This is a genomic window from Microbulbifer maximicatervae (SeqCode) (assembly GCF_056232625.1).
Window position 1 is genome coordinate 4,070,001 of record NZ_CP174324.1, and the last position, 115,343, is coordinate 4,185,343.

A 115,343-nucleotide genomic window follows, 5' to 3' on the forward strand; every position below is an offset into this window, starting at 1 on the left:
CCAGGATTTTACCTGGATGTTAAAAGTCGTTAGTAGTCGTTTGTGTTGTATGGTCAAGCGACTAAGCGTATACGGTGGATGCCTTGGCAGCTGGAGGCGATGAAGGACGTAGGAGCCTGCGAAAAGTCTAGGGGAGCTGGCACACAAGCTTTGATCCTAGAATGTCCGAATGGGGAAACCCACTCCTTTTAGGAGTATCCATAACTGAATACATAGGTTATGGAGGCGAACCCGGGGAACTGAAACATCTAAGTACCCGGAGGAAAAGAAATCAACCGAGATTCCCTTAGTAGCGGCGAGCGAACGGGGATTAGCCCTTAAGCTCTTTATGTTTTAGTGGAAGGTTCTGGAAAGTACCGCGATACAGGGTGATAGCCCCGTACACGAAAAGGCATTTAGAGTGAAATCGAGTAGGTCGGGACACGTGTTATCTTGACTGAATATGGGGGGACCATCCTCCAAGGCTAAATACTCCCAGCTGACCGATAGTGAACCAGTACCGTGAGGGAAAGGCGAAAAGAACCCCGGAGAGGGGAGTGAAATAGAACCTGAAACCGTATACGTACAAGCAGTAGGAGCCCTTCGGGGTGACTGCGTACCTTTTGTATAATGGGTCAGCGACTTATTGTCTGTAGCAAGGTTAACCGCTTAGGGGAGCCGTAGAGAAATCGAGTCTTAATAGGGCGTTTAGTTGCAGGCAATAGACCCGAAACCCGGCGATCTATCCATGGGCAGGTTGAAGGTTGAGTAACATCAACTGGAGGACCGAACCCACTAATGTTGAAAAATTAGGGGATGACCTGTGGATCGGAGTGAAAGGCTAATCAAGCCGGGAGATAGCTGGTTCTCCTCGAAAGCTATTTAGGTAGCGCCTCGCGTTTCACCCTCGGGGGTAGAGCACTGTTTGGGCTAGGGGGTCATCCCGACTTACCAACCCCATGCAAACTCCGAATACCGAGGAGTGCAATCGCGGGAGACACACGGCGGGTGCTAACGTCCGTCGTGGAAAGGGAAACAACCCAGACCGCCAGCTAAGGTCCCAAATATCAGTTAAGTGGGAAACGATGTGGGAAGGCCCAGACAGCTAGGAGGTTGGCTTAGAAGCAGCCATCCTTTAAAGAAAGCGTAATAGCTCACTAGTCGAGTCGGCCTGCGCGGAAGATATACCGGGGCTCAAACTGATAACCGAAGCTGCGGATGCTCTTAGGAGCATGGTAGAGGAGCGTTGTGTAAGCCGTTGAAGGTGGATCGGGAGGTCTGCTGGAGGTATCACAAGTGCGAATGCTGACATGAGTAACGATAAGGGAGGTGAAAAACCTCCCCGCCGGAAGACCAAGGGTTCCTGTCCAACGCTAATCGGGACAGGGTTAGTCGACCCCTAAGGCGAGGGCGAAAGCCGTAGTCGATGGGAAACAGGTTAATATTCCTGTACTCGCTATTACTGCGACGGAGTGACGGAGAAGGCTAGGCCAGCATGGCGATTGGTTGTCCATGTTTAAGGTTGTAGGCTGGGGACTTAGGCAAATCCGGGTCCCTAAGGCTGAGAACTGATGACGAAGCCCACTTAGTGGGTGAAGTGGTTGATGCCCTGCTTCCAGGAAAAACTTCTAAGCTTCAGGTAATAGTGAATCGTACTCTAAACCGACACAGGTGGTCAGGTAGAGAATACCAAGGCGCTTGAGAGAACTCTGGTGAAGGAACTAGGCAAAATGGTACCGTAACTTCGGGAGAAGGTACGCCGGTTTTGGTGATGGGACTTGCTCCCTAAGCTGAGGCCGGTCGAAGTGACCAGGTGGCTGCGACTGTTTATTAAAAACATAGCACTCTGCAAACTCGTAAGAGGACGTATAGGGTGTGACGCCTGCCCGGTGCCGGAAGGTTAATTGATGGGGTTAGCTTCGGCGAAGCTCTTGATCGAAGCCCCGGTAAACGGCGGCCGTAACTATAACGGTCCTAAGGTAGCGAAATTCCTTGTCGGGTAAGTTCCGACCTGCACGAATGGCGTAACGATGGCCACGCTGTCTCCACCAGAGACTCAGTGAAATTGAAATCGCTGTTAAGATGCAGTGTACCCGCGGCTAGACGGAAAGACCCCGTGAACCTTTACTACAGCTTTGCACTGAACTTTGAGCCTATTTGTGTAGGATAGGTGGGAGGCTTTGAAGCAATGACGCTAGTTGTTGTGGAGCCGTCCTTGAAATACCACCCTGGTATGTTTGAGGTTCTAACTCTGGTCCGTTATCCGGATCGAGGACAGTGTATGGTGGGTAGTTTGACTGGGGCGGTCTCCTCCCAAAGAGTAACGGAGGAGTACGAAGGTGCACTCAGCATGGTCGGAAATCATGCAATGAGCATAATGGTATAAGTGCGCTTGACTGCGAGACAGACATGTCGAGCAGGTACGAAAGTAGGTCATAGTGATCCGGTGGTTCTGTATGGAAGGGCCATCGCTCAACGGATAAAAGGTACTCCGGGGATAACAGGCTGATACCGCCCAAGAGTTCACATCGACGGCGGTGTTTGGCACCTCGATGTCGGCTCATCACATCCTGGGGCTGAAGCCGGTCCCAAGGGTATGGCTGTTCGCCATTTAAAGTGGTACGCGAGCTGGGTTTAGAACGTCGTGAGACAGTTCGGTCCCTATCTGCCGTGGGCGTTGGAGATTTGAGAAGAGTTGCTCCTAGTACGAGAGGACCGGAGTGAACGAACCTCTGGTGTTCCGGTTGTCACGCCAGTGGCATTGCCGGGTAGCTATGTTCGGACGGGATAACCGCTGAAAGCATCTAAGCGGGAAGCCTCCTTCAAGATAAGATCTCCCTGAGGCCTTGAGCCTCCTGAAGGGCCGTGGAAGACTACCACGTTGATAGGCTGGGTGTGGAAGCGTTGTGAGGCGTTGAGCTAACCAGTACTAATTGCCCGTGCGGCTTGACCATACAACAGAGATGGTTACTAACGACTAGCTAAGCTAGCGGATTGTGGGTTAGAGACATACGATCGCTTGCGGTGTATTACTACAGATTGTTTTACCGACTTATTTGGGGTTATCGCCGGTCAATAATGACCGAGGCAAACAGCGATAACAAGGCAGGCCAAGCACTTTGCTTATAAGACCAACGCCAACCCAAGCCAGTTTGCCTGACGACAATAGAGTTGTGGAACCACCTGATCCCTTGCCGAACTCAGAAGTGAAACGCAACATCGCCGATGGTAGTGTGGGGCTTCCCCATGTGAGAGTAGGTCATCGTCAGGCTTCTAATCCGAAAAGGGCCACCCAATAGGGTGGCCCTTTTTTTTATGGCTGAAAATATTTTAAAGAAGCAAAAAACAAAAGCTAAAAAAATAAGAGAGAGAAAGCAGAAAATACTTAGTAAAAATTAAATAGAAAAAATAAAAGTAATTCTGAAAAACTTTAATGCCTAACTTTCTATTTAAAAGTCAGTCAGTAAATAAAAAAGAAAAAGCTAAAATTACCTGAGCACCTTAAAAAGCCTATAAAAATAGGCCTTTACCTACCTCCGTAGCAAACGCCTTTGCACTCACACAAAAAGTCATCCAACAAAAATAACCCTCGTAAAAACCAGAAAAGTACCCATACCACTTCCGCCAAAAATTAAATTTAGCCGGTAAAAATATCGGTGATTTTTTAGTCTCTGCAGTAATCCCCCGTAACCACGGGGCCTGTAGCCCGTTTATTAAAGTTATGCACAACTCTATCCAGACTTTCTGTTAGTAACGTTCTGGTCTTACTTTTAGTGGATAACCTGACACTTTTTTCGTTGGTTTTTTAATCGAATTATTTCATTGCACGAAATTAAAGGCTTCCAGACCTCTATCCAAAAGTTATGCACAGCACTATCCAAGAATTCTGTTAGTAACATCCCTGTAATGAAGAAAACATCTAAAGAGTTCTATTTTTACGATCTATTATCCAGTGTTGCAGTGGATAACCAGGACTGACTTTTCAGTTCTAAAAAGCTCGCTGGGGTGTGCTGTTAAGGAAGCATTCTATTAGCGACAAATTCCTCCGAGAGGCTTCCTAATGAGAGTTCTACTTTTAATTTCCATGTCATTAGTACTTTTAGCTACTGGATCGCTAGGAGCGCAGACGTTGGTAGTAGGAAATAAATATGAAGGCACGGTGAGTTTTATTGACCTGGCTTCCGGCCAAGAGGTTAAGAAGCCGGAAACTGGAGGTTCGCCCCATGAATTAATAGTGTCGCCGGATAAATCTAAAGTAGTGGTAGTTTCTTACCTTGAAGATGGGTACGTGGGAGAAGAGCTGAATGTATTCGATATCGCGAGCGGTAAGCGCCTGAATAGAATTGATATCAGTCCACACAAAGGCCCTCACGGCATCGCTTGGCTGGGCGACAGCAATAATGTGATTGTTACGACAGAAGAAACCAGCGACGTGATAAAGGTGGATGTGACTGAAGGAAAAGTACTGGGCGTTGCCCGTACTGATCAGGTAGGTAGCCATATGCTTGCACTATCACCTGATCTGAAGACCGCCTACGTTACTAGCCGGGGGTCGGATACGTTCAGTGTAATTGATACAGAAACTATGGAGTTGAAATCTACAACACCGGCAGGGGATGGGCCGGAGGCGGTGTGGGTAAGCCCCGATAATAGCGAGCTATGGATAGGAAATAATCAGTCAGAAAATATCTTTATTTTCGATACTGAAACATTAAAGCAAAAAGAAACGATAGATGTTGGTTTTCTGCCTATCCGAATCAGGTTTCACCCTGATGGCGAAGTGGTAGCTGTAGCAGACTTAAATGGTAATCGTATACTCGTGTATGACGCCAAGACCCGTAAACAGTTACATGAGATTGATGTCGGCAGCGCAGGGGCCAGACAGCCAGCATCGCTATTTTTCTCTCCGGACGGAAAGTTTTTGTTTGCCGGTTCTCAGAGAGACGGAAAAGTTGTTGAAATAGATACCGCAACTTGGAAAGTTAAGCGTATATTTAATGCGGGACAAGGGTCAGATGGTATTGAGTGGAGTCCAGTAAGTATTCAGCAATAAATATTCCTGTACTCCACAGTTAAAATAATGAATCAGGTAGGAACTGTGTAGATTTTTAAGTCCTGAAATATTCCATCAATCGAATAATAATTTGGAATAGTTTCACTATGCACTCCACCTACGCGTTCTGCTACGGCTATGCTGGCACTGTTTTCAGATAAGCAGTGAATTTTCAACTCTTGAATATCGTGCAGATCTTTCAAGTAGCTAGATATTTTATTTATGATTCGAGTCACGATTCCATTGCCATGAAAGCTTTTACATAACCAATATCCTATTTCTGCATTTTGTTTTTTAAGATCAATTTCCTTGATACCAAAGATCCCGACTACTTTGCCTGAATAGTGGATCTTGTACCAGGATGCTCCGAAGCTATTACTGAATATTCTATCGGTAATATATTTTTCAGTGGTCGGGAGGTCGATAACAAGCTTTGCCCAATAGAGATATTTCTCTAGCAGTGGTCTGTTATTTTCAATTAAGGCAAAGATGACTTCTGTGTCACTATCCGAAAGTGGATCGAGTTTGATATCACTGTTTACTACTATAGGCTTCTTAGTCATCCTTTGACTCTCCATTTTTTAGCGATATTTTTAGTCATTAGCAACCTAACCAACTGGTAGAGTTTTCCTGATTAGGTGAAACAACAGAAAGAGCCTGTGGAAGGTCTCTAGGTTTCCAGCATAAAAGTTACCGGGCCGTCATTGACTAGTGAAACCTGCATATCCGCTGCAAATATTCCAGTGGCCACTGGCGTAAATTGGGCTTTGGAACTTTTAACGAAATAGTTGTAGAGCTCCTCCGCGTATTCTGGTGATGCGCCGCGACTAAAGCTCGGGCGTAAACCTCTATCAGTTTCGGCAACTAGTGTGAACTGACTGACAATCAGGAGCCCACCTCCCGCCTTCTGGAGGTTGAGATTCATACGCCCTTTATCATCGGGAAAAATACGGTAATTCAGGACTTTGTGCAGCAGCTTATCTGCACTATAGGTAGTGTCCTGGGCTTCGATGCCTAACAGCAGGAGGATACCTTTATCTATGGTCCCAACGGCCTCTCCCGCTACATTAACCTGGGCATGGCTTACCCTTTGGATCAATCCTTTCATCTCACTTCTCTCTGCTGCTCTGGAACCGATCGGCTAAATCGCCTAGATTAGCGGACTGTTCCCTGTAGAGAAACCGAGAATAACGGTATGAAGAGACAGCTATTGGCACTGGTTGCCGGTGCACTTGCTGCGGTGAGTGTTCACGCAGCTGATAGCTATCCGGATAGTAAGCCGGGTGCTCAAATTGATGAATATTTTGGTCAAAAGGTGGCTGACCCCTATCGCTGGATGGAAAAAATGTCCAGTGATGAGGTGAAGAGTTGGGTCGCTAAACAGAATGACCATTCATTACCGCGTTTGAAGGACCTGCCCGGGTGGCAGAAAATCAATGACCGGCTTGCAGAGTTGTGGCGCTACGAGCGCTACGGTGTTCCGTACAAGAAGGGCGATAGCTATTACTACAGCTACAACACCGGTGATTGGGATCAAAATGTTTTTTATAAGGCTTCTAGCTTGTCTGCTGAGCGCGATACGGTCTTGGATCCACGTAGCCTTAGTGAAGATGGCACTATTGCTGCCAAGCGCCTCAAAGTCAGCCCTAAGGGCCGCTATCTGGCTTACGGTATCTCGGATGGTGGTACTGACTGGACCGACTATCGTATTCGCGACCTAAAGACAGGCAAGGATCTGAAGGAACAACTGACCGGTATCAAGTTTAGCGATGCCAGTTGGGCGCCGGATGAGTCTGGTTTTTACTATAGCCGGTACCCGTTTAACAGAGATGGCACGGCGGATGATAGCAAACAGGTAGCCGTCTATTTTCACCGACTGGGAGATGCCCAGGAGAGTGATCAACTGATTTATGAAATTACTGACCATCCCACTCGCAACCCCGGAGCGATAGTGAGTAACGATGGTAATTATCTAATCTTTGATATTTTCGATGGATATGACTCGAACGGCTTTTACTATCGCGATTTACGCGATGAAAGCGGTAAGGTAATTAAGCTTCTGGATGACTGGGATGGCCTGTACCAGTATCTCGGTAATAAAGGGAGTACCTTATACTTTAAGGCTAATGCGGGGGCGCCGTTGGGCCGTGTAATCGCTATTGATCTGAATAAGCCACAACGCAAACACTGGCGCGATCTGGTACCGGAGACGACTAGTGCCCTGCAGAGTGCCAGTTATATCGGCGATCGCTTAGTGCTTCACTACCTGGAGGATGCGAAATCGCGAGTGCTGGTGACCGATACTAATGGTAAGAAACAGTACGAGCTGAAGCTGCCGGGAGTGGGTTCAGTGAAGGGGTTTTATGGTGAGCCGAATGAAGTCGAGACCTTCTACGCTTTCTCTAATTTTATTACCCCGCCGAGTATCTACCACCTGAATGTGCAGACTGGTGAAACTAAGCTGTTCAAGCAGCCAAAATATGCAGCAGATTTTTCCGATCTGACTGTGAGTCAGCATTTCTATAAGAGTAAGGATGGTACTCGGGTGCCCCTATTCCTGGTGCATAAAAAGGGAATGAAGCGAGATGGCTCCAACCCGACGCTGCTTTATGGATATGGTGGTTTTAACTCCGCTCAGTTACCGCGCTTCTACAACCGCTTTGTCGGTTGGTTGGATATGGGTGGCACCCTGGCACTGGCCAACTTGCGCGGTGGTAGCGAGTACGGCAATGCTTGGCACCAGGCGGGTACCAAGACGCAAAAGCAAAATGTCTTCGATGATTTTATCGCTGCAGCTGAGTGGCTGATCGAGGAGAAAGTGACTTCTCCTGAAAAGCTTGCTATCAGTGGTCGCTCCAATGGTGGACTATTGGCGGGGGCAACGCTGGTACAACGACCGGATTTGTTTGCGGCGGCATTACCGGTAGTGGGTGTCCTGGATATGCTGCGATATCATACCGCTTCCGCTAATGCCCGGCAGTGGTCGAGCGATTATGGGCTTAGTGAAAATCGCGATGAGTTTAAAGCGCTGCATGCCTATTCTCCGGTCCACAACACCCGTGAGGGCACCTGCTATCCGGCCACGCTGATCACAACAGCCGATCGCGATGATCGAGTGGTTCCCTGGCACAGCTACAAATTTGCGGCAGCCCTACAAAGGGATCAGGGCTGTGACAAACCGGTCTGGCTTGCCGTGGAGACTAGGGCAGGGCACGGTGCAGGCAAGCCGGTATGGATGCAGGTGGAAGACTTCGCCAATCAGTGGAGCTTCCTTGCCTACCAGGTGGGCATGAAAATCGAGTAGCCTTTCCAGCTAACCCAGCAAGAGTAATAGCGGGATCAATCAATAAAACTCCCGGTAGGACGATTGCAAATAGGGTTTAGTTTTGGGGCGGTGTCACTAATGAAGTTAGTGTGCCGCCCACTCTGTCGGAGTGGTGGTATCACCAACCGGTCTGCCCTTCCGGAAGGAGGTGGCTTCGATAGAGCTAGTCACTGGGTATGAATAACGATAACAACTCATCCGGTGGATTTATGAAACATGCATTTGTAACCGGGGGAACCGGTTTTCTCGGCGCTAATTTGGTAGAGCAATTGGTTGGTGATGGATGGAAAGTTACCACTATGCATCGGCGCACCTCCAATACTGATATGTTGCGCTCTTTGGGCGTCAACCTGGTTGAAGCCTCTCTGAATGACCCTCAGTCCCTTCAAGCTGCAATCCCAAATAATGTCGATGCGCTTTTCCATATGGCGGCTAATACCAGTATGTGGCGCGGTGGTAATGCCCAGCAATGGAAGGATAATGTTGAGGGGGCGGCGAATATTGCCAAAGTTGCCAGGGAGAAAAATGTAGGGCGTATGGTGGTGACCAGCTCAATTTCTGCTTATGGCTACCATAAGGAAAGAATTACTGAAGAAAGTGATAAGCTGGCAGATGACCCTCATCATCACTATCTGTACACGAAAAAAAGAGAGGAAATTGCCGTTCGCAAGGAAATTGAGCAGGGCCTGGATGCGGTATTTCTAAACCCTTGTGCAATTGTTGGAAAATACGATACCACCAGCTGGGCGCAGACCTTTTTTCTGATTGATAAAAATCAATTACCAGGTGTTCCACCGGGCTGGGGTTCTTTTTGCCATGCCGGTGCAGTAGCGCGAGCGCATATCGACGCGGTTGAAAAGGGGCGGTGTGGCGAAAATTATATCCTGGCCGGAACGGATGCCAGTTTTTTAGAATTCTTTGGAAAGATCGCTGAGCTATTGCATAAACCTGTACCAAAACGCACCACACCGGCATTTCTAATTCAATCTATCGCCTGGTTTTCTGACCTCTGGTCTCGGGTGAGTGGGCAAGAGCCGGTTATTACCCCTGAAAAAGCCACGTTGGTAACGCGGAGAGTCGTTGCTAGTAGTGCTAAAGCTGAACGTGAACTCGGTTATCAATCGGGGGTGGCTTTGGATATTATGTTATGCGAATGTCGCGATTGGTTAGTGCAGAACAATTTGTTGGAGTCGAAGTGAATCGTAATAATATTATTTTTGGGTTAGTTGCCTTGCTTTTGGTTTTACAGCTTATTCAGTATTACTTTTTCTCCGGCGCAAGCTAGTCATAAAAAGGAAGTAATGATGACGGAAAAGCGCTGTGGCTGGTGCCTGTCTACACCACTTTATCAAAATTACCACGATGAGGAGTGGGGTAGGCCGGTTACCGATGACCAGACCTTGTTTGAGTTTTTGTTGCTGGAGGGGGCCCAGGCGGGCTTATCCTGGATTACAGTGCTCAATAAGCGGGAGAATTACCGTAAATTGTTTAATAATTTTGATGCTGAAAAAATTGCTCGGTACACCCCTAAAAAGGTAGAGAAATTACTTCTCAACCCGGGAATTATTCGCAACCGGCTCAAGGTTGAATCGGCCATCAAGAATGCACGGGCAACCCTCGAGTTGCGCGATCGCGGTATATCCTTAAAGGATTTTCTTTGGCAGTTCACCGGTGGAAGAGTGATTGTTAATCGCCCCCGCTCCATGAAGCAGGTGCCGGCCACAACAGCAGAATCTGATGCGATGAGTAAGGCGTTAAAGAAAGCGGGTTTTAGTTTTGTGGGATCAACCATTATGTATGCGCATATGCAGGCAACTGGAATGGTCAATGATCACCTGGAAACGTGTCCGGCTCATCAGCGTTGTGTCGATGAGGCACAGAATTTAGGTTTGGCTTGAATTTAAAATAGGGATTTATTTTCGAGGGTCGATGAATATTAATAGCTTGCTCAACGAGTACTGGCCCCAAGTAACAGCATTATCCCTAAAGCTGGCGGCCGCACTACTGGTAGTTTTGGTGACGCTGTTTGTGGCCCATCTTGCTCGCAGAGCGGTTGATCGTCTACCGGACCGGTTTGATATTACCTTGCGCCCGGTACTGCGCAGTATTTCGAGCTGGGCGGTTTATATTGTTGGCGCACTGCTGGTATTGGATGTCTTTGGTATTAACACTACCAGCTTAATTGCTCTACTCGGCGCTACTGGTGTGGCAGTAGCCTTAGCGTTGAAAGATACCCTGCAAAATATTGCTTCGGGGTTCCTATTGCTGGGATTGCGGCCGTTTCGCGTTGGGGATGTGATTCAGTTCGGTGCCATATTGGGCACTGTTCGCGAGGTAGGGCTGTTTACTACGGAGCTGGATACCATGGATGGGCTGCGTATTACCGCACCCAACAGTGCTATCTGGGGGCAAGTGCTCACCAACTTCAGTCGCAATAAGACTCGCCGTATCGAGATTGTGGCGAGTATCGCCTATGGCGATGACATTGATCGCGGTCTAACAGTATTACGTCGCCTAGTAGAACAGGAACCCCGTATTCTCGCTGAGCCAGAGCCAAGTTTCGCTGTTAAGGCGCTTGCTGACAGCGCGGTCAATTTACAGTTGCGGGCCTGGGCTGCCAATGATCAGTACTGGGATGTTTACTGGTCCCTGATGCAAAAGCTTAAACCTGCACTTGAGGCAGAAGGCTTGACGGTACCCTTTCCCCAGCGAGAGCTACATATCGTGGACCGGGTCACAAGCCGGCGTTAGTCCATTACCGCGGGGTCACTTGTGGCAATATCCTGCTCCAGGTATTGGGTCCACCTAGTCCAAAATCTCCGATTTGCCTCAACTCAACGCAAACATATGGCGTTCTGGGGGGCATGAATCGACACCTCACCGAATTCGTGTCAAAGTTAGCGGCGTTTTTTTGTACAACTTTTGATCGAGATAGGAAGATGCCGATAAAGCTGAACAACCCACTGATCCCCAGCCTGCTGGCTGTCGCTATCCTTGCGGGCTGTCAGGGTGACAAGAGTACCCAGACTGGAGCCAACGTAGATAAGCCCCAAAATGTAGCTGCCGAGGCCTCAGTAACTGTAGATGCGGTTGCCGAAACCAAGCGCCTGACTGAGTGGCTGGATGAGCGTTATGAGGAACAGCTGCAGTTCAGCCCGATTCAGCTGTCCTACCTGGGTCGCAAAGATCACTACGACCAAATCGACGATATGAGTGAGGCCGCAGAGGCTCGCCGCTTGGTTTGGCAAGAGAAAAGTGTTGAAGAGCTCAAGAAGAATTTCGACTACAGCAAGCTGACTCAGGAAGGGAAAACCTCCTACGATATCTGGATTTATCAGTTTGAACAGGCCAAGGCCGCTGCGCCGTTTATCCGTCACGGCTACATCTTTGAGCAGATGGGAGGTGCACAATCGCAGTTGCCCAACTTCCTGCTGAACTTCCACAAGGTCGACAACGTTGAAGATATGCAGGCGTATATCACCCGTATCGGTGGTATCTCCCGCGCGATCAACCAGTTGCTTGACCGCGCCAAGCTGTCGTCCAAAGAAGGTATCCGCCCCCCGCGCTTTGCCTATGAGGGTGCGATTGACCAGTCCAGTAAATTGATTGAAGGCGCGCCGTTTACCGATGGTGAAGACGCACCTCTGTGGGCCGGTGCCAAAGGGAAAATCGCTGAGCTGCTCGAAGCCGGTACTATTGATCAGAAGCAGGCAGACAAGCTGACTGCGGAAGCGCGCAAGGCATTAGAGACTGAGTTCTTCCCCGCATATCAAGGGCTGGTTACCTGGCTCAAAGCGGATATGCAGAAGGCCTCAGCAGAGCCTCAAGGTGCTAGTAGCTTGCCCAATGGTATGGCTTACTACAATCAGCGCCTCGCCAACACCACAACTACGGACTTGACTGCCGACCAGATTCACAATATTGGCCTGGAAGAAGTGGCGCGTATCCGTGGTGAGATGGAAACTATCAAGAAGCAGGTTGGTTTCGAAGGTAGCCTGCAGGACTTCTTCAAGTTTATTCGCGAAGATGGTCAATTCTACTATCCGAATACCGATGAAGGTCGCCAGGGCTACCTGGATGACTCAACCGCGTTCCTGGACAACATTACCAAGAAGTTGCCGGAATACTTTGGCCTTCTGCCGAAAGCTGAGTTGGTCGTAAAGCGGGTTGAGTCCTTCCGTGAGCAGGATGGCGGTGCCCAGCATTACTACCCCGGCACACCCGACGGTTCCCGCCCGGGTATTTACTATGCGCACCTGTCCGATATGAGTGCCTATTCCACGACTGATATGGAAACTGTGGCCTACCACGAAGGTAACCCCGGTCACCATATGCAGATCTCGATTGCTCAGGAATTGGAAGGTATCCCGCAGTTCCGCACTCAAGCTCACTTTACTGTCTATGTAGAGGGCTGGGCGCTGTACTCTGAGAAGCTTGCTAAAGAAATGGGGGCCTTCGAAGATCCCTATAACCTGTTTGGCCACCTGACGGCTGAAATGTGGCGAGCCATTCGCCTTGTTGTTGATACCGGCCTGCATGCCAAAGGCTGGAGTGAAGAGCAAGCGGTGGAGTATTTCCTGCAAAACTCCGCAATCCCCGAGACTGCAGTACGTTCCGAAGTACGTCGATACTTGGCGTGGCCGGGCCAGGCGACTGCTTACAAGATCGGTATGCTGAAGATTCAGGAGCTGCGCAAGCAGGCTGAAGATCAGTTGGGTGATAAATTCGATATTCGCGGATTCCACGATACCGTGCTGGGTGGCGGTGCTTTGCCAGTGCCCGTATTGGAGAGCCGCGTAGCCTCTTGGGTAGAGTCAGTTAAACAGTCTTAAGTAGTTCCGTTAATTTTTTTAAATAAGCCGGGCATAGCCCGGCTTATTTCTTTACTTTTTTCTCTGCGAAGAGCAGCAGTTTAAAAAATCTGATCGTACTATTTTGAGATCGTAATACGTAACAAAATCTATATATATCTACTCTAAATCATGTAGGTGTCTAATTATCTTTTCCAGGCTTTTCTCGTTGTCCTTAATGAGTTTGTTAGAGTAGTTCTTAAGGTGATGTAATAAATCGTGGTCAAATATTCCTACAAAAGGTTTATTGATATCAACGTTTAGAAAATCGTATTCAATCCGTCCTGCTTCTGAAATGATTTTAGCAACTTCCAGCATATAAAGTTGATTTTTGTCCATTGATCTTTGAATATTAGCCATGGCATCACGGGCCCAGTGAATACGTCCCCATTTCCTTAAAGAGTGGTACTTCATGCTCGAACTCAATAGTCTTGGATAACCTGAGCATAAGACCAGAACATAATATTTCTTATCGGGAAAGTCTTGAATAATATCCCTTAATATCAAACTAGCTGGATTGTTTAGAGCGATTGCTGCATCAGCAAACACACTACCGAAAGTATTTTCTTGTGGCGCTGCGATATCTAAATGGGATGACTGAAAGTTAGCATTCATTTCTTCAAATGCCACAGGGGGGAATGCGGTTTCTGCACTCGCTGCTGCTGTCATTAACTGATACAGACTGTTTGTCGGTAAGTTGTATACATTTTCCCCTCTATTTTTAAATAGGCACACCTCTCCGCTTTCAATATTGAGAGCGGGGATGATCACGTAGTTATCTAGATCAGTAAAATTTAATTCCTTCGTGTAGTACTTTTCCATGATTTCATGCAAACGTTTTCCAAAGTAAGAAGGGGAGAAAAGCCCAGCACCTGTTAGTACTATGTGGTACCACGGAGACTTGAACAGGTAGCCAGTCACACTCTTGTATATATTTATTAAGTAGTCTAAATGGGATATTTTTTCACCAAAATGATTAGGAATAGCATTACCCGGTATATTAATTCCGGTTACAATAACTGCTCCAGTAGAAACACCTGTGAAAATATCAAATACCTCATTAATAGGTTTTTTAGAATGTTTCTCAATATGCTTTAGTACGTATAGGGGAATGAGGCCGCGGACACCACCTCCAGTAACAATTAGAATTTTTATCGTGTCTTTGTTTTTTAGATAATCTAAATTTTTAGTTGATTGTCTTGAAGCAGGATTCCTACTGAAAGTTACTGATTGAGGAAACTGGGTGTTGTATATATAAGATAGTAGGGCGTAAGCACCAGATGCTGCGGCCAGGGTTAAAACCATTTTTTTCGTTAGTTTGGCGGCCAGTTTCAGCATGCGTACTGCCCTGTTTACTAATGTGGCATGTATTTGGCTGGTAATTAATACCTATACGCTATTGTAATGTGGGATGTAAAAATCACTTGCTTTAATTTTTTCAGATGAAGGGAAGAGAAAGCTCCTCTAAGAAATTAAAAAACTATAGAGTTGCATTTGCAAGGTTGAGAGAATTATAGTTATTTTCAAAATTATTCAAACTTAGCAGAAATATAAATGAAAAATATAGCTTTGTACCTATGTCTATTAGTTGTGCAAATACTCACAATGCCGTTTTGCGCTAAAGCTCTCTCTGAGGATACGCCCACCAATATTACTATCCGCGCCAAGGCCATGGATGCCAAGTTTATTGGCTCCTCCATCGGTGGTGCCATGGTTATTATTCGCGATGCAGATTCTGGGGAAATTCTTGCCAAGGGGCTTACCCAAGGGAGCACCGGTGACACCACCAGAATTATGAAAACGCCCCGAGAGCGGTTCCAATCTATCGCCGATGGCGCTGCACACTTTACCGCTACACTGAATATCAGTGAGCCGGTGTTTCTGACGGTGGAAGTTCTTGCGCCGTATATCAAAAAGCAGGCCCGAGTGGTGGCGCAGACACAGACTTGGCTGGTTCCGGGAAAGCCTATTTCTGGTGATGGGCTGATTGTGGAAATTCCGGGAATGTTGGTAGATTTACTCAGCCCACAGACCCATCTCTATACAGGCTTGGACCAGAGTCCCTTTGAGATTCGCGCTAATGTGGTAATGATGTGCGGATGTTCACTTACCGATGGTGGGCTTTGGGACGGCAGTAAGATAGAAGTTGTGGCATTGGTTAAAAGAGATGGCAAATCATTTGCTCGAGTGCCGCTAGAGATACAGGAGACTATGAATACCTTTAGTGCGCCCTTTGCGACGGATTTGCCAGGTGTTTATGAAATTGTGCTATATGCCTATGATCCCAAGACTGGAAATACCGGTGTAGATCGGGGGAGCTTCATTGTGCGCTAGGCAAGTGCGGCAAACTGTCTGAGATATGGATTCCTATGGATATTCGGCAGGCTATAGAGAGTGACCTCGAAGGCATGTGGAGCCTCTTTAGTGTTGTGCGAAACAGAGGGGATCTGCCTTTCTCACATAAGATCAGTCGAGAAGTGTTTTCTGCTCAGTGGCTTAATGACGACTTACAGACTTATGTTGCCGAAGAGTTACCTCACCTGCTGGGGGTGTATAAATTAGGGGTTAATTTCCCTGGTATTCATAGCCATGTCGCGACAGCCAACTTTCTCGTGCACACGGATGTGCGCGATCGCGGTGTAGATCGTGCACTGGTCCAGCATGCAATCGCCAGGGCCCAGGACGCCGGCTATTTGGAAATGCAGTTCAACTACGTTCCCAGCGACAATGAGCCCGCAATAACCCTTTATACCGAGCTGGGCTTCACTATTATCAAAACGCTAGATAGAGCATTTACCGATCCTTTGGGAAGGTTGCAAGATGCTTATGTTATGCAGCGGTTTTTACAGTAGTTCTCCTGGTTATGGACCGGCAAAACCCAAAACACCAACAGGAAAGCCGGGAAGCGCTAATTGAGGAGCATCGACCGGAGCGTATTGAGGCGCGCTTGCGAAGTCGTCCACAGTCACAGTGGCTCTCTGATTTTGTTTTGGGAGCGATAGATGGCTGCGTAACTACCTTTGCCATTGTTGCAGGCGCTTTTGGTGCAGGCTTCTCCGAAGCGGTTGTGCTTGTGATGGGCTTTGCCAATCTTATCGCTGATGGTTTCAGCATGGCGGTAAGCAATTATGAAGCTGCCAGTGTGGAGCGTGAACAACGAGCCGCGGCTATGCGTACAGAGCGTCAGCATATTGCTTTAATTCCCGAGGGAGAGCGGGAAGAGATCAGGCAAATTTTCTATCGAAAGGGATTTCGAGGTGAAGTTCTCGACAATATTGTTGCCACTATCACCGCGAATCAAAAGCTGTGGATAGAGACAATGCTGGCGGAAGAGTACGGTATAAGCCGCTTAGAGCATAAGCCTCTGGGGCGGCACTGATAACCTTCGCTGCTTTTTTGTGTATAGGTGCTATTCCCCTGTTGCCCTACCTTTTCCACAGCCTTAATCCCGCCGAACAATTTTATGCGAGTGCCGTTCTTTCGGTCTGTGCTTTTTTTGCTATTGGCTTGTGCAAAGGCCTGGTGTTTTCCCACCACCTGATTGTGGCGGGCTTAAAAACTCTGTTTTTTGGCAGTAGTGCAGCGGCTCTGGCACTCTCCGTTGGCTATCTACTGCGCCACTTGGTGACTTAATATTTATGCGGCTACCACTTTGTTGCGCCCGCCATTCTTGGCTCGATACATACGTTTATCTGCTTCGGCCAATAGCTGATTGAGTGGCTTGCCATTGGTACTGCCTTCGACGACTCCGAGACTGATTGAGATTTTTACCGGGCGTGTATAGCGGCGACTGAGGGTGGATACTCTACGACGAAGTTTTTCTGCAAGGACACTGCCGCCTTTCAAGTCAGTATTCGGCAATAGCAATAAAAATTCTTCGCCGCCCCAGCGCGCCACAATATCCTCAGATCGGGTGTTACTTTTCAATATCTTGGCAACATCTTGTAATACGCGGTCGCCAAAGGAGTGCCCGTAGGTATCGTTGATCGTCTTGAAGTTATCTAAGTCTCCGATAAGGATGACATATTGATCTTTCAGCTCATCATTCCGGCGCTCTAATTCATGAATGGCGCGAAATGCTTCTCTGCGATTGGCTAATCCGGTCAATGTGTCCGTGGCAGCATAAGTCTCCAATTCACTTGTTAATCTTTGAAGGAGCTGCTGAGTTTGGTGGCGGCTACTGTCAAGTAATGCAGTTAAAGCAGTAAGCGCGCCAAATACTGCAATAAAACGCGCGCGATAGGCCGTATCATATTTGGCCGTGAGACCGGGGAAATCTGGGTAAAACAGGATTGTTGCCGTAGCAAGACCTATTCCGAGCAGTGCAGTGGTACCGGTTTTATAGCCGTAAAGGTTGATAAATCCGGGGACCAGCATAACTGCCCACATCAATCCGGTATTGTTTACACCACCAGTCATTAGTAAGTAGAAATACAGCGCCAATAAAAGAATTCCCACTAATAAGGGTGTTTTCTCGGTAGGACCGATGATATTGACAGTGATATACGCAAATAAAATAACCACCGCGACGATAAAAAGCGTCGATGCCTGCAGGATATTGGTTGCAGTAAGAGCGATGATCGCCATGGCCCCGGTGATAGCCATAGCGAATATCAGCATATAAGAGGAGGCCAATATCCGTCTGCGCAGATCTATGCGCTGCACTTCATCAATAGAGGTGGATATCGCGGGGTTTTGATTGTTATACCCTGAGCTCATAGTCATTCCCGTTGCTATACCGACTGCAACCTTCCGCTTGCTCGGGACCGCCCTGCATCATACAACTATGCTGGTAGCCACTGCCGGAGTGAAGCAATGCTGAGTATAGGGGGAATCTGTCACCGACCAAAGTAGCAAGCTACAGTATCAGTAACTCAAACTTTAGAACTGAGAAATCGTGACACAAATTCAACTGACTTCTGGCGATATTTTGACGATGCGTGGAGATGCGTTGGTGTGTCCGGCACACAAGCACCTTATTCGGGGGCGGGGGCTTTCAGCGCAGATTTATGCCCATTGCGGGACTCAATTAACTCCCCAGTGTACCAAGCAAAGAGCCTGCCCAGTCGGTGAAGCTCGCTTGACTCGAGCCTATGATTTACCGGTCGAGTACTTATTGCATACTGTTACGCCCCAGTGGAGCAGTGGCGATCAATGGGGGAGCCAGGCCATAGTGCTGTTGAGGCACTGCTATGAAAGCGTTTTGGAGTTGGCGATAGAGCGCGGTTGCAAAACGATACTGTTTCCGGCACTGGGAGCTGGCACTAACCGCTTCCCTCACGAGATTGCAGCACATCAGGGATTGGCCGTTTTACGCGCTTATGCCTCAAGGTTCGAGAGACTCACAGTTTGTTTGCACTCACAAACTGCATTGGCGCAGTGGCAGAAAGTTGAGCAGCGCTTTTATGGCCATCATTGATGTGTCACGGGTAATTGGATGGGATACAATCTACTTGTACTAATTATTTAGTAAAGCACTATTGATTCCATACAGTTACTGGTTACTTCAATAACCTAATATGACGTATATAAAGTAGTTCTGCTGTGCAGGCATATCGAGCCATGGAATGTCAGTCTAACAAGCAACAACTTACTAAGTTATCTTTTGATCTCATTAATTGAGAGTTATTCGGGTGCTATACAGCCTTTTCTAACTTTTCGCTGATTATTAAGTGCTATGCCTACATTTAATTATTTGGTTCTATCGTGCTAAATGTTGCTTTCGTTGGTCTTAACGAGACATCTATTCGATAAAGTTAGTTATTAATGATTTAATAAATACGTCCGGCTTCTATGCGTATTTTTTAAATCTAATAAATTTTTAGTAGCTATGAATTATTGTAAAGTCTGCATACAGGAACAAGAAATCTATGAAGATGTAGGACATAGATGTGCTTTGTGTCTAGAGTGGGAGTCTCCTAAAGTAAAAAAGAGATCCTCTTTTTTACAGTTCCCAATGCCGCTGCTGAATCGAAAGCGCGTTATTATTCGCTGCAAGTGGGACTGGTTTGTCATCGTGCTTTCTCTTTTATTGGTGGCTATTATAGTTGTTTCTTACTTTAAGCTTTTAGTATATCGGCGAGTAGAGTCTTTAGCTGAGGGCGCCATCTTGGCAGACCTTACTAATGAGGGGTATATTTTATTAATGCTGCCAGTAATGTTTATTTCTATAATATTATTTGCGACCTTCTCGAAGCTGATTTCATACTTAATCCCTACGGCAAGAGCAGAACTTGATAAGGAGCTCAGTCTAAGATATTTTGAGGCTATGGGTTAAAGCAGTCAATTCGTAACAATTTTAGAATTCTCTCGTTTTTTTCGGCTTGTTTTATACCTTTGATGGTCTTGGGGCTAAATAGTTATTTTGTTGTCAGCTCCAATGGAGTGAAATTTAATTCATTATTTTCCCTTTTTCCTAAAGAGTATAATTGGAGCCAAATTCAGACGGTTGAAACAGCTACTGGTACTGGCGCGGCACGCAGCCGTTGGGTTCCAAAATACATTTTAAGAATGGATGATAATAATAAATTTAATTTAATTGATTATAAGTTGCAGAGATTTATTGCCTCTTACCCCAGGCTCAGAATTTATCTGCGAGATCAAAAGCACATTAAGTACGAGCAAAATTTGACAGATAATGGTATTCGCTGGCTGAGATATAATTTGTCAAAGGATGACTTTGGTGAGGTGATGCATATTTTACAAGATACGCCGTAATAATTATTTTAAACGCGGACTAAATAATAAATAGAAAGGACCCGATAAGGGCCCTTTTATTAGAAGATACATTGAGCCGCCTTCCTTGAGAAGGCAGCCAAAGTGTATCCAGGTTACTGGCAGGAACTCGCTTCCCAGTACTGGGGAGCGTTAGCCGGGGACCACCAGTTGGGTCCAAAGGTAGACACGTAAACCTGGCCTTCAAAGGTTACTAGGTCGCCAACTTGATAGCCTTCGTCACCAGCATATGGCTGCTGGAATTCGGGGCAGGAAGCGGTCTCACCTGAACCTTGATTGCTGTCGGTGTTGTCATCGGAACCGTTATCGGCGTTGTCGTCAGAACCGCTATCGGAGCCATTGTCGTTGTTATCGTCAGAGCCGTTGCCGGAACCATTGTCGGAGCCTTCGCCCTCAGTTTGACAGGTGGTTTCGGTCCACAGCGATGGCGCGGAACCTGGAGACCACCAGTTTGGCTCGTGGGTGGACTCGTAGGCGACTCCTTCAAAGACAACAACGTCACCGACTGAATAACCTGGGTCGCCGGCATAGGGCTGCTCAAACGCGACGCAGGCGCTGCTTCCGCCATTATTATTGCCACCGCCACTTCCGGTGTCGCCAGTATCTCCGGTGTCCCCGGTGTCTCCAGTGTCTCCAGTGTCTCCAGTGTCTCCGGTGTCTCCGGTGTCTCCGGTGTCTCCGGTGTCTCCGGTGTCTCCAGTGTCTCCGGTGTCTCCAGTGTCTCCAGTGTCGCCAGTGTCGCCAGTGTCGCCAGTGTCTCCGGTATCGCCAGTGTCTCCGGTATCGCTATCACTGGAGCCACCCTGTCCGAAAACTTCGAGTGCGGCATCGAGTAGTGGATACTGGTATTCATTGTTCTCCAATAGCATTCCACCGCGTAGCTGCCAGATCATCACGCCACCAAGGCCCTGGTCGAGCACATATTGGGCGCGTGCGGCGATAGAAGTCGTATCTTCGAAAGAGATAAAACCGCCATCCTCAAACCAACCATAGTGGGTGACGGCCTCGGGATCGTAAGCGGTCTGGAATGAAGAGTCGCTCTGCATTTTCTCAACGATCTGGTAGTAGCGCGTCTCGGTGTCAGAGCCCCAGTGAGCGACGTCTTGTCCGGAGGCGGCTTCACCGATTGCGGTGGCGCCAGCCACGCTGCGGCCGTAGTGGGACATACCCAGGGTGATCTTCTCAGCAGGAATATTGCCCTCAGTCATCCACATATTGCGGCAGCTGTCTGCGTCGAAGCCTTCGTTGACCTGGCCTTCATAGGGGTACAGCGGCGAGGTATGCTGGGCTACGGTATCCCAGTCGCCACCAAAGTCATAAGTCATCAGGTTGACATAGTCGAGGACTTCGCCCACAGCAGCAAAATCATAACCCTCTTCTGCAATCGAGGGGCCACAGGCCACGGCAGCGGTCAGTTCCAGATTTTTGCCGGTCTCCGCTTCAACCTCATCGAAGCGCGCGCGCAGCTCTTGCAGCAGGGTGGTGAAGTTTTCTTTGTCGATCGAGCGTCCGCCGTTCGGTGCATAGCCGGGGTATTCGAAATCGAGATCGAGACCATCGAAATCCCAGTCAGTAAGCAGTGTCACTGCATTTTCGATAAAGGCTGCACGTGCGGTGTCGCTCTCCATCATCTCAGAGACTTTGTGGGAGAGGGTCCAGCCGCCCATAGATAGGATCGCCTTGGCACCGTCGTCATGTACCGATTTTACAAAACCTGATTCGTGGTCATTCCAGCCCTGGCAGACCGCGGGCTGAATACTGGAATCGTATTGGCTGTAGGGGTGCCAGAATTGCGGCGAGCATTTTACGGGACCATCACCGGCGCCGCCGGAAAATGATTGGGCGCCCAGACCGTAGAAAACGTAGGGATCTGTAAAGTAGATGTTGCCATCTTCGTCATTCCAGGCAAAGGCGTACTGAACGTGAGTGAGCTTGGAGAAATCCACGTTGTCATGGGTGAAGGATGAGTCGGCCCAGTATTCCCAATCGGCCCAATAGGCAGATACACGTTTAGAGGTTTCTTGTGCGCTGACGTTTCCGCTGATGGCGATTGCTGCTGCGAGTGCCGCCGCTGCTTTTAATTTAAACCCAAATTTAGATCCGCGTTCACTGCGGCTGCCCACCAACATCCTTGTTCGATCCTGAGATTGCAGGAAAGAAAACATTAGATTGACCTCCCATAGGTCTTAATTATGTATAAAGAAATTTGTCGTTATATGTGGAAAAATTTGAATAAATGGAGAGGTAAAAGTTCCGCGGGGAAATGTGGAATAAATGTGCAAGCCACGGAGAGTAGTGGCTGAGTGGCTATATTTATTTCCGCTGTAATTTTGTGATGGGGACAATAAAAAGTGCGTACATAAATTTAATTGCACCTTTCAGGAATAAATATTTGAGCAGATCAACGATAAAAATGGTCGATTATTTAATTTGAAAAGAAGATAACTTTCCTTTTTAAATTAAGAGATTGGGAAAAAATACCGGTTACTGGCGAGCGTTATTTGCGGCCTATTACAAGCAGTCTCCCCCGGAGTTTAGTGCAGCACGGCCGCTGTCGAGTTAATCAATCACCTCTTCACTATGTAATGTTTCCACGGAGTAGTTTTGATTATCCCTTTTCAGGGACTGAAAGTGTCATGAAATGGTAAAACAAAAAAGGGCCCAGAGGGCCCTTTTTAAAGTTGAAGAAAATACTAATTATTTCTTCGCACGCTTGCGCATATTTTCCTGCAAAATTTTCTTGCGCAGGCGGATAAAGTTGGGAGTCACCTCTACCAATTCATCGTCTTCGATAAATTCCAGAGCCTGCTCAAGGGTGTGACGAATGGGTGGTGACAGAGTTAGTGCATCGTCGGTACCTGACGCGCGCACGTTGGTGAGCTGTTTGGCCTTGGTGGGGTTTACTACCAGGTCGTTGCCACGGGAGTGAATACCGACGATTTGGCCTTCGTAGACCTCTTCGCCGTGGCCCAGGAACAAGCGACCACGATCCTGCAGTGCGAACAGACCATAGGCGAGGGTTTTGCCCTTGACCATGGAAACCAGTACACCGTTGATGCGCTTGGCCACCTCACCCTGCTTCACCGGACCGTAGTGGTCGAAGATACTGGTCATAATTCCAGAACCACTGGTGATGGTAAGGAATTGGGAGCGGAAGCCGATCATGCCGCGCGAGGGCACGATAAAGGTTAGGCGCACGCGACCTTTGCCGTCGGGCTCCATATTGGTGAGATCGGCCTTGCGCAGACCCAGCTCTTCCATAATGGGCCCCTGATGGGGTTCCTCAACATCGATAACCACTTCTTCATAAGGCTCGTGGATCTCTCCGTCGACCTCTCTCTGCACCACTTCGGGGCGGGAAACGCCCAACTCGAAACCTTCTCGGCGCATGGATTCGATCAGGACAGACAAGTGCAATTCGCCACGGCCGGAAACCTTGAACTTATCAGGAGAGTCGCCTTGCTCTACACGCAGGGCCACGTTGTGAATCAGCTCCTGGTCAAGACGCTCTTTGATGTTGCGCGAGGTAACGAACTTACCATCCTGGCCGGCAAAGGGGGAGTCGTTGACCTGGAAGGTCATGCTCACGGTGGGCTCGTCCACGCTCAGGGCGGGCAGGGCTTCTGGAGTATCCAGATCGCACAGGGTATCGGAGATATTTAGCTCACCTACACCGGTGATACACACGATATCGCCAGCACTGGCTTGCTCCACTTCCACACGCTCCAGGCCGAGGTAACCCATAACCTGCAGGACCTTGGCTTTGCGCGAGTTGCCCTCGCGATCGAGAACCACCACTTGCTGGTTCGGCTTCAGGGTACCGCGAGTGATACGGCCAACGCCGATTACGCCTACGTAGCTGGAGTAGTCCAGAGCGGAAACCTGCATCTGGAAGGCGCCGGTGGGGTCAACTTTCGGGGGCTCAACCTTGTCCACAATCATCTGGAACAGCGGCGTCATATCGTCGGCCAGGTCGGTGTCGTCGAGACCGGCGATGCCGTTCAGGGCGGAGGCGTAGACAACCGGGAAGTCCAACTGCTCGTCGGTGGCGCCAAGGCTGTCGAACAGGTCGAATACCTGGTCCATCACCCAGTCGGGGCGAGCGCCGGGGCGGTCGATCTTGTTAATCACCACGATCGGGTTGAGGCCCTGCTCAAACGCCTTCTGGGTTACGAAGCGGGTCTGCGGCATGGGACCATCTACTGCGTCTACGAGCAGCAGAACTGAATCCACCATGGACAGTACGCGCTCTACCTCGCCGCCGAAGTCGGCGTGCCCTGGGGTGTCGACAATATTGATGCGGTAGTCATTCCAGCGGATAGCGGTGTTTTTCGCCAGAATGGTGATGCCACGCTCACGCTCTTGATCGTTGGAGTCCATGACGCGCTCGGCGCCTTCGTCGCGGCGGTCGAGAGTGCCGGACTGGGACAACAGCTTGTCCACAAGGGTGGTTTTGCCATGGTCTACGTGGGCGATAATCGCAATATTGCGCAGATTCTCTATCACTGGGGGCCTCTGGGCGTTAAATCTTGGTAAGTCGGGGCGGGGGCCTGCGGGGTTTCTACAGCAGCATTCCGGCCAAAGGCGGCGATTATAGGGGGGCCGCATGACAATTGGGAGTGATTTTGAGTAAAAAATCACCGCCCCGGGGCGCTGATCGCTTTAAAACCCGCGCGGGCGGTGGTTGCCCGCGCCTTGAGCAGAAGTTACTTCTTAATGGTTTCTGGTCTGTGGGGAATCAGCGGGCGCAGCACACCCACATTGCGAAAACCTTCATCCAGCAGGTGTGAGGCGTGCAGGCGGCTCATAACGCCTTTAGAGCAATACAGGAGGTACTCGCGTTCCTGGTCTAGGTGGGCGAAGCTGTTGTTGAGGCGGTAGAAAGGAATAGTCTGCACCTCACAGCCAAGCTCCAGTGGATCCAGCTCCTCCTCATCCGGGTGGCGGATATCGATAACCACAGCGCTGCCCGGCTCTTCGCGGATCTCCACATCCGGTGCTTCGCCATCGACTTCTTCGATCACCTGATCAATATTTTGCATCACCCGATTGCTGATAGCGCGATCGAGGACGGTGAAATCGAAGCGGTTTTCCTCGGACTCCACTTTTTCAATCTTGGCGCGGGTGGTGGGTTTTACCGAGATAACGCCGCAGTACTCCGGCATATTGGCGGCGAACTCTTCAGTGCCGATGGCCCGGGAGGTGCGGATAATATCGGTCTTGTCGGTGGTGATCAGTGGGCGCAATACCAGGGTATTGGTAACACTGTCGATCACCGACAGATTTTTCAGGGTCTGGCTGGAAACCTGGGCGATGGCTTCACCGGTGACTACAGCGTCCACCTCCAGTTCCTTGGCGATCACATCGGCGGCGCGCAGCATCATGCGCTTCAAAATGACGCCCATATGGGAGTCGTCGACCCGCTCGAGAATCTCTGCCACTACTTCGTCAAACGGCACGGTGATAAAGCGCACCCGATGGGAAGCGCCGTATTTGTTCCACAGGTAGTAGGCGACTTCTTTCACGCCCAGTTCGTGCTGGCGTCCGCCCAGGTTGAAGAACAGGAAGTGGGTGCGTATACCGCGTTTCATGGTCATGTAACTGGCCACGGTAGAGTCGAAGCCACCGGATACCAGCGACAAAACCGGGTCTTGCGTTCCCAGGGGGAAGCCGCCCAGGCCGGGATGCTGCTCTTCGATTACGTTGAGCTTGTCGTGGCGGATCTCCAGCTTGACGGTGATGTCGGGGTTTTTCAGTTTGACTCCGGATGCCTCGGTATTCTTGTTGAGGCCGCCGCCCACATACTGTTCCACATCCAGGGACTGGAAGTCGTGTTTACCGGTGCGTTTAACCCGTACACAGAAAGTCTTGTCTTTCAGGGCTGCTCCCCAAACCGACAGGGTTTTCTCGTACATGTCGTGCAGGTCGCCCAGGGGGAACTGGCGCACGCGGGAGAAGTTGGCGATGCCGGGGGTGTGAGAGAGCACCTCTTCGATACGTCCACCCAGGTGGGACACAGCATCGGGCGCGATCACATCGATCTTTTCCCAATCCTTTCGCACCTGGATACGGTCGTCCAGCTGGCGCAGCAGGCGCTGCAGGTTGTCCTTGAGCTGGCGCGACATGCGCTTGCGCACAGGGTTGCTCTTGATGGTGATCTCTGGAAAAAACTTGACGACAAAGTGCATGGGAATCCGTGGGGTACCGCATGTTGATAGAAGGTGCGGCATTATAAACTAGCCGGAGCCAAGTTGGTTGTGCACTGTTTGCGGGCGAGGCGAGAGCAAATATGTTCTATTTTGGTGCGTATTTATGTGGCTGCTCGGCCACAATACATCTATCCTGGCTGCGTCAGCACTTTGCTGGGGCTCGCACCGGCGCCAACCGGGACTATGAGGCGATTGCCCTAATTTGGCACACTCCTTGCTTTATTTCACGCCAGGTAGAGAGTGAATGCCGGCAGCGACAGCAAGGCATAGCGACCAATTACTTTTCAAGACCTGGAGGACTGCAATGTCAGCGAAAACGCTCGGTTTGATTAATGAAAGTGAAGCGAAATGGATAGACCTGCGCTTTACCGATACCAAGGGTAAAGAACAACACGTTTCCATCCCTGCGTCGGAAGTTGACGGTGAGTTCTTTGAAGAAGGCAAAATGTTCGATGGTTCTTCCATCGCCGGTTGGAAGGGTATCAACGAATCCGACATGATCCTGATGCCGGACGACGAGACAGCTTTCCTCGACCCCTTCACCGATGAGAGCACCGTTATCATTCGCTGTAACATCGTCGACCCAATTACCGGTCAGGGTTACGAGCGCGATCCTCGCTCCATCGCTTTGCGCGCTGAGGAATACCTGAAGTCCACTGGTTTGGGTGACACCGCTCTGTTCGGCCCCGAGCCCGAGTTCTTCGTATTCGACGACATCACCTGGGGTGCTGAAATGGGCGGCGCCTTCTACAAGATCAACTCCGAAGAAGCAGCCTGGTCCTCTGGTCACAACTTTGCCGAAGGCAATATTGGTCACCGTCCCGGCGTTAAAGGCGGTTACTTCCCGGTTCCTCCGGTGGATTCCCTGCACGACGTTCGCGCCGCTATGTGTTCTGCGATGGAACAGATGGGCCTGCGCGTAGAAGTACATCACCACGAAGTGGGTACTGCTGGCCAGTGTGAGATCGGCGTTGCCGCCAACACCCTGACCAAGAAAGCGGACGAAGTACAGATCCTCAAGTACGCTGTACACAACGTTGCCCACGCCTACGGCAAGACCGCGACCTTTATGCCCAAGCCGCTGGTTGGCGATAACGGTTCCGGTATGCACGTTCACCAGTCCTTTAGCAAAGATGGCGTAAACCAGTTTGCCGGTGACGCCTACGCTGGTCTGTCCGAAGCTGCTCTGTACTATATCGGCGGTATCGTTAAGCACGCTCGCGCCCTGAACGCGCTGTGCAACGCTTCCACCAACTCTTACAAGCGTCTGGTACCTGGCTTCGAAGCGCCGGTAATCCTGGCTTACTCTGCGCGCAACCGCTCTGCGTCTATCCGTATTCCTTTCGTGCCCTCCCCGAAAGGTAAGCGCATCGAGACTCGCTTCCCGGACCCGACCGCCAACCCGTACCTGTCTTTCGCCGCGCTGCTGATGGCGGGTCTCGACGGTATCAAGAACAAGATCCACCCTGGCGATGCTGCGGACAAGGATCTGTACGACCTGCCGCCGGAAGAGCTGGCTGAGTACCCGACTGTCGCTTCCAGCCTGGAAGGCGCCCTGGATGCTCTGGACCAGGATCGCGAGTTCCTGACAGCCGGTGGTGTATTCACTAACGATGCTATCGATGCCTACATCGAGCTGAAGCGTGAAGAAGTAGAGCGTCTGAACATGACCACTCACCCGGTCGAGTTCGATATGTACTACTCCGTGTAATGGCGACCGGCATCACGATGATGCCGTCGAGCCATTCTCGAAAAGCCCGCGCCACTCTGGTGCGGGCTTTTTTATTGCGGGTACACTGTCAGTGGAAGTGAATTGAGTGCCTCTATGCGGAGGCTCAGGAATATCACATTGGCCCGATCTGGGAAGAAAGGAGCGTCCGCCCTGCGGTCGAAAACACTATGGCAAGGTTTTGGCAATTAAAGGCCGTGTTACTCGCAATGCCTCTGGTGGCAGTTGCGGCTTCTCAAGAGAATGAAGAGGCTGGCGCGATCTACAAAGTGGTTGGGCCCGATGGCCAGGTCAGTTTTAGCGATACACCACCGGCAAATGGCAACTCAGAGAAAGTGGATTTAGCCCCAATCAATATCCAGCCTATTGCGCTGCCCCGCCAGCTGCCCACAAGAAAGCTGTGGCCCAAAAGTGATGATGAAGAGTTGGGGCCGGTATCGATTCGAATTGTAAGTCCAATTAATGAGGCGACTATTCCGCCAGGGCAGACACTGATAGCGCTTCAGGTGGATGTGGCCCCCAAATATCCAGAGGGCGCTAGCTTTTATGCGGTTATTGATGGGCAGCGCTGGCAGGGAAGTTCGGCTGGTAACTCCCTGGATATCTCCGCCCTGGTCCGTGGTACCCATACGCTCAAGGCGGTTCTGCTAGGGCCCAAAGGGCAAGTATTGGCCCAGTCGCAAACGATCACAGTTCATGTCAAGCGCCCGATAGCTAGGGGGTGAATGTTTGAGGGAGTACATAGCTCCCGCTACCCCTTACTTCGCTCTCAAATCCGCCTGCCTGTTTTTTGACCTGTGCACCTTTATGGTGCATTCTCTCTGTGTTTGGCGGCACCCCATTTCTGAGACCGAAAGCTCGCAATGCAGCTATTGCTAACTGCGCACTGATTGTGTCCGGTTGAAGCTGCTCCCGCCTACAAATGCCAGCTTATGCGCCATTTTGGTTTGCTTTTTGCACTGACTAGATACAGCGCTAGTTTGCTGGGGGTGACCAAAGGGAGTTTGGTCTGAGCCTCGGAATGAATCGGAAATTTTGTGAATGCTGAATGATCGCCAATTGCGCCAATTACTCGATAGCCTGACATCCGCAGTATTGGTGCTGGATGAAAACTTATCGCTTTGCTATCTGAACAATGCCGCTGAGGACTTGTTGGCCGCCTCCAGTACCCGGGTTAAAGGCTCGAAGTTGGAGGAGGTGGTGCGAGAATCTCCCGCTGCCTATGAGGCGATGCGGGAAGCGCTGCGAAAAAATGAAAAGTACACAGTCCGCCGGGCCAGTTGGCGGCTGAACAATCTTGAAACCCGGACTGTGGATTACTCAGTCAGCCCGGTCCCCGAGTTTTCTGTGTTGCTTGTGGAAGTGCAGCCGATGGATCGCCTGTTGCGAATTGCCAGGGAAGATGCGCTGCTCAGTGCCCAGGAAACGACACGAAACCTGGTTCGCGGTATGGCCCATGAGGTCAAGAATCCCCTCGGTGGTATCCGCGGGGCTGCACAACTATTGCAGCGCGAGTTGCCGGACCGGGAGTTAGACGAATATACACAGATTATCATTGAGGAAGTGGATCGCCTGCGCAATCTGGTTGACCGTTTATTGGGACCACGCCAGCCGGTAGTACTGCAACCGGTTAATGTGCACGAGGTTCTGGAGCGGGTTGCCCAGTTGCTGGATGCAGAGTGTATCGGTGAGCTTCAAATTCGCAGGGATTACGATCCGTCTATTCCCGATGTCCCCGCAGATAGCGAACAATTGATTCAGGCGCTGCTTAATATTGCCCGCAACGCCATGCAAGCTATCGATGAAAGTATTGGTCTCAGTCGCGGGGAGATGGTACTGCGCACGCGTATCCAGCGCCAATTCACCATTGGCCGCCGAAATTGCCCATTGGTCTGCCGAATAGAAATTGAAGATAACGGCCCGGGCATACCGGAGGAAATTCGCGAGCGGATATTCTTCCCGATGATCTCCGGCCGCGCCGAGGGTTCAGGTCTTGGACTTTCGATTTCCCAGAACATTATCAATCAGCACAAGGGGTTGATTAAGTGTGACAGCCAACCCGGCCGTAGCATTTTCCAAATTTATCTCCCCCTGACTACCGAATTAGCAAATACAGGAACCTAGAGAATGAGTAATCGCGTTTGGATTATTGACGACGACAGATCAATCCGCTGGGTGCTGGAAAGAGCGCTATCGCGTGAGGGAATTGATACCCAGTGCTACGAGAGTGGCGACCGCGCCCTGGATGATTTCTATAGCGATTCACCGGATGTAGTAATCAGTGATATCCGCATGCCGGGCTCCGATGGCTTTAAATTGTTGCAGCGCTTCCAGGCTGAACGACCGAGCTTGCCGATAATTATTATGACAGCGCACTCGGACCTGGATAGCGCGGTAGCTGCTTACCAAGGGGGAGCCTTTGAATACCTGCCCAAGCCATTTGATATTGATGAAGCCGTAGCGGTAACTCGGCGCGCATTGATGCACGCTAGCGAACAGAGTGCTGAAGAACGGGTTGAGCCGGAAAATGGTCAGGGTAACAAAGAAATTATTGGAGAAGCGCCGGCGATGCAGGAGGTCTTCCGTGCGATTGGCCGTTTGTCTCATTCCAACATCACCGTTTTAATCAACGGTGAATCCGGCACCGGTAAGGAGTTGGTGGCGCAGGCTCTGCACAATCACAGTCCGCGCAGGGATAAGCCATTTATTGCATTGAACATGGCGGCTATACCCAAGGATCTGATGGAGTCTGAATTATTTGGCCATGAAAAAGGGGCCTTTACCGGTGCCAGCTCCCAGCGTGCCGGACGTTTTGAACAGGCCAATGGTGGCACCCTCTTTTTAGATGAAATTGGTGATATGCCCGCAGATACGCAAACCCGGTTATTGCGCGTGTTGGCTGATGGAGAATTTTACCGTGTCGGTGGCCACACCCCGGTCAAAGTGGATGTGCGTATTATTGCGGCGACTCACCAGGATCTGGAAGAGTTGGTATGTCAGCATAAATTTCGCGAGGACCTGTTTCACCGCCTGAATGTTATTCGCATCCATATTCCAAGACTGGCAGATCGCCGTGAGGATATTCCGCGATTGGTGAGGCATTTCTTTAATGCTGCGGCAAAAGATCTGGGGGTGGAGTCAAAGATCCTAACCAAGGAAACTGAGGAGTACCTCTCTGGGCTGGATTGGCCCGGTAATGTGCGACAACTGGAAAATACCTGCCGCTGGATTACCGTAATGGCCTCCGGACGCGAGGTACATATTGAAGATTTGCCACAGGAGTTGCATCAGCAGGGAGCGACGACAGAAACACCTTCAGACTGGCAAAAAGCTCTGCGCCTATGGGCCGACCAGGCCCTATCCTCTGGGCAGCGCGAAATCTTAAATGAGGCTGTTCCCGCATTTGAAAAAGCGTTAATAGAAATTGCGCTAAAGCATACAGCTGGGCGTAAACGCGATGCAGCTGACCTGTTGGGATGGGGTAGAAATACCCTGACACGGAAGTTAAAAGAATTGGAAATTGGTGGAGAGTAAATAACAGTGAGGTCTTACCAAACACGATGGGAAGACCTACTTGAAATATACTCATATCTCATTATCAGGCCGCTCTTAATTTATTTTTTTCCTGATTGAGTCTTTTACTAGCAGTCATCTACTAATATTTATTTAGATAGGTATTTTTTGTTCCAGCGAATAAATTTGAAAATGCAGCTATGTATAGAATCCTGAGTGATATTCTTATTGCCTGCTAAAATTAGAGTTAATTGCTGGTATTTAAATGATTGAGACGATATGACTGCTGATGAACTGAAAGTAGTTGCCGAGGTTCCATTTTTATTTTGGGTTAAAGATCAAACAGGCGTATATCTATGGGGTAATCGCCAAATATGTCAATTGGCCGGTGGTGAAGTGACTGGTAAGACAGACCGAGAACTTCCTTGGTCAAATAATGCTGATGCATTAAAAGCTGCGGATGATCGGGTTTTTTCCTCAGGGAAACCCGAGCACCTGCAAGAGTATGTCGATAAATCCAGCCGAGGAGAGGTTACGTTGAATGTCTGCAAGTGGTTGGATGAATTTGAAGGGCGGGATTGCTGTTTTGGGATATCTTTTGTCATTGATTCCCAATAGCCCAATAGAGTACTGGGCTATTCCACCATATATTTAGTCACTCCGGACTATTTATTTTCAGGCTGACTCCTTTTTAACACCCAATTCACCAAGCGTTCGCGCTATATCCTCTGCGCTGCTTGCCGGTTTAATATCTTTGTCAATTTTTTTAATTCGTCCATCTTTACCGATATAAATGGTAACGCGACGGGCGATATTCATTACGGGAATAAGTACATCGTACGCTTTAGCCGTTTCACCGGTGGGGTCACTGAGTAACGGGAAGTCCGCTTCGCTCTCTTCAGCAAATCGGGTGTTATCGTCAAGATCATCTGTACTGGCCATAAAATAGGTGACTTCATAATCTTTGATCAAGTGACCGTTTTGGGCGAGCGATTTACACTCTATGGTGCAGCCACGGGTGAATGCCTTGGGAAACCAGGCGATCACAACAGCGCTTTTTCCCTGGAGGTCCGCCAATGTGTGGGTTTGGCCATCAGACCCCTTGAGAGTGAAATTTGGCGCCATTTCACCTACTTCCAGAGCGAGGCTGGGAAGGTTGATAAAAGCAGTAATAAAGAAGGTCAGCAGATATTTCACGAATATTTCCCTTGTAGTTTACCGATACGCCTATGCTACTGCCCTAAGGTCTAACTGGCCAATAGCTCAGCTATAACTGCTATGCTTTATGCGCCAAAGTAAGAATATTGGTGCGTCAATGCACCGTTATGGACTTGCCGTTTTGCAGGGGCTTAAATGCGCTTTGACAGCCTTTTCTATACTCTGCCACTTCCACTGATCTATACCATTTCAGTTGCCGTAGTGCTTTGCGCTTTAGCTGTGGGGATTTATCTGGGGCAGCGGCGGGTAGTGAATGCCAGTATCAAGGAGGATTCTTCCCTGGGCAGTGCGGTAGCTGCCACTTTGGGCCTGGTCGCATTTGTTTTGGCATTTACCTTTAATATGACAGCCGACCGATTTAATGAACGCAAGGCATTGCTGTTGCAGGAGGTCAATACCATCCAGGCCGCATATTTAAATGCGAGCTTTTTGCAATTGGATAAGCAGAATAAGGCGCGAGACCTAATAGCTGAATATGCAAATCTCAGGGATATTGACCCATCAATCGCCGTCACTCCGGAAGATGTAGTTCGCAGTGAGGAAATTCACCAGGCTCTTTGGCGTTTGATCGAGGCGCACATCGCACAGGATTACAACGCCGATTATTTACGCCAGTTTGCCGAGCAGGTTAACGGGATGGTAGATCTGCACCGTGCCAGGGTTGTGGTTGGGCTGCAATACCGTATACCGGGTCCACTCTGGCTCTCCCTGTACTTTATGACCATTTTGGCGATGCTGGCAATTGGATACCAGTTGGGTATAAGTCGCGGGGGATCTGCCCAGGTAGTTATAGCTTTGGCCCTGACTTTCTCAACAGTGATTTTACTGGTGGCGGATTTGGATCGGGCAAATGAGGGAGCACTGTTGGTTGATCAGTCGCCGATGAGCGATCTCAATTTGCAGCTGAAAGAGCTACAGGAGGCTGCCCACTGAGCTGTTGTGCGAGCATTAATTGGGTGGGGCGGAATTAAGGCTTTTCCGCCCCGGGGAACAGGCTAAAGATCTTCAGGTTTTTGTGGCATTAAGACATCTTCGGGATGCACAAACTCACGCATAAAAATTTCCCAGAAGGCGAGGAATAGTGCAGCGAGAAGGGGGCCTATCGCAAAGCCACTGATTCCAAACATAAACAGACCGCCGACAGTGGAGAAAAGCACTAAATAGTCGGGGAGTTTTGTGTCTCGACCCACCAATATTGGGCGCAACAGGTTATCTACCAGACTGATCACGGTGAAACCATAGGCGAGTAAAATCGTTGCCTTCATGGGTTCACCAATAGCATAGAGGTAAATAGAAGCGGGGAACCAGATCAATGCGGCACCGACGGCGGGCAACAATGACAACAGTGTCATTAATACACCCCAAAGCACCGGTGCCGGTAGGCCCAGCACCCAGAAAATAATTCCGCCCAAGCCGCCCTGGGTAATAGCGACTACCAGATTTCCTTTAATGGTTGCGCGAGTGACTTCAGCAAACTTTGCCAGCAAAAGGTGCTCGCGCTCATCACCCAGTGGTAGGGCATGGATAATCAGGTTTACCAGCCTTTCGCCATCGCGAATCAGGAAGAAGGTGAGGTAAAGCATTAAACCCAACATAACGAAAAAGTTAACAGTATTCTGTCCGACCTCAATCGCATTTTTTGCGACGAAGCTACCGGCATTCATCACTCCACCCATCAGGCGCTGCTTGGCCTCCTCGACATCCACGCCAATACTTTCGAGCGTGCTGTTAACCCTGGGGAAAGCACTGCGAATCTGCTCAAAGGATTTAGAAACATCAATTTGTCCTTCCTGGATCCGGTGATACAGAGTTACCGCTTCATTAATAAAAGAGGTGGCCACTACCAATACGGGTATCACCAATAGAACGATACACATAAACAGGGTTAGCAGAGCCATTAAATTAGGCGAATTGGGAAAGCGCTGCATCAGCAGACGGTACACGGGGTAGAAAATCAGTGCGGTGGCACAAGCCCAAAAAATAGGGGTAAAGAAGGGTTTTATCAGGAGTAAAAAAGCTACGCTGACCAATAATAAGGTCAATATAAATGAGCGCCTTTCCAGTTTTTCTTGCACTGCGACTTCCTCTGCTTCTCTTTCGGCAGCCCAGTGGTAGGGCGCCTAATTTTTGCTCTATCTAAGCAGATGCAGTGGGGTTTTACCAGCGTCTATATCCGCACGTATCCACGTGAAATCGAATGCCCCGATAGATTCCGAGGCCCATTTGCCACTCGCGGCCGTTGCGCTTGTGGATATCCCTCAGTACGGGCACCAATTGCTCTCGGGAGAACTTCTTTTTCGGAACTATATCCAGCCCGCAGAAATGTAGGTGTTTACTTCCCTTGGAACCTCCGGCCTTACGGTTGTAATCTACGGTACGCCACCCGGAGACCACAGTTACCGGGCCGACGCGGGGCACTATTTCACGCTCGATTACCCGCAGAGTATTTACGATGCCCCACCAGAGCTCCTTGGGAGGGATGGCGAATGCGGGTTCGTCCAAATCCTGCCAGTCACTGCCCTGGCGCAATAGCTCATAGGGTTGCACAACCTGTTCAACCCGGTTGGAGCGCAGGAATTTTTTGAGTTGAGTAAAGCGTGCATGGTTATTGCCTTTGCTCAGGAAGCGGCTGAATGCCCTCTCGGAAGCTGCCGGATAGCCCTGGATATCGTAAACCTCCGGGATCATTAGCAACGGTAGGATATCAATAGGGGATTTCACCCGGTCATCAGCCTCGCGCGCGCGTTCGTAAGTAAAAACAAATAGACCGGTGAGAATCGCCAGTGCGATTGCCCCAATGATGATGATCCGCCGGCGCAGTTGACGCTGGCCGATTTCTACGCACTCTTTGTTACTTTGCATAACCATCGGGCAGCTCCCTCAATTACCAGGTGCGATAGCCACAGGTATCGACATGAAACAGGACATCGTCAATCAGGCCCATCCCGACATTGCTGTCGGGACCGAGGCGTGCGTGCAGTGTGCTTAGCTCTTCAGCGAGTTCGTTTTTACCGATATTGGAGTTCGGAATTAAGTCCAGCCCGCAAAAGTCACGGTGGCGGGGCTGGTCTTCGGTCGCAAGTTTTCGGTTGTAGGCATCAGTGCGGTAAGCGGAAACCACAGTGACAGGGCCAATTAGCGGTACTACCTGGTCTCGCACCAGGGTGAGGGTTTTCACAATATTGGACCACTGGTCCCTGGGCGGTATGGCGAATGGGGGCTCCCCCAGTTCCAGCCAGTCCCCCCCCTGTCGCAGAAGATCACGAATAGGAAAAACCTCGGCGACACCCCGGTCCCGAAGCAATTGATTGAGTGCTTGTACGCTGGAGCGGTTACTGCCCTCTCGCAGGAATTTGTTAAAGGTCTCCTCGTTGGCGATGCGATAGCCACGCTGCTCGACATAGGGCTTCTCTTGCGAGGAGAGGAATAGGTAGAGCCAGAGGGTAAACAGGATGGCACTGAGTATTAAAGTGAGGGCACTGACGACCACCCGATTGACTCTTTGCCCGGGCGGCTTGTGTGGGAACAGAGTTTCGAAGCGAGTAAACGAGTTACCTGCGGACATAGTGCTCGCGATTGCTGCTGAGAGAGTTTTTCTTCCGACGCTAAAATCGTCGGCGCCTGTTTACTCACTATAGCCGCAAAAATCGACAGGCTGCGGGCTTGGGATCAGCCACAAAAAAAGCCGCTGGTCCCGGGGGAGCAGCGGCTTTTGGGTCACGGACAGCGGACTGTGCCCGACAACCTCTATTTAGGCTTTAGGGCCGGCATTTTTAACGTCTTCACTGACATTGAACTTCTCAATGTTCTCGGCGAACAGCTTGGCCAGCTTGCCTGCCTGATCGTCGTAAGCAGCTTTGTCAGCCCAGGCTTCACGAGGGTTCAGGTAAGACTTGTCCACGCCGGGCACTTCCATCGGGATATCCAGGTTCAGGGCATCCAGGTGCTCAGTGGCAACGCCTTCCAGGGCGCCGCTCTGGATAGCGGCAACGACAGCGCGGGTTACCGGAATCGGGAAGCGCTTGCCGTTGTCGCCGGAGCCGCCGGTCCAACCGGTGTTTACCAGGTAGACCTTGGAGCCGAACTCTTCGATGCGCTTCATCAGCAGGTCTGCGTATTCGCGCGGTGCACGGGGCATAAACGGCGCGCCAAAGCAGGTGGAGAAAGTCGGGTGGATACCGGCCTCTGCGCCCAGTTCGGTGGAGCCTACGCGGGCGGTGTAGCCAGACAGGAAGTGGTAAGCCGCAGCCTCTTTGGAGAGGATGGATACCGGTGGCAGTACGCCGGATACATCGCAAGTCAGGAAGATAACGTTCTTCGGCTCGCCAGCGCGGTTTTCCAGCTGACGCATTTCGACGTGTTCCAGCGGGTAGGAGCAGCGGCCGTTTTCAGTCAGGCTGGTGTCGCAGTAGTCAGCAGTGCCGTGATCGTTGGTTACCACGTTTTCAACGATGGCACCGAAACGGATGGCATCCCAGATTACCGGCTCATTTTTCTGGCTCAGGTCGATGGTTTTCGCGTAGCAGCCACCTTCCATATTGAAGACGGCACCCTTGGTCCAGCCGTGCTCATCGTCACCGATCAGGTAGCGCTCGGGATCTGCGGACAGGGTGGTCTTGCCGGTACCGGACAGGCCGAAGAACAGGCAGGTATCGCCATCTTCGCCGACGTTAGCCGCGCAGTGCATGGGCATTACGTCTTTTTCTGGCAGCAGGAAGTTCTGTACAGAGAACATGGCCTTCTTCATTTCGCCGGCGTAGCGCATGCCGGCCAGCAGAACTTTGCGCTGGCCGAAGTTGATAATTACGCAGCCTTCGGAGTTGGTACCATCGCGCTCGGGCTCACAGACAAAGTGAGGAGCGTGCAGGATTTGCCACTCTTCCTTGGACTTGGGGTTGTACTTTTCGGCGCGGATAAACATGTTGCGGCCGAATAGGTTGTGCCATGCAGTTTGGGTGGTCACTACCACTGGCAAGTAGTGGTCTTCATCCTGGCCCACATGCAGGTGCTGAACAAAAGTATCGTGACCGGCAACAAAAGCCTCTACACGATCCCACAGGGCGTCAAACTTATCCTGCGGGAAAGGACGGTTGACGTTGCCCCAGGCGATGCTGTCGGCAGTGGAGGGCTCTTCTACAACAAAGCGGTCAGCCGGGGAGCGACCGGTGCGTGCGCCGGTTTCAGTCACCAGAGCGCCTGTATCTGACAGCTTGCCCTCGCCGCGCGTCAGAGCCTGCTCTACCAATTGTGCCGGTGATAGGTTCTTGAAGACCATCGCGGAGTCGTCGATCTGTGCCATTCGTGGAATACCCGTGAAAGTTGGACAGTAAATAAAATGGGGCTGCCCAAGGTTTAGACAGCCGTAGAAAATTTTGGGGGCGCATTATTGCAAAATTCAAAATATGCGGATACCAACTATGGCTATTTTGTAGTCAATGACAGCGCTGTCATGGAAAATAATGTCGACCTAAATTCACACCATTTATGGCTACAATCTTAATTATTCTTTTTTTGAATTTAGTGGGGGAATTAGGGGTGTCAGGTGGTAGGGCTGCGCTGAGGATTCGGCGGTTGCGCAGCCCTGCGCGGATTAGTGAAGAGTGTGGGGGGGAGCGTTGAGGAGCGACTCAATTTGATCCCGGTCAAAGCGGTACTGGGTGTTACAGAATTGGCAGTCCGCGATAATCTCACCCTGCTGTTCTTCCAGCAGGCGGTAGACATCCTCTGCACCCAGGGAAACCAGCGCGCGGGCGCTGCGCTCTCTCGAGCAGCTGCACTTGAAACGAATAGTATCGGTACCCAAGGTTGCCGGCTCCAATTGGTGGAATAGGCGGTGAATCAGCTCTGGGTGGGGAACGGTAAATAACTCCTCGTCAGTTACGGTCTCCGCCAAGTGAATCGCTGTTTCCCAGGCGTCCTGATTTTCTTCTTCCGTGGCGGCATTATTGCCCGGCAGAATCTGCAACATAAGACCGGCGACGGTATTGTCACTGCTTTTCAGCCATACGCGGGTAGCCAGCTGCTCCGATTGCTTAAAGTAGTCTTCCAGGCAGCCGGCCAGGTTGTCCTGCTCCATGGGAACCACACCTTGATAGCGCTCACCGCGCTTTGGCTCAAGGGTAATGGCCAGGGCTCCACGGGGGCCGATCATATCGCGCAGGGTGGCGTTTTCGTCGATTTGTGCACCCTCAGCAACTCGGGCGATGCCGCGCAGGTCGCTGTGGTGAGTGCACTCCGCCATAATCATCGGCACATCGCCTTCGCCACGGGCCTGGAGGCTCAGGACACCTTCGAATTTCAGTGTGGTTGAAAGCAGGCTGGCTGCGGTGAGGAATTCCCCCAGCAGGCGGGCCACTGGCGTAGGCAGCGGGTTGTGTTCCAGTACATCGCGGTAGGAATCAGTAAGTGTCACCACCTGTCCGCGAATATCGTGTTTGGAGAAAATAAAGCGTTCCAGCTGATCGGACATAGGTCGGGGGCTCTCGGTATTAAAACCGCAGGATTTTAGAGGTGGATATGCCTAAATGGTAGCTGTCGCTGATCATTGCTGGTGCAGTAGAGGAAGAATGTAGAGCGCTACCCCTTTATCACAATGGGTCAGCGCTCAAGTAGGAAAGTAACTAGCCGCAATAGTATTTAATTTCCCGCTGGAGCTTTTCAGCTATTTGCTGTCTCTCCCGCTCGGTGCGACGCACTTCTTTGCCGTTATTGTCGAGAAACACAACCCGCCCTTGAATGGCCTCAAGGTCACTGCGGGCCTTGTCGCAGGCTTTCTTCATCTTTTGCTGCTTTTCCTGTTTCTCGCGCAATTGGCGCTCGCGGTATTCATCATCAACCTTTTGAGAAACTCTTGATCTCGTTGCGGTTGTTAAAATAGGCCGCCGACTGCCATTGGAGCCAATAGAATTGATCGGGGCCAGATCCCCCGAAACATCCTCGGCTTTGGCGTCAGTCGGGGGGCGATCGCCAAAGTGTACCCGGCCATTTTCATCGACCCAGCGGTACATCTCTGCGTTGCTTGCGGTTGCACTAGCGGCCAGTATAAGGCCGCCTATTACGGAACGTAGACACAGTAATTTCACGGCTACTCCATGCCCTTCTATATTTCTATTCTTCTTTATTGGCCAGCTGGCTGAACAACCCCTGCGAATGGCGCTGGGGGATATGGTAGGTCTGCAGTATCAGAGGCTGCTGCTCCTGGGCCTCTGCCGCATCCAAGACCATCCGGTAACCGGAGCGGTCGCGCAAATCCACAAAGTCCTGCTTGTTGCCTTCCATCAATTGAGCGAACTCGTCGAAGTCCTTGATGCTGTGGCCATTTACTGAGTCGATAATCCAGTTCTTCCAGTCGTGGTAACCGAGGTTCACATTGGCAGGCAGTACTTTCAGGGCGACGACCAGCTCGCGGCGTTCCTCGTCACTCCATTGATTGCGGGCATAGAGGTAGTCAATAGGCGCCTTGGAGTGCCAGTTTTTGCCCCAGCGTTTGATCAGGTTCATATTCAGGGGCACAAAGACAACACCGCCGTAGATATAGTAGCGGGGCTGGCGGTCAAATTGCTCTCCCAGCACCATAGCGCGTGAGGGAGGTGTTGCGGCCAGCGTGACCTCAGCGGTCTGCTCTTTACCATCGCGGGAGAGGCGCACGGGTAAACGTTCACCGACATGGTGGCGGTCCACGGCGTAGTGGTAGTTGGTGCGCTGGTTTTCCCTCCATTCCACAGTCCGGTCAGCCGCTACTTTAAAGCCATCGACTTCAAGCAGGACATCGCCGGGTTTAAACACTTCAGCTGCGGGGGAATTGTCGAACACTTTAACGACCATGGCACCATCCTGGTCTTCCTCGAGACCGGCCGCTTTTTTCATCGATGGGCTTTCCAGGCTCTGGGTTACCAGTCCCAGTTCGGGGAAACCTTGATGCACATTGTCCTTGGCATCTTCCAAGACATGTGCGATCACGCTGGGGGGGACAAAGTAACCCAGGTTTTCAGCGCTCTGATTGGTTTGCATGGCCACGCCGACGATGCGGCCATTGGAGATAACCGGACCGCCGCTGTTGCCCGGGTTGATTGCCGCATCTATCTGGCCCGCCATCAGGTAGCTTTCCGCATGGGCATAATACTGGTGCTCCACGCGGGAGAGTACTCCGCGGGTAATCGAAAGGGATTTGCCGCCTATGGGGTAGCCGTAGACGGTGACCTCTTCCTGTAGATCGGGCAACTTGCCCAGGGTCAGGGGGCGGGTATCGTTGAAAAAGCTTTCGTCATCGACGGTCAGCAGGGCGAGGTCGGCATCGTGGGAGACAAATTTCACTCGGGCGCGGAATTTCTTTGCATCGCCGTGGCGCTGTACCTGGATAAAGCTGCCGTTGGCCACTACGTGTGCGTTGGTCAGGATTTGCTGGTTGCGGATAACGGCACCGGAGCCGGACAGTTGCTTGGGGTTGAGCAGGGCCCAGGGGTTGAAATAATCCGGGGCGGCGGCGGTGGTGTAAATCTTGATGATTGAGCGCTTGAGCTGCTCGTGTTCACGGCTATCTGCTAGGGCGGTTTGAGTACCGAGCAAAATCAACAGGGAGACGGCGATCAGTCGTTTCATCATGGCTGTTTTCTATCCGGTTAAGTGGGGGCAGTTTAGCAGCTAAAGTGGGAAATGGCGGAAATTTCACCACCTTTGTCTGCCGAGTCTACTCTTGTTCCCTTAAGAAGCGGTGTATCTGGCGGCGTTGCTTTTTATTGGGGCGCTCCTGTTGCATCCCGGCATTAGCTGCCTGTCGCTCGGTTTTCTCTTTTTCCCGGCGGGCGATACTATCTGCGGTCTCGCGGTATAAGGTGCGCGCAATCTCGGCGCCGCGCCGCTGATCCGATAGAGCGGTTACTTCAACTTCCAGCAGATCCCAGCCCTGGCGGATGCTCAATTTGACACCGGTAGTGACTTCCTTGCTGGCTTTGACCCGTTGGCCATCGGCGTGGACTTTTCCACCTTCGATCGCCTGCTTGGCAATGCTGCGAGTCTTAAAGAAGCGCGCGGCCCAGAGCCACTTATCGATACGTACTTTTTCCATGGTTTCCTTGTGAAATCAAGCGGACCCGTTGTCGAGTCTGCTGCGGTTAAAAGCCATGATCTCATCAAAATGATGGATCGCCGGGAAGTTGGTGATTTCCCGTTTGGGCCCGCGGCTATCCGGTTGGCGAATACACAATAGGTGGGCGATACCGTAGTCCTGGGCCGCGCTCAGAACAGATTGGTTATCGTCGACAAACAGGGTGTTTTCCGGATCAAATTCCAGGTTATCTCGCAGAGAGTCCCAGAAATTGGCACTCTCCTTGGCATGTCCATAATCATGGGAGGAGATGATGCCGTCAAACCAGCGGTCGATACCGGTGATCTCCAGCTTGTGATCTAACCCTTGACGGTGCGCATTGGTCACGAGGTAGGTGGGCTTTTGCAGTTGTTGCAGGCCGCTCAGAAACGCCTCAGTGTGAGGGCGCAGGGCGATGCGGGTCTCGATCTCGCGCAATATGCTGAGGATATCCAGCTCCAGTTTTTCCGCCCAGAAGTCCAGGCAATACCACTCCAGCGTACCGCGGCGGGCATTGATCTCAGCTTCGAGCTTCTGCTGGGCTTCCTGTGGGTCAAAGCCGTGGACTTCAGCGTAGCGCTTGGGCAGGTGCGTGAGCCAAAAATGATTGTCGTAATGCAAATCCAGCAGGGTGCCGTCCATGTCCAGCAATACGGTATCGATACTTCGCCAATCGAGCATGGGAGCTATGTACCTCTTTGAAATGGGGCGGGAAGACAAGTTTAGTTGGCTTGCCACTGCCTTCCCGGATCGTTTGCATTATGCCTGGGCGCGGCGGATTCCGTACAGGATACACAGTTGCGCACTGTAGTAGGTGAGCATAATGGCGGCATCGGCTAGCGGTAGTGGGGTGATGAACTTGTTAATAGCAATCAGTGTATCTGAAGCCATAAAGATGACAGCCCCGGCAAATAGCAAGGTGGCGTCACCCTTGTGCATTGCAGCGGCGACCGCCATGGCGAGGATAGCCACCAGGTACGCTAATACCGCCGGGGCTAAATCCCCAGCAGCAGGGAGGATAATTTGAGCCAAAAGCAGTGCGGCAATCACTACAGGCAGTGTCCGAATAAGGTTGCGCCGATTGGGGGGCTCCGCAAAACGCAGGAAGCCCAGCGCGTAGATTAGCTGGGCAATAAGAAAAGCACCCAGTCCAAACACAAAGTGTTGGGGGAATTGCATTTCGAGGAGTACATCCCCGATGGCGGAGGAACTGAGGGCTAGAAAAGTGAAAAGCAGGGTTTTGCCCCGCAGCTCCAGTCTGGCAATCATCATTAGACACAGTATCGGCAGCGCTTTTAGCGCGGGCATCCACAAGTTATCCAGTTTCCAGGTATCCAGAAAGATGAATAAAGTGGCACTGGCCAGGAACATTGGTACCAGGTAATTGCGAAAGTTGTGCTGGGGTGCGGAATTTTCTACGGACATAGGTACTTACCTTATTTTTATTTTGTATACCTCCCCATCAATTTAACGGTTTTCCTCCGCATCATCGATAGCTTGTACTCTCTAATTCCAATTGAGTTTTCTCCAGTGCCGGCCGCGGGACATTTCTGGGGTAATATGGAGCATCGAAAATACATGCCCGGCAGTTGTTTGCCTTGAGCACTAGTCATGGAGAGCCTCACCGATGAAAGCGGCCAATATTCTGGAAACAATCGGCAATACCCCTCACGTAAGAATCAATCACCTCTTTCGCCCCGATATAGAAGTTTGGATGAAGGTAGAGCGCTTTAATCCGGGCAGCAGTATTAAGGACCGAATTGCCTTGGCGATGATTGAGGATGCGGAGCGTCGTGGAGCCCTACAGCCCGGTGGGGTAATAATCGAACCGACCTCTGGTAATACGGGAATTGGACTGGCGATGGTTGCTGCCGTGAAGGGTTATCGCCTGATCCTGACCATGCCGGAGTCTATGTCGGTAGAGCGTCGCCAGGTTATGAAAGCAATGGGCGCAGAATTGGTCCTTACACCTAAAGAGCGCGGTATGGGCGGCGCTATTGCTAAGGCGGAGGAGTTATTGGCCTCACATGCGAATAGCTGGATGCCCCAGCAATTTAATAACCGCGCCAATGCTCAGGTGCACCGGGATGTTACCTCCAAGGAAATCTTGGCAGACTTTCCTGACGGGCTGGATTATATGATTACCGGTGTGGGCACTGGCGGGCATATCACAGGTTGTGGCGAAGTCTTAAAAGAACACTTTCCCAAATTGCAGGTCTATGCGGTAGAGCCGGAGAAATCACCGGTGATTAGCGGTGGAGAAAAAGGCCTGCATCGTTTGCAGGGTATCGGCGCCGGCTTTGTACCCCAGGTACTCAATACGGAAGTACTCGACGGTACTGTATTGGTGAGTGAGGAAGACAGTTTTGAAATGGCGCGTCGTTGCGCATTAAAAGAGGGAATTTTTGTGGGTATCTCCTCCGGTGCCAGCCTTGCGGCCCTGAAAAAGCGCGAGGGGGAGATGGATGCGGGCAGCCGGGTACTGGTGTTCAGCTATGACACTGGTGAGCGCTATCTGTCCGTTCAGGACCTTTTCTCCGCCTAAGATTTTATAATGGTGAATTCAAAGAGTATGGAGTTGTAATGGATAAAGCACTTTTGGAGCAGGTGATAGAGATCTGCAAACGCGCGGGAGAGGCGATTCTCGAGGTTTATCACAGCAGCGCTGAGTTGGAAGTCGAGACAAAGAAAGATGATTCCCCAGTAACTGCCGCAGATCTGGCCGCTCACAAAGTACTGGAACCGGCGTTGGCACAGCTTATCGAGGGAGTACCGGTTTTATCAGAAGAGCAGGAAATGCCCTCGTTCGAAGAGCGCAGTCAGTGGCAGCGTTACTGGATTGTCGATCCGCTCGATGGCACCAAAGAATTTATCCGACGCAACGGTGAATTTACCGTAAATGTCGCGTTAATCGAAAATGGCGAGCCCGTTTTGGGGGTGGTTTACGTACCGGTACTGAATATCACTTATGCCGGCTGCAAGGGCGAAGGAGCCTTTAAGCGCGATGCCAATGGCGAAACTGAAATTCGGGTGCGTCCACTGAGGCCGCGCCTGGATAATAGTGAAGTTGTTGAGCTTGTGGCCAGCCGCAGCCATGGAACCGGCACTGTCGACCAGTTGGTACAACGTATCGAGTCTGAGCTAGGAGCTGTCGAGTGCAAAAATATGGGCTCCTCGCTGAAATTATGCCTGGTTGCTGAGGGGGCAGCAGATTTGTATCCGCGTCTGGCTCCTACTTGCGAGTGGGATACTGCGGCAGCTCAGGCTGTAGTTGAAGCAGCAGGTGGTATTGTTGTGGACGAAGAGTTTAATTTGTTGCGCTACAACACCAAAGACTCTCTGCTAAATCCCTTTTTCTATGTAATTGGCGATTCTTCTTTTGATTGGCAATCCCTACTGCTGGATAAGTCCGCTGCTTAGGGTGTGACACCAATAAACATATAGAGAGTATATTTGTGCCTCCACCACCACTGGTGGAGGCTTTAAAGGGGATCTGGATATTTCCAAATTCAGGAGGCTCACTGATGTCTGGACCCGATCTGCGCTTTAACCAGGATAAAGGTGAAATTCGCTGTTTGCGTCGGGAACTGGAGGAGGAGATAAACTGGTTGCAGCGGCATTTTGAAGCCCTCTCCAATACAGTCGATGCAAATGATATTGCGTTGCGGCGCACCTATAACAGCATGCTATTTTCCCGCCGGGCCCTATTAGGTAGGATGCCCCGTTAACTAAATTCCAAATATTTTCTTGTGTGAAAAACTGTAGTGCTGCAGGTTTTAATTTGAATACGGCAGTTCTTCCTGCTCAGTGCTGTCACTTATAGTGTTGAATCTGTGCCAGCGCGAAATATTATTTTCCGGCTAATTAGCTAATTTCCTTGCCAAATTCCCCCGTAAAATGTAAATCAGTCTACGCTTTGGAAAGCTAATACATAAGAGTATTTTTCAATGCGCTACCCGGTTGTGGTGCACAATATTGAATATGCCGGATTTGGTGCCATTGCACCGGATCTGCCGCATTGCCACTGCTATGCCGATACCCTTGAGGGGACCCTGCAAAAAATGGCTGAAACGATTTTTCATCGGTTGGAAGAGCTCCGCCAGGCTGGACAGCCAATGCCGCAAGCAGGTGATGTAGACAACCTGAAGAAAAACCCGGCTTTTGTAGGAGGCGTCTGGGCCATTATTGATGTAGAAACAACTTGAAATAATTCACTGAGCTTGAACTTGATGACTGGCTTTTTGATGTGAGTGGCGATGATAAAGCTATCCGTCTACCTGCTTTCCTTTTTTATAGCTGCGTCCAGTTATGGATTCGAGGCGAATAATCCTTTTGATGGCGTCGCCACGGGAGAGTACCGGATTATCGGTACCGTTGGTTTTGGGAGTGGCGAGCAGCAGTTAAATAAGCAGCGGGATTCTTTTGGCTATGTCAGCCTTGGAATTACGCCGGCGGTAGGAGTCTGGCAAGTTGAGCTGCGGGCGTCACATTTTGATGATAATCATGTCACAGTAGATCAGGTAGGTTTAAATTTTAAAATTGATTTTACCCTGAATTGTCACGTTCAATGTCTCTATTGGATGGTGGGATATAATTATGCCGATGTGGATTTGAATAATGTTGTAAGAAGAGGCTATTGGTATCGAGAATACCCACCATTTTATCCGGATGATCGATATATCTATATTATTGATGCCAGTGGCAGTGATACCTTTTGGAATGCCGGAGTGGGTTACCGAATTATGTGGACTCAGGATTTCGATACTTCATTAGAGTATAACTACAATAATATTGGCAAAATAGAACGTGTTAACCTCGGGCATCTGCGCACCCTGAGTTTGAATTTTTCTTACCGCTTTTAGTATGCCCTCCGCCTTTTAACCTATTTTTCTCAATAATTTATTCGTAGAAATTTCTTAATTAAATACTGATTTTTTAGAGAATGGAAAAGGGGCCCTGGGGCCCCAATAGCTTTTAAATTCGATAAATGGCTTTCAGCCAGAAGGTGCGTCCCGGTTCGTTAACCCGAGTCAACTGATCGAAACCAATAATATTGGCTCCAGAGCGACTGATATGTTCAGCGTAAGTCTCATCGAATAGGTTATCGATACCGGTAGTTACCAGTACACTTTTACTGGGTTTCCAGCCGGCATTGATGGAAACGACGTTGGCAGAGTCAGTTGCACCAATATCCTGACCAACAATATTGCCTTTGCCGATATCCACCCGGTCCTGGCTTGCGATAGCGCGCCATAAAACACCTGCTGACCACTGGGCCTGTTCATAGTAGAGTCCCAGGCGGCCCTCCAGAGGCGGCAGTTGTGCCAAGGTAGTGCCATCGGTTTCGTTGGCACCGCGAACAGATGTTACGGTGAATTCAGTGCGCCACTGCTCGTTGAGCTGATATGAGGAGTCAAACTCCAAACCCCAGGAGCGCGCCTGGATGTTTCTGACAATGGAGGTAGTGCGAGTATCGGAGGAGTCCATATCATCCATATTCATACTACCCATAGAATCCATGCTACTCATTACTGCCGCTTTTTCGTAATCCGTCTCAATCATCAGGTAGTCATCAATCTGATTGACGAATCCGGAGACACTGGCGGAGAGTTTTTCACCGCGATAGATATAGCCGATATCCAGCTGGGTGGTCTTTTCTGATTCGATATCCAGTGCGCTGTAGGAGTCTGCTGTCTCGTAGGAGAAAATTTCCCAATAATCGGGGAAGCGCTCGGTGTAGCCGAGCCCGGCAAAGAGTGTGGCAGAACTATTGGGGCCGCTCTCGAGACTATATTCATAGCGCAGGAAGCCGCTGCTCAATAGCTCTGAGCGAGTTTCTCCCGCAGTGGGGTTATCCACTGAGGACATCATGGATAGAGCAACTTCATCGCGAAGGTCTTTTACTTCCCAATCATCCACTCGTGCACCGGCGATCCAGCGCTGATTGGCTGCGACCTGCCAACTGACCTCAGAAAATAACCCCAGCTGGCTAAATTCGGCATCGGCCTCTCGCTTCATATCCCGGTAGTCCATGGTGGACTGGTTCATGGTCGAGCGGCCGGTGTGGCGATTTTCCCGGGCATCAATTCCACTGGTCAATTCCACATCGTCCATAGGCGTAAACACCAGAGCCATCTTGAAACCTGTGGTCTCACTATCGAGATTCATGACCATGGGGGTAGCGGTGCTGGATAGCTCGCGCAGGCTGTAGTTATCCATGATGTGGTCGATATAGTTGTAGTAGGCCTGGAGCTCAATTGAATCGAGCCAGCTGCTGATATTGCTGCGGACATATTTCGCTTTGTGGCTCTCACGGGCAAACTTGGAACCGTCGACTCCCCGATCTGCATAGGCAGCTTCACCATCGCTAAATGCAGTATCAAACTCGACCCGTGTATCGTCGCTGGGTGTCCAGGCCAAATTGACCTGGCTGCTCCAGCGCTCATAACTGGAATTTACCTCATTGCCATCCCCGTCTTCGTAGTCGTCCGCAGATGCCGAGGTCGAGGAGCTGCGGATAGAAAACTGCGGCGAACTATAGGAGATATCGAATAGACCATCGCGACGCTCGGCACTGGCGCCGAGCAGGCTCGCATGCATATTCCAGTCGCTTTCAGTGGGGCGCTCCTGCTGCTGATTAAATACAACTACGCCGGCGGAATTTCCCGGGCCATAGAGGACGCTCTGTGGCCCTTTAATAACTTCAATTTCGTCCATTGCCTCGGGAAAAATATAGGCTGTAGGTGGGTCCATTCGGCTGGGACAACCACCCGCCATTGTTTCTCCATCCACAACCATTCCCAGGCGAGAGCCCCCCATTCCGCGAAGCATCGGATCGCCACTGGTGCCGCCTTTACGCACTACGGAAAATCCCGGAATTGTTTTCAGGTAGTCGGCGCCGTCATTGGCAGGTAATGGCTGACGGGGTTTTTTCGGATCGGTTACCAGGTTGAGGGGGAGTTCAGTTTTTACCCCAGTAACCACCATTTGTTCCATTTCACTATCTTTTAATGGTTCTGACTCTTCGGATTCTTCCGCTGCGAGATGTGCTGAAAAGGTACAGCAGGCAGCGAGTGCCAGGCTGAGAGGTTTTTTCAGAAAAATTTTTGCGTTGATGCTCTGATGCATGGTTTTCAATCCTTTTCGCTGGCGTTTCGAACACGCAGCAGTGAGCGCGCACGCCTGAGTAATATTTGGCGCACGCGACATATCCCCACCTGAAAAAGTGGTCGTATTTTGGCAAGACCCAAAGCGCTGAAAATGTTAAGACAGCAATGAGACTTGCGGTCCACAGCGAACTGCGGAGTGATGGTGTTGGAATAAAAAAGGAATTAAACCGGGGGGGCGCGAATCAGTGGGCGGCTGTAAGCGTTAGAGATAACGCGGAAAAAAGCCGGATAAGAGGGCGGTTGAGTAAAACCGGTTAGGACTATTTCCAGTTCTGTAGTTGGTGCGCTGGCAATACTGGCAGCGGCGGAAAAATTACAATGGTTATCGGCAAATGAGTGAGCGGTAAGCGTATCGTGGTTGTGTCTTGAAGAGTGGTCGCCGTGATGATCGCTGTGAGAGTTCGCTTTGAGGGCATTGAGCAATAAAGCGCTGCGGCTATCGCCATGGCAGAGCCCATAGGGCGTTCCCGCTGCAAAATCTGCCGGCATAAAACCTGCAGGAACCAGGCCTCGCGCACTGAGAAATACCAGCAATAGCAATAGCGCCTGCCACTGGGACAGACGGGAACAGTATTGGATGGTGCGCTTACCGCTCATAAATAAGAAGGTCTGTACTTTGCCCGGGCCCATTTTAAATACCCGGAGATGAGTAACAAGAGGTTAACGGGTGATACAGCAAAGTGCCACTGCCCCAAGTTAACTTTTGCGAACTAATACGAGGTAAATTGAGCTTTATCAGGTTTTGTTGGAATTTAATTTCTTTTCTTCAGCGCATTCTAAAAATAAATCTAACTTTGCTGGAAGCTAAAGGTTCCAGGAGGCAGCGCGCTCAATAAGAGATTCCCGGGATTGGGGAGAGTTCCCAGACAGCCCTGGATTATTGCGAGTAGTGGGAAGGTTATAGATAAGGTTTAAATAGTGGGGGCTCGGAGAGTCCCCACTCGGTGAATTTGACGATTCAGATTCTGCCGCTGCGCTTTAGGCGCCAATAGGCCTCTACCAGAGACTGGTGCAAAAGCTCCGGCCTCGAGTCAACCACTATGACATTGTGTGCCTGCAAATGCTGAAGTAATTGCTCCCTGCGGCGCAGGAAGTCCCTCGCTGCTGCGCTGTTTACTGCACTATCAAAGTTCTGAATCGGCTGTTGCAGCAATTTGTCCACAGAAGTCTCCCGCAGACTGGCAATCATCACCAGGTGATTGCGCGACAGCAATTTGACTGCTGCTAGGAGTTCATCACTATCTTCATCGCGCAAGTTGGTAATCAGGATTACCAGGGCACGGCGTTTGTGGTGGGCCATCAGCTGTTGTGCGGCGCTAGTGTAATCTGCGCTACTGGTGCCAGAGTGGAGGTCGTAGACATTATTCAACAGTAGATTGATTGCACTTTCGCCTTTTACTGGCGGCAGCTGTCCACCACTGCTCTCCTGTGCCGCAGCAAATGCCTGCAAGCCGACCGCGTCCCCCTGTTTGATGGCGACATAAGCTGAAAGTAGCAAGCCGTTGAGTGCGTGGTCAAAGTGGCTCAACTCGCCGTCTTTAGCGCGCATCCTGCGGCCGCAATCCAGCATGTAAATAATTTCCTGGTCGCGCTCGTCCTGGTATTCACGGCTGATCAGTTTGCGCAGCCGTGAGCTCGCGCGCCAGTCCACCTGTCGCTGGCTGTCTCCCTGGCGGTATTCACGCAGCTGGCGGAAGTCCATTCCCTCACCGCGACGCTGCTGCTGGTGCAACCCCATCAGGCGCAGGCTCTGTTCGGTGGAGAGAGATTGCAGCGAGGAGATACCGAGAAAATTGGGGTAGACCTTGACGGTCTGCTCCTGTCCCAGCCATACCCTTGTCTGCCAGAGTCCCCAGGGAGAGTTGGCCAGCACCTCGATTCGTCCAAAAGAGGCACTGCCTCGGCGACGGGGTACCAGGTCGTACTCGATGGTGATTTCCTGGTCCGGGTTAAGTTGTGCGGAGCGCGGCAGCCCTGTCGATCCTAGTTGCTGTGGGATTGAGTCGGAAACCTGGAGTAATAGTGGGCGTGGGCCGGTATTGTGAAGTTTTAGCCGCGCAGTATTGCGTACGCCCAGGGCCAGGTTGCCTGGCAATCGCCGCAGCCCCTGCAGACCGGTTACACGGTAACCAGTGAGATAGTCCAGCAGGGTGGCGCTGATTAACAGGGCACTCGCTCCCCACCAAAGGTTGCCGATAAATGAGCTGGCTTGCGGAAACCAAATTCGCGCTGCTGTAATTGCCAGAGCTGCCAGGCACCAGTAGCCGAGCAGTTTGACCAGGCGCGGACTCGGGCCGGTGCGACCGCTTTGTGCTGGTGCTACCTGTTGCTCTGTTGCAGCTACAGTCTGTGTCACAGTCGCGGCGCCTCAACACTGTCGATAATCATTGCCAGCGCCGTATCAGCAGTTTCACCGTCAATTTCCATATCTGGAGATAGGCCGATACGGTGGCGCATTACCGGGATGGCCATGGCCTTGATATCATCCGGCAGTACAAATTCCCGTCCCTGTAACAGCGCATTGGCGCGAGCTGCCTGCAGCAGGCCGATACTGGCGCGCGGGCCGGCGGGGCTGCGCAGCTGCGGTGATTGGCGGGTGGCGCGCACCAGCCGCACGGCGTAATTCAATACCTGTTCGTCCAAGCCCACCTGGGGCACCAGGGCCTGAAGTTGCTGCAATCCCTCGACAGTAATTTCCCCGGCCAGCTTTTCCTGTAGGCTGCGCTCAATTCGGCCACTGCTGGCGGCGGCGGCCAATTTCAGTTCCGCTTCGAGGCTGGGGTAATCGATGAGGACTTTCAGCAGGAATCGGTCCAGTTCCGCCTCTGGCAGCGGGTAGGTACCTTCCTGCTCGATGGGGTTTTGAGTGGCGAGTACCATAAATGGGCTGGGTACTTTCAGTGCCTGGCCGTCGATAGTGACCTGTTTCTCCTGCATCACCTCCAGCAGGGCGGCCTGGGTTTTGGCGGGGGCGCGGTTGATTTCATCCGCCAGCAGCAGGTTGGTAAATACCGGCCCGCGACGCACTTCAAAGCGGCTCTCTCCCATGTTGTACATGGCGTGGCCAGTAACGTCGGCGGGCATCAAATCCGGGGTAAACTGGATGCGGCGGAAATTGCCGTCAAAGCAGTTGGCCAGGGTGCGCACCAGAAGGGTTTTGCCGAGTCCGGGTACACCTTCGAGCAGTACGTGGCCAGAAGCCAGCAGAGCTACGAGTACCTGGTCAACCACCTGCTCCTGGCCAATCAGCAACCGGTTGATATTGTTGCGCAGTATCTGAAGTTTGGCGGACGCAGCCTGCCAGTCAGGTGACGGGCCCGTGGTTTGTTGTTCTGGTTGAAGGGTGGTCTCGTTCATAGGACTGCCTCAATTCGCTGCAGATTACGCATGTGTTCAGTAAATGTTTCTTCGGTTGTAGGGGGCTTGCCCCACAAGGTTTCAACTATTAGCCGTTCATCCATACCGGTGGAGGCACAGAGCTTGTCGCACAGTTTGCGTTTTTTAGTGGCGTTGATATGGGTGGCGCCAAGGCGACGTAGGAGTTCTTCCCGATGGCCGCGCAGCAGGGTTTCCCCTTGGTCGTCCTGCCAGTAGTAATGGCCGCAGGCGGATATATGCTCTAGCAGAGAACGGCGGGACACTTCTGGCTCCGGCTGCAAGGGGCCGAAGCGGCGCCCGTGTAGTAAAAGCCAAGCGAGTAAGGCCAGTGCGCCGGCGAGAAAAAACTCTGCAGCGTATTGACGAGCAACCTTAGAAAGGGTTTCAAAGCGGGGGCGGGTGAGAAAGACAAACTCTCCTTCGCCGGCCAGCAATTGTAAAAAATAGGCGTGATCGAAGTGGCCAATACGCTGGGACTGCCACAGGGTGCTGTCAGTCATCAGGGTAATCACACCATTGCCGCGCTCGAACTGCATAAACGGTACGCCGACATCGCCGCGTCGTACTTTTGCCCAGAAGACAGGTCCATCGGTGATAGTCTCGTCATTAAACGAAGGGTGGTAGAGCAGGTGGCTGGCATCGAGGTATAGCTGTATTTCGCTGCCGCCCTCAACAGGCAGGGTTACCAGATCCTCTTCTGACACATCGGGGTTGCGAGGCTCCTCTTGTTCTTCCGGCTCATCTTCTGTATCGCCTTCGTCCAGTTTGCGATTGTGCTCCCGCATGGCATCAGCGGGGCTCTGCTCAGGCTCAAGTACGGCATCCTCCCCGAGCAGTTGCTCCAGGGTTTCTTGCAGTTCGAACTTGTTGTGCCCTTCTTGGATAGAGACGTCCATGGACTCAAGTAGCCAATCGCGGTTTTCACTGCGCCCGGAGTCGCTGTCGAAGTTGCCGGTATAGGCTACAACGATGGCGTGGCCACCGCGCTCGACCCACTCGAGAAGCTCTTGGGCCTTGGTGGGGTTATAGACCTGGCTGGAGCTGCTGATAAACAGGGTGGCATCGGAGGAGAGGCCTTGGAGTACAGATATATTATCTGCCTGACGCGGCGCCAGTTGGATATCGGTGAGGTACCTTTCTGCTGCCAGGTAGGGATTTCGTTTGGCTTCCATGCTCCAGCCGCTATCGATCTCCTTGGAGTAGCGCTCGTAGAAAGTGAGGAATAGCCATACAAGTGCAACGCCACTTATGACCAGGGCTGCCAACAGAATTCTCTTAGCGGTCATTGCCAAATTCCTCCTGCCATTGGCTACAAAGTGAGCTTACCTGAGCCTCTTTTGGCGGCCGGTGGGCATAGGCAAGCTGCTGCCAGTTTGCAGTAAGCTCTTGTACAAATTGACTCAGGGCGGGACTTACTGGGCGCTGTACTTCATTCGGCTCCTGTTGCCTTACTTGTACCAGCTGTGCGCATTCACTTTCGGTAAGGTGATCGCCAAAATAAAACTCGAAGTCTTCAATCAGGTGAGAGAGGGTGGCGCGGTACAATAGTCCCAAACTGGCTCGCTTGTCTCCCTCTGTCCACAGGCGCATGACCTCCGCGCAAACGTCATCGGGCAGACTCGATTGGCGTACATCCAGGCCGAATAGGGTTTCGGGGACGGGCTGCTTTTTCTTTGGCTTAACCTGCCATTTCAAGCTCTGAAGAATTTTATCGTGATGTCTCCAAAGCAGATAGCCCAGGCCGAATACCAAGCCAATCCAAAGCAGCAGCTCCAGGATTTTGGCAATTGTTGGGCCCCATTTAACTTCATCGTCAACTTCAGGCGTATCTTTAGAGTTCTCAAAAAGCCATTCGATAAAGTTAATTAACCACTCGGGGAACTTTTCTTTGACGGCTTCTGTTTCAGATTTGTCTTTTTTGCGCCAACCACTGATCTCTTTCATTTGATGAAAGTCATCGCCGGCGAGAATTTTGTCAATATGCTCTTGGGCCTGCTGCGGGGTTTCCAAAGATGCGGCGCTGGCGGGGGGCGCTGGAATTAATGAGCCAAAGGTGAGCCCGCAGATCAGGATTAGGGCAGCAGTGCTTGGTTTTCTTCTGCGGTGGGACTCCTGTTCACGCTGCTGGCGTTCCAGTAGGTCCCGAAACTGGATTTCTATATCCCAGCCTTCCAACTCGATACGACGGCCGATATAGAGGCAAAACCCACTGACTATATAGAAGGGGGCAACGGCTGCCATGATGAGTAAATACAGCGAGTAATAAAGCCATTTGACCCACAGAATATCCCCCTGGAATAAGGGAATCCAATCGATTCCTTCGACGTACTGTTCTGGTATAAACAGAAATACCAGCATCGATAAAGCAATAAGTAGGAAAGCTTCGATGTGGAAAAGCGTGAGCGTCAGCCAGGTAGCGGTCCCAGAGTGTTTGCGGTGCAGTACCCCAAGGCGCGAGGTACGGGCCTTGCCCGTGGATTGCTCCAGCACGGTAACTGGCATATCGAAAGAGCGTGTGGGGCTCAGCCGACGGAGGGTAAGCCACATAAACCAGTCGCGACGATTCTGGCTAAAGAAATGCTTCAATGCCTCACCAATGGATACCGGTGAGCCAAATAATGCGCGGCTGATCATAAACAGGGGCAGCCGATCAAATACGGGTTTCAGCCACCAAATAAATAAGATGGAGAGCGTTGGTGACTCTGGAAACAGCCAATAACACAAAGCAAATAGCGGTGCTGCAGGCAACAGGTAGACTATAAAAAGTTGCCACCAGTATTTTCGTGCCAGGGCGATACCGAGATCGACAGACTCCCAGGGAGAGCGCAAGCGGGCTCGCACGGCCAGATTCTTAATTTGCATGAGTTGCGCCCTCCCTGCGTCCCGCCAGGATGAAGTACGCAAAGACCAGTACCCAAAACAGGGCGCCTACCCCGAGCTTGATCGCAATCGGTGTGCTGGCACTGGAGGACCAGAAGGCTTCAAGGAAAGCGGCAATCACCAGCATCAGGAAAGTGCCGTACATAATCTTCATTGCTTCGACAGCGGCCAAGCGCAGTGCGACCGTGCGCCTGTGCTGGCCCGGATCCACTAGAGAGCGTCCCAATATCAGGCCCGCTGCTCCCGCCAGTACTATGGCGGTCAACTCAAAGGCGCCGTGGCCAATCACAAATGGGTAGAAGGTGGAGACAAAGCCCACCCGGGTGATATGCCCAAACGCTGCGCCAATATAGATGCCGTTAAACACCAGGAAGAAAATTGAGCCCAGGCCAAACAGTACACCGCCGGCAAAGGTGCGAAAGGCGATGCCAATATTGTTTTTGATATAAAAACCGAACATGAACAGGTCGGTATCAGAGCCGCGCTCGCGGCCCAGTACCCGGTTGCCCGGATCATACATGGATTCAAAACCCATAACCTGTTCCGGTGACATTACTGCGTACACCAGGGCATCGTTGTTGTAAGTGCCGATTCCCAGGATCAGGCCAGGTATTAAAAACAAAGCGGATGCCAGCAGTACTGCGCGGCTATTAGCGCGCACGGCTTGGGGAAAACCTGCCAACAAATAGTGCAACCATCCCTTGCGGCGCAAGGTTTCCTGGCGGTAGACACGGTGATGTGCCGCCATAACCAGTTGGTTGAGGTGGTCTATCAGGCGGTTGGTATATTGTCGCTCCTTAGCCATTGCCAGCTGCTGGCAAAGGTTGCGATAGGCGACGGGTAGGTCAAGGGCCGCAACTTCGGACTTGTTCCGATCCGCTTTCAGCCAGGCTTCTAATTGCTCCCAGCTGTCGCGGTAGCGATTCTCAAAGTCTCTCTGCTTCATAGGTACCTCTGCCTATCCCCTGCCACCGAGTAGCCAACTGCCCACAGAGCGCAGGTAGCTCAAGGCATCGCTGTCCCTTTTCCGAGTAATCGGTTCGAGCAGATTGGCGAGCTCTTGCTGACGCGCTTCGCTTAAATCCTGGTGGCGCTCCAAAAGGCTGACCAGTGCCTGTTGGTCTTGCTGGCGAAGGTTTTGCGGTGGTGGGAGCGGGGTGGTATCCGGCAGGGCAACTGGTGCCTTTTCCTCTTCGCGATAGACCACCAGGGTGGCTGCTGCCAGGTCGCCAAGGCGCTGGAAGTGACGCCCCAGTGTCATGCTTATTACGCCAGTGGCGTAGGCAAATGGCATAAAATCCGCGAAGCGTAACAGGTTGCGAACGATGGATGCTCCCCAGGACACCGGAGTAAGGTTGTCGTTGACCACCATTAGGCCAAAGGCTTTTTTGCCCGGTGTTTGCCCACCGCGTAAAACTTCAAAAAGCACCGGGTAAAACCACTCGAGAAAAAAGGCGCAGACGAGCCAGATACCCGCACCGGCAAAGCCGGCAAATAGCAAGGCAAAGCCGATCGCGGCCAATATCAATGATCGATAAAACACATCCACTGCATACGCAAGGATACGCGGCACAGGCCCCGCGGCCCGCGCGCGCAAATCAATCCCCTCGGGTGTTTCGACGTTATAGGTGGTATCCAGCAAGCCACCGCTCCTGTCTGGTAGAGAAATTTAATTGTGATTGGGAACGCCGAAAACTTTTCGGTAGGCAACACCAAAAGCGATACTACAGAGGGGGATTGCCCAAATCAGGCCGATAAGCAGAGGAATACTGCCAGCTAAAAAGATCAGTATCATAACAATTGCGAAACCAAGGAAGGCAAACCAGTTCTTAGTGATGGCTTTACGGGAGGTTTCCAGAGCTTCCCAGGGGCTCAGATTGCGATCGGCAATTAGGGGCATTGTCATCAGATAAGCAATCATTAGGTAAATACCCGGAATTATCAGCAGTATCAGACCAACCCCAATTAGTAGATACATAACGATGGTCGCAAAGCCGAGAGGCACTATCTTGTCGAAATGAGCAAACACCTCGGTACCAGAAGTCTGCTCGTCGCGGGCGATCTTGATACCAATCATTGTCATACCCACCGCCAAGGGTGCGCCGGCAAAGGTCACGATCAGCTGAGAGAGAGCCTCGGCAAATGGCCCTGGGTTGCTGTCGGGGCTGAAAGCCGCAGTGCCGCCAGTAATTAAGGTGGCGACGATAGTAATTGCAATAATGGCAACGAAATAGAGCAATGCTCCCACCCAAACGGTGCCTTTATTACCACTCGTGCGTTGCCAAGCTTCGCTAAGAGTCTCCCCAATAGAAAACGAATAATCCCCGGCAATGCCCTTTTCAATAGAGCCTGAGTCGTCACTCACTGGGCTATTGGCCAAATTTGCTTCAGGGGCCTTATAGATGTCACTCATCCTGTTAGCTGTCCTTATTGAGATTTAGATTATTAATGGGGTGCAGAGTCTTGGGAGGGAAATATCTCATAGGCAGGAGTGGCGAACAATGCCACGCCAATACATTGGCAAATTAGGTGATACATCTTTCTCAGCATAAAATCCCCGGGGAGTGACTAAGGAATAGAATTGATGAAAAAAATACTGTGGATGAGCGGCCTGGTTTTGGTGTTGATTACCGCTGGGTACGTCGCCTTGCCGTTTTATTCCATCGAGCAATTGCAGCGTGCGGCGAAAATGGCTAAATCCGATCAACCGCAGGTTAGAGCTGAGAGTATCGACACGTTAGAGCGCTATGTCGATTTTCCTGTTTTACGTGACAATTTAAAGATCCGCTTACAGCAGCAACTTAGGAATTCTCTAAGTAACTCTATTCCTCAGGAATTTGATGAATTACTCAGTGCTGGTGCAAATTTCTTTATGGATCCACTTTTACAACAGTTTATTACTCCTGAGGGCATTGCCGACCTTCTTCGTGGGGGAGAGGATCTGGAGGCATTTCAGCGGGAAATTTATCGACAGGGTGGTGAAACACCGGATATTTCCGGAAATGAGACTTCTGCAGCGGAAGAGAAAGAAGATTCCTGGCAGCGCATGGGCTGGCATTTTACCGACCTCAATCATCTGAGTGTTGAATATGGTGAGCATGGTCGGCCTGAATTGCGCATGTTGATGCAACGCAATGGTCTGCGCTGGCAGCTGGTGGACATTCAGCTAATTGGTGATAAAAGTGGAGAGAGTCAGGAATGGAGATAGAAAATTCAGTTAACGTATTTGGCGATCCATTGGTGCCTTGTAGCCTGGACCCGAAGACTGGCTTCTTTCGCGATGGCTGCTGTAACACCTGTAAAGAGGATCTCGGTTCTCACACCGTCTGCGTTGCCGTGACTGATAAGTTCCTGGAATTTTCCCGCAGTCGCGGCAATGATTTGAGCACACCGGTAGAGGAGTTTAATTTTCCCGGTTTAAAGGAAGGGGATCGTTGGTGTCTCTGTGCTGCGCGCTGGCTTGAAGCGGAGAAATTGGATATGGCACCCCGGGTATTTTTACAGAGTACACATGTGAAGGCGCTGGAAATTATTCCTATGCAAACATTGCGTCGCTATGCGCTGGATTTACTTTAGTTAATTGGGTGGATCAGCTTCTTGTCCACCTATTAACTCCCTTCAAATGGCGGCACGTCCCTGTGTCGCCACGCTACAGACAAGATAGCTACTCGGAACTTAAGAGGGCAGGAAGTCGATTGAGTAGTTTTTGGTAGTACTTTCAACGTTGGCAGAACCAAAATTGATCATGCGGATTCTCGCCAGCAACTTGCGTTCAAGTGCCGGGTTATTAAGCTCGCTCTCTATCAATTTGATCGACGCGATAGCACCATTCGGTGCGATCACCAACTGTACGGTGAGCCTTCCCTGCAGAGTTGGGTCCCTGCGCAACGCACGGTTATAGATTCCAATAATAGCCTCTTTATTGGCTTCCATAACACTGCGAATGGAATCGTCGGTACGTATGGATTTTTGCCCTCTGGCCTTGGCCACCGCTTCATTGGCTGAACCCGTTGCCTGGGTACTTTGCACTCGGGTGTTCTCACGACCGGCCAGTGAGACACCACCGGTATCGCGACTCACTCTGCCGGCGGCAACGCCGCCGCTGGAGGCTTTTGACTTATCCGCGATCATACTGCGTTCTATTTTAGTGGCAGTAGCATTCCCCGAGCTGAGCTGGCCCCGGCTAATATCCGATGTATTAAAACTCTCGCGCATATCCAACAGATCATCGGCGAGTGCATTCAGGCCGCTATTGGCCGCTTTCTCCCGGGCCTGCTGTACTTTGGCAACCGGGGGATTTTCAACCTTGCGCGGCTTCTCCACAGGCTTGGGCTTGTCGGGTGTTTCCGCTTTCTTTTTGGGTTTCTCTTCGGGCTTTTTCTTTTCCTCAGGCTTCTTTTGCTCTTTGGTTTTCGGCTTTGGCTTGGGTTTTGGCAATTCCTTTTTTTCCAAAATCACTTTGGCCAGCTGTGGTGGCACCCTTTCGGCTTGCTCTCGGGTGAGTTCGGGTACTGGCGCCAGTGCAACGGCAATGCCACTGATGGCCAGGGCTATCAGGCCACCGCGCAGCAATTTGATAAAGCGCTGATCCTCCTCCCTTGAGGCGGACCAAGGTAGCACCGTTTCCTGTAGTTGCCAGGGGGCGTAACTAATGGTTGCTGTACTCATATCAGGATTCCACCCCCGAGGGATCTTCCGGCGCTGTTTGTTCTACGGCGAAAGACATATCGCGGAAGTCTGCGGCTGCGCAGGTGTGCATGATCTGCTTCAGCAACTCATAGGGAACTTGTTCATCACCTAAAATAGTCACTGCTCGGCCCAGAGTTTTCTGGGCTTCGCTCAGCTCTCCCGCTCGTTCAGCACGGTATTTAAGCTCTGTTACCAGGGCCTCAATATTCTCTGCGCTGGGATCGATATCATCGATGTTGGCGATAAATCGGTCCCCAACAAACAACTGTTTATTGTTGACCCGGACTACAGTAGTCACCTCGGGTTTCTGTTGTGAGGTGGACTTGGGCAGTTTTATGGTTTTATCAGTCTGCAGAACCTGAACATCACTGGTTGAGTTCACCAGAAGGAAAAATACCAGGATGGTGAAGATATCCATCAGTGATACCAGGTTCAGTTTTGACTGCTGCTTTTTTTGCCTTTGCCTGCGCTCTTGCAGTTTTGCGGCTGCATTTATCTTCATAGTTTGGCCCCGCTATTTTGTCTGCTCCGGTGCATCGCCGAGAGATATCTGGGGGAACAGTTCTGCATCAACAACAGATGCGGCCACTACAGCCCGGTAGCTGCGTGCAGTATCCATGGCGGCGACCAGAGTTTTGTAAGGCGTTCCCTTTTCTGACAGGATCACCAGATCATCTTTGTCGATAGATTTTTCTCGCAACTGCCGTTTTATCTGCTGTAAAACGATAGAAATCGTGGCGAAATCCGGTGAGTTTTCTTCGTGTGGGATGCGTTTAACCCGCTGCCCAGCGGGATAATTGATATCGACATACTGCGTGCGCAAAACGAGTTCGAGCTGACGATTTTCCTCCACACTGCTGGAACTTCCATCGCTGATACCCGGCAGGTTCAGCTTGAGCACGGAGATATGGGAAAACACCATATTTAGCAGTAGCACAGGAACCAAAATGGTCATCAAACTCATAAACGAGGTGATATCGAGTTCCGCTTCCTCATATCCACGCCGGCGAATATTTATGTTCAGCATGGCGGTACCCCTTAGCTGTTAGCGGTGCGTTGTTCCGCTTTCTGTGGGCGTCCCATGGTCAGCAGATTAAGGAATTTAACCCCGGCCATTTGCAAACTATCGACAATCTCATTGGTTTTATTTTGCAGCATTGAGTTAAACAACAGCAGGGGAATGGCAGAAATCAAACCGAATGCTGTAGTGTTCATCGCTACGGAAATACTGGTGGAGAGCATGGTCGCTTTTTCAGATGGGTCGGCACTGGCTACTGCGGTAAATGCAGCAATCAGACCCATAATAGTACCGAGTAGGCCCAGCAGAGTGGCAATATTAGCGAGAGTGGCCAAGTAACTGGTGCGTTTTTCCAGGCGGGGAACCGCTTCGAGAATCCCTTCCTCAATAGCCAGGGCAATATTTTCCTCGCGCTTGGCAAATTGCAAAGTGTTGATGCCCGCTGCGGCGATACGCCCCATTGCTGCGTCGTTGTCTCGGGCCAGCTGCAAGACATTTTGATAGCTGCGTTTTTGCAACATGGGCAATACTTGTTGATACGCCTTTTTATTGGCATTCCGCGCGCGTGATAAAAATATCCAGCGCTCTACTACCATTGCCAGTCCGATAACCAGGACCACTGCAATTGGGTACATGAAGGGTCCGCCATTTTGGAAAAAACGCAGCATCGCTTGAGTGAATTCCATGATTTAATTCTCCACAGATAAAGTTATAAATTTGTAGTGCAAAGGGAGAGCGATTGAGTTCCCACCCTTGGTGTATAAAGAGGGCCGCGGGACGTTGAAGCCTGCTGCGGCTGTTCCATGTCTTCGCTGTATAAATTCAGCAGCGCCGCTTCCATGCGCCGCAAAAAGAATATTTTTAATTTTGGTGGGTCGGCCTAATCGGTTTTTTCCTGTTCAGCTTGTAACAGCTTTATTTCCCGCCGAAATTCCGAATATTCCTGATGTTCAAATACAGAGGAGAAAGTTTGCGGCAGAACGCTGTCGAGCCTTTGTAAACTGTTGGCTTGCTTCCAGGGGATGATATATAAAACCTTAGGTTGTTCCTGGCTGCCAATTACGGTGGACTCCAGCGTTGTTATTTCCTCTGCTGTTGCACCGTGTGCAAAGATAGACAGGCTCAGTATGAGGCTAGAAAATAATTTCATTGTTAAAGTCTCCGCTCCAGCTCGAGTATCCATGCACTGAGCAATTTATCCTGTTCAGTACCGGAATCTTGCGCTGCCATATAGTGCTGAAGGGCGCGCTCGGGTTGTTGCAGGTAAAGGTCGTAGAGGATTCCCAGGTTGCGGTGTGCATCGGCATAGTGTGGCCAACGCTCTATGGCCGCGTTGTAGTATTGCTCTGCATCTTCGAACCGCCCCCGGTCACGCATCAGGGCGGCAAGACGATTCCAGGCAAATACATTGTTATCGTTTACAGCAATAGCCTGGCGAAAGCTGCTCTCGGACTCCTCGTATTTCTCGCCGGAATGCTGCACGATTGCCAGGTTAAGCCAGGCTCCAGATAGCTCCGGCCACTTTTCAGTAATTTGGAGCAGTTGCGATTCAGCTGCAGGTAAATCATTTGCCTGAAAATTCTGGCGAGCCAGTTCCATCGCCGCACGGGCCTGTTGCGGTACCCTTTTAACATCTCGCAAGTAGGGGTTTTCTGTCAGTTGTTGCGCGGTGTCGCTATCCGTGGGCGATATCGTCTTTTGCAGACCGCTACATGCGGAGAGTAAAAAAACCAATAGCGCAGCAGTGAATAACCGTGCGATTGAAGTTAATTTCTGGGTGCTCGATTCAGTGCAGTGCATCACTCCACTCCAGGGTTTTTTCTTCTTTTTTGTAGCGTGCGGGTAACAGCTCTCCCAGTGAGTGGAAGCTGCGTTTAACCCAGTCGTCGTAAATACCCTCAACCGTGCGCTGGATATTGGCCTCGTGAAGTTCTATGGACTTCTCCTCAAAGGGATAGGCCTGTTCCTCCAGTAGAATTTCGTATTGTTCCAATTCCAGCTCGTTTAGGTTTTTAGGGCGCTGTGAGTCCATCAGGTCACGGCTGAGCTGTCGGTACACTTCTGCGAGGCGATAGTTTGCTTGAGGGGTGAATTCTGCGATGCCAAATTCCAGGACTTTGCGGTAATCTGCCACGGTGGTTTGCATGGCCCGCTTTTTATTAGCGAGACTGGTCTTTAACGGCAAGCGCAGTGCCAGTTCAGCAAATTTCGCATAACTTTGTTCCGCCAGTTCACTTTGAGAATAAGCGGCCAGGTAACGCCCGCGGGGTGACTGCAGCGAGTTCTGTGCAAGTTGTTGTAGCCAGTAATTCCGCTTGGTGGGCTTTTTGGTCTGAGCGTAGATTTCGACCAGCTGAAATTGCGCTTCCAGACGTTGCTCAGCGGGCTCTGGCCACAATTTGCTGTAGTTGCGATAGCTTTCAATAGCCCTGTTGTACTCACCGGCTTTTTGCAGGTTTTCTGCTGCCATAAACAGGGATTGACGGCGAACTTCCCGATCCGGATCTGTAGCGGCTAATTGCAGTAATTCTGAGGCGGCGGCCGCTGGCATTTCCAGAGCTTCAAAGATAACGATGGCTTTGGCAGCCAGTGTCGGCGTCAAGGTATGCGCGGGATAAAACTGGCGGAAATCAGCGAGTTCTGTGCTGGCGCGCTGCCACTGCCCTAATTGAATAAGAAAATTAATCGCATCGTATTGGGCGGTGGCCGCAACCTCTGTGCGCCCGCTATCGCGGATACGCAGCAGGTGATTGAGGGCTTCCTCACTGGGAGCGGCATCTTCACTCTCGCGCTGGGCCAAAATGATTTCTGCCTGGCGATAGATGGATAACTGCAATTGGCGCAATGCGTCTTTGCGCAGCTTATCGTCTGGCTGGTAGCCGAGCGCGCGGGTATAGGCAGCCTCTGCCTGGGGATATTGTTTCAGGGAAAAATGGCTGTGGGCCAGTATTATTGCAATACTTAGTTGCTGTTGCCTATTGGCTGGCGGTTGCCATTGATCGGCGTGCTCGGCAGCGGCGATGGCTTCGGCAAAGCGCGATTGTTGTAACAACTTATCGGCAGCGGCCAGCTGTACTGGCAGAGCTCTCGGGTCTTGGGGCCAGCTCTGTGCAAATTTCAGGCTCGCTTCGATATTGCGATCGAGCCACAGGATTTTCTGTTCCGACTCTTGATCCGGAATTTGTTCATACACTCTGGCTGCACTGAGGATGGCTCCGTAGCCGGCTTCGGCAGCATACTTGGGATCTTGGTATTCCCAGGCGACCTGGCTGTAAGCGCGCCAGGCGGCGGGGTGATCTGCAGCCTGCTCAAGACACTCCGCCATCAGGAAAACCATGGATGGTGTGCGTGGATCTTGTGGAAAAGTCTGCGCGTATTCCTGATATAACGCGGCGGCGCTGCGATAGGCACCCAGTGATTGTGCGCTGACAAGGCGACGTTCTTTCACCTTATTCGCGGGTAGTTTTGTGACTTGCTGAGCCAATTCCTGAGCGCGGGCGTGGTCAAACTGGGCCAATTCATACAGCCATGGTTGCAGGGTTTTGGCCAACTCCTGTTGTTGAGTTTCACCTGCTGCTTGCCAGTAATCACTGTTCACACCATAGCGACGCACAAAGTCCCGCTTCGTCGGCAGAACTTCTTTGTGTAGTCTCCCCGCTTGTAAGGTTTCAACGGCGAGAAGATGAAGCTGTGGGGCTTGCTGGGTTTGTGGGTAGTGATTGACGAATTGTAAAAAGGTATCGGCACTATTGCGGAACAACTCTTTTTCCCGATACCAGGTACCGAGTGCACTGTATAGCTGGTGCTGATAGGGACGTGGCTCTCCATTGAGGTTAAAAGACTCAATGGCTTCAGCACCTCCCAGGTAGCTGAAGTTTAATGCGAGCCCGCGCAGGCTGTCTTCACGCAGGCGCTGCCGCCCAACAGGGAGTTCCTCCCCCTGTTCCTCACTGTGCAAAATATCCAGCGACTGGAGAAAAATATCTGTGGATGCGCGGTAATTGCTCGATTTAAATTCTGACCAAGCCAGCATATAGCGAGCATTATCCGTAAATGGACTCTGCCCCTGCTTGAGCAATGCACGGAAATCTCGGGCGGCACTGGGGTAGTCTTTGCGATTGAATGCCGCCTCGCCACGGCGGAACAAGACTTCGCCGATAAACGGTGAGTCCGGTGCGCTACCGGCTATCTTTTCCAATGCCTGTAAGGCCGCGGGCATTTCCCCATCCAGTGCCCGCGCGCGGGCTAAGCGATAGAGAATGTAATCATCTTTTGGGCGCTGTGCAGAGAGACTTTGGTAATAATCGACCGCGCTGGAGTAGTCGACAATGGTATCCGGATTGTCGGACTGTTTTTGCTCCAGTCGTTCCATTTCCAAGTCAGCCAGGCGCAGATGGATTTGTTGCCGAACCTTGGGATCGGCGTGGCTCTCCAGTGCCGTGCGGTAACTTTGCACCAGGTTTTCCAACGCGATAGCGGTTTGCACGGGCGGACTTTGCGGTGCCTCTTCCTGGGAGCTGGGCGGGTTGGCACGGGGCAGGTCAGCCAGGGTTTGTACCGGTTGATTGCCACAAGCTGTCAGGGCACAGCAAATACCAATAGCCAGGGAGCGCAGGGTAAACACAGCTGCCGGATGCGGGGCGTTATTCATTGTCTGAGGCCCCGGTATTATCCGTGTCACTGTCAGCCTGAGAGGTTGCGGGGATCGCCTGCATTTCAGCGTCTTGCAGACGTGCGATAGCCAGGCGTGTGTGGGCCATATAATTGTGAATTTGCTGCTGCTCCCTACCCAGCTGGGCGATAACCTCTCGGCGCAGGTCGGCTTCAATCAATTCGCTGGCTCGACCAATCGCCGCTTGCTGAGCTGGAATTTCGTCACCGGCGGTGACCACCCGATAGGCTAGTTGGCGCAGTTGTGGCCCCCGCTGTGCTTCGGTATCTGTTTTCTTGCGTTGTTCCCGCCCCCTGCGTAACTGATCTTCGAGCAGCTGTAGGGATTTTCGCTGCTGCCACAACTTCTCGTGATACTGTTCGCTGGCTTGCCAAAGCAAAATCCCCCGGGCTTTCGCCAGGGTTTCCGCTTGTTGTTGGCTGGCTTTGCCGCTGTCCTGGATTTTTTTAAGACGTTCTTGAGCGCCGGTGAGAATTTCCAGTAATTCGAGGGTTTCACTTTGTTCATTTGGAGTGGCGGTGGTCGCCAATAAAGTGAGTGCGTCGCGCTCCTGTTCAATATGCTCGAGAGCTGCCCTCAAATGATCATATTGCTGTGTTGCCATCTGCAACTGCTGGTCAAACTGGGCGCTATTGTAGTTATCAATAATCGTTGTACGGCGCAGGTGACGCTCTTCGATAAGGTCGGCAAATTGGGGTAGTTTATCTTGCCAGGTCTGTAGGACCTGGGTGAGCTGCTGCAGATCGCGCAGCTCGGTGAGCCGCAATTGGAAGTGGTCACTTTGTAGGATTGGCCGCAGAAAGTGTTGGTTATCGCGCAATAGGGGAGAGGCCTGGGCCAGTTGTAACCAGCCATAGCGCCATGCCTCGCGCTGAACAGGATCATAGGCCAGCGGTTCCGTCGCCAGGTCTTGTTGTAACTGGTGTAACTCAGTAAGCGTTTCCAGGTAATAAGCTTCAGCGCTTTGATATGCTCTGAGGGCTACAGAGCGATTTTCCAGTTTTTCGTAACCATAAGGCAGGGCTACCATCGCTTCCCGTGCGGCGGGACTGTAGCGGTGCTTATCCAGTAAAAATTGCAGCGCGTCTATGCCCGCTTGGTAGTCTTCACCATTGATAGAGGACCAAGCCATCCCCAGGAGTGCGCGAGTTGCCCAGGGCGTGTTGAGGCGAACCCTGGAAAAGGCTTCTTTAGCTGCGCTGTGTTGCTCCGCAAGAGCCAGGGCGTACCCCATACCAATATGGGCTTTATCAATGAGTATGGGGATTTCAGATGAAGGAATATCAATTGTTTCTGCAAAATCAACAGCGACTTGATATTCGTGAATTGCTGCAGGCAATTGGCCGGACCTGGCAAAGGCAGCGCCTAAGTTGATATGTCCCAATAACTTTTCTGCAGGGTATAAATCACTGGTTTCCAGTAATTTTTGAGCCGTGGTGAGGTCTTTATTGCGCAGCGCTAAGTTGAGAGGTAGAGAGGACTCCTCGGCAACCCCTGACTTTTCCAAGTGTGCTGCTGCGCTGGCAAAATCACCGTTCAGGTAATTTAATTCGGCCAGCTTTAACCAGGCAGTGCGGCGATATTTTGGTGCAGCCGCGACATTACTCTGCTGCTCAAAAAGTTCAGCTGCTCGTCTATGTAAACCAAACCCGAGGCTGATCCCGCCCTCTATCAATGCGGCGTTATCCCGGTGAATTTGAATTGAATCCCGCTGCTGAGCAACCAGCAGTGTGCTCAGGGCATCAAAGTAATTCCCTTGAAAATACTCGTAAAGCGTAGCGCCATAAGCGAGGTCTTGAGCCCTTTGGTATTTTTGTGGGGTTCGCTGCTCATTGCTGGGACCGCTTGTTTCGGCCACAGTATCAGCTTCCTGAGCGCAAAGGTTACTTGCGGCAAGAGTGAGCGCCAGGGATAGGATGCGGGTAAAAGATGGGTAGTACATGGCTAATCAGGGCGTTGGCCACTGCACCAACTCAAACTCCGGCTGTTGTTTTCCGGAGTTGTCTAAGATAACCAGTTCAATAACGGCGGGCTCATCACTTTTATTCAATTCCAACTTGGCTGCCCGCTTGTATTCGCGCCCTTCGGGCCCAAGGCCAGTTATAAAAGCAGAAATAGTGTAATCACCGGATTTTAGGTTGCCTTTGTAAAGCGGTTGAATACCACCGCGAATCAACGCTTCCCGCTGATGTTCCGTATACAGATGACTTGCACTTAACTTGTTATCGATGTGTAGCTTTACTGCATCCAAAGTAAAATAGTGGCCTACATCCATAGACACATAAAAGGCGATTTGGCTCTGTGCGGGATAGAGCAAATCTTCTTCAAGAATCAATAAATCCCTGTTTAATTTAAGTACATCGCGCTTTAATTCTTCCAATTTCTCCGCAGAGAAATCGCTTTCCTGAGCCTGCACAAACGCAGAGCCTAAAAGGCCGATAAATAAAATAAAGCACTGAAAGGGGCGTCTCATGGCAGACCTTTTGATAGGAATTGGCATTATTCTTTGGTCGGCGCAAATTATGTCAGGGGATCAACGATCTGATGTGATCTTGTTGGCAAATTTTCTATGAAGATAAAACGGATTACTCAAAGATTCTCCAAACCGCGACTGAAAAACAACTTCCGGTTACTATCGATAACTACTGCTTCAAATTGGGGCAATCGATTAATAAGTGCCAAGCCTTTCTCTTTTCCCAGAACAAACACACTGGTAGAAAGGGGGTCGGTATCAAAGCCGCGGGGGCCAATAATGCTGACACTAATCAACTTATCAGTGTCTTTTGCAGAAGTTTCCGAGGGTTTTCCTGTGGATGGATTAAAAATATGGTGCACTCTATCCTGCTGCTCATCAATAAAATAACGCTCGTAATCACCTGAGGTAGAGATAGCAATATCACGCAGGGGGATAACCGCAGCATTTTTACTTTTTTCACGGGGGTGGCGAATACCCACTAACCAGGGTTGCCCCTGTTTATCTCCCAGCATGCGTGCATCGCCACCGGCACTGACACTGGCGCAGCAAATGTCTGCCTGCTTGAGGATCTCAATTGCCCGATCAACCGCATAGCCCTTGGCAATTCCCCCTAAATCTATTTTTGTGTTCTCGTGGCCAAAACGCAGTGTATTGGCTTTTTTATTCAGTTTTAAGTGGCGGTAATTCAGCGCTTCTAACAACGAGTCCGTCAGCTGGGCGTCTGCCTGTTTCTGCTGGCGAAAATCATAGTGCTTGCCCAGGGTGGCGTAGCTGATATCGAATGCGCCATCAGTGAGCTGACTAAACCAAAGGGATTTATCAATCAGGTTGGTGAGCTCTTTGGAAATATTGACGTTTCCCCGGCCAGCCGTGCGGTTAATGAGTGATAGTTCACTGTTTTCCTTATAGGGTGATAGCTGATCGTCAAGTCGATGAAACTCTGTCATGACCTCTTCAATAAGGTGCTCGGCTTCAATGCCGTCCTCGTGCCAAAGTTGCAGGCGAACCTGAGTTCCCATAATTGCACGTTCAGCGTAGTGCCATTCGGCCACAGAAGGAATCGCGCAAAGTGTGGCACTACACAGTAATAGCAATTTAAAAAAGCGGAACATCACTTATCCAACTTAAATAATGGGGGCGAAGGCAGTCATACTGTCTTGTAAGTTACTATCGCCGAGACCGTGATTCGGAAATAAGGTTGAGAAATTACCTTGCTCTCCGTGCAGGGCCATATAGTTGAGCACTACAGTTTCCACCAATAAATTGACGTTGTTAGCGGCGGGGGTGGATGTTGTTTCTACGTCACCGGAGCTGCGCATATAGCCGAGTTGCTGGTGGATCGCCTGTTCGTCCGCCGTGCCACCGAGTAATTGTGGCCGGCCCGCCGGGTTGTATACCAGGAAAAATGAGGCGGCTGTCTGTTGGTCATCGCCAGTCCAGACGCCTTTGCCACGGCCCTCTACCGAGTCGTCCAGCATTCCGTTGGAGAAAACGGAACCATCACTAAAAACGTAAATCATCAGGGGCTGGTTGCGGCGGGCGGCATACTCCAGGCAAGCGCCAATACAGCGCCCAGCGCGCAAATCGCGAATCTCTCCTGTGGCCCGGTCGCCGGTATGGTAGTCATAGCCACCCATGGTAATAGTGCCTGCACCGGCATATCCATTGACGACCAGCTTCATCACTGAGGCGGTCTTTTGGAACTCTCTGTCTCCACTCAATTCTGAACTGGTAAAAACACCGGATGGCCCGACGATATCTGGATCGGATTCGGGATTTAAATCGGCCGGGTTGCCAAAGCGATCAGCCAGGTCAGCACTTTTCATATAGCCGCAACGCACCAGGTCTTTAATGACTGCATCGGTGCTGACTTTAGTATTTACGTTGCTGAGTTTCGCTTCGGAGATGCGGTACATGGACTCCATCACTGCGACAGTGTCCTCCTGACTGAGCAGCCCCACCAGGTCTCCTACATCTACAAGGCCAGTAACGTCGGAAGAGCGATCCACTTTGGTGGGGCGAACTTCGGGGTTGATCATGGTGGAAGGAGCCATGGAGTTGCCACCGGAATCACTGGAGCTGGAGCCGATCAGGGCCAGCAGGGAACCGTTGGCTCCCGCCTGGTTAATACCGTACATGGGATTGTGTGGGTTGTTGCCGGTGTCATTTTCCGAGCGAGCGGGAATAACTGCACCGTTGGTCGCCGATGCTGTGCCAGCAGCGATTTTTTCCAGGATGCCTCGCAACATGCCGCTGTCACTATGGAAGGCGAGACCCAGGTCAGTATTGATAAATTCATCACCGAGGGAGGGAACCATATCTCCGGGGAGGCCTTGCTTGTTGTAGCCGGCTGTGCCGAGAAAATCCATTTGTCCGCCCTCTTTACCTACCAGCACATTGGAGCCTGCGATATTGGCGCCGCCGGCGAGATCGAAACAAATAAAAGGAATTTTACCGGCACCGAATGCACTGACGTCACAGGGGCCGCCATTGGTTTTTCGCAGTGCTTCTAGGTCCGAGGAAAGGGCTGCATGGGCACTACGGGGATTGGCAAACAAGCTGAAGACAGAGCCGCCCAGCACTGTTCCCATACCCGCTCGGAAGCCTTGAGCGAGAAAGTCGCGGCGTGTTACCGGGCGGTGGTGGTCCGGGTGCCGTAGGGGCTGGTCCAGATCAAAGTGTTTTTTCTTGCTCATAATATTCCCGGATATAGTTTTCGGTGTGCCGGCTCTTTATTGTGGAGGGGCTTTACCGGCGAAAGTTTTGCCGACAAAGCCGCTAGTCTTTTTTATGCGATCAGTGAATCAGGATCATGGCACTGCCCATGGCGGCAGCACATACGGCTTTCACAGTAGTTTCTGTGCGACCTGAATCGCAGCTGCTGCCACAGGCGGTCATGGTGTCGATAAGCGTGTCCAGTTCTGTCTCTACAGAGGCCAGGTCCGGGGCGCTGGCAAGCTGCGAGACGCTGCCGTCATGCCAGTTCATCTCGTGGCCAAGCAAACCTTCCATGAGCGGATCAATAATCTGCGCGCGTTTGCTGGCGCTGTCGAAGGCGGTGTCTGCGGAAGCGCTGAAGTCAAATCCACTGAAGTAGCTGCTGCGCTCACTAGAGTCCACCAGGGTGCTGCAATACTTCACTGCCAGCTGGGTAATACCCATTTGCTGTGCAGCGAGGAATCCTTCAATGTCACTTTCAACCGGAAGCTGGCGTTTCACAGTTTCCCAGGTTTCATAAATATCCGGGTGGGACATGGAGACTCCGGTCGCCTGGGACAGGCTTGCATGGATTTGTTCAAATCGGCGCAGACCTATGCGCGATTGCGCTTCCAGATCAGCGGCATCCGCAGGTTCAGCTGGAGTAGCTTCAACCCGGTTATAGGTTTCGCTGCCGATTTTTTCGAAGGTCAGGAAAAATTCATCATCGAGGGGGCCTTTATCCAGAGTGATAATGGTCCCGAGCCTGGAAAGCTGCTGGCCCTCACCTGCTACATAGCTATTGTCGACTGCAGTGGATAACTTGGACCAGGCCTGGCCCACCTCCGCTTCGCGGCCATTAATACCGATACGCATTCCCTCAATGGCGATTCCAGATGGATCGACACTGTCGTCGAGGCTAACAAAGGTGGGTTCACTAAACAGATAGGCATAATTATCAAATTGCTGCACAGTAAACATGACATAGCTTTCGGCAATGCCTGTGTGCTCTTCAACTTTGAATAACAGCAGATATTTTTCACCGACGCCGACTTCGTAGTTGGTAGCAATATCCTCTTCCGATAGGGCGCGGGAGTGAATTGCCAAAAGGCGAATGGAGCCTTCCCAACTGTTGCCGTTACTGACTTCGCTGCCTACTGCGAGAGCAAAGGTATCGTCCCAGGTAGAGAGTAAACCGGATTCACTTGGGTCCGGCTCCCCGGTATTTGCACCGTTAACGTAAAGCTTGCGTCCGTTAATTGGATCGTAAGTGGCCACCACATGCTGGAGACTGGCTTGTACAACCTGGTCGGCATCATCGGTTGCCAGGGCAGGCATACCGTCCGCATCGGTGTTGTCATTGCGGTTTTGCACGGTGTAACTGTATTGATCCTGGCCGAGAGTGAAGTTGCGAATATCATCGCCGCCGGAATAGGTGACGATACGCGCGGGCCCATCCTGTGAGACGTTGGCGGGTGCCGCCCAGATTTCAATTGAGTATTCACCGGTGGCTGTGAGGGTATCGTAAAGTTTGCTGCTGGTTGCAGTAGCCCCCTGTGCTTTACCCCCCTTCAATTGCAGCCCCCAGGAGTCGATCCACTCCACATCGCCAGATAGGGCGAGATCAATTGCAGGGTTAACTCCGGAGGTATCGTAGGCAGTGGTGCCGCTGCCGGTTTTAAATTCATAGAGAGCAATTGCATTGCTCTCTATACGGCCGCCACTACTCGCAACAATGCCATCTGTGAGGCGCAGTGCCTTACTGATAACCCAGTCGGGGTCTACCTCGGTGACACTGATAGTGTCGGCAAAGGCTTGGATCGCATCGGTCATTTCCGCTTCGTTATCTGAGCAGTCATCCCAGCAGTTGTGAAATTCACTGCCCAGGCGCACAGAGAAACGGGAGTCGGCCGGAGAATCCAGGTTAATTTTGCTGACCGCAGATGCGTAGGCGAGATCGACATCAGAGCTGGCAAAGTAGGGGGTTTGTGCCGTTGTCGCATCTTCACTGTGACAGTTGGCACAGTAGCTGCGCAACAGAGGGTAAACTGTAGTGCTAAAGCTGCCGCTGGATTCGGGGAAACTTTTACTGGCACCCACCTCACGCTCGACAGGTGCGACAAGGGTGATTGTATTGCTTAGGCCGCCGCTAGCCCGAGCCCATTCCTCGATGTAGTTGGTAATAATTTCCGCACAGGCATCATCGCTGGAAAGCCAACAATTGTGCCCACCACCAACCTTGGTTACCAAACGGGATTCATCGGGAACTGATAGGTTAATTAACTCGCGTCCGGCATCGTAGGCAGCATTAATATCATCGCCGCGGACAAAATGTGGGCTCTGGTTATTTTCAATATGACAGCTGCCGCATCGATTTGTCGCTGCCAGGTTATCCCAGATGTACTGTTTATATTGATTGACATCATCGGTTTCAGGATCCGGTCCGGAATAGGCAGCGGTGCCATCGTTGTCGCTGGTATCCGGTTGGCTTTCGGTGCCCTCTCCACTGCCACCACTACAGGCACTGATTGCCAGGGCAGCACAAAATAGTGAAGCGATACGAAGCGTGCGAACTATCAGTGTATTTTCTATCACTGGGAGACTTTTATAGGTTTTCATTTTTTAATCTCCCGCGCAGTAAACCGCAGTGTCTGCGTATACCTGCTTAAGTTTGTAGCCGGTATTGCTGAAATCATCGGTAATAGTTTCAATTCGGTTGCGGTCGGTAGAATCTTCCGGCTCGCGCAGACAAACTTGGCGAAACACCTTAGTTACTTGGCATTTGGCGAAAGCTCGGCTGTTAGACAACTCCTCTCCCAGGGATTTGATGCCGTTGCCGTTGCCGGATAAGGTGTCGCTCCAACCCAGATGCATATTTATGCCCTCGCGCCAGTAGTTAACCCAGCTGTCGTCGGGAATAATAAAACCGTGGGGAAAATTGCCGCTGTTGATCAGGTTTTTGGCCTTAACACGGCTGCCGGTTTCTGGATCTATATCACCGGCTGCGTTGTAATCCAGGGCTCCCTCTTCTCCATCGGGATCATTGTCTGCATCGTATACATAGTCGTAATAAGCGAATGCCTGTGCCATGGGGTCCATGCCGCTGTGGCAACCGATACAGTTATTTTGGAATACCCGACTGTCGCCCCCAGGGCTGCGGCTTACATCCTGGCGAATACGATCCGGTGAGCGGGAAGTATCCTGCACCTGCTCCATGTCGTTACACAGGTGATTGAGCATGGTAAAGCGAAACATGGCGCGATTGGTTCCCGCACTAAAAAAAGCCTTGGCGGCGGCGCGGCTGGTAAGAACGCCGGCGGTGGCATCTGCGGGGAGACCATTGAGAGAGGATTGAGCTTCCTGCACCAGATTGTCCTGCAGGGAATAACCCCCGGCTTCCAGTGTCTCGTAGTGGTCGTTATTTCCCGTGTTGTAGGAGGGCAGGCCAGAAATATCACCGGTGTAGAGAATATTTGCCGAGAGCAGTTGGCGGAAGTCCATATCGTCCCGAACCATGCCGATTACCGTCGCAGTGTAATCATTTAATGGTTCAAATACGTCCTGCTCCTCATTAGTCCAGGGAGTGGCCAGATTTTTTAGAGTGACATTATAGAAGGCGTCATTCTCCATTGCCGTATACGCCGCAGCGGTGGGATCACCGTTTTCTATATCCTCTGCCATATCCAGCAATACACTCTCGCTGGGAATGGTTCCGGTGATGCGGCTGTGAATTTGGAGAGCCTGGTCCTGCGATGCTGATAGGGCAGAATTACTCCACAAACCTACTCCGAGCAGTGCGGTTACCGTGGTGAGCCGGAGTACACGCGCTCGAGACGAATTATTTTTCATTGGACTATTTTTGTCGGTGAGATCACTGGGATGTGGCAAAGCAGTCTAAAAGCAGATTTCAACAATGTCAGAATGACTTTCAATATTTGCGTCCCAGTTGGCAAACTTTTTGTGCGCAACTTGCGAGAATTAGCCTCAGCGGTCAAAGCCGTATAAAAAAGTTCTTAGGCTAAGAGCACAAAAAAGGCGTGTGCTGCTCGTGCCAAACCCGGGTGGATAACAAAAATGAAATGTTTGCGTGCGCTACCGCTTTTGCTATTGGTGGCGGCCTGTAGTGGCGGTGGCAGTTCCAGTGGTGGTGAAGACCAAGCCGAAGATCCCGTGGTGGAGGACTATCCTGTTGCTTTTGTACTTCGTCAATTAAGTAGTGACGATGATGGCAGCCTCCTTCAGGATAATATTTATGAGCCCGCGGAATTTTTTGCCGGAGCCCAATTGATTTTAAAAGACCGTGCAACCGCCAGTGCAGCAGAAACTGTCATTACTGCAAATATATTTGACGGTGATTACGATGTAAAAGACCTGAATACTTCAGCAGATGGCAGCCAGCTTATATTTTCTATGCGGGCACCGGAAATAGAAGACGCTGATGACGATGAGCAGCCTACCTGGAATATTTGGGTATACAACACCGAAACAGAAGAACTCAATCGGGTAATTGAGTCAGATTTAACTGCTGAAGAAGGCCAGGATATCGCTCCAGCTTTTTTACCCGATGGACGTATTATTTTTTCTTCTACCCGCCAGCGGCGCTCCAGAGCTCTTTTACTGGATGACGATAAACCGCAATTTTCAGCTCTGACTGAAAATCGACAGGAGCCGGCATTTGTACTCCATGTAATGGAAGCGGACGGAACCGATATCACTCAGATATCGTTTAATCAGAGTCATGATTTAAATCCAGTTGTACTGAGCGATGGACGGATTCTGTTTAATCGCTGGGACAATGCAGCAGGTATCGATAAATTAAGCTTATATACAGTAAAGCCAGATGGTTCTGACCTGGCGGTTTATTACGGTTATCACAGTCAAAATACGGGTACAGAAGAGACTGAGGCCGCCTTCAATAGACCGCACGAAATGCCGGATGGCCGCCTTTTGGTAACGTTGCGCGCTCCCTCTGGGCTCACTTATGGCGGCGATCTCGTTACTATCGACGGAATTGTTTATAGCGAAGCCTACAGTGAGCCGGAGCAAAGTGGTGAAATGGTCGGGCAGGCTTCTATCACTGTTGGAGAAGTCACTACCGACGATACTATTTCTCCCCACGGTACTTTTGCTTCCGCATGGCCATTCTACGATGGGACAAGTCGTTTGTTGGTAACCTGGAGTGAATGCCGGGTTATCAATGAAGAAACCGAGCTGCTGGAGACCTGCCCGGATACTCTTGCCGAAGACGAAGAAGTTCAATTGGCAGACCCACTCTACGGTCTGTGGATTTACGATTATATCGCTGGCACTCAGCTTCCTATTGTGGTTGTGGAAGAGGGAGAAATGATATCCGAAGGGGTTACTCTGGAGCCTCGCACTGAACCTACCTATATTCCAGATCCCGTCCCGGGAGTCGATGTCGATGCGGATCTGGTGGAGGAATCTGTCGGAATCCTGGATATTCGCAGTGTTTATGATTTTGATGGTGAAGATATTGCCGGAATCGAAACCTTGGCGGATCCCGCCCAAACCACAGCAGATTTGCGGCCTGCACGATTCCTGAAAATTTCCAAGGCCGTGGGCATTCCCGACGATGATGTTCTGGACTTTGATGGAGCGGCATTTGGCCGCAATGGTAATCAGGGCATGCGTGAAATATTGGGTTATACCCCAATCCAACCCGACGGCTCCGTAAGGGTAAAAGTTCCCGCAGATACGCCCCTGGCAATTTCCGTTGTCGATGCGGATGGAAAACGCATTTTCGATAGTCATAACAACTGGTTACAGCTACAAGCGGGCGAAGTGCGCAGTTGTAACGGTTGTCATACTAGCGATAGCGAAGTTCCCCATGGCCGCACGGATATGCAGCTGGATTCAGCTTGGGATGGAGCGCCGACCTCGGCAGCACCATTTGCCAATACTGAGCCCGCGCTACTGGCGGAAATGGGCGAGACCATGGCTCAATTATTGGCCCGGTATATTGGTGAGGCTGCACTTGCAGGAGATCTCCAGTTTACCGATTTATGGACTGATCCTGCGGTACGGACTAAGGATGATGAGTTATTGCTTTCATACGGTGATTTGAGTACGGATGCACCGGTGGAATCCACCTGTTTAACAGAGTGGGAAAGTAACTGTCGAATCGTCATTCACTATGAACAACATATTCAGCCGCTCTGGGATTTCCCCCGTGAAATATTGGATAGTACAGGAGCAGTAATAGCTGATTATACCTGTACAGGCTGTCACTCTCCTGTTGATGCTGCCGGAGCAACCCAAATACCCGATGGGCAATTAGATCTTACAACCTCGGCTTCCTCTGTTAATGATGCTTGGTTTGTTTCCTATTCTGAGCTGGTGGCCGATCGTCCTGAATTGGAGTTATCCAGTGGGGTGCTAACACCGCGGCTTGTACAGGAATTTGATGATGATGGAAATCCTGTTTACGAAGTTGATGAAAATGGTGAGCTGGTTCTCGATAGTAATGGAGATCCGATTCCGGTAATGGTAACCGTCAATATTTCCTCTCCCTTGGCGAGCTCGGCTCTTGAGAGCTCGTTTTTTTCCCTTTTTGAAAATGGTGGTGCACACCAAGGGTACTTAGAGGATGCCGAGTTGCGTTTGATTGCCGAGTGGTTTGATATCGGTGCCCAGTACTATAACGATCCTTTTGCAGCACCGGCAGATTAATCCATGTTGAAATTACAACGCTATTTTATTGGTAGTTTCCCGGTATTTATATTACTTATCCTTTTCTCAGGACCGGTCTTTTCTGAAGAAACTTTGGTGAAATCTGATGTCTCAGATGCAATCCTGAAAGAAGAATTGGTTGAGGTTGAGGTTGAGGTTGAGGTTGAGGTTGAGGTTGAGGCTGAGACTGAGACTGAGACTGAGACTGAGAAAAAGGATAAAGACCCTGAGGATGCAGAGCTGGTTACAGTAGGTAATGCATTTATCAATATATATCGAGGTCCGGGCCGCGGTTACCCTATTTTTTATGTGGCGGAATATGGTGAAAAAATTTGGTTGCTCAAGCGCCGCACCGACTGGGTAAAAGTGCTTACTTCACGCAATAAAAGTGGCTGGGTAAAAGTTGACGACTTACGTGAAATCTACGGAGAAAATGGAGAAATTGTTCGAGTTCCTCTGCCGGATTTTTCCGATGTTGACGACGGTTACTTTTACCTAGGTTTGAATTACGGTGATTTTGCTGGAGCGGACTCCCTGGGAGTTAGCCTGGGCTACCAATTTACTGCCAATCTAGCTACTGAAATACGTGCAACCCAGGCGGTAGGTTCCTATTCAGACAGCCAAGTCTATCAGGTGGCAATGGTCCACCAGCCATTTCCACGTTGGAAGATATCCCCTTATTTTGTTTTGGGAGCCGGGATAAATGTTACCTCTCCAAACGCAACTATCGTTGCCACCGAAGATCGGCAAGATACAACGATGTTGGCGGGCGTAGGGTTGCGTACTTACTTATCGCGCCGCTTTGCCATCAGGGCTGAATACACAAATCACTACTTGCTTACTACGCAGGAAAATAATCAGGAGATAGTCGAGTGGAAACTTGGTTTCGACGTATATCTGTAGGCTCTGCGGCGCTTTCCGCACTGGTGGGGACCCAGGTATGCAGTGCTCAGCAGGATGATGAAGTACTTGCGGATATTGTCGCACCTGAACTGGAGCGGCGAGAGATACGTGACGCCCAGATAGATAGTGAAAATATAGAAATTGGTTTGTTTGCTGGTGTTATCAATGTCGAGGATTTTGGCTCAAACTCCCTGTACGGCACTTCAGCGGCCTACCATATCAGCGAAGATTTCTTTATTGAGGCCACCTATGCCCAGACTGAGTTGGGAGAATCCAGTTTTGAAAGGTTGAGCGGTGCCGCACCACTGCTGACTGATGAGCAGCGTGAACTCAGTTATTACAATACCTCTGTGGGCTGGAATATTTTCCAGGGTGAGTACTTTGTATTTGATGACTGGGCTTTTAATGCCAATTTTTATGTTGCGGGAGGTGTGGGAAATACCTCGTTTGCTGACGAGGAGCACTTCACTTACAACTTTGGTGCAGGAGTGAGAATGCTTGCCAACGATTGGCTCGCAGTGCGCCTGGATGTTCGCGACCATGTTTTTGAGCATGAATTATTTGGCGAGGCCCAAGTCACCAATAATCTGTCTGCCCAATTGGGACTTACCATCTTTTTTTAATTGATCATCAAAAAATAACAAGGACTCTTCCATGAAATACCTGGCTGCTTTCCTGACGCTGCTTTTATCGATGTCACAGGCTTCCGCCGCAGAGCCCTCTAAGGATTTTACCTTGAGTTCCAACCAAGGCGGAAATTTGAGGCTTGCAGAGCAGCGCGGCGATGTCATTATGCTGAATTTCTGGGCTTCCTGGTGTGGCCCTTGTCGTCAGGAAATGCCGCTGTTGGATCAGCTACATGCTCGCTATGAAGCTGCTGGCTTCCAGGTTTGGGGAGTCAATGTGGATGCACAGCGTAAGGATGCGGACTCGCTATTAGCGAAAATCCCAGTGGATTTTCCGATTCTTTTTGATAGCAAAGGGGAAGTGAGCAAAATGTATGGTGTTGCCGCTATGCCCAGCACCGTATTTATTGATCGTGATGGCAACGTTCGCTATATCCATAAAGGTTATCGTGATGGGGATGAAGCTGCCTATAAAAAAATGATTAAGGAATTGATTCGGGAGTAGTGTCATGCGTGCACTATTGCTAGTTTGCACTTTCTTGATGAGTACAGGTTGCACTGTTAACCCGTGGATTGCACCCTACGAACGGCAATTTCTTGCGGATCCTATTATGGGGTTTGAGCAGGATCCGGTAGCTGCTCGTTATATGAATCACGTGTATGAAGCTCGAGAAGCTGCGCGTGGAGCTGAAGGAGGCAGTGGAGGTGGATGTGGCTGTAACTAAGCTTCTATCTCACTGGGGCGGGTTGGCATTTTTGGCACCGCTCGCTGCCGTGGCCGCAGTGCTTCCCGAAGAGCGGGCAGACAATATGTATCACGCCTATAGCGGTGGTGGAGTGACCATTGATGGGCCTTCAGTATTGATTCGCCAGAATGTTGGCAACAATGTTTCCCTGTCTGCCAATTACTATGTGGACATGATTTCCGGGGCCTCTATTGATGTGGAGGCCACGGCCAGTGAGTATTCGGAGCAACGGGATGAGTACTCTTTGGGCGCTGACTACCTGGTGGATAAAACTACGATCAGCGTGGGATACACCAACAGTTCTGAGAATGACTACGAGGCACAAACCGTTGCTTTCGGCATCAGTCAGGGTTTCTTTGGCGACCTAAGTACTATCGACCTGCGGGTTAGTTACGGAAGTGATGATGTGTTCCGCAATGGCGACGATAATTTTGCCGAGGAAGCGCAACACCGTCGCTACGCATTTAGTTGGAATCAGATTCTCACGCAAAAGCTGATTGCAGAGGTGAGTGTCGAAACTGTGTCGGATGAAGGGTATCTCAACAACCCTTATCGCAGTGTTAGGTATCTCGATGAAGCATCTGGAACAGGATTTAGCTATCAGGCCGAGGTTTACCCCAGAACTCGTAACAGTGATGCGGTTGCCCTAAGGGCCAAATATAGATTGCCCTATCGCGCAGCGATTAAAGGGGAGTATCGACACTATGCGGATAGTTGGGGAATCGTTGCAGACAATGTAGAGTTTCGCTATACCCATCCTTGGAAAGAGCAAGACGAGTGGGTTTTTGAAGGAAAGATCCGTTACTATCAGCAGAGTAGTGCAGATTTTTACAGCGACCTTTTTCCCTATCTCAACGCTACCAACTTTCGTGCTCGTGATAAGGAGTTGAGCAATTTCACAACCTTGGCCCTTGGCCTGGGAGTGTCCTATGAGTTGCCACGGCGCTGGTCTCTATTAAATCGCAGGAATACAATTAATCTTTACTGGGATCATATTCTATTTGACTACGATGACTTTCTCGATGTCACAGTACACGGTTCAGCTACATCTATCAGTCCCGGTGACGAACCCGCTTATAGTTTCTCTGCCAATGTAATTCGATTATTTTGGTCGGTCCGTTTTTAGGAATGGGGGCCTCTGCGTTCTGTTTTTCAGTAAAAGAACAAGATGCAGAGGCTTTATAGTTTGAGTCAAATTTGACTGTTGACTTATTGCATAGAATAATCCCGAAGAATTTTTCCGATCCTTATACGATAGTTATCAAATAGTTGTTTTTTGCCTAGGTGTTGTGCATCACAATGTGCCTTGTGATTTTTCCAACTCACTACAGATTCTTCATCCCGCCAAATAGAGAGTGACAATATTTTTTCTGGCTGATTGAGGCTTTGAAATCTCTCGACTGAGATAAATCCATCGAAGCTGGTTAGGTGTTCTTTTAGGTCGGCTGCAACGGCCAGATATTTGTCTTTTCCTGAAGACTTTGGTGTAACTTCAAATATGACGGCGATCATCAGTGACTTTCCTGTGGGAACTTCAGATAGGTTTCTGGCACAGCATTTAAAAAGCTTCGCTTCTCTTCAAGAATAAACTTCTCCCTCATCGCAAATTGAAAATTTTCACTGCCCTGAGGAGACTGCTTAAGCAGTTTTCGATATTGTTCATAGTGAGCCAAGCTATCGAAATTAATAATACCAAAGGCTTGAAAGTTGGTGCCCTCAGAAGGTAGAAAATATCCTAATAGTCGTCCGCCACAATTGGGAATGATCTTGCCCCAGTTCTCAGCATACTGCCGGAAAGCATCAAGCTTAAACGGATCGATCTTGTATTCAATAAAACAGGTTACAGTCATCTAAGTTGCCTCTATTCATAATTTGCTGGCATTCTAGATGGTTTAATTTTCTATACTTCGGTGTTCAGCGAACTGTTGCGAGGATAACCATGGAACCTGACATTTCGGTAATATCCAGTTTGATTGGGGATCGGGCGCGCTCAAAAATATTGATGGCGCTTATGAGTGGAAAAGCACTGACAGCAACAGAGTTAGCCTGTGAGGCTGATGTGACTGCTCAGACTGCAAGTAACCATCTTTTCAAGCTGGTAGATAGCAAGCTGCTGATAGTTCGCAAGCAGGGTAGGCACAAGTACTTTCAGCTGGCGAGTCATCAAGTTGCCGAAGCGCTAGAGGCACTGCTCAATCTGAGTAGCACCCTGGTACCTCAAAAAGTTACCACTGGGCCCGCAGATCCAGATTTAAGGAAGTCCCGCATCTGCTATGACCATTTAGCAGGAATGACTGGTGTTCTATTGTACGAGGCCCTCTTGGCTAGTGAGTTGCTCTCCGAGCAATCACAGCAAGTTTCCTTGACTAAAGAGGGTGAAATATTTTTTCAGGAGCGAGGGGCAGCCGTAGCTAGTTTTAAGCAGCGTAAGCGCCCTGTTTGCAAGTCATGCCTAGACTGGAGCGAACGAAAAAGCCACCTTGCAGGCAGCTTGGGTCAATGGATACTCGAAGATGCCTTGGCAAAGCAGTGGGCGGTAAGAAGAGCGGACTCCAGGGCGATTACTTTCTCCCAGAAGGGGCTTTTACTGTTCTCGAAGCGTTATCAGATTGATCACTCCAAGTTGCTATAAATTATTTGTCAGCTCGTTATCAGATTAAAGGAAAGCCCCGTTAACCATATCAACTGTGCTCCATAGCTGAGACGTTGGTGCAGACCGGGGTTGGTTTTTTCTTCGTAGGCTTTTTTTAAGGTAACAGTAAAATAGATAGAAGCGAGCAAGCAGGCTGTACTAAATAGCCTGAATTCTATTGAGAAGTAACTACTGAAAGTACTTAGCAATGGCGCAATGAGTAAAGACAACAACATAAGCATCCCCGCCCAGGAGTGTATCTGGCATTCAAGACTAGGGGTTTTTGTATAGGGATCTGCATCCATAGGAAAATAACCCGCAACCCAGGTTCCAATACCGTGGATGATAATTAAAACTCCAATGATGGTAAGTACAACTGGGGCCTGTTCAATTTGAATTATATGCAGGCCAAATAAAAAGAATAATATGCCAAGTGGGTAGTTGTTAATGAGGGGGGAGAGCTTCTGGGTTGGGCTTCCAACGGCTCCTAGTTCGCTACAGAATTGTCTTGAATGGCTATAGCCAGAGTATTTTGCTCCTGCCAATGTAACACCTACAACCATCCATACCAGCGAGATAAACCCCAAGTAAGCAAACACTGTATGAGCCCCGACTGGTTATGTTGGGGCAGAAGATATCACTAGATAAAAAGTCCTTTCAAGTTAATCCTTGTCTTCGATCGTGCCAGGTTTATTGCTATTTCAACTCTATCTAAAAGCGATTCTTGCCATAAAGATAAGTGTTTTTGTCCTTATTGTTCGTATCGTTTTAATTAATTTTTTATTAGTTTAAGTCTAATAGAGTAATTAATTTTTTATACTAGATCAGGTACTGGAAAAGGAGTTTAGGGGTCAAAAATGGATAATAATGACAGCAAAAATTTTTCTAATGCCATAGAAGTACTATCCTTGGCAGCGCGGTACGCTGAGGAATATGTTGCTGATATTCGCGATCGTCGCGTAAGTCCGTCCGCTTTTGATATTGATCAAATGCAATTTTTTAACAGCGACTTGGCCCGGGCTGGGGAACCGGCAGAGGCTGTTGTCGAGAGCCTGCATCGTTATGGTTCTCCGGCAACAGTTGCCAGTACCGGTGGGCGATTTTTCGGATTGGTGGTAGGTGGGGCTACGCCAGCTTCTATGGGCGCGGCGGTAATGAACGCCGTTTGGGACCAAGTGGCGGTTCTGGAGGCGTCGGCGCCTTCTGCAATTTATCTGGAACGTATTGCGGCAAACTGGATATTGGAATTGTTAACCTTGCCGATGGAAAGTAGTGTGGGTTTCACCACAGGGTCATCTATGGCCAATATGGTGTGCTTGGCTGCTGCGCGAAATACGCTTTATCAAAAATTAAATATCGACCTGGCAAAAAGCGGGCTAGCCGGTGCGCCGCCACTGCGTATTGTTGTTTCTGAACAGTCCCATGTCACAGTTCACAAGGCGCTCTCTATTCTTGGATTTGGTATGGATCAGGTGATTAAAGCGCCCTGTGATGAACAGGGGAGGGTGCGAGCAGATACTTTTCCCGAGGTTGATGAAACCACCATTATTTGCCTTCAGGCGGGCAACGTAAACTCCGGCAGTTTTGATCCGTTTGCAGACATAATTCCCGAAGCTAAATCCAAAGGTGCCTGGGTACATGTCGACGGTGCCTTTGGTTTGTGGGCAGCGGCATCTCCAGCGAAATCAGTGTTGACTACTGGAGTAGAACAAGCAGATTCCTGGGCTGTAGATGCTCATAAATGGCTAAATACGCCTTATGACTGCGGTTTGGCAATTTGTCGAAAGCCGGGGGCTGTACACAATGTGATGACAACCCAGGCGCCATACTTGCAAGTGGGATCGCTGGTGCCCCCCAAGGATATGGTGCCAGAATTCTCACGCCGGGCCAGAGGGGTGGAAGTGTGGGCGGCGATTCAGGAGATGGGCCCGAAGGGAGTAGCGGCGATGATTGATCGCTGCTGTATCCATGCCCAGCATCTGTGCGAAGGCTTGGCAGAAATGGGCTATGAGATCCTTAACGATGTAGTGTTAAACCAGGTGGTGGCAACTATTGGCACTGCGGAAGACATTCAAGAGATAGTCAGGACCATACAGGAGGAGGGCGTTTGCTGGTTTGGAACGACTACCTGGAGAGGAAAAACGGCCCTGCGTATTAGCGTCTCTTCCTGGGCGACTACCGATAATGATATTGCCCTCACCCTGGATGCTATTTGCCGGGCGACGGAGGCTCAGATGTCCAGATAACCCTTTGTGTGACTTGAAGTACTAGGGGGCCTTCTAAAGTAAATAGCACTTAATGTTTACGTCTTTTAGGTCAGGCTGGGGTAGTTGGTGAATTATTTGGAGGCCCTCTTGTTTCCACCTTTGGCGGTAGCAGCCAGTTTCAGTTACGAGAGCCGTCTATCCTTGTTGAATGGGCGCGGATCTGGGCCATTATTTTCAAGCTTTTGCTTGCGGTATTACTATTTCCGCCAACTCAGCCACTTTTTCAGCGCATAAAGGTGAGGGGCTCGGGTAGAACGATGACTTTTTGGCTGGTTTTAATTCTTTTTCTAATTCTACTCTGGCTTCTGTGGATGGCGTTTTGTAGTCCCAGTTTAAGTCGCAATGAGCTACTGAAATTCTCTTTTAATCAACTTACGCTAGCCGGTGGTTTATCCGTTAATTATCGCGAGATGGGGCCAGTTGATGGCGTTAATATACTTTGCCTTCACGGTGGTGGTGATTCACTGAGCGCCTGGAATGCCTGGGCGACAAAATTGGCAGAAAAATATCATGTTATTTTGGTGGACTTACCTGGGCATGGATTGACCGACCCGTTACCAGGAGGCACTTATACACCTAAGCATTTTGCCGATTTTATTGCAGAATTTGTCGCAACCCTGAAACTTAGGGACTTTGTGATCGCTGGCCATTCATTTGGTGGAAATGGGGTTTTACGCTATTTAACAGGACATCCGAATATACCCAGGGCCGCTATTCTTGTCTCTCCCGGTGGTTATAAATGTGGCAAGGGACTGGAAATGCCTGCTGGTATTGCCCGATTTGCCACCAGCCATTGGGGGCGAAAAATGGTTGCGCACATTGGTAGTCGTGGATTATTGAGAAAAATGCTGGCTTCCAAATTTTTCTACAATCCGCAGGCTCTGCCAGGGGAAATGCTGGAACGAATCTATTTGCTTTCCCGCTATGAGAAGAATCGTGGTACAGCGATCAATTTGGTTGCTAATGCCACAATAAATTTCCAACCGTTGCCGGACTTGGAGACTATAAAAATTCCAGTTTTATTTATCTGGGGGGCAGAAGATCAAATTATTCCCTTGTCCGTAGGAAAATATTTCTCTGACAAGTTGCCTAATGGAGAGTTAATCGTATATCAGAAGATGGGGCATATGTCCCATGTCGAAAATGCTGAACAAAGTGTCACCGACGCAATGGAGTTTTTGCAGCGTCAGGGGCTGTGACAATACAGTGGAAAATTTAAAAAAGAGGCCGCAGTGCGGCCGAGTTTGGGGGGATGAAAATCAAGAGCGCCTAATTGATGACAACCAGGCCGGCTTTCACTATGTCGTAGTGACTGAGTTCTGGTACCTGCTGATGTAGGTCGGTTTCCAGTCGATCGATGGATTCCAGTTGTGTACACAAGCGGTTTGCAGACTGCTCAATACTTTTACCGCGCTGTTCCAGTAACCGCTCCGCCTCTTCAGTGGCCTGTTCTTCAATGCTTTCCCCGCCGGTAAAGGCAGCTTTGAAGGCATGCCAGGCAATAGTTCCCGCGGACTCCATAGCGAGGCGTTCGATACGGGGTTCAAACTCTTCAGAGATGGTTTTCTCTATATAGTTACCCATTTCCTCGTTTCCCAGCTGGTAGATCTCGCCCTCTCGATTGAGGCGGTCCTCAGTGCGCTGGATCAGGTCGGCGGAAAACTGTTGGAGTTCGAGGATATCCGGGTGGTCCGGCCCGGCGAGGGTGCTGATGGCAATGGATAGGCCATCCATTGCGATATCGACCGCCTCAAGGGTGAGTACCAGTGTGTCACGACCGGCGATGTGAAGCTGTTGACGGTACTCCTGAAGCAGTTGCTCCTGCTGAGAATTGAGGGGCAGCAACTCACCATCCACTGATAGCTGGTTGGGCAGCTGAAATGTCACCAGTTTTCCGTCTTCCCCATCGACGGTGAAAAAGTCCGGGCCTACTTCAATGGCGTAATCTGTGGACACGTTGCAGTCGTTGGTATCGACATGAAAAGAATCGTGGGCCATTGCCTGGGTACTGATACCGAGGCCTATCAGGGTTGAAAGTGCGATTGGCTTCCACATATGCCGGTTTCCTATTGTGTGTCTTTTCAATGTGACGCGCCTGAGTCGCCGAACAGATGCAGGCAGCTTGAAATATTTTTCATTTTTTCCTGACGCAGGCCCAGGGAGTGATGGCCAAGCGTGGATGTTCCAGCGGGTATTCTGTATTTTTAGCCCATAACACTTAATAAATTGAGGGTATTCAATGTCCATAAGCAGGCACATTGCCGCACTGTGCTTCTTGATAGTCAGCACAATGGCACAGGCCGGGAGCATCGCGGAGTACACCGCAGGCATGCATAGGCACAGCGGCTTCCACGACTTTTACTGGGACGAGGCTAACGGCCGGGTGTTGCTGGAGATCGATGAGTTTGAGCGCGAGTTGCTCTTGCTCACCGGGCTGGCCCAGGGACTGGGTTCAAACCCGGTGGGCCTGGATCGGAACCAAGTGGGTGAGAGCCGCTTGGTGAAGTTCCAGCATTCGGGTAATAAGGTATTACTGCATCAGGTGAATCTGAAATACCGTGCCCAATCAGCAAATGCGGCTGAGCGCCGCGCGGTTGAGGAAGCTTTCGCTTCGTCCGTACTCTGGGGCTTCAAGGTGCTTGCTCAGAGCGATAAGGCAATACTGGTGGACTTTACGCCTTTCCTGCTGAGCGATCAGCACGGCATTGCTACACGTCTCAAGGGCGCAGAGCAGGGCAGTTACAGTGTGGATAAGAGCAAGTCAGCAGTTTATCTGCCCCGCACAAAAAACTTTCCCAAGAACAGTGAGTTTGAGGCCCAGTTAACTTTTGCTGGATCAGCTCCGGGAAACTATCTGCGCGAAGTGGTTCCGACCCCTACATTGGTGTCCCTGCGCCAGCATATCTCCCTGATTGAATTGCCAGATAACGACTATGAGCCCCGCCGTTTTCACAGCCGCAGCGGCTACTTCCCGTTCGCTTATCGAGATTACGCTACAGCGATTGAAGAGCCTCTGGACCAGCGTTATATCTACCGTCATCGACTGGAGAAGAAGGCGGGTAGCGATGAGGTTGTGGAGCCGATTGTTTACTACGTAGATTCTGGAGTGCCTGAGCCGGTGCGTAGCGCCCTGATCGAAGGGGCGAGCTGGTGGGACCAGGCATTCGCTGCAGCAGGATTTAAAAATGCGTTTCGCGTAGAGATTCTGCCGGAGGGCGTCGATCCTTTGGATGTTCGCTATAACGTGATTAATTGGGTACACCGCTCCACTCGCGGTTGGTCCTACGGTTATTCGGTTTACGATCCCCGCACCGGCGAAATTCTAAAAGGCAATGTTACCTTGGGGTCCCTGCGTGTTCGCCAGGACTTTCTGATTGCTCAAGGGCTTGTACAGCCCTACCGCGGCGACACCGTCAGTACTGAGCAACTAAAGAATATGGCCCTGGCCCGTATCCGTCAGCTATCCGCTCACGAAGTAGGCCACACCCTGGGGCTGGCGCATAACTTTGCTGCCAGTAGCGAAGAGCGCGCTTCAGTAATGGATTACCCGGCTCCGCTGGTCTCTCTGCTGGGAGGTAAGTTGGACCTGACAGATGCCTACGCCACTGGCATCGGCAGTTGGGATAAGTTGGCGGTTCGCTACGGCTATGGCGAGAGCGATGATGAAAAAAGTTATCTCGACAGTGTTATCGCTGAGGCTGGGGAACAAGAGCTGCGCTTTATTTCAGACCCGGACTCCCGCACCATCAATAATGCTCACGCAGTCTCACACCTTTGGGACAACGGCACCGACCCATTGATGGAATTCCAGCGGATGGTCGACTTGAGGCGTCATGCCCTGGATAACTTCTCTGCGGCGGCAGCGCCGTTATCCGCGCCCCGCTCTGACCTGGAAGAGACCCTGGTGCCTGTGTACTACGGTCATCGCTACCAGGCGGAGGCTGTGGGCAAATTGATTGGTGGCTTGGACTATGACTATGTCTACAACGGTACCGATCAAAATAGCTATACCCTGGTGCCCGCAGAGCGACAACAGCGGGCAATTGATGCACTGCTGGATACACTTTCGCCGCAGTTTCTCACCTTGCCGGAGCAGGTCTTGCAGCTGATTCCGCCCAAGTCCTATGGCTACGAACGTACTATCGAGAGCTTTCCCTCATATACGGGGGTAGCTTTTGATGGGGTGGCTCTGGCGGAAGCGGCTGCTGGGCATACGCTATCAATCCTGATGGACCCGCAGCGCGCGGCGCGAATGAATCAACAGAGTGCCCGCAGCAGTGAGGTACCGGGGTTTGCTAGCCTATTGCAGCGCTTGAGCGCACTGGCTCTGCAGGGTGAGGGTTATACCGGTCTGCAGGCGAGTGTGCACCAGCGGGTTAATCACGCCTATATCGAGCAGTTGATGTTACTGGCCAGTAATGCAAAGGCAGACGAATCAGTGCGGGCCAAAGCGCATTTGGAGCTGGCAAAACTTCTTCAGGAAATTGGTTCTATGCGGCTGTTTGGCGATGATCCTGAGGGCTATAGTGCGCACTATTACTATGAGGCACAGCGCATCGATGCCTTTAAGCAGGGCAAGCTGGAAGTAAAACCTGGTGCGGTTAAAGCGTTGCCGCCAGGATCTCCGATCTGATCTGAAACGGATAAAAGGGGGTGGGCTGTAAACGCTCACCCCCTTTGGGCATTAACCGCGAATAAACTGGGACTTCTTTACCCAGTGATTTCCTCGGTATTGTCGAGTGGGGGTTGGGTTTTTCTTCGCCCAGAAAAAGTGGCGGTTAAACTGAAATTCCGCATCGTAACCCTCCGCCAGCGCTGCCAGGGGCATGGCTTGCCAGCTGGTCTGGCGGCGTTTGCTGGTTGCCTCCAGCAGGTACTCTTGATCGTTCAAGATGGCCACTACCCAGGCGTGACCCTGACCTTTATGGGTTCCGAGTGCCACCCGCGCATCAACTCCCAATTCGATCAGCCAATCTGCCAGTAAAATAGCGTGGTCTTCACAGTCACCACGCTTTTGGTAATAGGCCTGCCGGGATGTTTGCCAAATGTCTGACAAACCGGCGTATTGCAGGTGATCGTACTGGTACTCTTTATTCATAGCCAGTGTATAAAGAGGCACCCAAAGCTGTTGAGTCTTAAAGGGCTTGAACCCCACCAGGTAGCTGTTGGCAAAGTGGTGTTGCTGGTCCAGTCCCCGGGCGGACGCTGTCGCCGCCTCAATTCCCTGCCAGTTCCACACTGAGACATGAGCGCTCTCTTCCAGTGAGCGTTTGTCGACTACTTTCTGGATGGTTTTTTCTTCCAGAGGATAGCGGGTACCCACCACTCGCACTACACCTTGTTGTGAGTCCACAATACTGGCTAACTGACTGCCGCTGCTACCAAAGCTCCGTAAATTATCGGAAAGGGGGATTTCCGGTGTGCTTTTAGTTGGCGGCTCCTGTGTATTAGCTCGCCGTACAAGTTCAGGGGTGATCAGTGCGAGGGAAAGTATCAGTGTGATAGCCAGCCACTTGCGCATAGTGCTATCCCTTGAGGCCAAATGAAATAATGATGGCAACAAATATCAATATGGTTGATGCAAATATAGATACAGCGATATTGCCATTTTTTAGCTCGCCTTCGATATCTACAGAGCGAAGCAGTTTCTTATCAATGGTAATCAGTGCGGTGATACCAATAAATAACGCTAGCAGCGTATAAATTAGGTTAATGCCCAGGTTAAACAGGGTTGCCGTTAAAAATTCCAGTTCCATAAATCCTTCAGGCTAATTACGTTTATTAGTGACTGTTAATGGAATAATTTAAGCATAGGGCCTGATTGAGTGCAAAGGATGACCGACCCAGATAAACCGACAGCTTAATTTACAGGTGATTATCAACCTTAATTGGCAATCCGGACTTGTTGATTAGTATTTTATTTGGCTGGGTTGCAATTGGGGAATAGCTCTAGACGAAGAGTTGCTGCGTCGAAGGGATTTTACGCTTAATTTACAGGGAAAGCCTTTTGAAGAAGTGTATTTATTAGCTCGGTGTTATCCAGGCGGGAACCTGGATAACACACCGAGTTTGATTAGTTATCAATCTCGGTCATTTCATTCAATACAAACTCTTCAACGGCGCCCTCGGTTGCTTTCATATAGTCTTGCAGGTGCTTATTGTTCATGTGGGTTTGCCACAGATCGCGAGTTTCCCAATTTTCATAAAACAGGAAGTGTGCAGGATTGTCATTGTCTTGATGAAGGTTGTAATTAATGCAACCAGCTTCTGCTCGTGTTGTATTAATGAGTTTTAACAATTCAGATTTCACCAGGTCAATTTTGTCGGCCTTGGCTTTAATGTTGGCAACGATAGTGAGCCTGCTCATGTGAACGCCTCTTTGTTTCAATATGTGTTGGATTAAGGTTTGTACTCTTTTCCTTGATCCTTTCAGAGGAGACCTAGTGAACAGCTTAGCTGTCTCCTGGGTAAGGACTGGGATGTCGAGCTGATGAAGTCATTCTAGATCTAGATTGCATCGCTAGAAACACTATAATCTTTGAATCTTTATCAAAAATATATTGAAAATATGCAGCTTGAAGACTTGAGGGTCATTCTTAAAGTGGCCGAGTTTCGCAGTATCACTGCGGCCGCCGCCAGTCTCGACTTACGCACTGCAACTGCCAGCGCAGCGATCAAGCGTGTGGAGAGCGCGCTGGGAGCGGACTTGTTTATTCGCACGACGCGGCAATTGCGGCTATCCAGTGCTGGGGAAAGGTTTATTCCCAAATGTGAGGAGGCCCTCCTGACTTTGGACCTCGCCCGACAAAATCTCAAGGAAGACAGCGGTCAGATAGATGGCGAGCTTCGCATAGGTGCATCCTCGGACCTGGGAAGGAACCTCGTAACTCCTTGGTTAGATCAATTGTTGCAGGAACACCCGGGGCTGAGTCTAAGAGTGAATATCAGTGATAGCCAAGTGGACTTTTACCGGGATCCTGTGGATATCGCGTTGCGCTACGGCCCCCCAGCGGATGCCAACCTGTATGGTTTTAAGATTTGTGACGTGCCCCGTTTATTGTGTGCAACCCCGGCCTACTTACAGGAAAAGGGTTCCCCGAAAAAACCGGAGGATCTCTCCGCACATAATGGCCTTTTTTATCAGCTTCACGAGATTGTGCACAATAATTGGGAATTTTTTCGGGGCGAAGAGATATACAAGATACGTATGTCTGGGAACAGGTCGTCAAATGACGGTGACCTGGTGCGACGTTGGTGTACCTCTGGCTATGGACTTGCCATTAAGTCATGTCTGGATATGTCTGCGGATTTACTTTCCGGTCAGGTAGTGGCCACTATGCGAGACTATAAACCCAAGGCGACGGAGCTGTGGTTGGTATCTCCGGGGAGGCAGTCAATAACACCGACGGTACGATTAGTGCGCGATACTTTGAGAGATCGGTGTTCAGAGGTTTTAAAGCAGCTGCTGGCAGAGGACATACTTTCTGAGGCTGATTTCAGTAATGGAACGGACGCAATGTTGAGGTCTTAATTTTCTTTGTAGCCATATGGTTATCCTTGAAAACTATTTGTTAGTTCCTGGAAAAAGGGGAGCCTTGCTCCCCTTTTTTATTCAAGCTCTAGTTAATCCAACTGGGATCAGGAGCCTGAGCAGCCGTAGGTATCCAGGTAGTCATAGGCTGCTTTTGCCTGGACGAGGCCGTAGCCGTAAGCATTATCTCTTCCCGCATCACCGAGATCTTCCGCTGTGGCCGTAAGGGCGTTGCGGATCTCTGTATTGCTACAGTTGGGGAAGTGGCTCCATACCAATGCGGCAACACCGGCAACGTGTGGGGTAGCCATGGAAGTGCCATTGAAATATTCGTAGCTTGTAGCCTCATTTTCCAAATCTACGCTGGCACTCAGCTGCGTGAGTAGAGTTGCACCATCAGTGTCAGAAATACCAACCGAGGGAATAGTGGTTACAGTATCGCTCAGGGTTGCGCTGGAGAGTAATCCCTCTTCATTGTTGTAAATAATCGCTCCGATACCACCACCGGACTCACAATTTAAAACTTTCTCCGCAAAGCTGATATTGCCTCGCGCAATCAGGCAAATCTTACCTGCCGCACTGGTGCAAGCGGATTCAGCCGTACCACAGTCTTCCATTGAACCGGTGATTGCACCAGCTGGGGTGCCTGATATTGGGGCTGATTCGATGTCAACACTGCCGACGGTTAAGCTAGAGATTCTGCCAGTATCAGTGGGAACAGAAGATAGAACCTGTACTCCGGGGGCGGAAAGTTCTACCTGGTCAGTCTGCTGAGAGGAGGACCAGATAGCTTTATCGCTATCGATAGCACCGACGGATACAACAGAGGAGTATGAGGCTGGGTAGGAGTGCGCAGTGTTACCGTCGTTTCCGGCTGCCGCGATGGACAGGATTCCCTGGCGATTTAGGTTGTTAAAGGTTCGTCTTTCGAGGAAGTTGGCACTTTCACCGCCCAGACTCATATTGATGACGTTAGCACCATTGTCGGCACAAACCTCTGCGGCTGCCATTAGGGAGGAGGAGTAGGCCCAGCCGTCGCCATCAAACACTTTTACAATATGCAGATTAATATTACTGCTGGGCATCACGCCAATGACACCGGTACCATTATTCATCGCAGCGATAGTGCCGGCCACATGGGTACCGTGACCGCTTTGATCTTCATACCAGTTACCTGCGCCGCTTGGGTCACTGGTACCAGTGACGGCGTTTCCGGACAAATCTTCGTGAACTAGATCGTAGCCGGAATCAATAATACAGACTGTGCGGTTGCCGGCCTGAGTATCACCTAGTTGATCTGCCTGCACCATGGTGATCCCGTAGGGGGTTTCCTGGGACATCGGATACCGCTTAACGTCTTCTTCAATAAAAGCAACATCCGGGTTCGAGCGCATTTCTTTTAGGGTGGTTGCAGACATATGTGCTGCCATCGCATTCTGGCGGCGTATTTCAAGAGCCTGTCTTCCGCCTCTCTTCTTCATAAAAGACTTAACGGATTCGCCTTTTCCCTGCTTGAAAGTCACGATATAACGCTTGTCCTCAGCAGTGGCGTTGCCGGTTACGGCGAGCGCTAAAATGCTGGCTGCAAATATAGACAAGGATTTATTCATTGGATGCTCCTGAAGATTTCTATGTTTATTGTTGCTTTTGTCGACGTTCTAATTTCAAATTTTTTGGTTGTTGATATTTACTTGATCGTCGAGGAGAGGAATTTATCAGGCTTTTCTTGTCGTATGAATAATTATTTTTTATATTTTTAATTATGAGGTTGTTTTTATTATGTAGATGGCCGGTATGATTGCTTTGGCAGGCGAGATGAGGTGGGGCAGCTATTTTCTTAGAAGGTGCTTGGTGTGGCTGGCCGAGAATAGTCATTTACAGGGACAATATGGCAGTTGAAGTACCTAATAAGGCTCCTTCTGTGATAGGTCGAATTGCAAAGAGGTTTTCCTGGAGAAAATTTTAGCCGAATTAAATTGACCAGAAGAAGGCAAAGCTAATCTTCTATCTCTCCTTGCTTGAGGGTAATGGATAAATTTTTTACCATTTCTATTTCGATGGACATGCTCCATGTCAAAATTGAAGTTCTGTTTTATCTTGATGGGAATTCTGATTAAAGGGTTTATTTGGTAATGTTGTGTATGAATTGAAAATATTTTCAGTTTGTAAGTTTTATTGATACAGCCTTTCCTGTAATTGGAGTGCCACCCTAGTTGGCTATGATTATGGTGGCTTCGGTATGGGGTGGGATGCATCAAGGCGAATAAATTATTCATTGAAGTTCTTGATTTTCGTTTTTAATTCTATTCTTTTGCTGGGAAGTGCCAATCTAAGAAAAGTGTTAGCTGGTTGAGTTTGACGGGATTTTTCGGAGAAATGTGCGCCATTTGTTCTGGAGAGGTGTTTTTTCTCTGGCCAAATTTGTTAATTGGTTCAGTGGTCGATTGCTATCTCCTGTGGTGGCTCTATATGGTTGTGCAAACGTTTGTTGATTGGTTCTCATAATTTTATTTTTGTTTAAAAATATATTTTAACTTGTTTACTTTGGTGCTTTTTCCATAGTATAAAAAATTCTCTTGAAAAGTATTTGTTAATTGGAGAGTTTTATGAAAAGTTTATTTTCAGCGCTTGTTTTTGGTGTTTTGTTGAGTGGGAGTGTTGCTACGTTAGCTTCTCTTCCCGAAGAATTGCAGTGCATGGTAGATTGTAGAGAGAGTGGGTATGGCACTGAGTACTGTAAGGCGTTCTGTAATTACTGAATTTTATCGAGGGTAGTTAAAATGGCCGCCCGGGTCTTGGGTGGCTATTTCCATTTGCTTTCAATCTTATCTGGATAAAATAATATTCGATAAATATTTGCATATCTTAAAGTTGATAGCTGATCCTATACTAAGATTGATGTTTTTATTATCCTAATTTCATCTCGGATCTTCTTTAACTGTAATGTAAATAAATTTTATAATTTTATTGCGTGTTGGCGGGCGGTTTGAAGGCGGGTCTATATTAAAAGTTTTTGTATGGCTTTCTATATGACTCGGAGAGTACTTGTCATTGATTGTTACTATAAGATCTTTCTTCGCGTAAATCCATATGAAGACTTGTGGTAACAAGCCTCAAGAAATGTCGCCCCCAGCTTTGGGAAGGTTCACTCTATACAGTAGCCATGCTGGCTGATTTGAAAAAACACCATACTTTCGTACTATCCTGGTTTCTTCGCTACTTTATTTTAGATATCTAGTGCAAATTTTATAGATACATTTTCTTTCATGGGGTAGTTACAGGTGAGTATTTAATAATTTATATCCCAGGTCGGGAGTGTAGCCCTATGCCGGCACTAGGTATGCCTTTATATTAAAACTATCAAAAGGCCCGACAAAAATGGCTGGCTTAGGGCTTAGGGCTTAGGGCTTAGGGCTTAGGGCTTAGGGCTTAGGAAATTAAACTTGGAGTCTGAGCATTAGTATGCTTGACGTATAATTTCAATGCCTGGGAGGATTGCTCGGTTCCAGGCGGCTTCAATTTCGGGGGAAAATTCCTCGTCGTGCTGCCTAATAGTAGCGAGCAGGGCGTCGAGCCATAGGCGATACCATTCTGGGCGGATATTATAGCCATTGCGATCGTGGCTTTTACCCAAAGCGCGCAGCTTGGTGTCTGGCATGCCGCGTGAATAAAGCACCAGCTGCATAATGCCGTTACGCAAAAGATGGCGCTGGGCTTTCATATCTGTATTGGCAAAGAGCTGACGGATGTCTGTAGAACTTCCCATAAAACGATCATAAAAATCCACAAAAAACTGTTCTTTATTGCAACAGCGTCCATAGCTTTGAAAAACGATATCACTATCCGTTGGTTGCATCGTTTTGGTTACCTCTTATGTTGGCCACCCTCAGTTTTACTTTTAAGTGGCCTCTGTGACTAATATGCATTTGGAAGGGGGGCGGCGATTCTAGCGATCGAATTTAGAAGCGGGAAGTACAATTTGGCTGTGCCTGCTTGTTATCTGGCGTAATTAATTAGTAACTCTCTGTGTGTGAATGGCTGATTCACGGCTGATACTCTGAGTTCTACAAGGCTTTATTTACATTGTCTGGTGTCGATTGTTACTTGAATCGCAATTACATGGCCTTTTATTTATTTAACTGGCTTAGGTAGTCCTTTGGAGGTTGGAGGATTGATCCTGAAAGCATTGTCATTAGTTGGCGTTAGGTGTCAATTCTACTTGAAGTGAATACTCGCTAACTTCCTGGGCGAACAGCTATCAACTAAGGTCGCTTTTGGCTTGATGACCCCTAAGACAGTATCAGGTGCGCTAATCATGCGTAGATTGGCTGATATAACAACGTATTCCCCTGTTTTTAATATCGGCATCAATAGGCTCCAGTTGATATAATCGCCGCCCACATTTTTCAGTTAATCGAAGTAGAAGAGGATTGGCTAATGGCGGTCAAACTGATGGCAGATCTCGATCTCGCTGGTAAGCGCTTACTTATCCGTGAGGACCTGAATGTACCGGTTAAGGACGGTCGTGTAACTTCCGATGCACGTATTCGCGCGGCACTACCGACGATAAAAGCCGCCATCGAAGCCGGAGCTAAAGTGCTGTTGATGTCCCATCTGGGGCGCCCTACAGAGGGGGAGTACGCAGAAGAATTCTCCCTGGCCCCGGTCGCCGCACACCTGGGTGAGCTGTTGGGCCGTGATGTGGCGCTGGTCAAAGAGTGGCGCGATGGCGTTGAGCTGGCCGATGGGGAAGTTGCCCTGCTGGAAAATGTACGTTTCAACAGTGGTGAAAAGAAGGACGATGAGTCTCTGGCAAAGGCCTATGCCCAGTTGTGCGATATCTTCGTGATGGATGCCTTTGGTACTGCCCACCGGGCCCAGGCTTCCACCCATGGTGTGGCTAAATTTGCACCGGTTGCTTGCGCCGGCCCTCTGTTGGCTGCTGAGCTGGACGCATTGGAGAAAGCCCTGGCTGAACCGGCGCGCCCGCTGGTTGCTATTGTTGGTGGTTCCAAAGTTTCTACAAAATTGACGGTACTCGAAAGCCTGGCTGACAAAGTCGATCAGCTGATTGTTGGTGGTGGTATTGCCAATACCTTCCTGGCAGCCAGCGGCAAGCCAGTGGGCAAGTCCCTTTGTGAGCACGATCTGGTAGATACCGCCAAGGCCCTGATGCAGAAGTGTGATATCCCTGTGCCAACTGATGTAGTCACAGGTAAAGAATTCAGTGAATCCGCTGCAGCGGAAACCAAAAGTGCCGATGCTGTGGTTGAAGACGATATGATTTTTGATATCGGTCCGAAATCCTCCGAGCAACTGGAAGAAATTCTCAGCAGTGCGAAAACCATTATCTGGAATGGTCCTGTAGGTGTGTTTGAATTTGACCAGTTTGGTGGCGGTACCGAGCACCTCTCTAAAGCCATTGCCGAGAGCGCAGCGTTTTCTATAGCTGGTGGCGGCGACACTCTGGCAGCTGTGGATAAGTATGGCATTGCCGACAAGGTTTCCTATATCTCCACGGGTGGCGGTGCCTTCCTTGAATATGTTGAAGGTAAGAAGCTTCCAGCGGTCGCTATACTGGAAAGCCGCGCACAAGACTAAATAACGAAAAATAAGGCCTGTCGCAATTTGCAGGCAGGTCATAAAAGCAAAAATACAAATACTACGAGTAGACGAGAAAGGAATTAATTATGGCTCTTATCAGCCTGCGCCAAATGTTGGACCATGCCGCAGAGCATGGCTACGGTGTACCTGCATTTAATGTAAACAATCTAGAGCAGATGCGTGCGATTATGGAAGCGGCCAAAGAGACCGATTCTCCAGTAATCGTTCAAGCCTCTGCGGGCGCCCGCAAGTACGCCGGTGCTCCCTTCCTGCGCCACCTTATCCTGGCCGCTATTGAGGAATTCCCTGAGATCCCGGTAGTTATGCACCAGGATCACGGCACCAGCCCTGCCGTTTGCCAGCGCTCTATCCAACTGGGCTTTAGCTCAGTGATGATGGACGGCTCCCTTGAGGAAGACGGCAAGACCCCGGCTTCTTACGAATACAACGTAGATGTTACCAAGCGCGCGGTGGATATGGCCCACGCCTGTGGTGTTTCTGTTGAAGGTGAGCTGGGCTGCCTGGGTTCCCTGGAAACTGGTATGGCGGGAGAGGAAGATGGTGTTGGCGCTGAGGGCAAGCTGTCCCACGACCAGCTGCTGACCGATCCGGAAGAGGCCGCTGACTTCGTACAGAAAACCAAGGTGGATGCCCTGGCAATTGCCTGTGGTACCAGCCACGGTGCTTACAAGTTTACTCGTCCGCCCACCGGGGACATCCTGGCCATCGACCGTATCAAAGAGATTCACGCTCGTATTCCTGGCACCCACCTGGTAATGCACGGTTCCTCTTCTGTACCCCAGGAGTGGCTGGCTGTAATCAATGAGTTTGGTGGTGAGATTCCGGAAACCTACGGCGTTCCTGTTGAGCAGATCTGTGAAGGTATCAAGTACGGTGTGCGCAAGGTCAATATCGATACCGACCTGCGCTTGGCCTCGACTGGTGCCACACGTCGCTTCCTGGCTCAGAACCCATCTGAGTTTGACCCGCGTAAGTTCTACAAAGCCGCTATGCAAGCGATGAAGGAAATCTGTGTCGCTCGTTATGAGGCGTTTGGCACTGCTGGTAATGCCAGCAAGATTCGCCCTGTTAGCCTCGATGTTATGAGCGAACGCTACGCTGCCGGTGAGCTGGAGCCGCAAATCAAGTAACGGTCATCCACTGTTGCGAAGAGGTGGGCTCTATGCCCACCTTTTTTCTTTTCAGGTTGTCTTTCCCGCTACGATATCACTACCCCTATCGCCAAAATGCAGTACCATTGCACTAATGGATACTTTGCAAGACCTCAGCACCTACGATAATAGCCCGGTAATAAAGCGACCGGACTACTCTGCATTGCGTCAGAAGTTGCCTGAACTGGATTTTGGCGCTGACGAAACCCCTCTGTGCAAAGAGCTGCGGGATTATCGTAATTTTTACGATTTGCATTTTCCCCGAGCCCATAAGACTGGAGTCGGCACTTTTAAAGTTGCCGGATTTGAACTGGTTTCACAGTATTGGATGGTCGAGAATCCCAAGGGCACTTTGTTTATTTGCCACGGCTATTTTGATCATACAGGTATTTATGGTCCGGCAATCCGCTTTGGCCTGGAGCGGGATCTCAATGTAGTGATTTTTGATTTCCCCGGACATGGTTTATCCAGTGGTGAGCGTGTAGCTATCCATACTTTCCTGCAATACCGCCAGGCGTTTGATGGACTGTTGGAAGTTGCGCGAAATAAGTTGCCCGGGCCCTGGCATGCAATGGGCCAGAGCACCGGTGGTGCTGCACTACTGGCCCATCTGCAATACAGCCGCTGGCAGCCTCTGGATAAGGTCTTTTTGCTGGCTCCCTTGGTAAGGCCGTCAAACTGGGCCTGGCTAAATCGCTGGAAATATTATGTGGGCCGCCTGTTTATCCGCGAACCCGGCCGGGCCTTTACGATTAATACCCACGATGTGGAGTTTTCTCGACGTCAGGCACTCAGGGACCCCCTTCAATCTCAATCAATCTCTATGAGCTGGCTCAGGGCGATGGTGGATTGGTTGCAGATATTTCCCCGCACGGCACGCAACCCGCGCCCGATCCTTTTGGTTCAGGGAACGGATGATAAAACCGTTGATTGGCGTTATGGTCTTCATGCTGTTCGGAATCGTTTTCCCAATTGCCACCGGGTATTGATACGCGGTGCCCGGCACCAGATGATTAACGAAACCCAACCTTATCGCCATCAAATATTAGCGGCGATGGATGAGTGGTTAACCAAATAGGCTGTGAGCGATAACTTGTATCGCTCAACTCGCAGAGTTTTGACTTGCACTTTTCACTCGGAAAGCCTAAGCGAATCTACTTAGTTAGAAGAAAAGAACACTCTGTAAATTTTCCCTATAAGGTCAAAGACGCCATCCATTCCTTATACGGCGGTGCCCAAGCACAATATGTTCTTTCCTTCTCCTTTGGTCAAAAACTCTATTAATACTCCTCATGAGGCCAGCGCCAAGCCAGCCAAATAATAGCTAATTTGAGAATAATCTCGATAAATCCCAGATAGAAGTAGAAATACCAGGTGGACATTAAAAATGTTACAAATAAGAAAATAATGAAAGCTGAGGATGTAATAATATTTATCCAGCGAGAGATAGATGGTTTAAGTAATAAAGTAAGGGCAACCATAATACAGGGGAGTGACACAATGATTGATACAGTAAGTAGTGACTCTTGTGTGACCGCTCCAAATGGCCCGAACCCCTCAATTATTCTATCTATTTTTCCTGTCCTAAATAGCCCAAAGAAATCCCCATAGATGTAAAGTAGTACTACTGAAGCCCATAGCCCGGCTATTTTAATCTTAACATCTATATGACTGTCAGTGAGCTTGGTCGATGTGCTCTTTAAGTTGTCTTTATCGTTCATGACATTCCCTCGATCTTACTGGTAGATAACTTTTGATTTGGTTCGGTAATAGTTGGTGGAGTTCTAATGCCCATAATTAGTAACCATAGACAGGTTCCGATCTCCCCTAGAGAGGCGGGTACTCTAATAAAAGCGGGGATTTGATATTCAGGGAAAAGTAAATTTGCGCAGAACCTTACTAAATAGCTAAGGCATCCTGCCATTAACAGTATGCCCAGTATTTTTGGTAGTAAGTTTGATTTGTAGACCAGGTATCCGAAAGGAAGTAACCATAATCCCCAGAGAACATGGATTATTTGGATTCCGTTACTATACGATTTTAATAACAATAATACCTGGGTATAAATTTGTTCTTTTTCAAAAGTTAGGAGATATTCTGCTCCGCTAAGAAGTGTGAGAGCATCAACTTTGTTAACTATATTGAGTAGAGTAAATGGAATACTGGTGAGAGCAAAAATAACCATTAACAACGCACATCCTCTATTTACAGGTGCAAGTGTGCGATATAAAGCTAGTGGCAGTATTGAAAATAGTATATAGAGAAGTATCCCGCCTAAAATTCCTAATCTATATAGAAATTCATATTCCAGGATATTTTGCGCTGTTAATGATGCATTTTCCCACGCTGTGGGAATTTTAGAAGGCACATATACTAAAGAAAATATTCCCAACAATATAGTAAGTAAATAAATAAGCCCAGAAAGTCTGGCATATTCTTTTTGAGTCATTTTATATCCTTGTAAAATCAAATTGACAGATAGAGAGCCAATAGTCGGTTAGGTCCTAGTCGCGGTACCCATATAAAGGGGACTGCGATGAAATTCCAACCACGGTAATCAGCTGGAATTTCATAAGAAGAATATGGTCAGCAAAGACGTACTTATGGTGTTGTTCCGTTGTGAATAGAGGTAAAGATTCTGTATCGCTAACGGTACTGAGACTATTGGGTGTACGGTACTAGCTATTGACGCCATGGTGGTCTCTTTAGAGTCACTGTATGCGAAGAAACCTATTGGAATATTGAGTTGTGCGCTACCCAGCTAGGCATAGGCTGCGGAAAGCGTGGTTTGAAGTGCGGAATAGTGAGATAAGTGATTTGGAATGGTATGGCCATCCAGAAGCTTTGTGAGCCGCCAACCGTATGCGGCTCACACTGTTTAGCCTGCTGTTAATCGGGTTGTTGACTGGCTTTCTTGGATTCGGAGGGACTCGGTGTGGAGGCTGGCTTCTTACGGGGTTTATCACTTTTCTCCGAAGTCTGTTTTGCACTTGTGGGAACTTTGTTAGTAGGGTATTCAACCTTACAGGTACCCTGTCCATTGTCCGATAGCACAATTTCATCCAGGTCATCCATTACCCGAATTGGGCCCGAATAGAATTTGCGCATTCCCTTAATAAAGCCGATCTTGTCAGCTTCAGTAACGGGGGGTGGAATTAGGTGTGTTAAGGCAACCGATTTTACTCCCGCTTTGGTTGCCATCTTGGCAATGTCCAGAGTATTGGAATGGTAGTGGATAATTTGATTTGCCTTCTCATATCGCAAACGAGCGCGACGGTTATCCCCGGTTTGCTTCAGCTTGCTGATGTATTGGGCATAGCTGAGAGCCTCAGAAATCAGTAGATCGGCATCCCGTTCAATTGGCTCTAGCGCATCGAAAACATGGGTATCACCAGTAATGATGACTTTACAGGGGCCAAAACGTATCTCGTAACCAAATGCGGGAAAAACCGGTTCGTGATGTACGGCAAACACAGAGACATAAGTATCCCTGTGGTGCCACACATCTTGTACGACCTCGCTTTGATCCCCGGCAATATTCACTAGGTGGGGAGTGGCGACCGCTAGGACTGGATCGAGAATTCCCTGCCTATTTGCCGATCGAAAAAGGATGTCCGGCCCAAAACTCTTGTTAATTCCATCCAAAATGCGATGGATGCCGTAGGGTCCGTAGACATTAATAGGCGAGTCGGCACCAACAAACCAGGACTCGTTGATCACCATGGCCAAACCACCAAAGTGATCCGAGTGCCAGTGGGTAATAAAAATGGGGTCCAGCTGGGCGAGATTAAGGCCGAGCTGGCCAATTCTTGCTGTAGCTCCTTCGCCGGCATCGACGAGGAATAGTTTCCCACTGCTGCGAATAGCAACGCAGGCGGGATGGCGCAAGTATTGATAGGCCGGATCTGGCGTGCCAGTTCCACAAAAGTAGATGTGCATTTTGCCATCATCTTCCACATAAGGTGGGTAACGCTTCAGAGATTCAGGCTGCTCGGCCAGGCTTGAAATCGCGAAAAACACCCCGAGGGCAAGAGTGGCAAATATATCAACGATCAGTCGCATGGTTTTATAGATTCCAGTCAGTACGGAAAATACATACCAAGGATATGCAGACATTTTTAAACGTACAAAAAGATGATTAAATATTTTGGTCAAGTCTGTAGATGACGTGGACTCAGGCCTTGTAAAGGATCAGGATTTAGGCTGCTATTAACTTAGTTTGTCATCAGGATTTTTATAGACGGTGGTTGGTTGTCCTTCCAGGCCCGAGTAAAAGAGAATAATAGTTACCGGAGTATCACCATCATTGCGCCCATAATGCCATTTATCGGTAACTTCGATAAATGCCTTACCCGCCCCCAGAGTAAGCGTTTCCTTCTGTCCTGGGAGTACAATGGTTAAAGTGCCCTCTGCTACATAGACACCGTTTAGCACTGGATGTTTGTGTACGGGCATCTGTTCGCCCACCGGAATAGTAACGCTAACAATCGTTAATTCCGGTTGCCCCGGTTTCATTTTTGGTAGGGAATGTCCTTCCCAGTCCTTTGTAGAGGAAACTAGTGTTTCAAACTTTACGTCGTTGGTTTTGTCCTGGCCAAATATATTTTCCGAGATAAATGTAAGTGTCAGAATGGCAAGGAAAAGGAGGTGGCGGCTCATTGAACTTTCCGGCAATCTTATGGAGATTTATGTAATTCTTGTTCAAGAATTAATGCTGTCCAATAAATTCGCGAAAATCTCTACGGACCAACATCGGAGAAAAAATTGGCTTTCAAATGCCCCCTACTAACAAACTGATTACATTTGGCGGAATAGATGCAGGTAACGCCGGCTTACGGGGAGTATTTCCTCCCTATTTAGCAGGGTAATTTGAGCGGTATCTCCGTCCCTTATTACGTGGCGGATGGCCTTTAAATTGACGACAACAGAGCGATGAACCTGGGCAAAGAGTTCGGGGTCAAGTTGGTGGGTTAGATCCTTTAATGGTGTGCGAATACAGGCCTCCAGATTGTTGTTGCCGGATTCGCTCCAGGCTACCAGGGTATACTTCTCATCTGAACGCAAATAGTGCACATCTTCTACCGGTATCATCCGCAATTGCTGGCCTATGGAAGCGTGAATCCAACGCAGGTATGGTTTGTCTTCTTTGGATTGAAGCTGTCTCGCTAATTGCTCGAGTAACTCCTGTTGATGACTGACGGGTTTGCAACTGCTGAGCCTTTCCCTAAGCCGCTCGGCGGTATCGGCGAGCCGCTCAATCTCTACCGGTTTTACCAGGTAGTCCAGTGCACCCTGGCTAAAAGCTTCCACGGCGTAGTTGTCGTATGCGGTAACGAAAACTAAATGGGCCCGACGCCCGATACTCTGGGCTGCCTCAATACCGGACTTGCCCGGCATATGGATATCCAGAAAACAGATATCGGGCTGCTTTTCTTCAAATAGTTCTACGGCTTCACGACCATTGCGGGCCTCCGCAACAACCTTCAGCTCCGGCCAGACACTTTTGAGTTTGCGGACCAAAGACTGGCGCAGCAGTGGTTCGTCGTCAGCTACCAGGGCGGTGGTGGGCGTGGCACTCATATTTGCTCCTCGGCAGGGAATAGCAATTCGGCACAAAGACCTGTGGGCTGTTGGTCGACCAAACGCAAGCCTGCACTATCGCCATAGGTCAGTTGTAGCCGCTCTCTCAAAGTTGCCAACCCTGTCCCGAGACTGTTGGAATTGTCCTGGATGCCGATACCGCTATCGGTGACGGTGGCAATACAGAGGCCCTGTTCCAGCTTTATTTCAATATCAATACGTCCCCCTTCCTCACTGGGGTCTATGCCATGGCGGACGGCATTTTCAACCAGTGACATCAGAGACATGGGCAGGCAAGACTGACTTCGCACCTCGTCATCAGCGTTGATAGAAAATTCCAGGCGGTCCGGCATACGCATTTGCATCAGGCCCAGGTAAGCCTGCACCAGAGTTAGCTCTTGCTCGACGGTACTTTGCTCCGACTCAAGTTTCGGTACTGCGGCGCGCAGGTAGGCAATCAGGTTGTTTAGTAGTGCGGGTGCCTGAGGGGATGAAGACTCTACCAGCTCTTGTACATTGGCGAGTGTATTAAATAAGAAGTGTGGGGCCACCTGGGATTGCAATAAACGCAGCCGCGCATTGAGCGCCTGGTGCTCCAGGGCACCCCGCTGCCGTTCAAAAAGTTGCGCCTGCTCTCGTACAGCAATATCCCGCTGGCGCAACAGCGCAGACATAGCGAGCCAGGGCCCGAATAACATGCCGGTCACCGCTATCAGGAGAAAACTCCAGTGTCGGCTGTGGTCCTGCCAAAGTGGAAGTGCCTCCGGTTCTGTCAAGGCAGGAGACAGGATTAGCAGCGATAGTGGAATAGAGATTGCCACACCCACCACCTGTATTACCCAGCGAGGTAATCGTTGAGGCAAGTTGCGCGGCCATTGCTCGAACAGGCAAAAAGTAACCAGTGCTGATATGGCAGCTGTGCTTGTTTGCAGTAGGAGCTCTGTATAAGTACCTTTCCAGCCGAAGCTGAGTAGCAGGGTCCAAAGCAGAGTAGCGAGCAAAACAGTCAGCGACCGCTGCCTGCTGGGTAGCAGTCGCACTTGAGCTGGGTTGGCTGTCGGCGAGTAATTCATGATGGCCGCCTTCGGTTAATTTAGGCGGCCATTCTTACACAGGTTTTACCGTTAAAGCGCTGCCTTACCTTGTAGATGCAGCTTTCTCCGCTGTGCCAACGCATCGACAGAGTAGAGTGCTAGACCCAGCCAGACAAACATAAAGGTGGTGAGCTTTTCTTCGCTGAAAGACTCGCCCAATACCTGGGTGGCGACCACCAGCATCAGTGTGGGGCCGATGTATTGCAGGAAGCCCAGTGTGGATAAGTTGAGCCTGCGCGCGGCAATCGTGAACAGCAGCAGGGGAACCAGGGTAATGGGGCCCGCAAAGAGCAGTAAGCTGTTTAACTCCAGGCTGTTGTTCAGCAAGTTGCTGGTGGGGCTGTCGCTCCAAAACAGGTAGATCACGGCCACTGGCAATATAAAGAGAGTTTCTACTGCGAGGCCGGTAAGGCTTTCCACAGGGGCCTGCTTGCGGGCCAAACCGTATAGCGCAAAGGAGCAGGCCAGGAACAGGGCAATGATCGGTATGCGACCAAACTGCCAAAGCTCATAGGCAATGCCGGTAGCGGCCAGCGCTACAGCGATCCATTGCAGTCGCCGCAGTTTCTCACCCAGGAACAGGACCCCCAGCAAAATATTGATCAGTGGATTAATGTAGTAACCCAGGCTGCCTTCGAGCAAATGGCCGTTATTGATCGCCCAGATAAACACCAGCCAGTTGCCGCCGATCAATACCGTGGTCAGGGCCAGCATCCGCATCTTCTTGCCATCGCGCAGGGTTGCCAGAAAGTCCGGCATTTTGCGTACAATCAGCAGAATACCAATAGCGAGTACCAGCGACCAGATACTGCGGTGGGCAAGGATTTCCGCAGCGGGAATATCCTGTAATTTATTGAAGTACAGTGGCGCCAGCCCCCAAATGAGGAAGGCGGAAATCCCGGCGAGAAGGCCGGTTGAGGCGGAATCATTACTACGCAAGGGAGCACCTGCTGTGGATAACTCTGGCTTTGATTCAGGGGTGGCACGTGGATGTGGTCACCTGGGCCTGAAGCAAAAGAATAGGTCTGGCCATTGTAGAAGCGGTGGCCGGGGGGGATCAATCTTTTTTACCGCGAGGAAGGCTCCGATTGGCGTGTCATTGGCGGGTATTTGTGGGTACCCGCCAACGACCGAAAGGCTTAGAAAAGCACGCGGCAGCGCAGGGTGCCGGGGATACTCTTCAATTTTTCCAGTGCCAGATCAGAATACTCTGCGTCCACATCGATTACTACATAGCCCACTGTTTCATTGGTTTGCAGGAACTGTGCGGAGATATTGATGGCATTTTCTGAGAACACCTGGTTGATGGCGCTCAGTACACCGGGCACATTCTTGTGAATATGCAGCAGGCGGTGGGTATCCAGGTGACCGGGCAGTGCTACTTCCGGGAAGTTCACAGAGCTGGTGGTGGTGCCGTTATCGGAGTAGTGAGCGAGTTTCTCCGATACTTCTGTACCGATATTCTCCTGGGCCTCCACAGTGGAGCCACCTACGTGAGGGGTCAGCAGCGCCTTATCGATTCCGCGTAGGGGAGAGACGAATTCGTCGCTATTGCCACGGGGCTCAACCGGGAAGACATCGATCGCCGCACCGGCCAGGTGATTGCTCTTCAGTGCTTCTGCCAGGGCATCAATATCTACCACAGTGCCGCGAGAGGCATTGAGGAGAATACTGCCAGGCTTCATCTGCGCGATCTGCTCGGCGCCCATCATCATTTTGGTGGAAGGCAACTCTGGTACGTGCAGGGAGACCACATCGGATTCTGCCAACAATTCCGGAAGTGAGTTTACTTGGGTAGCATTGCCCAGCGGCAACTTGGTAATCACATCGTAGAATCTGACTCGCATCCCGATAGCTTCGGCCATAACAGAAACCTGGGAGCCGATAGCACCGTAGCCGATAATGCCCAGGGTTTTGCCCCGGGCCTCATATGAGCCCACCGCTGACTTCTGCCAACCGCCGCGATGACACACTGCGTTTTTCTCTGGAATACCGCGCAGCATGAAAATAGTTTCTGCAATAATCAGCTCGGCAACGCTGCGAGTGTTGGAGTAGGGTGCATTAAATACTGCGATACCCAGTTCCGTCGCCGCCTGTAAATCCACCTGATTGGTGCCGATGCAAAAACAGCCTACGGCTACCAGTTTGGACGCATGTTCCAGCACTTTGCGGGTTAACTGGGTACGCGAGCGAATACCGATAAAGTGCGCATCGGCAATTTTCTCGATCAATTGATCTTCAGGCAGGGAGGTCTTGAGGTACTCCACATTGGTGTAGCCTCGGGAGCTGAGTAAGTCGACGGCGGACTGGTGTACGCCTTCCAGCAACAGGATGCGGATTTTATCTTTTTGCAGGGACTTCTTTTGATCGGAACTGTGCGGAGCCATAAACTATCTCTTCACTGAGTGCGAATAACAGGTGCAAAGTGCTTAGATCACTTCTTCGGGGGTGCCGCAATTTTGGCGAAGGCGCGATCATAGCACATGCAGCCTCCAAGGCTTTATTCGAAATTTCTATCCTAACTATCTTGTTTATCTATGTACCAACATCAATTTACCTGTGGCAGTGAAGTACCGTTTGGTTTGGGGAAGGTTGTCTGTGTGGGGCGCAATTACGCAGACCACGCGGCGGAGTTAAATAATCCGGTGCCAGAAGAACCCCTGCTATTTATCAAGCCGGCAACAGCCGCGGTACCTATGGTAGAAACCATCCATTTACCAGCGGGGCGCGGCAGTTGCCACTTTGAAGGGGAGCTTGCCCTGTTGATTGGTAAGCGCTTGAGTAATGCCAACGTGGCAGAAGTTCCTGGGGCCATTGCTGGCTTGGGCCTCTCCCTGGATTTAACTTTGCGCGACCTCCAAGCGAAGCTGAAAAAAGCAGGACATCCTTGGGAAAAGGCCAAGGGGTTCGATAAGTCATGCCCTCTTTCTCCCTTTGTGAAACTCGATTGGTTGCCGGACTGGGACAAGCTCAGCTATTCCCTGTGGCTGAACGGTGAACTGCGCCAGCAGGGTAAAACCGAAAATATGCTGACACCAATTCTCGATCTGGTGGCCTATGTCAGCAGTTACTTTACGCTCGAACCCGGTGATGTGGTTTTGACGGGCACACCGGCGGGAGTGGGCGAATTACACCACGGCGATAATCTGGCGATGCAGTTGGAAGATGATTGGCTGCGTGTGGAAACGCAGGTAGCTTAATTTAGAATGACTTCAGCCCTTTGATTTGTGATCACATTTTCGATATAACCGGGAAAACTATCTCCAAATTAAATGAGGTGTGTCATGTCAGCGAAAAAAAATAATGTCCCCCAAAACCTGCAGGAATGGCAGGCTCTGGCGGCCTCACTGAAGATCGAGGGGCGTGCCTTTATCAATGGCAGCTATGTCGATGCCCTCTCCGGTGAAACTCGCGCCACTTTTAATCCCGCAAATGGTGAAGAGCTGGCGCAAATTGCCAGTTGCGGTCCAAATGACGCGGACTTGGTGGTAAAGGTGGCTCGGGAAACCTTCGAGTCTGGCGTTTGGTCGAAAATGCCGCCAATGCAGCGCAAAAAAATTATGGTGCGCTTTGCAGAGCTGATTGAAGAGAATCTGGTGGAAATTGCCCTGCTCGAGAGCCTCGATGCGGGTAAGCCGATTGGCGATACCATGGCTGTGGATGTCCCTGGAGCGGCCACTACGATTCGCTGGAGCGGTGAAGCAATCGACAAGATTTACGATGAAGTGGCCCCGACCGGCCCCGGTGAGCTGGGCTTGGTTACCCGTATGCCCCTGGGGGTGGTGGCCGCCATTGTGCCCTGGAACTTCCCTTTATCCACCACCGCCTGGAAACTGGGGCCGGCCCTGGCCACCGGCAACAGCGTTATCCTGAAGCCCGCGTCTAACACACCGCTGACAGCGATTAAGCTGGCGGGCCTGGCTAAGGAAGCGGGCCTGCCCGATGGCGTGTTAAATGTACTACCGGGACCGGGAAGTAGCTTGGGCAAGGCCTTGGGCCTGCATATGGATATCGATTGCCTGACCTTTACAGGCTCCACCGAAGTAGGCAAAACCCTGACCGAGTACTCAGGTCAGTCCAACCTCAAGCGTACTTTCCTTGAGCTCGGCGGTAAAAGCCCGAATATTGTATTTGCTGATGCAGATCTGGATAAGGCGGCAGAAGCAGCGGCCCTGGCCATTTTCTACAACCAGGGGGAGACCTGTACCGCCGGATCGCGTCTGCTGGTTGAAAAATCTATTGCCGATGAATTTATTCAAAAGGTGGCTAAAGCGGCAGAGTGCTTTAAGCCCGGGCATCCGCAAAACCCAAATACCCGTATGGGTGCCCTGATCGACCGCAGCCAGTTTGATACGGTTGAATTTTACGTGGCCAAGGGCCTGGAGCAGGGTGCGCAATTGGTTTGCGGCGGCAAACCGGTAGATGAAGTAGCAGGCGGTTACTACTATGAGCCAACGGTATTTCGCGGTGTCACCGCTGACATGACGATCGCCCGTGAAGAAATCTTTGGCCCGGTACTGTCTGTTATCGAGTTCGAGACAGAGGAAGAAGCACTCGCCATTGCCAATGACTCAATCTACGGCCTGGCGGCGGGTATCTGGACCAATAACCTGGGTCGTGCTCACCGTATGGCCCGGGATATATACGCCGGCTCTGTTTGGGTCAATAACTATTTTGGCGGTGATATCACCGTACCCTTCGGTGGTTTTAAGCAGTCTGGAAACGGCCGCGATAAGTCGCTACACGCGCTGGATAAGTACTGTGAACTCAAGTCCACCTGGATTGATTTGAGTTAGTTCTTTAGCGGCGTATTGGTACTCTGCAATTAGGCCCAAAAAATAAAAAAAAGAAATAAAAATTGAAAGACAGGCCTATTGAATAAGGTTAGGCTGTGAGTAAATAAACACAGCCTATTGAACCTGTTCAATAGGCTGTAAAGAATATCTGTACAACACCATAAAATATATCTGGGCCTTCAAGGCAAATCATAGGAAGATAAGAATGAGTGGTGGCTTATACGTTGGCAGTTCCAGCACTGTTATTCAGCAACAGCGAATCGGTCGGGTTGCAAATCAACAGGATGGAGGCAACACCCAATTCGGAAGAATAGGATCGATGCGCTCTAATGAGAAACAGCTTTTTGTAAATAGGCTGGGCTTTACCCCTCGGAGAGATGAGCCTCCTGCACCTACAAATATACAGCCACCTAATGTACATCCCCCTGCCCTTAATAATATCCCCCTGGTGCAGGCTGTTTTAATTCTGCCAGCTGCTCCGCAGGGTGCGATTCCAGTGGCAGTACCTGCACCTGCACCTGCACCTGCACCTGCACCTGTGGCTATACCTGTGGCTATACCTGTGGCGGCACCTGCGGTTAACATTGATGAGGTTCCTGTTTTGGAGCCTGTTCCTGAGAATCCTCCAGTAAATACTACACAAGCAGGGACTATTAATAATCAATAATTCCTTCAAGGTGCCGGCGAAGAGAAATATGGGATTTAAGAATGAGTGATAACCAATTTTTTGTTTGAGGCTTCAATAACACTCCAGTCAGTTTTAGAAAATTGGAATTCCAAGCTATAAGGCTACAGCCACAGCGAGGCCCGTTTTATTGCAAGTCTGACGTACTTTAAATTATCGATAAATGGTCAATAGGGCCCTAAGCTCCAGGATTACCCGGTTAAACAGTTTGAAGTATTGCTCTGAAAGAAAGCGGCGTATCTGGTTAATATATAAATACCAAATAATCAGGGCCATGGCCGGGGTATGGTCCGTGATATATGTCGCCTTTGTTTGGACATGGATTGCCAGTATAAGTTACTTGGGTCTACCTGGACCGATTTGAGTGCATTCTTTAGCGGTGAATTGACGATCTATCATTAAGCCTCAAAATGAAAAAGCCAAACTTGAAAGACTGGATAGTTAAATTAGGTTAGGCTGCGGCTGAGTAGATCTTTTAATTAAATTTTTTAATAGGTACTAGGCAGTGCCTGGACAGCTCTGACATATTTCTCTGGGGGCTGCGGAGCCAGTCCTTTAGTACACCTATAAGTTGATCATAGGAGGATAAGAATGAGCGATGGCGTAAAGCTTAATGGCTCTAGCGCGGCTATTCGGCAAGAGCGAGCTGGAGGGGTTGAAAATCAACGGGATAGAGGCAAAGCCCGGCTCGGAAGAATAGGAGCGATGCTCGCGAAGGGAAGGCAGGTACTTGCCAAGAAGTTGGGCTTTACTCAGCAGAGGGGGGAAACGCCCACACCTGCACGTATAGTGCCCGGCTTTGCGCCGCGAACGCCTGGCTCCCACCCCTTGGTTGAGCAACCTGGCGACGCTGGCAATCCTGCGGATGTATCTGATGATATCCCTGAGGCAGAGTTTACAAGTGCGGATGACGCTGGTTATTCAGTTGCAAAACTTGTAACTGAAGAAGCTTCCGGAACTAATATCCCGAAAGCTGAGACTGTCGATTCTAGTGAGGCTGGAGCAAAAGGTGCACTTGTGGCTAAGGTAGTTGGTGAGCGCCCCAAGAATTTCTACACCCAACCGAAGGAGATGACGACAAAATTTAAAGTGAAGCACAGTGAGGCTGGAGCAGAAGGTGCACGTGAGGCTAACGTAGTTGGTGAGGGCCCCCAGAAATACTTTGACCTGCCGCCAGAGTTCAAGAAAGGATTTAAAGAGAAGCACTAATAACCCATTTTTTTATGTGCAGCTCTAACAACACTCCGGCCAGTTTTAGAACGCTGGAATCTTGAGCTTGTAGGAATAGAATCACAGCGAAACCTAATTTATCACCAGCCTGGAGCTGCTCCAGACTGGTGATAAGTAACGAGTGGGGATGTAAGTTCCAAAGTCACCCGGCTAAAACTGCGGGAAGTATTGTTTCAAGAGAAAGCGGCATACCTGGTTAATATGGGAATGCCAAATAATCAGGGGCGCGCCCACTCTATGTCCAGCGATATATGCCGGCTCTGTTGGGGGAAATAACTATTTTGGCGATGATACCGTCATACCATTGGTAATTTTATGCAGCGCTGGTAGCGGCGGTAAGTAAGTCACTTTATGTGCCGGATACATACTGTAAATCTAAACCAGCCTGGATCGGAATGAGTTAACAAAGGTGGACTGGAGCACACCATTAATGTTGAAAAATAAAAAAGCCAAAATGAATTGCTGCCAGCCTGAAAGGCTCCACCACAGTAGCAACTAAGCCTAATAGGACAGGCCTGGAGAATTGCAGAGTTGTTCAGAGATTCCTTAAGAGAAGAGAAATTCAGGCACTAAACCCTTTCTATAAGTCTCAGTGCCAACACACCAGCTAACCTAAGCAATCTTGGAGTATAAAGAATGCCCCCTAAACTTCCATCGTCATCGTCATCGTCATCGTCATCGTCATCGTCATCGTCATCGTCACGTCCTGATAGCGCATCACATCATCAGGCTGAAAATTCACACAATAGAAATGCCAAAGGCTCACAACGTTTGCGGAAAAATTTTAATGCTCTCAAGGGCCGTTTTGCAAATAAGCTAGGTCTGGAGCGCTCAAAAGAAACATCCCCAAGCCCCAGCAAAATCTCTGCTATTGGCAGGCCATCACAGCCAAATATTGGGCGCGACGCTAATATCAGGAGGGATTCAACCCCGGAAACTTCCAGCACTATCCCTCTTGCAGAGGCCATTAATACCGGTGATTTATCGACAGAAAATCGAAAAAATATACCTTTGGCGGAAGTTGCCGGCGAGGGGGGGGCAAAGGATAGATTAGACAATAGAAAGAGGAACCTATCGGTTTCTACACTAGGGCATCATGAGGAATCAGGTACAGAGTTGAGCCGGGATATAAATAATTTACTTAGCATCCAAGACTCAAGAAAAATTAGTGAAGAGCTAGAGGAGTTCCTCAAGGATGGAGCCCCAAGCCAACTTACCGATGAGCTAAAGAAAATTTTATATCGCGAAAAAACCGACAAGCCTATCAACAATCCAAATAGAGGCCTCCAGTGAACTTTCTGAGAAAGTAATGAATATTCTCTACCAGAAAAAGCAGTGAAACTACTGGCAAATTAAACAGGCTCCTCGCCAGACTGCCGAACCCCAAGAAACAAGCTAGGAACGACAGGTTCTTTTTAATAAAAGGACCTGCGTAAAAAATGGGCTCTTTATGGATTCTGGGGAGCTACCCCAACAACAAAATAAATAGTCCAGGAATGGCCAGCTTCCCCCAGCGTCTTAGATTGTGCAGGCACTCAAAGAAGCTAAGATATAACGGAAGTTTCTCTTGCGATAGACCCCGGAGAGGGCGCGGGCATAGCCAGGATCGTAACAATGACCAGAAACCCTCCAAGGTATTAACATGAACTTCATGAAAGCCGTCGCTATTCTCGTCCCAGGCATACTCGCCCGCACTATAGCAAACAGATTTGTGGACATCACCCCACTCCTCTAAATGGTCATAAATATTATATTCATCCGTGTAGACCAAAGTACCTGAAGCGATAGTGTTTTCAATGAGTGGTTGAATCGTTGCTTGCTCTACATTTTCAAGCATACGTATTGCAACCTGCCCACCTCTCTGGACCATGCCAAAAATGGGGGGGCTTTTCCTTTTCCAGAGTACCTCACCCTCAAGCGTCTCCCAGTCGGTTCCGTTGCCTTCTACGGCCTTTTTTTAACTGCTTCAGGCCGCCTTTTATGGCCCGCAACAATATAGACCTCGTTACACTCTACCTCCCCCTCAAGGGAGATATCGGGAGCTTTGTTACAAACGGCTTTCCTGAGCTGCAGTGTCATTTTCTGAACATCATCTTTGTTCAGATCGAACTCTTTACTAACCTGTAACTTGGATAAATTCAATAACATGAGGTATAGGCAATGTACCCAGGCCTTTAAAGGCTGGTGGCACCCTGAAAAGACTGATAACGTCAGGTCATCAAAACGCCGCTGACAACCTTTACAGCGATAGCGGTGCTTCTCAGGTTGTGTATCATCCTTTCCTTGTCGGATAACATCCTGGCTCAAACAATGAGGGCAACACACCCCGTCGGACCAGCGATACTATCGTCTCTGTTCGTAGCATTTTGCATTCTCAAGGCGATTGTGAAATTTAATCATGAGTCTGTTTTTACAGACATTCGGCTACTAATTCTATTGATGATGTCTCAAATATTGAACTCCCCGGAATCCATAAAAAGCCAAAATTGAAAGACTTGATAGATAAATAAAACTAGGATGTGACTGGGTGGACATTTATACTGAGTTAACCGCAGGAAGATAAGAATGAGCAATGGCATAAATGTTAATGGTGCTAGCACTACTAATCGACAAGAGCTAACCGGTCGGGTTGAAAATCAACGGGATAGAGGCAATACCCGACCCAGAAAAATAGGACCGCTGCTCGATAAAGGAAAACAGTTGCTTGCGAAAAAGCTGGGTTTGACCCCGCAGAAGAAGGAAGTTCCTATACCTGAAGCTATTTTGGTAAAGGAGGGTGATATACCTAAAGCCATTGCGGTAGATATACCTGAGGGGGTTACTCCCCCAGTCGCAACAGTGGTTGATAAAGCTCCAGCAGGTAGGTCTGAAGCTCCAGCAGGTAGGTCTGAAGCTCCAGCAGGTAGGTCTGAAGCTCCAGCAGGTAGGCCTGAAGCTCCAGCAGGTAGGCCTGAAGCTCCAGCAGGTAGGTCTGAAGCTCCAGCAGATAGCACTGCAGAACCAGAAACTGTAACAGTGGAGTTGATACCCGGTAAGACAGGGAAGATGATAGATCGTTTCGAGCTTACGAAGAAATATCAAGAGCAGGGATTCAAGTTCTAAAAATAATTCACAA

At 50.1% G+C, this 115,343-nt stretch carries 104 protein-coding genes, 2 rRNA genes and 1 pseudogene; 48 read left to right on the forward strand and 59 right to left on the reverse strand.

Going from position 1 to position 115,343, the window contains the following annotated elements:
• Positions 1 to 51 precede the first annotated feature (51 nt).
• The 3 genes from ACJJI6_RS17795 (at position 52) to ACJJI6_RS17805 (ending at position 5,032) form a co-directional block, all read left to right on the forward strand.
• Positions 52 to 2,933: ribosomal RNA gene (locus ACJJI6_RS17795) — 23S ribosomal RNA — on the forward strand.
• Between the two features lie 201 nt (positions 2,934 to 3,134).
• Positions 3,135 to 3,250 (forward strand): 5S ribosomal RNA (rrf, locus tag ACJJI6_RS17800).
• 789 nt (positions 3,251 to 4,039) lie between these two features.
• Positions 4,040 to 5,032, forward strand: a complete 993-nt coding sequence (locus ACJJI6_RS17805) for a YncE family protein (protein ID WP_475711454.1) — start codon at positions 4,040 to 4,042, stop codon at positions 5,030 to 5,032.
• Between the two features lie 32 nt (positions 5,033 to 5,064).
• Here ACJJI6_RS17805 and ACJJI6_RS17810 read toward each other — a convergent pair whose 3' ends face one another.
• Both ACJJI6_RS17810 and dtd read right to left on the reverse strand, forming a co-directional pair.
• Positions 5,065 to 5,595 carry a GNAT family N-acetyltransferase gene (locus ACJJI6_RS17810; protein WP_475711456.1) on the reverse strand — a complete coding sequence of 177 codons (531 nt, stop codon included), beginning with the start codon at positions 5,593 to 5,595 and terminating at the stop codon, positions 5,065 to 5,067.
• Positions 5,596 to 5,702: 107 nt separating this feature from the next.
• Positions 5,703 to 6,140: a D-aminoacyl-tRNA deacylase gene (gene dtd / locus ACJJI6_RS17815; protein WP_475711458.1), complete on the reverse strand. Its 438-nt coding sequence runs from the start codon at positions 6,138 to 6,140 to the stop codon at positions 5,703 to 5,705.
• An 87-nt stretch (positions 6,141 to 6,227) separates the two neighbouring features.
• On the opposite strand from dtd, the gene ACJJI6_RS17820 reads away from it, so the two are divergent.
• The 5 genes from ACJJI6_RS17820 (at position 6,228) to ACJJI6_RS17840 (ending at position 13,189) form a co-directional block, all read left to right on the forward strand.
• Positions 6,228 to 8,336 (forward strand): prolyl oligopeptidase family serine peptidase, encoded by a 2,109-nt coding sequence (locus tag ACJJI6_RS17820; protein ID WP_475711460.1) that lies wholly within the window; start codon positions 6,228 to 6,230, stop codon positions 8,334 to 8,336.
• A gap of 230 nt (positions 8,337 to 8,566) precedes the next feature.
• Positions 8,567 to 9,556, forward strand: coding sequence for an SDR family oxidoreductase (locus tag ACJJI6_RS17825; RefSeq protein ID WP_475711462.1), 990 nt, complete (start codon positions 8,567 to 8,569; stop codon positions 9,554 to 9,556).
• 105 nt (positions 9,557 to 9,661) lie between these two features.
• Complete coding sequence (locus ACJJI6_RS17830; protein ID WP_475711464.1) at positions 9,662 to 10,255, forward strand: DNA-3-methyladenine glycosylase I; 594 nt, start codon at positions 9,662 to 9,664, stop codon at positions 10,253 to 10,255.
• Between the two features lie 31 nt (positions 10,256 to 10,286).
• A complete protein-coding gene (locus ACJJI6_RS17835) occupies positions 10,287 to 11,108 on the forward strand; it encodes a mechanosensitive ion channel family protein (RefSeq protein WP_475711466.1) in 822 nt (273 codons plus the stop codon).
• A gap of 188 nt (positions 11,109 to 11,296) precedes the next feature.
• Positions 11,297 to 13,189, forward strand: coding sequence for a DUF885 domain-containing protein (locus ACJJI6_RS17840; RefSeq protein ID WP_475711468.1), 1,893 nt, complete (start codon positions 11,297 to 11,299; stop codon positions 13,187 to 13,189).
• 138 nt (positions 13,190 to 13,327) lie between these two features.
• Here the strand turns inward: ACJJI6_RS17840 and ACJJI6_RS17845 are convergent, their stop codons facing one another.
• Positions 13,328 to 14,545 (reverse strand): patatin-like phospholipase family protein, encoded by a 1,218-nt coding sequence (locus tag ACJJI6_RS17845; RefSeq protein ID WP_475711470.1) that lies wholly within the window; start codon positions 14,543 to 14,545, stop codon positions 13,328 to 13,330.
• Between the two features lie 216 nt (positions 14,546 to 14,761).
• On the opposite strand from ACJJI6_RS17845, the gene ACJJI6_RS17850 reads away from it, so the two are divergent.
• The 4 genes from ACJJI6_RS17850 to ACJJI6_RS17865 are packed head-to-tail and all read left to right on the forward strand — an operon-like array spanning position 14,762 to position 16,840.
• Positions 14,762 to 15,541, forward strand: coding sequence for a hypothetical protein (locus ACJJI6_RS17850; RefSeq protein ID WP_475711472.1), 780 nt, complete (start codon positions 14,762 to 14,764; stop codon positions 15,539 to 15,541).
• Between the two features lie 35 nt (positions 15,542 to 15,576).
• Complete coding sequence (locus ACJJI6_RS17855; protein ID WP_444934434.1) at positions 15,577 to 16,059, forward strand: GNAT family N-acetyltransferase; 483 nt, start codon at positions 15,577 to 15,579, stop codon at positions 16,057 to 16,059.
• Between the two features lie 11 nt (positions 16,060 to 16,070).
• Complete coding sequence (locus ACJJI6_RS17860) at positions 16,071 to 16,586, forward strand: VIT1/CCC1 transporter family protein (protein WP_475711474.1); 516 nt, start codon at positions 16,071 to 16,073, stop codon at positions 16,584 to 16,586.
• Positions 16,587 to 16,627: 41 nt separating this feature from the next.
• Positions 16,628 to 16,840: a VIT1/CCC1 transporter family protein gene (locus ACJJI6_RS17865; protein WP_475711476.1), complete on the forward strand. Its 213-nt coding sequence runs from the start codon at positions 16,628 to 16,630 to the stop codon at positions 16,838 to 16,840.
• Positions 16,841 to 16,843: 3 nt separating this feature from the next.
• Here ACJJI6_RS17865 and ACJJI6_RS17870 read toward each other — a convergent pair whose 3' ends face one another.
• On the reverse strand, positions 16,844 to 17,926 hold the full coding sequence (locus ACJJI6_RS17870) for a GGDEF domain-containing protein (RefSeq protein WP_444915234.1): 1,083 nt from the start codon (positions 17,924 to 17,926) through the stop codon (positions 16,844 to 16,846).
• A gap of 178 nt (positions 17,927 to 18,104) precedes the next feature.
• Between ACJJI6_RS17870 and ACJJI6_RS17875 the strand changes: the two genes are divergently transcribed.
• From ACJJI6_RS17875 to ACJJI6_RS17885, 3 genes are all read left to right on the forward strand, one after another.
• Positions 18,105 to 18,626, forward strand: a complete 522-nt coding sequence (locus ACJJI6_RS17875; RefSeq protein ID WP_444915235.1) for a macro domain-containing protein — start codon at positions 18,105 to 18,107, stop codon at positions 18,624 to 18,626.
• A 537-nt stretch (positions 18,627 to 19,163) separates the two neighbouring features.
• Positions 19,164 to 19,484: a hypothetical protein gene (locus tag ACJJI6_RS17880; RefSeq protein ID WP_475711478.1), complete on the forward strand. Its 321-nt coding sequence runs from the start codon at positions 19,164 to 19,166 to the stop codon at positions 19,482 to 19,484.
• A 107-nt stretch (positions 19,485 to 19,591) separates the two neighbouring features.
• Positions 19,592 to 19,924: a hypothetical protein gene (locus ACJJI6_RS17885; RefSeq protein ID WP_475711480.1), complete on the forward strand. Its 333-nt coding sequence runs from the start codon at positions 19,592 to 19,594 to the stop codon at positions 19,922 to 19,924.
• Between the two features lie 113 nt (positions 19,925 to 20,037).
• On the opposite strand, the gene ACJJI6_RS17890 is transcribed toward ACJJI6_RS17885, so the two are convergent.
• The 3 genes from ACJJI6_RS17890 to thiI all read right to left on the reverse strand — a co-directional run bounded on the left by ACJJI6_RS17890 (position 20,038) and on the right by thiI (position 26,130).
• On the reverse strand, positions 20,038 to 22,107 hold the full coding sequence (locus ACJJI6_RS17890; protein WP_475711482.1) for a glycosyl hydrolase family 18 protein: 2,070 nt from the start codon (positions 22,105 to 22,107) through the stop codon (positions 20,038 to 20,040).
• Between the two features lie 532 nt (positions 22,108 to 22,639).
• On the reverse strand, positions 22,640 to 24,448 hold the full coding sequence (gene typA / locus ACJJI6_RS17895; RefSeq protein ID WP_282930811.1) for a translational GTPase TypA: 1,809 nt from the start codon (positions 24,446 to 24,448) through the stop codon (positions 22,640 to 22,642).
• A gap of 200 nt (positions 24,449 to 24,648) precedes the next feature.
• Complete coding sequence (thiI, locus tag ACJJI6_RS17900) at positions 24,649 to 26,130, reverse strand: tRNA uracil 4-sulfurtransferase ThiI (RefSeq protein WP_282930812.1); 1,482 nt, start codon at positions 26,128 to 26,130, stop codon at positions 24,649 to 24,651.
• A gap of 325 nt (positions 26,131 to 26,455) precedes the next feature.
• Between thiI and glnA the strand changes: the two genes are divergently transcribed.
• The 5 genes from glnA to ACJJI6_RS17925 all read left to right on the forward strand — a co-directional run bounded on the left by glnA (position 26,456) and on the right by ACJJI6_RS17925 (position 32,011).
• Complete coding sequence (gene glnA / locus ACJJI6_RS17905) at positions 26,456 to 27,862, forward strand: glutamate--ammonia ligase (protein ID WP_108734896.1); 1,407 nt, start codon at positions 26,456 to 26,458, stop codon at positions 27,860 to 27,862.
• 188 nt (positions 27,863 to 28,050) lie between these two features.
• Positions 28,051 to 28,605, forward strand: a complete 555-nt coding sequence (locus tag ACJJI6_RS17910; protein ID WP_475711484.1) for a DUF4124 domain-containing protein — start codon at positions 28,051 to 28,053, stop codon at positions 28,603 to 28,605.
• A gap of 316 nt (positions 28,606 to 28,921) precedes the next feature.
• A complete protein-coding gene (glnL, locus tag ACJJI6_RS17915; protein WP_475711486.1) occupies positions 28,922 to 30,004 on the forward strand; it encodes a nitrogen regulation protein NR(II) in 1,083 nt (360 codons plus the stop codon).
• Positions 30,005 to 30,007: 3 nt separating this feature from the next.
• Complete coding sequence (gene ntrC / locus ACJJI6_RS17920; protein WP_475711488.1) at positions 30,008 to 31,414, forward strand: nitrogen regulation protein NR(I); 1,407 nt, start codon at positions 30,008 to 30,010, stop codon at positions 31,412 to 31,414.
• Positions 31,415 to 31,672: 258 nt separating this feature from the next.
• A complete protein-coding gene (locus ACJJI6_RS17925) occupies positions 31,673 to 32,011 on the forward strand; it encodes a PAS domain-containing protein (RefSeq protein WP_444918517.1) in 339 nt (112 codons plus the stop codon).
• Positions 32,012 to 32,068: 57 nt separating this feature from the next.
• Here the strand turns inward: ACJJI6_RS17925 and ACJJI6_RS17930 are convergent, their stop codons facing one another.
• Positions 32,069 to 32,590 (reverse strand): peroxiredoxin family protein, encoded by a 522-nt coding sequence (locus ACJJI6_RS17930; RefSeq protein WP_475711490.1) that lies wholly within the window; start codon positions 32,588 to 32,590, stop codon positions 32,069 to 32,071.
• A gap of 156 nt (positions 32,591 to 32,746) precedes the next feature.
• Here ACJJI6_RS17930 and ACJJI6_RS17935 point away from each other — a divergent pair, with 156 nt between their 5' ends.
• Positions 32,747 to 33,544, forward strand: coding sequence for a bestrophin-like domain (locus ACJJI6_RS17935; protein ID WP_475711492.1), 798 nt, complete (start codon positions 32,747 to 32,749; stop codon positions 33,542 to 33,544).
• A gap of 62 nt (positions 33,545 to 33,606) precedes the next feature.
• On the opposite strand, the gene ACJJI6_RS17940 is transcribed toward ACJJI6_RS17935, so the two are convergent.
• From ACJJI6_RS17940 to ACJJI6_RS17985, 10 genes are all read right to left on the reverse strand, one after another.
• Entirely contained in the window at positions 33,607 to 34,686 is a 1,080-nt protein-coding gene (locus ACJJI6_RS17940) for an AI-2E family transporter (protein ID WP_413663709.1), read from the reverse strand.
• Positions 34,687 to 34,768: 82 nt separating this feature from the next.
• Positions 34,769 to 35,479: a D-Ala-D-Ala carboxypeptidase family metallohydrolase gene (locus ACJJI6_RS17945; RefSeq protein WP_444895775.1), complete on the reverse strand. Its 711-nt coding sequence runs from the start codon at positions 35,477 to 35,479 to the stop codon at positions 34,769 to 34,771.
• A 16-nt stretch (positions 35,480 to 35,495) separates the two neighbouring features.
• The gene (locus tag ACJJI6_RS17950; RefSeq protein WP_475711494.1) at positions 35,496 to 36,176 is read right to left on the reverse strand and encodes a hypothetical protein; all 681 of its coding nucleotides are present in this window, start codon (positions 36,174 to 36,176) and stop codon (positions 35,496 to 35,498) included.
• 186 nt (positions 36,177 to 36,362) lie between these two features.
• A complete protein-coding gene (locus ACJJI6_RS17955; protein ID WP_282930824.1) occupies positions 36,363 to 37,910 on the reverse strand; it encodes a phosphoenolpyruvate carboxykinase in 1,548 nt (515 codons plus the stop codon).
• Positions 37,911 to 38,201: 291 nt separating this feature from the next.
• A complete protein-coding gene (gene hslO / locus ACJJI6_RS17960) occupies positions 38,202 to 39,080 on the reverse strand; it encodes an Hsp33 family molecular chaperone HslO (protein ID WP_444926198.1) in 879 nt (292 codons plus the stop codon).
• Between the two features lie 151 nt (positions 39,081 to 39,231).
• Positions 39,232 to 39,693, reverse strand: a complete 462-nt coding sequence (locus ACJJI6_RS17965; protein WP_475711496.1) for a DUF4124 domain-containing protein — start codon at positions 39,691 to 39,693, stop codon at positions 39,232 to 39,234.
• A gap of 25 nt (positions 39,694 to 39,718) precedes the next feature.
• The gene (locus ACJJI6_RS17970) at positions 39,719 to 41,212 is read right to left on the reverse strand and encodes a S1C family serine protease (RefSeq protein ID WP_475711497.1); all 1,494 of its coding nucleotides are present in this window, start codon (positions 41,210 to 41,212) and stop codon (positions 39,719 to 39,721) included.
• A gap of 85 nt (positions 41,213 to 41,297) precedes the next feature.
• Entirely contained in the window at positions 41,298 to 41,675 is a 378-nt protein-coding gene (locus ACJJI6_RS17975) for an Hsp15 family ribosome-associated heat shock protein (protein WP_475711499.1), read from the reverse strand.
• Positions 41,676 to 41,690: 15 nt separating this feature from the next.
• The gene (gene yrfG, locus ACJJI6_RS17980) at positions 41,691 to 42,374 is read right to left on the reverse strand and encodes a GMP/IMP nucleotidase (protein WP_475711500.1); all 684 of its coding nucleotides are present in this window, start codon (positions 42,372 to 42,374) and stop codon (positions 41,691 to 41,693) included.
• Between the two features lie 78 nt (positions 42,375 to 42,452).
• Positions 42,453 to 43,118, reverse strand: a complete 666-nt coding sequence (locus ACJJI6_RS17985) for a lysoplasmalogenase (protein ID WP_475711502.1) — start codon at positions 43,116 to 43,118, stop codon at positions 42,453 to 42,455.
• 202 nt (positions 43,119 to 43,320) lie between these two features.
• Here ACJJI6_RS17985 and cysK point away from each other — a divergent pair, with 202 nt between their 5' ends.
• From cysK to ACJJI6_RS18010, 5 genes are all read left to right on the forward strand, one after another.
• A complete protein-coding gene (gene cysK / locus ACJJI6_RS17990) occupies positions 43,321 to 44,238 on the forward strand; it encodes a cysteine synthase A (protein WP_475711504.1) in 918 nt (305 codons plus the stop codon).
• Between the two features lie 38 nt (positions 44,239 to 44,276).
• The gene (cysQ, locus tag ACJJI6_RS17995) at positions 44,277 to 45,113 is read left to right on the forward strand and encodes a 3'(2'),5'-bisphosphate nucleotidase CysQ (protein WP_444915249.1); all 837 of its coding nucleotides are present in this window, start codon (positions 44,277 to 44,279) and stop codon (positions 45,111 to 45,113) included.
• 104 nt (positions 45,114 to 45,217) lie between these two features.
• Positions 45,218 to 45,421, forward strand: a complete 204-nt coding sequence (locus ACJJI6_RS18000) for a hypothetical protein (protein ID WP_445359148.1) — start codon at positions 45,218 to 45,220, stop codon at positions 45,419 to 45,421.
• Positions 45,422 to 45,640: 219 nt separating this feature from the next.
• Complete coding sequence (locus ACJJI6_RS18005; RefSeq protein ID WP_445362745.1) at positions 45,641 to 45,898, forward strand: type II toxin-antitoxin system HicB family antitoxin; 258 nt, start codon at positions 45,641 to 45,643, stop codon at positions 45,896 to 45,898.
• Between the two features lie 51 nt (positions 45,899 to 45,949).
• On the forward strand, positions 45,950 to 46,555 hold the full coding sequence (locus ACJJI6_RS18010; RefSeq protein WP_445362744.1) for an outer membrane beta-barrel protein: 606 nt from the start codon (positions 45,950 to 45,952) through the stop codon (positions 46,553 to 46,555).
• 112 nt (positions 46,556 to 46,667) lie between these two features.
• On the opposite strand, the gene ACJJI6_RS18015 is transcribed toward ACJJI6_RS18010, so the two are convergent.
• The 9 genes from ACJJI6_RS18015 to ACJJI6_RS18055 all read right to left on the reverse strand — a co-directional run bounded on the left by ACJJI6_RS18015 (position 46,668) and on the right by ACJJI6_RS18055 (position 57,533).
• A complete protein-coding gene (locus ACJJI6_RS18015) occupies positions 46,668 to 48,821 on the reverse strand; it encodes a TonB-dependent copper receptor (protein WP_475711506.1) in 2,154 nt (717 codons plus the stop codon).
• 203 nt (positions 48,822 to 49,024) lie between these two features.
• Positions 49,025 to 49,492 (reverse strand): hypothetical protein, encoded by a 468-nt coding sequence (locus ACJJI6_RS18020; RefSeq protein ID WP_475711508.1) that lies wholly within the window; start codon positions 49,490 to 49,492, stop codon positions 49,025 to 49,027.
• 328 nt (positions 49,493 to 49,820) lie between these two features.
• Positions 49,821 to 51,218 (reverse strand): DUF58 domain-containing protein, encoded by a 1,398-nt coding sequence (locus ACJJI6_RS18025; RefSeq protein WP_475711510.1) that lies wholly within the window; start codon positions 51,216 to 51,218, stop codon positions 49,821 to 49,823.
• Positions 51,215 to 52,219: an AAA family ATPase gene (locus ACJJI6_RS18030; protein WP_475711512.1), complete on the reverse strand. Its 1,005-nt coding sequence runs from the start codon at positions 52,217 to 52,219 to the stop codon at positions 51,215 to 51,217. Before ACJJI6_RS18030 ends, ACJJI6_RS18025 begins: the two co-directional genes overlap by 4 nt.
• Positions 52,216 to 53,526 (reverse strand): DUF4350 domain-containing protein, encoded by a 1,311-nt coding sequence (locus ACJJI6_RS18035; RefSeq protein ID WP_475711513.1) that lies wholly within the window; start codon positions 53,524 to 53,526, stop codon positions 52,216 to 52,218. Before ACJJI6_RS18035 ends, ACJJI6_RS18030 begins: the two co-directional genes overlap by 4 nt.
• Positions 53,516 to 55,102 carry a DUF4129 domain-containing protein gene (locus tag ACJJI6_RS18040; RefSeq protein WP_475711515.1) on the reverse strand — a complete coding sequence of 529 codons (1,587 nt, stop codon included), beginning with the start codon at positions 55,100 to 55,102 and terminating at the stop codon, positions 53,516 to 53,518. Before ACJJI6_RS18040 ends, ACJJI6_RS18035 begins: the two co-directional genes overlap by 11 nt.
• Positions 55,092 to 56,066: a stage II sporulation protein M gene (locus ACJJI6_RS18045; protein WP_444906957.1), complete on the reverse strand. Its 975-nt coding sequence runs from the start codon at positions 56,064 to 56,066 to the stop codon at positions 55,092 to 55,094. Before ACJJI6_RS18045 ends, ACJJI6_RS18040 begins: the two co-directional genes overlap by 11 nt.
• A gap of 12 nt (positions 56,067 to 56,078) precedes the next feature.
• Entirely contained in the window at positions 56,079 to 56,762 is a 684-nt protein-coding gene (locus ACJJI6_RS18050) for an RDD family protein (protein WP_444926184.1), read from the reverse strand.
• A 27-nt stretch (positions 56,763 to 56,789) separates the two neighbouring features.
• Complete coding sequence (locus tag ACJJI6_RS18055) at positions 56,790 to 57,533, reverse strand: DUF2189 domain-containing protein (protein ID WP_444906959.1); 744 nt, start codon at positions 57,531 to 57,533, stop codon at positions 56,790 to 56,792.
• A 171-nt stretch (positions 57,534 to 57,704) separates the two neighbouring features.
• On the opposite strand from ACJJI6_RS18055, the gene ACJJI6_RS18060 reads away from it, so the two are divergent.
• Positions 57,705 to 58,328: a DUF2939 domain-containing protein gene (locus ACJJI6_RS18060; RefSeq protein WP_475711517.1), complete on the forward strand. Its 624-nt coding sequence runs from the start codon at positions 57,705 to 57,707 to the stop codon at positions 58,326 to 58,328.
• Complete coding sequence (locus tag ACJJI6_RS18065) at positions 58,319 to 58,696, forward strand: DUF2237 family protein (protein WP_413663688.1); 378 nt, start codon at positions 58,319 to 58,321, stop codon at positions 58,694 to 58,696. Before ACJJI6_RS18060 ends, ACJJI6_RS18065 begins: the two co-directional genes overlap by 10 nt.
• Positions 58,697 to 58,795: 99 nt before the next feature.
• Here the strand turns inward: ACJJI6_RS18065 and ACJJI6_RS18070 are convergent, their stop codons facing one another.
• From ACJJI6_RS18070 to ACJJI6_RS18130, 13 genes are all read right to left on the reverse strand, one after another.
• Entirely contained in the window at positions 58,796 to 59,788 is a 993-nt protein-coding gene (locus ACJJI6_RS18070; RefSeq protein ID WP_475711519.1) for an AgmX/PglI C-terminal domain-containing protein, read from the reverse strand.
• A 1-nt stretch (position 59,789) separates the two neighbouring features.
• Positions 59,790 to 60,311, reverse strand: coding sequence for an ExbD/TolR family protein (locus tag ACJJI6_RS18075; protein ID WP_444918500.1), 522 nt, complete (start codon positions 60,309 to 60,311; stop codon positions 59,790 to 59,792).
• A gap of 12 nt (positions 60,312 to 60,323) precedes the next feature.
• Positions 60,324 to 60,836 (reverse strand): biopolymer transporter ExbD, encoded by a 513-nt coding sequence (locus ACJJI6_RS18080; RefSeq protein ID WP_444958889.1) that lies wholly within the window; start codon positions 60,834 to 60,836, stop codon positions 60,324 to 60,326.
• A gap of 11 nt (positions 60,837 to 60,847) precedes the next feature.
• On the reverse strand, positions 60,848 to 61,513 hold the full coding sequence (locus ACJJI6_RS18085) for a MotA/TolQ/ExbB proton channel family protein (RefSeq protein WP_475711521.1): 666 nt from the start codon (positions 61,511 to 61,513) through the stop codon (positions 60,848 to 60,850).
• Positions 61,514 to 61,707: 194 nt separating this feature from the next.
• Positions 61,708 to 61,977, reverse strand: a complete 270-nt coding sequence (locus ACJJI6_RS18090) for a hypothetical protein (RefSeq protein ID WP_444895794.1) — start codon at positions 61,975 to 61,977, stop codon at positions 61,708 to 61,710.
• 2 nt (positions 61,978 to 61,979) lie between these two features.
• Positions 61,980 to 62,627 (reverse strand): tetratricopeptide repeat protein, encoded by a 648-nt coding sequence (locus ACJJI6_RS18095; RefSeq protein ID WP_475711523.1) that lies wholly within the window; start codon positions 62,625 to 62,627, stop codon positions 61,980 to 61,982.
• Positions 62,614 to 65,478 carry a tetratricopeptide repeat protein gene (locus ACJJI6_RS18100; RefSeq protein ID WP_445362732.1) on the reverse strand — a complete coding sequence of 955 codons (2,865 nt, stop codon included), beginning with the start codon at positions 65,476 to 65,478 and terminating at the stop codon, positions 62,614 to 62,616. Before ACJJI6_RS18100 ends, ACJJI6_RS18095 begins: the two co-directional genes overlap by 14 nt.
• A complete protein-coding gene (locus ACJJI6_RS18105) occupies positions 65,471 to 67,357 on the reverse strand; it encodes an ATP-binding protein (protein ID WP_475711525.1) in 1,887 nt (628 codons plus the stop codon). The genes ACJJI6_RS18100 and ACJJI6_RS18105 overlap by 8 nt, the downstream gene beginning before the upstream one ends.
• 90 nt (positions 67,358 to 67,447) lie before the next feature.
• Positions 67,448 to 67,972, reverse strand: a complete 525-nt coding sequence (locus ACJJI6_RS18110) for an AraC family transcriptional regulator (protein WP_475711527.1) — start codon at positions 67,970 to 67,972, stop codon at positions 67,448 to 67,450.
• A gap of 116 nt (positions 67,973 to 68,088) precedes the next feature.
• Complete coding sequence (locus tag ACJJI6_RS18115; RefSeq protein WP_475711529.1) at positions 68,089 to 69,087, reverse strand: FAD:protein FMN transferase; 999 nt, start codon at positions 69,085 to 69,087, stop codon at positions 68,089 to 68,091.
• Positions 69,088 to 69,099: 12 nt separating this feature from the next.
• Positions 69,100 to 70,671, reverse strand: coding sequence for a hypothetical protein (locus ACJJI6_RS18120; RefSeq protein WP_475711530.1), 1,572 nt, complete (start codon positions 70,669 to 70,671; stop codon positions 69,100 to 69,102).
• A 100-nt stretch (positions 70,672 to 70,771) separates the two neighbouring features.
• Entirely contained in the window at positions 70,772 to 73,291 is a 2,520-nt protein-coding gene (locus ACJJI6_RS18125; protein ID WP_444915261.1) for a LamG domain-containing protein, read from the reverse strand.
• 3 nt (positions 73,292 to 73,294) lie between these two features.
• The gene (locus ACJJI6_RS18130; RefSeq protein ID WP_413663676.1) at positions 73,295 to 74,521 is read right to left on the reverse strand and encodes a hypothetical protein; all 1,227 of its coding nucleotides are present in this window, start codon (positions 74,519 to 74,521) and stop codon (positions 73,295 to 73,297) included.
• A 225-nt stretch (positions 74,522 to 74,746) separates the two neighbouring features.
• Between ACJJI6_RS18130 and ACJJI6_RS18135 the strand changes: the two genes are divergently transcribed.
• Genes ACJJI6_RS18135 through ACJJI6_RS18160 form a run of 6 tightly spaced genes read left to right on the forward strand, consistent with a single transcriptional unit; the run spans position 74,747 to position 80,763 of the window.
• On the forward strand, positions 74,747 to 77,362 hold the full coding sequence (locus tag ACJJI6_RS18135) for an HzsA-related protein (protein WP_475711532.1): 2,616 nt from the start codon (positions 74,747 to 74,749) through the stop codon (positions 77,360 to 77,362).
• A 3-nt stretch (positions 77,363 to 77,365) separates the two neighbouring features.
• Positions 77,366 to 78,265 (forward strand): outer membrane beta-barrel protein, encoded by a 900-nt coding sequence (locus ACJJI6_RS18140; RefSeq protein WP_475711534.1) that lies wholly within the window; start codon positions 77,366 to 77,368, stop codon positions 78,263 to 78,265.
• A complete protein-coding gene (locus ACJJI6_RS18145; RefSeq protein WP_475711535.1) occupies positions 78,235 to 78,888 on the forward strand; it encodes an outer membrane beta-barrel domain-containing protein in 654 nt (217 codons plus the stop codon). The genes ACJJI6_RS18140 and ACJJI6_RS18145 overlap by 31 nt, the downstream gene beginning before the upstream one ends.
• A gap of 31 nt (positions 78,889 to 78,919) precedes the next feature.
• Complete coding sequence (locus ACJJI6_RS18150) at positions 78,920 to 79,396, forward strand: TlpA disulfide reductase family protein (RefSeq protein ID WP_413663672.1); 477 nt, start codon at positions 78,920 to 78,922, stop codon at positions 79,394 to 79,396.
• Positions 79,397 to 79,400: 4 nt separating this feature from the next.
• Positions 79,401 to 79,616, forward strand: a complete 216-nt coding sequence (locus tag ACJJI6_RS18155) for a DUF4266 domain-containing protein (protein WP_413663671.1) — start codon at positions 79,401 to 79,403, stop codon at positions 79,614 to 79,616.
• Positions 79,552 to 80,763, forward strand: a complete 1,212-nt coding sequence (locus tag ACJJI6_RS18160) for a DUF3570 domain-containing protein (protein WP_444911727.1) — start codon at positions 79,552 to 79,554, stop codon at positions 80,761 to 80,763. The genes ACJJI6_RS18155 and ACJJI6_RS18160 overlap by 65 nt, the downstream gene beginning before the upstream one ends.
• Positions 80,764 to 80,846: 83 nt before the next feature.
• Here ACJJI6_RS18160 and ACJJI6_RS18165 read toward each other — a convergent pair whose 3' ends face one another.
• Both ACJJI6_RS18165 and ACJJI6_RS18170 read right to left on the reverse strand, forming a co-directional pair.
• Positions 80,847 to 81,149 (reverse strand): antibiotic biosynthesis monooxygenase family protein, encoded by a 303-nt coding sequence (locus tag ACJJI6_RS18165; RefSeq protein ID WP_475711537.1) that lies wholly within the window; start codon positions 81,147 to 81,149, stop codon positions 80,847 to 80,849.
• The gene (locus tag ACJJI6_RS18170; RefSeq protein ID WP_445355473.1) at positions 81,149 to 81,487 is read right to left on the reverse strand and encodes an NIPSNAP family protein; all 339 of its coding nucleotides are present in this window, start codon (positions 81,485 to 81,487) and stop codon (positions 81,149 to 81,151) included. Before ACJJI6_RS18170 ends, ACJJI6_RS18165 begins: the two co-directional genes overlap by 1 nt.
• A gap of 89 nt (positions 81,488 to 81,576) precedes the next feature.
• On the opposite strand from ACJJI6_RS18170, the gene ACJJI6_RS18175 reads away from it, so the two are divergent.
• Positions 81,577 to 82,269: an ArsR/SmtB family transcription factor gene (locus ACJJI6_RS18175; protein ID WP_445355474.1), complete on the forward strand. Its 693-nt coding sequence runs from the start codon at positions 81,577 to 81,579 to the stop codon at positions 82,267 to 82,269.
• 8 nt (positions 82,270 to 82,277) lie between these two features.
• Here the strand turns inward: ACJJI6_RS18175 and ACJJI6_RS18180 are convergent, their stop codons facing one another.
• The gene (locus tag ACJJI6_RS18180) at positions 82,278 to 82,868 is read right to left on the reverse strand and encodes a DUF998 domain-containing protein (RefSeq protein WP_444926171.1); all 591 of its coding nucleotides are present in this window, start codon (positions 82,866 to 82,868) and stop codon (positions 82,278 to 82,280) included.
• Between the two features lie 258 nt (positions 82,869 to 83,126).
• Here ACJJI6_RS18180 and ACJJI6_RS18185 point away from each other — a divergent pair, with 258 nt between their 5' ends.
• Positions 83,127 to 84,515, forward strand: coding sequence for a pyridoxal phosphate-dependent decarboxylase family protein (locus ACJJI6_RS18185; RefSeq protein ID WP_475711539.1), 1,389 nt, complete (start codon positions 83,127 to 83,129; stop codon positions 84,513 to 84,515).
• A 278-nt stretch (positions 84,516 to 84,793) separates the two neighbouring features.
• Complete coding sequence (locus ACJJI6_RS18190; RefSeq protein ID WP_475711540.1) at positions 84,794 to 85,735, forward strand: alpha/beta fold hydrolase; 942 nt, start codon at positions 84,794 to 84,796, stop codon at positions 85,733 to 85,735.
• Positions 85,736 to 85,805: 70 nt separating this feature from the next.
• Here the strand turns inward: ACJJI6_RS18190 and ACJJI6_RS18195 are convergent, their stop codons facing one another.
• Positions 85,806 to 86,591: a DUF2884 family protein gene (locus tag ACJJI6_RS18195; RefSeq protein ID WP_444918481.1), complete on the reverse strand. Its 786-nt coding sequence runs from the start codon at positions 86,589 to 86,591 to the stop codon at positions 85,806 to 85,808.
• A gap of 184 nt (positions 86,592 to 86,775) precedes the next feature.
• Between ACJJI6_RS18195 and ACJJI6_RS18200 the strand changes: the two genes are divergently transcribed.
• Entirely contained in the window at positions 86,776 to 89,169 is a 2,394-nt protein-coding gene (locus ACJJI6_RS18200) for a zinc-dependent metalloprotease (protein WP_475711541.1), read from the forward strand.
• 51 nt (positions 89,170 to 89,220) lie between these two features.
• On the opposite strand, the gene ACJJI6_RS18205 is transcribed toward ACJJI6_RS18200, so the two are convergent.
• From ACJJI6_RS18205 to ACJJI6_RS18215, 3 genes are all read right to left on the reverse strand, one after another.
• Complete coding sequence (locus tag ACJJI6_RS18205; protein WP_282930871.1) at positions 89,221 to 90,057, reverse strand: transglutaminase domain-containing protein; 837 nt, start codon at positions 90,055 to 90,057, stop codon at positions 89,221 to 89,223.
• A 4-nt stretch (positions 90,058 to 90,061) separates the two neighbouring features.
• On the reverse strand, positions 90,062 to 90,292 hold the full coding sequence (locus ACJJI6_RS18210) for a DUF350 domain-containing protein (protein WP_108734840.1): 231 nt from the start codon (positions 90,290 to 90,292) through the stop codon (positions 90,062 to 90,064).
• Positions 90,293 to 90,609: 317 nt separating this feature from the next.
• Positions 90,610 to 90,903, reverse strand: a complete 294-nt coding sequence (locus ACJJI6_RS18215) for a putative quinol monooxygenase (protein WP_475711543.1) — start codon at positions 90,901 to 90,903, stop codon at positions 90,610 to 90,612.
• Between the two features lie 171 nt (positions 90,904 to 91,074).
• Here ACJJI6_RS18215 and ACJJI6_RS18220 point away from each other — a divergent pair, with 171 nt between their 5' ends.
• Positions 91,075 to 92,067: a LysR family transcriptional regulator gene (locus ACJJI6_RS18220; RefSeq protein ID WP_475711545.1), complete on the forward strand. Its 993-nt coding sequence runs from the start codon at positions 91,075 to 91,077 to the stop codon at positions 92,065 to 92,067.
• Between the two features lie 107 nt (positions 92,068 to 92,174).
• On the opposite strand, the gene ACJJI6_RS18225 is transcribed toward ACJJI6_RS18220, so the two are convergent.
• Positions 92,175 to 93,677, reverse strand: coding sequence for a S8 family serine peptidase (locus ACJJI6_RS18225; RefSeq protein ID WP_475711547.1), 1,503 nt, complete (start codon positions 93,675 to 93,677; stop codon positions 92,175 to 92,177).
• 1,847 nt (positions 93,678 to 95,524) lie between these two features.
• Positions 95,525 to 95,923, reverse strand: coding sequence for a globin (locus ACJJI6_RS18230; protein WP_444915274.1), 399 nt, complete (start codon positions 95,921 to 95,923; stop codon positions 95,525 to 95,527).
• Between the two features lie 581 nt (positions 95,924 to 96,504).
• Between ACJJI6_RS18230 and ACJJI6_RS18235 the strand changes: the two genes are divergently transcribed.
• The 3 genes from ACJJI6_RS18235 to ACJJI6_RS18245 all read left to right on the forward strand — a co-directional run bounded on the left by ACJJI6_RS18235 (position 96,505) and on the right by ACJJI6_RS18245 (position 99,921).
• Positions 96,505 to 97,668, forward strand: coding sequence for a phosphoglycerate kinase (locus ACJJI6_RS18235; RefSeq protein ID WP_413663657.1), 1,164 nt, complete (start codon positions 96,505 to 96,507; stop codon positions 97,666 to 97,668).
• A gap of 89 nt (positions 97,669 to 97,757) precedes the next feature.
• Positions 97,758 to 98,822, forward strand: a complete 1,065-nt coding sequence (fba, locus tag ACJJI6_RS18240) for a class II fructose-bisphosphate aldolase (protein ID WP_475711549.1) — start codon at positions 97,758 to 97,760, stop codon at positions 98,820 to 98,822.
• Positions 98,823 to 98,937: 115 nt separating this feature from the next.
• Complete coding sequence (locus ACJJI6_RS18245) at positions 98,938 to 99,921, forward strand: alpha/beta hydrolase (RefSeq protein ID WP_475711551.1); 984 nt, start codon at positions 98,938 to 98,940, stop codon at positions 99,919 to 99,921.
• Positions 99,922 to 100,123: 202 nt separating this feature from the next.
• Here ACJJI6_RS18245 and ACJJI6_RS18250 read toward each other — a convergent pair whose 3' ends face one another.
• The 8 genes from ACJJI6_RS18250 to serA all read right to left on the reverse strand — a co-directional run bounded on the left by ACJJI6_RS18250 (position 100,124) and on the right by serA (position 107,904).
• The gene (locus tag ACJJI6_RS18250) at positions 100,124 to 100,564 is read right to left on the reverse strand and encodes a DUF6326 family protein (RefSeq protein ID WP_413663655.1); all 441 of its coding nucleotides are present in this window, start codon (positions 100,562 to 100,564) and stop codon (positions 100,124 to 100,126) included.
• On the reverse strand, positions 100,561 to 101,292 hold the full coding sequence (locus ACJJI6_RS18255; RefSeq protein WP_475711553.1) for a DUF4386 domain-containing protein: 732 nt from the start codon (positions 101,290 to 101,292) through the stop codon (positions 100,561 to 100,563). Before ACJJI6_RS18255 ends, ACJJI6_RS18250 begins: the two co-directional genes overlap by 4 nt.
• 440 nt (positions 101,293 to 101,732) lie before the next feature.
• Positions 101,733 to 102,959, reverse strand: a complete 1,227-nt coding sequence (locus ACJJI6_RS18260; RefSeq protein WP_413663653.1) for an MBL fold metallo-hydrolase — start codon at positions 102,957 to 102,959, stop codon at positions 101,733 to 101,735.
• Positions 102,960 to 103,052: 93 nt separating this feature from the next.
• Entirely contained in the window at positions 103,053 to 103,502 is a 450-nt protein-coding gene (locus tag ACJJI6_RS18265; RefSeq protein ID WP_413663652.1) for a cupin domain-containing protein, read from the reverse strand.
• A 138-nt stretch (positions 103,503 to 103,640) separates the two neighbouring features.
• Positions 103,641 to 104,423, reverse strand: a complete 783-nt coding sequence (locus ACJJI6_RS18270) for a LytR/AlgR family response regulator transcription factor (RefSeq protein WP_444958864.1) — start codon at positions 104,421 to 104,423, stop codon at positions 103,641 to 103,643.
• Positions 104,420 to 105,496: a sensor histidine kinase gene (locus ACJJI6_RS18275; protein ID WP_475711555.1), complete on the reverse strand. Its 1,077-nt coding sequence runs from the start codon at positions 105,494 to 105,496 to the stop codon at positions 104,420 to 104,422. Before ACJJI6_RS18275 ends, ACJJI6_RS18270 begins: the two co-directional genes overlap by 4 nt.
• 51 nt (positions 105,497 to 105,547) lie before the next feature.
• Positions 105,548 to 106,456: an EamA family transporter RarD gene (gene rarD, locus ACJJI6_RS18280; protein WP_108734831.1), complete on the reverse strand. Its 909-nt coding sequence runs from the start codon at positions 106,454 to 106,456 to the stop codon at positions 105,548 to 105,550.
• A 200-nt stretch (positions 106,457 to 106,656) separates the two neighbouring features.
• Positions 106,657 to 107,904, reverse strand: coding sequence for a phosphoglycerate dehydrogenase (serA, locus tag ACJJI6_RS18285; protein ID WP_413663649.1), 1,248 nt, complete (start codon positions 107,902 to 107,904; stop codon positions 106,657 to 106,659).
• 150 nt (positions 107,905 to 108,054) lie between these two features.
• Here serA and ACJJI6_RS18290 point away from each other — a divergent pair, with 150 nt between their 5' ends.
• The 5 genes from ACJJI6_RS18290 (at position 108,055) to ACJJI6_RS18310 (ending at position 113,521) form a co-directional block, all read left to right on the forward strand.
• Positions 108,055 to 108,717 (forward strand): fumarylacetoacetate hydrolase family protein, encoded by a 663-nt coding sequence (locus ACJJI6_RS18290; RefSeq protein ID WP_444918466.1) that lies wholly within the window; start codon positions 108,055 to 108,057, stop codon positions 108,715 to 108,717.
• 84 nt (positions 108,718 to 108,801) lie between these two features.
• Positions 108,802 to 110,313 (forward strand): aldehyde dehydrogenase, encoded by a 1,512-nt coding sequence (locus tag ACJJI6_RS18295; protein WP_444918465.1) that lies wholly within the window; start codon positions 108,802 to 108,804, stop codon positions 110,311 to 110,313.
• 205 nt (positions 110,314 to 110,518) lie between these two features.
• Positions 110,519 to 110,980 carry a hypothetical protein gene (locus ACJJI6_RS18300; protein WP_475711557.1) on the forward strand — a complete coding sequence of 154 codons (462 nt, stop codon included), beginning with the start codon at positions 110,519 to 110,521 and terminating at the stop codon, positions 110,978 to 110,980.
• A 609-nt stretch (positions 110,981 to 111,589) separates the two neighbouring features.
• Positions 111,590 to 112,207: a hypothetical protein gene (locus ACJJI6_RS18305; protein WP_475711558.1), complete on the forward strand. Its 618-nt coding sequence runs from the start codon at positions 111,590 to 111,592 to the stop codon at positions 112,205 to 112,207.
• Positions 112,208 to 112,864: 657 nt separating this feature from the next.
• Positions 112,865 to 113,521, forward strand: coding sequence for a hypothetical protein (locus tag ACJJI6_RS18310; RefSeq protein ID WP_475711559.1), 657 nt, complete (start codon positions 112,865 to 112,867; stop codon positions 113,519 to 113,521).
• A 172-nt stretch (positions 113,522 to 113,693) separates the two neighbouring features.
• Here ACJJI6_RS18310 and ACJJI6_RS18315 read toward each other — a convergent pair.
• Positions 113,694 to 114,113 (reverse strand): annotated as a pseudogene (locus ACJJI6_RS18315) (transposase); the annotation flags it as partial.
• A 59-nt stretch (positions 114,114 to 114,172) separates the two neighbouring features.
• Positions 114,173 to 114,553, reverse strand: coding sequence for an IS1/IS1595 family N-terminal zinc-binding domain-containing protein (locus tag ACJJI6_RS18320; protein WP_444940514.1), 381 nt, complete (start codon positions 114,551 to 114,553; stop codon positions 114,173 to 114,175).
• 240 nt (positions 114,554 to 114,793) lie between these two features.
• Between ACJJI6_RS18320 and ACJJI6_RS18325 the strand changes: the two genes are divergently transcribed.
• Positions 114,794 to 115,330, forward strand: coding sequence for a hypothetical protein (locus ACJJI6_RS18325; RefSeq protein WP_475711561.1), 537 nt, complete (start codon positions 114,794 to 114,796; stop codon positions 115,328 to 115,330).
• Positions 115,331 to 115,343 lie beyond the last annotated feature (13 nt).

Coding starts and splice junctions, on each gene's coding strand:
- ACJJI6_RS18140 (WP_475711534.1), top strand. CDS start 77,366: ATGTTGAAATTACAACGCTATTTTATTGGTAGTTTCCCGGTATTTATA.
- ACJJI6_RS18125 (WP_444915261.1), bottom strand. CDS start 73,291: ATGAAAACCTATAAAAGTCTCCCAGTGATAGAAAATACACTGATAGTT.
- ACJJI6_RS17850 (WP_475711472.1), top strand. CDS start 14,762: ATGAAAAATATAGCTTTGTACCTATGTCTATTAGTTGTGCAAATACTC.
- ACJJI6_RS18175 (WP_445355474.1), top strand. CDS start 81,577: ATGGAACCTGACATTTCGGTAATATCCAGTTTGATTGGGGATCGGGCG.
- ACJJI6_RS17935 (WP_475711492.1), top strand. CDS start 32,747: ATGCGCTTTGACAGCCTTTTCTATACTCTGCCACTTCCACTGATCTAT.
- ACJJI6_RS18270 (WP_444958864.1), bottom strand. CDS start 104,423: ATGAGTGCCACGCCCACCACCGCCCTGGTAGCTGACGACGAACCACTG.
- ACJJI6_RS18060 (WP_475711517.1), top strand. CDS start 57,705: ATGAAAAAAATACTGTGGATGAGCGGCCTGGTTTTGGTGTTGATTACC.
- yrfG (WP_475711500.1), bottom strand. CDS start 42,374: ATGCTCGATTGGCGAAGTATCGATACCGTATTGCTGGACATGGACGGC.
- ACJJI6_RS17945 (WP_444895775.1), bottom strand. CDS start 35,479: ATGGTTATGCAAAGTAACAAAGAGTGCGTAGAAATCGGCCAGCGTCAA.
- ACJJI6_RS18170 (WP_445355473.1), bottom strand. CDS start 81,487: ATGACTGTAACCTGTTTTATTGAATACAAGATCGATCCGTTTAAGCTT.
- hslO (WP_444926198.1), bottom strand. CDS start 39,080: ATGTCCGATCAGCTGGAACGCTTTATTTTCTCCAAACACGATATTCGC.
- ACJJI6_RS18150 (WP_413663672.1), top strand. CDS start 78,920: ATGAAATACCTGGCTGCTTTCCTGACGCTGCTTTTATCGATGTCACAG.
- cysK (WP_475711504.1), top strand. CDS start 43,321: ATGAAAGCGGCCAATATTCTGGAAACAATCGGCAATACCCCTCACGTA.
- ACJJI6_RS18305 (WP_475711558.1), top strand. CDS start 111,590: ATGAGCGATGGCGTAAAGCTTAATGGCTCTAGCGCGGCTATTCGGCAA.
- ACJJI6_RS18020 (WP_475711508.1), bottom strand. CDS start 49,492: ATGGGCCCGGGCAAAGTACAGACCTTCTTATTTATGAGCGGTAAGCGC.
- ACJJI6_RS18210 (WP_108734840.1), bottom strand. CDS start 90,292: ATGGAACTGGAATTTTTAACGGCAACCCTGTTTAACCTGGGCATTAAC.
- ACJJI6_RS17975 (WP_475711499.1), bottom strand. CDS start 41,675: ATGGAAAAAGTACGTATCGATAAGTGGCTCTGGGCCGCGCGCTTCTTT.
- ACJJI6_RS18250 (WP_413663655.1), bottom strand. CDS start 100,564: ATGAACGATAAAGACAACTTAAAGAGCACATCGACCAAGCTCACTGAC.
- ACJJI6_RS18260 (WP_413663653.1), bottom strand. CDS start 102,959: ATGTCTGCATATCCTTGGTATGTATTTTCCGTACTGACTGGAATCTAT.
- ACJJI6_RS18155 (WP_413663671.1), top strand. CDS start 79,401: ATGCGTGCACTATTGCTAGTTTGCACTTTCTTGATGAGTACAGGTTGC.
- ACJJI6_RS18130 (WP_413663676.1), bottom strand. CDS start 74,521: ATGAAAAATAATTCGTCTCGAGCGCGTGTACTCCGGCTCACCACGGTA.
- ACJJI6_RS18245 (WP_475711551.1), top strand. CDS start 98,938: ATGGATACTTTGCAAGACCTCAGCACCTACGATAATAGCCCGGTAATA.
- ACJJI6_RS18000 (WP_445359148.1), top strand. CDS start 45,218: ATGTCTGGACCCGATCTGCGCTTTAACCAGGATAAAGGTGAAATTCGC.
- glnA (WP_108734896.1), top strand. CDS start 26,456: ATGTCAGCGAAAACGCTCGGTTTGATTAATGAAAGTGAAGCGAAATGG.
- ACJJI6_RS17955 (WP_282930824.1), bottom strand. CDS start 37,910: ATGGCACAGATCGACGACTCCGCGATGGTCTTCAAGAACCTATCACCG.
- ACJJI6_RS18065 (WP_413663688.1), top strand. CDS start 58,319: ATGGAGATAGAAAATTCAGTTAACGTATTTGGCGATCCATTGGTGCCT.
- ACJJI6_RS18190 (WP_475711540.1), top strand. CDS start 84,794: ATGACTTTTTGGCTGGTTTTAATTCTTTTTCTAATTCTACTCTGGCTT.
- ACJJI6_RS18205 (WP_282930871.1), bottom strand. CDS start 90,057: ATGCGCAAGTGGCTGGCTATCACACTGATACTTTCCCTCGCACTGATC.
- ACJJI6_RS18075 (WP_444918500.1), bottom strand. CDS start 60,311: ATGAAGATAAATGCAGCCGCAAAACTGCAAGAGCGCAGGCAAAGGCAA.
- ACJJI6_RS18080 (WP_444958889.1), bottom strand. CDS start 60,836: ATGCTGAACATAAATATTCGCCGGCGTGGATATGAGGAAGCGGAACTC.
- ACJJI6_RS18290 (WP_444918466.1), top strand. CDS start 108,055: ATGTACCAACATCAATTTACCTGTGGCAGTGAAGTACCGTTTGGTTTG.
- ACJJI6_RS18200 (WP_475711541.1), top strand. CDS start 86,776: ATGTCCATAAGCAGGCACATTGCCGCACTGTGCTTCTTGATAGTCAGC.
- ACJJI6_RS18265 (WP_413663652.1), bottom strand. CDS start 103,502: ATGAGCCGCCACCTCCTTTTCCTTGCCATTCTGACACTTACATTTATC.
- ACJJI6_RS17890 (WP_475711482.1), bottom strand. CDS start 22,107: ATGTTTTCTTTCCTGCAATCTCAGGATCGAACAAGGATGTTGGTGGGC.
- ACJJI6_RS18070 (WP_475711519.1), bottom strand. CDS start 59,788: ATGAGTACAGCAACCATTAGTTACGCCCCCTGGCAACTACAGGAAACG.
- ACJJI6_RS18300 (WP_475711557.1), top strand. CDS start 110,519: ATGAGTGGTGGCTTATACGTTGGCAGTTCCAGCACTGTTATTCAGCAA.
- ACJJI6_RS18005 (WP_445362745.1), top strand. CDS start 45,641: ATGCGCTACCCGGTTGTGGTGCACAATATTGAATATGCCGGATTTGGT.
- serA (WP_413663649.1), bottom strand. CDS start 107,904: ATGGCTCCGCACAGTTCCGATCAAAAGAAGTCCCTGCAAAAAGATAAA.
- ACJJI6_RS17860 (WP_475711474.1), top strand. CDS start 16,071: ATGGACCGGCAAAACCCAAAACACCAACAGGAAAGCCGGGAAGCGCTA.
- ACJJI6_RS17830 (WP_475711464.1), top strand. CDS start 9,662: ATGACGGAAAAGCGCTGTGGCTGGTGCCTGTCTACACCACTTTATCAA.
- ACJJI6_RS18115 (WP_475711529.1), bottom strand. CDS start 69,087: ATGTTCCGCTTTTTTAAATTGCTATTACTGTGTAGTGCCACACTTTGC.
- ACJJI6_RS18135 (WP_475711532.1), top strand. CDS start 74,747: ATGAAATGTTTGCGTGCGCTACCGCTTTTGCTATTGGTGGCGGCCTGT.
- ACJJI6_RS18295 (WP_444918465.1), top strand. CDS start 108,802: ATGTCAGCGAAAAAAAATAATGTCCCCCAAAACCTGCAGGAATGGCAG.
- ACJJI6_RS18010 (WP_445362744.1), top strand. CDS start 45,950: ATGATAAAGCTATCCGTCTACCTGCTTTCCTTTTTTATAGCTGCGTCC.
- ACJJI6_RS18185 (WP_475711539.1), top strand. CDS start 83,127: ATGGATAATAATGACAGCAAAAATTTTTCTAATGCCATAGAAGTACTA.
- ACJJI6_RS18095 (WP_475711523.1), bottom strand. CDS start 62,627: ATGCACTGCACTGAATCGAGCACCCAGAAATTAACTTCAATCGCACGG.
- fba (WP_475711549.1), top strand. CDS start 97,758: ATGGCTCTTATCAGCCTGCGCCAAATGTTGGACCATGCCGCAGAGCAT.
- thiI (WP_282930812.1), bottom strand. CDS start 26,130: ATGCACTTTGTCGTCAAGTTTTTTCCAGAGATCACCATCAAGAGCAAC.
- ACJJI6_RS18325 (WP_475711561.1), top strand. CDS start 114,794: ATGAGCAATGGCATAAATGTTAATGGTGCTAGCACTACTAATCGACAA.
- ACJJI6_RS17845 (WP_475711470.1), bottom strand. CDS start 14,545: ATGCTGAAACTGGCCGCCAAACTAACGAAAAAAATGGTTTTAACCCTG.
- ACJJI6_RS18255 (WP_475711553.1), bottom strand. CDS start 101,292: ATGACTCAAAAAGAATATGCCAGACTTTCTGGGCTTATTTATTTACTT.
- ACJJI6_RS18225 (WP_475711547.1), bottom strand. CDS start 93,677: ATGAATAAATCCTTGTCTATATTTGCAGCCAGCATTTTAGCGCTCGCC.
- glnL (WP_475711486.1), top strand. CDS start 28,922: ATGCTGAATGATCGCCAATTGCGCCAATTACTCGATAGCCTGACATCC.
- ACJJI6_RS18030 (WP_475711512.1), bottom strand. CDS start 52,219: ATGAACGAGACCACCCTTCAACCAGAACAACAAACCACGGGCCCGTCA.
- ACJJI6_RS18040 (WP_475711515.1), bottom strand. CDS start 55,102: ATGCAAATTAAGAATCTGGCCGTGCGAGCCCGCTTGCGCTCTCCCTGG.
- ACJJI6_RS18120 (WP_475711530.1), bottom strand. CDS start 70,671: ATGAGCAAGAAAAAACACTTTGATCTGGACCAGCCCCTACGGCACCCG.
- ACJJI6_RS18045 (WP_444906957.1), bottom strand. CDS start 56,066: ATGAAGCAGAGAGACTTTGAGAATCGCTACCGCGACAGCTGGGAGCAA.
- ACJJI6_RS18015 (WP_475711506.1), bottom strand. CDS start 48,821: ATGCATCAGAGCATCAACGCAAAAATTTTTCTGAAAAAACCTCTCAGC.
- cysQ (WP_444915249.1), top strand. CDS start 44,277: ATGGATAAAGCACTTTTGGAGCAGGTGATAGAGATCTGCAAACGCGCG.
- ACJJI6_RS18110 (WP_475711527.1), bottom strand. CDS start 67,972: ATGAGACGCCCCTTTCAGTGCTTTATTTTATTTATCGGCCTTTTAGGC.
- ACJJI6_RS18215 (WP_475711543.1), bottom strand. CDS start 90,903: ATGAGCAGGCTCACTATCGTTGCCAACATTAAAGCCAAGGCCGACAAA.
- ACJJI6_RS17950 (WP_475711494.1), bottom strand. CDS start 36,176: ATGTCCGCAGGTAACTCGTTTACTCGCTTCGAAACTCTGTTCCCACAC.
- ACJJI6_RS18085 (WP_475711521.1), bottom strand. CDS start 61,513: ATGGAATTCACTCAAGCGATGCTGCGTTTTTTCCAAAATGGCGGACCC.
- ACJJI6_RS18310 (WP_475711559.1), top strand. CDS start 112,865: ATGCCCCCTAAACTTCCATCGTCATCGTCATCGTCATCGTCATCGTCA.
- dtd (WP_475711458.1), bottom strand. CDS start 6,140: ATGAAAGGATTGATCCAAAGGGTAAGCCATGCCCAGGTTAATGTAGCG.
- ACJJI6_RS18230 (WP_444915274.1), bottom strand. CDS start 95,923: ATGCAACCAACGGATAGTGATATCGTTTTTCAAAGCTATGGACGCTGT.
- ACJJI6_RS17925 (WP_444918517.1), top strand. CDS start 31,673: ATGACTGCTGATGAACTGAAAGTAGTTGCCGAGGTTCCATTTTTATTT.
- ACJJI6_RS17855 (WP_444934434.1), top strand. CDS start 15,577: ATGGATATTCGGCAGGCTATAGAGAGTGACCTCGAAGGCATGTGGAGC.
- ACJJI6_RS18235 (WP_413663657.1), top strand. CDS start 96,505: ATGGCGGTCAAACTGATGGCAGATCTCGATCTCGCTGGTAAGCGCTTA.
- ACJJI6_RS17835 (WP_475711466.1), top strand. CDS start 10,287: ATGAATATTAATAGCTTGCTCAACGAGTACTGGCCCCAAGTAACAGCA.
- ACJJI6_RS17910 (WP_475711484.1), top strand. CDS start 28,051: ATGGCAAGGTTTTGGCAATTAAAGGCCGTGTTACTCGCAATGCCTCTG.
- ACJJI6_RS18275 (WP_475711555.1), bottom strand. CDS start 105,496: ATGAATTACTCGCCGACAGCCAACCCAGCTCAAGTGCGACTGCTACCC.
- ACJJI6_RS17805 (WP_475711454.1), top strand. CDS start 4,040: ATGAGAGTTCTACTTTTAATTTCCATGTCATTAGTACTTTTAGCTACT.
- ACJJI6_RS17970 (WP_475711497.1), bottom strand. CDS start 41,212: ATGATGAAACGACTGATCGCCGTCTCCCTGTTGATTTTGCTCGGTACT.
- ACJJI6_RS17985 (WP_475711502.1), bottom strand. CDS start 43,118: ATGTCCGTAGAAAATTCCGCACCCCAGCACAACTTTCGCAATTACCTG.
- ACJJI6_RS17810 (WP_475711456.1), bottom strand. CDS start 5,595: ATGACTAAGAAGCCTATAGTAGTAAACAGTGATATCAAACTCGATCCA.
- ACJJI6_RS17820 (WP_475711460.1), top strand. CDS start 6,228: ATGAAGAGACAGCTATTGGCACTGGTTGCCGGTGCACTTGCTGCGGTG.
- ACJJI6_RS17870 (WP_444915234.1), bottom strand. CDS start 17,926: ATGAGCTCAGGGTATAACAATCAAAACCCCGCGATATCCACCTCTATT.
- ACJJI6_RS18100 (WP_445362732.1), bottom strand. CDS start 65,478: ATGAATAACGCCCCGCATCCGGCAGCTGTGTTTACCCTGCGCTCCCTG.
- ACJJI6_RS17840 (WP_475711468.1), top strand. CDS start 11,297: ATGCCGATAAAGCTGAACAACCCACTGATCCCCAGCCTGCTGGCTGTC.
- ACJJI6_RS18160 (WP_444911727.1), top strand. CDS start 79,552: ATGAAGCTCGAGAAGCTGCGCGTGGAGCTGAAGGAGGCAGTGGAGGTG.
- ACJJI6_RS18035 (WP_475711513.1), bottom strand. CDS start 53,526: ATGACCGCTAAGAGAATTCTGTTGGCAGCCCTGGTCATAAGTGGCGTT.
- ACJJI6_RS18055 (WP_444906959.1), bottom strand. CDS start 57,533: ATGAGTGACATCTATAAGGCCCCTGAAGCAAATTTGGCCAATAGCCCA.
- ntrC (WP_475711488.1), top strand. CDS start 30,008: ATGAGTAATCGCGTTTGGATTATTGACGACGACAGATCAATCCGCTGG.
- ACJJI6_RS18195 (WP_444918481.1), bottom strand. CDS start 86,591: ATGTGGAAGCCAATCGCACTTTCAACCCTGATAGGCCTCGGTATCAGT.
- ACJJI6_RS17880 (WP_475711478.1), top strand. CDS start 19,164: ATGCCGCTGCTGAATCGAAAGCGCGTTATTATTCGCTGCAAGTGGGAC.
- ACJJI6_RS18090 (WP_444895794.1), bottom strand. CDS start 61,977: ATGAAATTATTTTCTAGCCTCATACTGAGCCTGTCTATCTTTGCACAC.
- ACJJI6_RS17825 (WP_475711462.1), top strand. CDS start 8,567: ATGAAACATGCATTTGTAACCGGGGGAACCGGTTTTCTCGGCGCTAAT.
- ACJJI6_RS18165 (WP_475711537.1), bottom strand. CDS start 81,149: ATGATCGCCGTCATATTTGAAGTTACACCAAAGTCTTCAGGAAAAGAC.